Source organism: Hyphomicrobium sp. NDB2Meth4, from assembly GCF_900117445.1.
Taxonomy (GTDB): Bacteria; Pseudomonadota; Alphaproteobacteria; order Rhizobiales; family Hyphomicrobiaceae; genus Hyphomicrobium_A.
In genome coordinates this window covers 867,372-982,024 of record NZ_FPEJ01000001.1, presented here as the reverse complement: position 1 = coordinate 982,024, position 114,653 = coordinate 867,372, and the positions used below count along the sequence as shown (strand labels likewise).

The following is a 114,653-nucleotide window of genomic DNA, read 5'->3' as shown; positions in this document are numbered from 1 at the left end:
CTTGCAACGTGCGGTCGATCGTCGTCTCGACGATCAGGCCTTCCGCTCCGCCGGCAACACCCGCCAAATACGCTGGCCCGAGCTGATCCATCACGTAGTCTACGGCGTAGTCGGCACCCACCGCCTCAGCCCGCGCAGAGTTCTCAAATGACCGAGCCACTTCGTCGGCTGCTTGATGCTCCTGCTCCTCGGTGATGGAGCCCACGTCCTCCATTTGCGAGAGCACGAGGCGCGCACGGGTGCGGGCAAGGGCCGGATTGGAAAGAGGTGAGTAACGCGAGGGAGCCTTGAGCAGGCCCGCGATCATCGCGGCCTCGGCGAGCGTCAGGTCGCGCGCAGACTTGCGGAAGTAGCGCCGCGCCGCTGCGTCGATGCCGTAGGCGCCGGAGCCAAGATAGACGCGGTTCAGGTACAGCTCGAGGATGTCTTCCTTGGAGAGCTTCATCTCGAGCCAAAGCGCGAGAGTGAACTCCTCAAGCTTGCGAGCGAAGGTGCGATCGGAGGTCAGGTAAAGGTTCTTGGCAAGCTGCTGGGTGAGCGTCGAGCCGCCCTGAACCGTGCGTCCTTCGCGCAGATTTATGAAGGCGGCACGCAGCATGCCGAATGGATCGACGCCGTGGTGGTCATAGAAGCGCTGATCCTCGGTCGCGATTACGGCATCGGCGACGTAGTGCGGCAGCATGCCGATCGGGACATAGTCTTCGCGTCCGTGCTCGGACACCACCGCCCCGTCGCGCGCCAGGATCTTGACGTAAGGGACAGTCTGCTTGGGCCGCAGGGAGAGGGGATTTGGATAGATGGCGGAGTAGTAGAGCATCAACGCAGCGATCGCGAGCGCGCCCGCCGTCGTCAGCGCGAGCAGCGGGACGAGCACTAGGCGGTAGAGCAGCGACGACTGCCCCCGTGCCGGCGATGATGAGAATAGGCCCATCGTCAGGCCCTGCTCCTGCGAGAAAAGTTATTGACGAAAGGTTGCTGCAAATTTCTGTCGGGCTGCCAACCTAACCCCACAGCGTCTAAGGCGCAGTAAACCTTGAGTCGCACCTGGCCAAAACCTGTAACGTCAAGTTTTTTCGCGCAGAAGCACAATAGGATAGAGGACTACGGCGAGAATGATGCGGGCGATCACGGTAAAGAACATCAGGAGGAGCTGGCGCTCCTCGAGCAGAAGCTCGAGCCAGATGTTGTATTTGGCAGCGAGCCCAGTCGAGGTGATCAGCCCTTTGAAGCTGCGCGCCCAGCCGAGCATCATCGAAAGCGTTTCCGGCGAGTAGATGGCGACAACCGCCATCAGAAGCGCGCCGAGAATGAGCGAAAAGACGAGATTGCTGATCGAAAGCACGAGACGCAGCACTGGAAAATCCCCCCAACCTGCCCAAGGGCTGCAGCCTAGCATCCGAGCCCGAGCCACGAAACAACCCTAACAGGATGCTGATGTGCATCCCCATATGGAACGAGCGCAGGGCCGGCCGGGTTGCGATCAGCGAGGCTGCGCATGGAGCGGGATAGCCATGGCTTACGTGAAACCCGGAGCACCGGGCACATTCGAGCGGATCGAGCGCCTGGAGCAGGCGGAGGTCGAGGCGGCGCTTGCGCGGCTCAACGCGCTGGCGCGGCTGATGGATTCTCTGTTCGTCATACCCGGGACGCGACTGCGCCTCGGTGTCGATGCGTTGCTGGGGCTGGTGCCGGTGGTCGGCGATCTCGCAGCCCAGCTCGTCTCCGCTTATCTCATCATGGAGGCAAAGCGGCTCGGCGTCTCGAACCTGGTGCTGTGGCGCATGGTGGGCAATTCGCTGATCGACACGGTGGTCGGTGCCGTGCCGCTCGTCGGCGATGCTTTCGACGTGGCGTTCAAGGCCAACATCAAAAACATGCGGCTTTTGCAGCGGCACCTTGAAAAGCGCGGCTATCGCGCGACCAGCCCCGGGGGCAACGTCATCGATGGCGAATACGAGCGCGTCGCCTGATCGGGTCGGCGTGTCAGGCGAGCCTCGGTAACGGCAATGATGCCGCCGCCGGGCAAAGCTTTGATCTGACTAAACGTCGAGGTTGGACACCGTGAGAGCGTTGTCCTGAATGAACTCACGGCGTGGCTCCACGACATCGCCCATCAGCTTGGAAAAGATCTCGTCGGCCTCGGAGCCTTCGCCGATCTTCACCTGCAGCAGCGTGCGGATGGCGGGATCGAGCGTTGTTTCCCAAAGCTGATCGGGGTTCATTTCGCCCAAGCCTTTGTAGCGCTGCAGCGAGAGGCCCTTACGGCCCGCCTCGTAGATGGCTTCGAGCAGCGTGCGCGGCCCGTAGACGTCGATCGTCTCGGACTTGCGGCGTAACTTGCCGGGCACCCCGTAGACTTCGGACAGATGCTCGGTGCGCTCGTTGAGGCGGCGCGCATCGAGCGAGCCCAGAAGGGCGAGGTCGAGCGAGTGTGCCTCGGTAACGCCGCGCACCTCGCGCTTGAAGTGGTAGCCGTCGTTGCCGTAGCGTCCTTCCCAGCCCTTCTCGGTCTCTTCGGCAATGTCGTTGAGCCGTTCGGCGATCTTGCCAGCGAGTTCGTTGGCCTTGGCTGCAGACTGGGTGATCTTGGTGTCGAAGGCTCCACCGATCGCCGCCTGCTCGACGACGAGGCGCGAATAGCGCGAATGGAGGCCATCGATCACCGAGGAGATCCCGCGGGCCAGATCAACGATCTGGCGCAGGTCGCGTCCTGCACGCTCGCCCTGACCGGTGGAGAGGACGGTATCCTCCAAGCCGGTCTGGATGAGGTAATCCTCAAGAGCGCGCTGGTCCTTCAAGTAGGTTTCGGACTTGCCTCGCGCGACTTTGTAGAGCGGCGGCTGGGCGATGTAGACGTGGCCCTTTTCGACCAGCTCGGGCATCTGCCGATAGAAGAAGGTGAGCAGCAGCGTACGGATGTGAGCGCCGTCGACGTCGGCGTCCGTCATGATGATGATCTTGTGGTAGCGCAGCTTTTCGACGTTGAAGTCGTCGCGGATGCCGGTACCGAGTGCACCTATGATGTTGGTGACCTGCTCGGACGAGAGCATCTTGTCGATGCGCGCGCGCTCGACGTTGAGGATCTTACCTCGGATCGGCAGCACGGCCTGAAACTCGCGCTTGCGGCCCTGCTTGGCGGAGCCGCCTGCCGAGTCACCCTCGACGATGAACAATTCCGTGTTGGTTGCGTCGCGGTCCTGGCATTCGGCGAGACCACCAGGCAGACGCAGGCCGTCCAGCGCGCTCTTGCGGCGCGTCAGCTCGCGGGCCTTGCGCGCGGCTTCGCGAGCAAGCGCCGCTTCGACGATCTTGCCGACGATGGCCTTGGCTTCCTTGGGGTGCTCCTCGAACCAGGCGTTGAGCTGATCGGCGACGACGCTTTCGACGACGGGCTTCACCTCGGACGAGACGAGCTTGTCCTTCGTCTGGCTGGAGAACTTGGGATCGGGCACCTTCACGGAGAGGACGCAAGTGAGGCCTTCGCGCGCGTCCTCGCCGGAGATATCGACCTTCTCCTTCTTGGCGATGCCGCTGTCGACCGCGTACTTGTTGATCACGCGCGTCAGGGCTGCGCGGAAGCCAGCAAGATGGGTGCCGCCGTCGCGCTGCGGGATGTTGTTGGTAAAGAGCAGCACGTTCTCGTGGTAGCTGTCGTTCCACCACATGGCCGCCTCGACGACCACCTTGTCGCGTTCTCCGTTGAGCATAATCGGCTCGGGGATCAGCGACTGCTTCGAGCGGTCGAGATAGCGTACGAACGCGGCCGTGCCGCCCTCGTAGAGCATTTCCTCGCGCTTGATGTCGGCATGACGGGCGTCGGTGAGAACGATCTTGGCGCCAGAGTTCAGGAACGCGAGTTCGCGCAGGCGGTGCTCGAGCGTGCCGAAATCGAATTCAGTCTGCGTGAAGGTGTTCGGGCTCGGCAGGAAGGATACTTCGGTGCCGCGCTCGCCATTGCCGTCGCCGACGACCTTGAGCGGGCCGGTGGGCACGCCGTCGCGAAACTCGATCAGGTGCTCCTTGCCCTCGCGCCAGATGCGCGCCTTGAGCCAGGTCGAGAGAGCATTCACCACGGACACGCCGACGCCGTGAAGGCCGCCCGAGACCTTGTAGGAGTTCTGGTCGAACTTGCCGCCAGCGTGCAGCTCCGTAAACACGATCTCGGCGGCGGAGCGCTTCGGATCGTGGTCGTCGTCGTTCTTGATGCCAGTAGGGATGCCGCGGCCATCATCACGCACGGTGCACGAGCCATCCGGATTGAGGGTGACGAGGCACGTCTTGGCGTGGCCAGCAAGGATCTCGTCGACGCCATTGTCGACGACCTCGTAGATCATGTGGTGGAGGCCGGACCCATCGTCGGTGTCGCCGATGTACATGCCGGGGCGCTTGCGGACAGCGTCCAGGCCCTTCAGCATCTTGATCGACTCGGCGCCGTACTCCTCGGCACCCGTGGTTTTCTTCGCGGGCAAAGCGCTCATTTATCGAATTGTCCTAGGGGTCAATCGGGCTCTGATTACGTATAGCACGAAGGCCCGCAAAAAGCACGTTGCCGCGCCGCTCAACCCCAACATAAATAGTAATATTTTCCGCTAGTTAGAAGGCACTGCGGCACCTTGTTCGGGCGCATTGGCCAAACTGGTCAAAAACCCATCCTCGACGCGCCAGAATCGGGCCTTGCCGGCGAGCCAGGAAAAGGCTTCGGCGTCGGTTCCAGTCATCCATGCCTGAGCGCCGAGGCGGATGATTTCCTGGAACAGCGCGGCACGCCGTTCGGCGTCGAGATGGGCCGTTACCTCGTCCAAGAGAAGGATCGGCGCTGCCTCGCGGCGGCGGGCGACAAGCTCGGCGTGGGCGAGCACCAGGCCGATCAGCAGGGCTTTCTGCTCGCCGGTGGAGCAGAGCCGCGCAGGCATGGCCTTTGGCGCATGCGCGACGAGGAGATCGGATCGGTGCGGGCCGTCCAAAGTGCGGCCGGCGGCGCGATCACGCTCGCGCCCCTGGCGCAGGCGCTGCAGGTAAAGGTCTTCCACCTCGATGGCCGGCAGGTGCGCAAGGTCCGTCTCCAGCGCGCCCTCCAGCGCCAAGCTGGCCGCTGGAAAGGGCGAAGATGGATCGCGCTCGGTGCGCTCCGCCATGATGGACGCGAGCGCTGCCACGGCTTCCGCGCGCTGCGCGGCGATGGCGACGCCGGTCTCGGCCATCAGCAGTTCGAGGCCCTCGAAGCGAGCGTTGTCGCGCACCCCGTCGGCGAGGAGGCGGTTGCGCTGCTGCATGGCGCGCTCGAAGCGCGAGGCGCCAGTGCGGTACTGAGGGTCGAAGCACAGGATGAGGCGATCGAGGAAGCGTCGGCGATCGGAGCCCGGGCCGGTGAAGAGACCGTCCATCGCGGGCGTCACCCAGACGACCTCGACATAATCGGCGAGGGTGCCCGCGCCCATCGTCTCGCCGTTGATGCGCACGATGCGGCCGGCGCGTTCGTTGCCAGCGTTCTCTGCGAGCAGGCCGGTGCCGATGTCGACGGGGCCGGCGTGCGTGTGTGTGCGTGCGGCGACAGCCCAACTGCCATCGCCCGTGCCGCGCGAGATATCGGGGTAGGAGGCGCGGCGCATGCCTTGGCCCGGCGCCAAGAGCGATACGGCTTCGAGCAGGTTCGTCTTGCCCGCGCCGTTTGCGCCGATCAGCACTTGTGGCTCAGGGCCCGCGTCGACGGCGGCCCCGGTATAGTTGCGGAAGTTTGTGAGCGTGAGCCGCTCGACCCAAAGCATGCGTTCGCTAAGCGTTGTGAAGCGCTGCGCCGAGCAATGCAGCCACGGCTACACGCGCATCGGCATGAGCACATAAAGCGCCGTCTCGTCGCCCGGGTCGTTGACCATAGTGGGCGAACCGGGATCGGCGAGCTTGAATGTCGCCCGCTCGCCTTCGAGCTGGCTGGCGATATCGAGCAGATATTTGGCGTTGAAGCCAATCTCAAGGGGCTGGGCCGTGTAATCGACGCTGATCTCCTCGGTGGCGCTGCCGCCCTCGGGGTTGTTGACCGACAGGATGAGCTTGTCGGGCTTGATGTTCAGCTTCACGGCGCGGCCGCGCTCGGAGGCGATGGTCGAAACGCGGTCGACGGCGCTCATGAACTCGGCGTTGGAGACGGTGAGCGACTTGTCGTTGCCCTGCGGAATGACGCGGCCGTAATCGGGGAAGGTGCCCTCGATCAGTTTCGACGTCAGCGTGACGGAGCCAATCTCGAAGCGCACCTTGGACGGACTGACCGCGATCTTCACCGGCGCGGAGCTGTCCTCGATGAGGCGCGTCAGCTCGTGCACGGTCTTGCGCGGAATGATGACGCCGGGCATGCCCTCAGCGCCTTGCGGCAGCGGCAGCTCGACCTGAGCCAGACGATGGCCATCGGTCGCAACAGCGCGCAGCGTCGGCGCGCCGTCGGACTGGGCGGTGTGGAAATAGATGCCGTTGAGGTAGTAGCGCGTCTCCTCGGTGGAGATGGCGAAGCGCGTCTTGTCGATGAGGCGCTTCAAGTCCTGAGCAGTGAGCTCGAACTCCTGGCCCATGTCGCCCACGCCGATGTCGGGGAAGTCCTCAGCGGGAAGCGTCTGCAGCGCGAAGCGCGCGTGGCCGGCAGTGAGCGTCAGGCGCTCCTTGTCGGCTTCCTTGCGAATGTCGACCTCGCTGCCGTCGGGCAGCTTGCGGACGATGTCGTGCAGCATATGCGCGGGCACGGTGACGGCGCCGGGCTGCTGCACGTCGGCGGCGACGCCTTCGATGACCTCGCGCTCGAGATCAGTCGCCTTGAATTCCAAAGTCGATTCACGTGCGCGGAGCAGCACGTTCGACAGAATAGGGATCGTCGTGCGCCGCTCGACGACGCTGGTCACGTGGCCGAGCGCCCGCAAGAGTTCACCACGTTCGATCACAAGCCGCATGGATGGATCCTCGGCGCCTTCTGTGCAGCCAGTTCAGTTGTCCGAACCACCGCGACCTCGATCAGAGGTCGAATGGCGGCCCGTGTTGCGAGATGGGGATGCTCGGCGGGACCAGAGACTGGCGTCTTGTATGGGATTCGCCCCCGGCCAACATGCCCCGAGGCGGCAGTAACTTTCAAGGGCCGGAGGTCAAACGGCGCGATTTGTCGACCTTTTTGGTCCAGGGCCGGGTTTTCGGGCCTTGGAACCGGCAAAAGGAGCGGCGCCAAGGACGCCGCCCCTCCCCGCTTAGACCGCCGCACCCATACCCTCGGCACGGCGGCCTGTTTCGTGAAGGCCAGCGTTAGTGGCTGAGAAGGCGCTTGAGCTCTTCCAGCTCCTCCTTGAGGCGGGGATTACCAGCCAATTCGCCCTCGATCTTACGGATCGCGTGCAGGACGGTTGTATGATCACGATTGCCGAAGCGGCGGCCGATCTCGGGCAGAGAGCGGGCGGTGAGCTGCTTGGCGAGATACATACCGACCTGACGAGGCCAGACGACCGAGCGATGGCGGCGCTGCGAGAGTAGATCACCCTTCGACACGCCGAAGTGGCGCGAGATGATGCGGAGGATGTCCTCGATCTTGATGCGGCGGGGCTCAAGGCCCTGCACCAGATCGCGGATCACCGTCTCGGCAACGTCGGGGGTGATCGGCGTGCGCATGTACTGCCACGTGGCGTAGAGGCGGGTGATCGCCCCTTCGAGCTCGCGGCCGCTCTCCGTCAGACGGTCGGCAAGCAACGCGAGGATGTCGCGACCGAGCGCGAAGGAGGGATCGTTCGCCCGCTTCTCGGCGAGGCGCTTCTCCAGGACCTTCTGACGCAGCTCGTGATCGAGAACGCCGATCTCGGTGACGAGGCCACGCTGCAGTCGCGAGCGCATGCGCTCGTTGAGACGCTCGACGTGATTGGGTGCACGAGCGGAAGCCACGACCACCTGACGCCCGCCGTCGAGCAGCGAGTTGATGATGTGGTCGAACTCCTGCTCGGTGCGCTCACCGTGCATGAACTCAAGATCGTCGATGAGGAGCACGTTGATGCCGCGGAACTTCTCCTTGAAGGCAAGGGGGTCCTGGCTGCGCAGTGCCTCGACGAACTGATAACGGAAACGCTCGGCAGTGAGGTAGAGCACCTGCGCGTTGGGCGAACGACGCTTCACTTCCCAAGCAATGGCGTGCAGCAAGTGAGTCTTGCCGAGGCCAACGGCCGAGTGGATGTAGAGCGGATTGAAGCCCGGCGTTTCGCTGAGTGCGGTCTCTGCCACCTGCGTCGCACCGGCGTGCGCCATACGATTGGATGCGCCGACGACGAAGCTGTCGAAGGTGTAACGCGGATCGAGGGGCGAGCCTTCGAAACCACCGACGCTGGTGCGGCCGGCCGGAGCCGGTGCAACGAACATCGGACCGCGCTGGCCAGCGTCCGTTGCTACACCATTGCGAGCATTGGAAGCTGGCTCGCTCTGCTCAATCGCTTCCGCCTCGGCGCGTGCACCTGGCGCGGTGCCGGGCTGGCGAAGAACAACCTCGACCTTCTCCGCGCCCTTGAACTCGGCGCGACAGCAAGCGAGGAGATCTTCCGAATAGTGCGACTGAATCCAGGTGCGCAGGAACTTGACCGGCACCGAGAACTTTACGGCGCCGCCCTCGAAGCTCTCGAACTCGAGCGCGTTGAACCAGCTTGTGAAGATGTCGTCTCCGAGCCGTGCGCGCAGCATGGCCCGCACCTTCTGGCCGCGCGGCTCGTCGTTGCTGGTCGTGGTCGTCAGAGCGGAACTGGAAGCGCCGCCTGAAATGGTGGTCGTCGTACGTTCGTCGAGTCCGCCCTGAGCTGCGCCCGCAAAGCCGCCAGCAACGGAATGATCCGCCTTATGAATCGTCTGCATGTGTGAAACCCCCGCACTTAATCGAACTTTTTCGACCTGCACCTCAAAGTCACCCAGACAAAGATCGACCGACGCCGTCCGCCGCCGCGGTTGCGCAAGAGGTCCAAATCCGGGTCTTCCGTAACGGGTGCGCTAACCTTGCACCCAAGCTAAGCCCGCGGCTTTCCAGCCAGCGGCCTGCCCTCGGTGGCGATCGGCATCGAGAGGCCCCTCGAAACCGTCCGCCACATTACTGCATCGTCGATAGCCAGCATTTGCCATAGCTTCCGCAGCCAGGCGGCTGCGTGCGCCAGATCGGCAGATGAAGAACAACTCGCTATCTTTTGTAGCGCCCGCCGCATCGAGCGCCTTGGACATCCGTTCCGTGAAGCCTGCTTCGCCGCTGCCTTCCGGATACGTCTGCCATTCCACCGTGAGAACCCGCTTGCCGATCGATGAAAGATCGGGGAGCCCCACGAATGTCCATTCCGCCCTGGTCCGCACGTCGATCAGAACGGCACCCGCATCTTCCGCCAGACGAGCCCAGGCCTCTTCCACAGGCACGTCTTCGATGTGGACGACTTCAACCGACTGCACCCTACGTCCTCCAACACACAGATCCGACCTGAGCTTATCGCCTCAGATCGAACTGCTCACATGCCCGGCATGCGATAGAGGAAACGATCTCCTCCACTTTCCGAGCAACTGCTCAGAAAGATACGCAGAACCGAACATAAGCTACGCTGAAACCAGGGACGCGATACTGTACAAAACCTGGCGATGACGAGCGCCGGAACACTGGATAAATGCAGGCGCCTCGACACCCAGGACCGTAGCTCTTAACTCTGCCTTAAGCAAGCGTAACCGGTGCATGAATGATCGGTTGCAGAGGTGCGCGCAAGAGTCCTCAATGCGTGGATATCCTGTGTATTGCAGCTAAGAACTGTGGATAGCGGCGCGCGCAAACTCATGATTTTCAAGGCGCGATAGCGAGCGCGCACGACCAGAGAAACTTGTCCTCTGGTACGTCGCTCAATTGTCATTTTGTGTTTGGTCTGCCCGCTCATCAATTTGGGCAATATGCGGGCGAGAGCCTCGCGTCGCGTGCGTTGAGCATCGCGGAATCCGTCACTTAGGCCTGTTCAAGACTCGTGTGGTGACGGTGGATGGTGCGGTAGTGCTGTTGCGAACTTACCGCACCGTCATTGGTAGTCCCCCGAAGGGAACGGCGTGCGTGTTACGCCATCGCCTTGATGCGTGCGTTGAGGCGCGAAACTTTGCGGCTCGCGGTCTTCTTGTGCATCACGCCCTTCTGAGCGGTGCGCGCAAGAAGCGGGCTCGCTGCACGCAGTGCTTTCGTCGCGGCTTCCTTGTCGCCCGACTTGATCGCTTCTTCGACCGAGCGCACGGAGGTACGTGCACGCGTGGTGCGCGCCTTGTTGATCTCGGTACGGCGCACCATCTGGCGGGCCGCCTTCTTTGCAGACTTCGTATTGGCCATATGTCGTTCCTCTTCTAACACCTGCCGTCGCCCGAACGCAGGCGCCACCCCAGGTGTAGCCTTGTCCAAATGCGTCTGCCGCCCGGAGCATAAAGCTTCGAGCGGCGTCAAGTGGCGATCCTATAGACGCGACAAAGTGTAGGGTCAACGGCGCTTCCGGGCCGTTAAGCGTCTCTCAGGCTTGCCAGATCGTCGTTCCCCGGGCTCTGTTGTCGCTCCAAGCGAACGCAGTAAGGGGGAACAATGATTTCAGTAGGGCTGTGGGTGGGCGCTCTGGTGGCCGGGACGGCCGCTGTCAGCTATGCCGCGACCCAGGGTTACTGGGTCCAGATGGCCGTCGCTGCCGCCACTTGTGCCATCTTCGTTCTGCTCGCGCTTTCCAATCGCGCGAGGCTGGCGCGCTCCGGCGGCTCGGAACCGGCGCTGGCTGGATCGACTTCGGCGTGGATGGGCCTCGTCTGGGCGTGGGCCGGGTTGTCGATGCTCGTGACCTACCAGCTCGTGCTGAGCTGGCACGAGTGGTGGCAATACGTCCTAGCCGGCGTTGGCGGCGCGGCGCTTTGCCTCGGCTTCAGCGCCATGATGGCGAAGGACACGGCGGCCGGACGCGAGGATCAAGCGCTGCTCAACATCGCGCGCTATCTCACCATCGGCCAGTTCGGAGGCATGATCATCGCGGTCATCGGCATGGTCATCGACGGCAAGATGCCACGCAACCCGGCCGAGCCCGACTGGGCGGCAAACGCAGTGTTCTTTTTCGGCGCGGTCGCCCTGGCGATCATCAGCGCAAACGCCCTTTGGGGCCCTTCGGCGCGTCGGCGCTAGAGTTACAAAACAGCTCGGACGTGAGGGATCGATGCCGGTGAAACGAATGTTGCCGACACTGCTGCTCGCTGCGGTGTTGAGTGTGATCATCGCCGTGCTCGCAGCGGCGCGGCAATCGCAGCCGATCTTCGCGCTGGCGGCGGCCCTCTACGCGCTGCAGGTGATCATGTTCCTGTTGCGCATCAACGTTCCGCTGTGGCGCCCAGGCGCGGGGTCGGGAGATGCGCGGTGGGCTTGGGACAATTCGGTGCTGACCGCGGCAACCTATGGCTGGGGAGCGGCGGTGATGTTCACCGCCTATTCGCTGGGCGGTTTGGTATGGCGTCACTGGTGGCAGTACGGTGCGGGCATGGTGCTGCTTGCAGCGGCGGCACTTGCTGCTGCGCGTTACCTGATCGGAAGCCGAGCACCGTTTCGTAGCGGTCCGGGACTTCGGCGCTTGATGCAGCTGACGCTGGCGCTCATCGTGGCTGTCGTTATCTCGCTCATCTATCTGGTGGGTTCGGGCAAGCTCGCGACGCCCAAGGACGACTGGGCGGCAAACATCGTGTTCCTGACAGGCGGCCTGACGGTGATCGCGATCTCGGTCGCGTCGCTGGTCACGTATCGACGCAGCACCCCAGCTTAGCGCTGGCAGCGCGGACAGTAGAAGGTTGAGCGTCCGCCTTGCACGATGCGGTGCACCGTGCCGCAACCCTTGTGCCGGCACGGCTTGCCCTCGCGCCCATACACGCGGAACGAATGCTGGAAGTAGCCCAGCTCGCCGTCGGCCTGGCGATAATCGCGCAGCGTCGAACCTCCCGCCTTGATGGCGTCTTCGAGCACCGCTCGAATAGCGGCGACGAGTGCGACCGCGCGCTCGTTGGGGCGACCGGTCTTGGTGGCGATGGTGGCGGCGCCGCGCTCCGGCGAGAGGCCGGCCCGATATAGCGCTTCGCACACGTAGATGTTTCCCAGGCCGGCGATGATGCGCTGATCGGACAGGAACGCCTTGAGGTTCACCTTCTTGCCGTACGCCCGCTGCGCCAGGTACTCGGGAGTGAGCTCGGCGCTCAGCGGCTCAACACCCAGATGATGCATCAGCGGATGCTCGGCGAGTTCCTTCTCCGGGATCAGCTTCATGAAGCCGAAGCGGCGCGTGTCGTTATAGGAAATCGTGGCGCCGTCCTTCATGTGGAAGACGACGTGATCGTGTGCGGCGCGTCCGGGCCCGTTCTTTGCGTTAACCGTTCGGCCCTTGCCGTCGATTGTGAAGCGCCCGGTCATGCCGAGATGCATCAGCAGCACGTCGCCGCCCGACAGGCGGGCCAGAAGATATTTGCCGCGGCGCTCCAGACTGAGCACCTTGCGGCCACGCAGCCGCCCGGGAAAATCATCGGGCAGGGGGAAACGCAGGTCGGGCCGATGCTGCTCGACGCTGGCAAAGGTATGCCCTTCGAGGGCCGGCAGCAGGCCGCGGCGGACGATCTCGACCTCGGGAAGCTCAGGCATTGGGGGGCATCTGTGTCGCTGGGGGCATGGGCGCGGGAGCATAGCGCCGAGGCTCGGGCTTCGCTATTGTCCCGCGCATGAGCGAGCCATCAGCAGACGACACCAGCACCACCTTCGGGTTTCGGCGCATCGAAGAGACCGAGCGGCAAGGTCTCGTCAACCGCGTGTTCGCGAGTGTTGCCGAGCGCTATGACCTGATGAACGACCTGATGTCGGGCGGGCTGCACCGGCTGTGGAAGCGCGACCTCATCGGTACGCTCAATCCGCCGCGCGGCGACCAGCCGTTCCATCTGCTCGATGTTGCCGGCGGCACCGGCGACATCAGCTTGCGGTATGCGCGGGCGAGCGGTCCGAATGCGGTGGCGACGCTGTGCGACATCAGCCCGGAGATGATCGCGGTGGGCGAGCGCCGCGTCGCCGACGCAGGGCTGCAGAACCGGATCAGCTTCAAGGAAGGCAACGCAGAGGAGCTGCCGTTCGCGGATCGCTCGTTCGATGCCTATACGATCGCGTTCGGCATTCGCAATGTCACGCACATCGACAAAGCGCTGGCGGAAGCCTACCGCGTGTTGAAGATTGGCGGGCGGTTCCTTTGCCTCGAGTTTTCGCACGTCGACGTGCCGATCCTCGACCGCCTCTATGACTTCCACTCGTTCGAGGTAATCCCGCGCATCGGCCAAGCCGTCGCGGGCGATGCCGACTCCTATCGCTATCTGGTCGAGAGCATCCGCAAGTTCCCCAACCAGGAGAAGTTCGCGGCACTCATCCGCAATGCGGGTTTCGAGCGTGTCAGCTGCCGCAATCTCACCGGCGGCGTGGCGGCGATCCATTCCGGCTGGAAGCTCTGACCGGCGCCGCCTCGCGTTACAGGTACTGCCCCCCGGTGGCTGTGCTGCCGGCCGTCCCGCCGGGCAATGCGCTGGCGCCGCCGCCGAAGGTGTTGACCACCGAATTGCCGCTGATGTCGTAGCGCTTGCCGGTCGCCGATCCGCTGTAGGTCATGAGCAGCGAGACCACCATCGACAGCGACGTGGCATAGGCGAATGCCGTCGCAAAGGCAGGCGTGCCGGTCAGCGTCACGGTGCAGTTGACGGCCGATATGTTGGCGCCGGAAACGGATGCGAAGTGCACGCCTGCGCCACCTGAAATCTTATAGCTGATCGACGTGAGGTCGATGTTCGAGGCATCCGCTGCGCAATGGTACGTGGCGGCAGAGCCGAACTCGATGGCCCCGGTGACACTGATGCGGGCGCCTTTGCCCGCCGACAGGCACGAGCCCGAGGTGGTCGTCTGCAGCTTGAAGCCAGAGACGTTGAAATGCACCCCGTCGCCCGAGGCGGAAATGCAATGGCTGCCGGTGGTCGAGATAACCACGTTGGCGGGTGTCGTGGGGTCTCCGCGCAGGGTGACCGAGCCCGCGCCAACGAACGCTCCTGAGAGGGAAACACCGGCCGTATAGGTGCCAGCTGCCACTTGGACGGTGACGTCGTAGATCGAGAGGTCGAGTGTTCCGACGACATCCAGCGCCTTCTGCATCGTGGCGAAGGCGCCGCCTGAGGTATTGGCCAAGCCGTTGTTGGTGTCCGAACCGTCGGTGCGTACGTAGTAAGTGCGTGCCGCAGTGAGAAGCTCGCGCGTAGCGCTGCCACCACCGCCTGCCGGCGCGGCCCACGATCCATCGGCGCGCAGAAACTTGCCACCCGCAGCGTCGCCAGCAGTTGGCGCGGGCACCAGGCCTTTGATGCCGCCGCTGCCGCTGTCGCCAGTGAAGGCGGACAGGTCGGCGGTGAGCTGGGCAGGCGTGCGATTGGTCCATGAGCCTGACTTACGCTGGAGCACGTCGTCGTTCGAAGGCGAGAGGCTGGCGACGGCCGTCAGGTCGCTGTCGAGCGGCTGGAAGGCGGCGTCGACGGCGGACTTGCTGTAGAAATCGGTGCCGGCCTCAAGGTCGAGCTGCGCGCGCATGGCGGCATAGTTCGCCGCGCCGAGCAGGGACTGTACGTTACTCGATGGCGCGATGGCGGCGAAGGTGGTGAGGTTGGCGCTATAGGCCTGGACGTTAGTGCCGATGGCAAGGCCCAGGTTGGTTCGCGCTGTCGCAGCACTGGCAAGGTCGGAGAGATTGCTGGCGGCGGTGAGCTTACCGGCGAGCCCAGCGGCGAGTTCGGCGAGAGTGTCGTAGGCCGAGGACACGCCGTCGCGCACGGCGTCAATGGCGGATGCGACGTAAGTCTTCACCGCCTTTTCGGTCGGCACCTTGGCGTCACTGTTGGCGGCGAATGTGCCGTCGATCGAGACGGCCTTGCCGCTGTCTGAGATTGCGTCGCCGCTGGTGCCGTCGAAGGTCGCGATGTTTCCGTCTGTCGATGAGCCGGGTCCGCCGACGCCGCCGCTGCCCCCAATCGTCGTGTTGGGGAACGACACCGCGCCGGTGTCCTTGTCGATGACGATGGCTTCGTTCCAGCTCGTGCCGTCGGCGCTGACCTTGAAGTGGAAATCATCGTCGCCCGCGAGGCCCATCTCGGCGCGGCCGGAAAAGCCGGTCTGGTACAGCAGGCTCGCCGTGTCGGTGGTGGTCGCCTTGTTGATCTTGAGCCGGTGATCATTGCCATCGTGGCTGAGCAACGTCGCGTCGGCCGAGACCGCGAGGCGGTTGGTCGTGTCGGCGTCAGTGTTGATGCCGAGCGTTGCAAAGTCGCCGGAACCGCCGCCGCCACCTTCGCCGGTCGACAGCGCCGTCCACGCGGAGCCGCTGAACACAACGGCCGTTTCTTCGTCTGCGACCCAGGCGATCCATCCTTCGCGCGGCGCGTAGAGCATCCAGGCGCCGTCCTGATACGCGGCGATGTCTCCGGCGTGGTCGGCCCAAGCGCCGATCGGGCTGTCGGCGACGATATAGCGGGCGCCTTCAGCGGGAGATTCGGGCGGCTCGCTCAGGTCGCGATCGAGCACCGAGAGCTGCACAATCGCATCGAGGGCTCGGATGGCCTCGTTGTGGGTGACGTGCTTCTGGGATTGGGCCGCCATGATGTAAGGCAGGCCGAGGTTGGGCGTATCGTCCACGCGATCCTCGCAACTGAAAACTCGTTGCGCGAGGATAGGCGCGGCTTTTCCGTGCGGGGATAAGCGCGGACGGCGTTCTTAAGCAGCGGCCTTGCCGCGGGCGGCATCAGCGGCCGAGCGGATCGCCGCGATGTTCGCCGCGTAGGATTCCTGGGTGCCGCCTTTGAAGACGGCGGAGCCCGCGACGAGCACGTTGGCGCCCGCGGCGGCGACAAGCGGCGCGGTCTCCGGCGTGATCCCCCCGTCAATCTCGATGTCGATGGGACGCGAGCCGATCATCGCCTTCACGCGGCGCACCTTGTCGACCATCGCGGGGATGAAGCTCTGACCGCCGAAGCCGGGATTGACCGTCATGATCAAGACGAGGTCGAGACGATCGAGCACATACGCGAGGCAGTCTTCAGGCGTAGCCGGATTGATGGCGACGCCCGCCTTCTTGCCCAGCGCCTTGATGGTCTGCAGGCTGCGGTCGAGGTGTGGGCCGGCCTCCGGATGCACCGTGATGATGTCAGCACCTGCATCGGCGAACGCTTCGAGGTAGGGGTCGGCCGGCGCGATCATCAGATGCACGTCGAAAATCTTCTTGGAGTGCGGACGCAGCGCCTTGATGATGGGCGGGCCGAAGGTGATGTTGGGCACGAAGTGTCCGTCCATCACATCGAGATGGATCCAGTCAGCGCCTGCGGCCTCGACGGTCGCGACCTCATCGCGCAAGCGGCTGAAGTCGGCCGACAGGATCGACGGAGCGATGGTGACGGTACCGGCCATTTCGTTCGTTCCTCCAGAAGACCGCAAGAGGCGCGGTTTGCCAGATTAGCTAACGTCCGTCAGCCTTTCTAACAACTCGGCAGTTCCGGTCTGAGCCCGGTCCTGTGCAAAAATGCTGCGTCACTACGCGCGGCGGCGGCGCTCGACGAGCGCCAGGATATGCGGCGTCAGGATGAGCTGCATGGCGAGATCGAGCTTGCCGCCGGGGATGACGATCGAATTGGCGCGCGACATGAAGCTGTCGGGGATCATCGACAGGAGATACTGGAAGTCGATGCCGCGCGGATCGCGGAAACGGATGACGACCATCGATTCATCGGGCGTTGGAATCCAGCGCGAGATGAACGGGTTCGAGGTGTCGACGGTTGGGACGCGCTGGAAGTTGATGTCGGTCTCGGTGAACTGCGGGCAGATGTAGTTCACGTAGTCGGGCATGCGCGTCAGGATGGCGTCGACGGCTTCGTCATGCGAGTAGCCGCGCATCGACTTGTCGCGGATGAGCTTCTGAATCCACTCGAGATTGATCACAGGCACGACGCCGATTTTGAGATCGGCGTGGCGAGCGACATTCACTTTCGGGGTGACGACGGCCCCATGCAGCCCTTCGTAGAACAGCAGGTCGGTGCCGCGAGGGAAATCCTCCCATTCGGTGAAGGTGCCGACCGGCGCTTGATGCCGCTCTGCATCGTGCTCGTCGTGGACGTAGTGGCGCGTTCGGCCGCGGCCGCTTTCGCCGTAGGTGCGGAATACCTCTTCGAGCTCGGCGAGCAAGTTTGCCTCTTCGCCGAAGTGGCTGAAATGGTTATTTCCGAGGTTACGCGCCTCGACAATCGCCTGCTCCATTTCGATCCGGCCATAGCGGTGGAAAGCGTCGCCCTGGATGAAGGCGGCGCTGATGTGCTCGCGGCGGAAGATGTTCTCGAACGTCTGGCGCACCGATGTGGTGCCGGCGCCCGAGGATCCCGTGACCGAGATGATGGGATGTTTAGCTGACATGGCCCCGCGATAGTGCCTTATAATTATTGATTAATTAGAACCGGAGGAGGCCCCGGCGGCTGAACAGCGGCGAGCGTTCGCCGCGTACCTGGCGCCCGTCGTGCAGTCTTACCACATGCTCGACCTCGAAGCGCGATCCGGCGATGAGCGGGATGCGTTGGTGTAGCGAGCTGGGCCGCACCTCCATCACGCGCTCGCGGCCGGTCGAGGCGGCGCCGCCGGCCTGCTCGATCACCCACGATATCGGGTTCGCCTCGTAGACGAGGCGCAGGCGGCCGTTGCGGAAGCTGCGGCGCTTGTCGCCCGGATAGAGGTAGATGCCACCGCGCGAGATGATGCGATAAAAATCGGCCACCGGAGAGCCGGTCCAACGCATGTTGAAGTCGCGTCCGCGGGGGCCTTCCTTGCCGCGGCGACAGTCATCGATGTAGGTGCGGACCGGGTCGTCCCAGTGGCGCGAGTTGGAGTCGTTGATCGCGTACTCGGTGGTGCGCGCCGGGATCTCGACCTTCGGATGCGTCAGCACGAACGTTCCGGTGCGGCGGTCGAGGGTGAAGACCTGCGTGCCGGCGCCGACCGTCGAGACGAGCACAGTCTGCGGTCCATAGAGGAAAAAGCCGCCGGCGAGCTGATTGACGCCACATTGCAGGAAGGCGGACGGCTCCCCGTTGTGTTCGAGGGCGGGAAGAACCGTGAAAATCGTGCCGATGGAGGCGTTGGCGTCGATGTTGGACGAACCATCGAGCGGGTCGATGGCGACCAGCAGCGGCTTCTTTTCATCAAGGAGCAGCGGGGCGTCCATCTCCTCGGAAGCAATGGCGGCGACGGGCGCATCGCGCAGCACCTCGACGATGCGGTTGTTGGCGAGAAGGTCGATCTCCTTTTGCTCGTCCACGTCGCCGACCTTGCCGGTGCCACGACCCAGGGGACCGGCAAGGGCTCCCTGGCCGAGAAGCTCAGAAAGCTCGATGGCTACTGTCGCGAGCGCGCGCATCGTCGATGCTACGGCGAGCCGCGCTGGCCTTTCCCCGGCCCATCCGGCGAAATAAGCCGCAAGTGTCTGTGGCTGGCCCATCTTCGAGTGTCCCCTCGCCCTCCGCTGCTGTTTTTTGGGCCGTTGGCGGCCATTTCATCGATCTATGCCATGCGGACGCGCGCTGATCGAGGGCGCACAGCTTTTTTCCTTACGGCGTTTGAGCTTATCGGGAAGGCATGACGGGGGGGCGCTTCTCACCCGCGAGGCGCGACAAATCCCTTGACCACTACACACCCTAAACTACAATCTTTAGTTGTTTGTTAAGGATTTGTTCGCCTCGCGATGCAGCTCGCGAATGCGCGCGTTGCCGGTGCCGAGGGGGCAATGGCGATCAGCCAACCTGCGAACCCATATCGATATTTCGCGCTCGCGGCGGTGGCTGTGCTCGGCGGACGCTGGGTGCTGGCCAGCGCTTTCTTCTACACGGCGGCGCTCAATGTGCTGGCTCTCACCGGGCCCGCCTACACGCTGATCCTGTTCGGGCGCGTGCTGCCAAGGGGCAGCATGGGCGAACTGCTTGCACTGACCGGCGCTGCCGCCTGGTTGTATGTGCTCGGCGCGTTCGTCGAACTCAGGCGCCAGGTTCTGTTAGGGGCGTGCAGCAGGCGGGCCGAGCGGCGCCTTGCGGTTCTTTTCAGTGGCCGCGGTGAGCGCTTCGCTATCGCGCGTGTGCTGCGCGGGGCGGCGCCGGCAGACATTTGCGACGCGCCGTGGCTGCTCCTCTATGTTACCGGTCTCACCCTGCTGCATCCGCTACTTGGCAGCTTCGCTGTTCTAGCGGGCAGCGCGGTGGCGCTGTGCGCCGTGCTTTCACGGCCGACCGGGGAGAGACAGACGCCCGGCGGCTCACAACGGGAGCTGCATGCCGCGGCAGCACTCAGGGCGCTACGTCCGGCGCTGCAATCGACGACCTTAGGACTCGGCGGCTATCTGGTGCTTTCCGGCTCATGTGGCTGGTCGACAGGGATTGCCGCGGCGATCGTGCTCCCGCGCGTCATAGGGCCGATCGAAGTTCTAGCGCTCAACTGGCGGGACATCGCCGCTGCGAATGCAGCGGCGATACGCTTGGCGCGCTCAGATAAGGCTGGGGAAACGGCCTCGCGGGTGCCAGCGGCAAACCGCGAGGTCAAGATCGTGCTGCGGCGGAGCCGCGACTACGCACTGAGCGCGACGCGCGCGGGGACCAGATCGACATCGTCCGACTTGCGGCCGACCGCCCAGTAGCGGAAGCCCGCCGCGTGAGCCAGCTCTGGCGAATAGACGTTGCGCAGATCGACGAGCACATCGCCGCGCATCTTCGCCTTGGCGGCCGTGAGGTCGAGACCGCGGAACTCGTTCCACTCGGTTACGGTGACGAGCACATCGGCGCCGACAGCCGCCTCAAGCGCGTTATCGCACCAGACGACGCCGGGGAGCAGCGGATCAGCCTGCTTGCGGCCCTGCGGATCGACGACGCGCACGGTGGCGCCGCGCTCCTGCAGCATCGGCACGATCACGAGGCTCGGCGCATCGCGCATGTCGTCGGTGTTGGGCTTGAAGGTCACGCCGAGGATGGCGATGGTCTTGCCGCGCACGGAGCCGCCAGCCGCGGCCTCAATGCGATGCGCCATGGAAATCTTGCGCTCGTCGTTGACGCGCTGCACCTGCTCGATGATCGACACGGGCGACTTGTGCTCGCGCGCGGTGCGAATGAGCGCCGAGACGTCCTTGGGGAAGCAGGATCCGCCATAGCCAGGGCCGGGATGCAGAAACTTGTCGCCGATGCGGCGGTCCTTGCCGATGGCCGAGGCGACCTCCTGCACGTTGGCACCAACCTGCTCGCACAGATCGGCCACCTCGTTGATGAAGCTGATCTTGAGCGCGAGGAACGCGTTGGCGGCGTACTTCGCCAGCTCGGCGGACTCGCGGCCGACGAACACGACGGGCGCGCTGCGCAGAGCGAGCGGCTTATAGAGGCGTGCCATGATCTCTTCGGCGCGGTCATCGTCGGTGCCGACGAGAACACGATCGGGATGCATGAAGTCGCCGATGGCGGAGCCTTCACGCAGGAACTCAGGATTGGAGCAGACGGCAAACTCGGCGTCGGGGCGCGCTGAGCGCAGGCGGCTCTCGATCTCGCGGCTGGTGCCGACGGGCACGGTGGACTTGGTGACGATGACGGTAAAACCGTTGAGGTGCGGGGCGATCTCGTCGACCGCGGCATAGACATAAGAGAGGTCGGCGTAGCCATCGCCGCGGCGCATCGGCGTGCCGACCGCGAGCAGGATGACATCGGCATCCTTGGCTGCGGCGCCGAGGTTGTCGGAGAACACAAGGCGCCCTGCCTGCATGTTCCGCTGCATCAGATCGTCGAGGCCGGGCTCATAGATGGGCGATTTGCCGGCATTGAGTTCGGCGAGGCGCTGCGGGTCCTTATCGACGCAAGTGACCGTCCAACCGAACTCTGAAAAACAGGCTGCGGAAACGAGGCCGACGTAACCGGCGCCAACCATGCAGATGTTCATTTTGTCCTCCCCCAGCTTGGAGCTGTCGGCAAAAGATTTTGAAGCTCCACATGGAGCAAAGCAAATGGCACCGCAAGCCTAGCCGCTGTTAGGCGGCAATTGCGGCGTAATCGCATTTCCTGCCGGCCGCCACTGGGCAAATGCGCGCCTTAGACGTCGAATTCCTCGATTTTGGTGAATGCCTCGCGCAAGGCATCGGACCAGGCGTGTGACAGATTCTTGAAATACTCATCGTCCTGGTAGATGCGCTTTTCCCGGCGCAGGTCGAGGCTGTCTCGCTCGTAGAGCACAATATCGATCGGCATGCCGACGGAGAGGTTGGAGCGAAGGGTGGAGTCGAAGCTGAGCAAGATCAGCTTGGCAGCCTCGCCGAGGCGCATGGTGGGCTGGGCAACGCGATCAAGAATCGGTTTGCCGTACTTGTGCTCGCCAATCTGAAAGAAAGGCGTCTCGTCCGTCGCCTCGATGAAGTTGCCCTCAGAATAGATCTGGAACAGACGCGGGGGCTCATCACCGATCTGGCCACCGAGGATGAACGAGCCGGTGAATCCGGTCTTCGAGGCTTCGAGGGCGGGGCCATCAATGGCGCGAATGGCACGCACGGCGTCGCCGACGTGGCGCGCGGCGCGGTACATCGAAGGAATGTTGAACAGGTTGACCGCCTCGGGCTCTTTCTCGCTCTCGGCGATCTGCTCGTTGAGCAGGCTGACGACCGACTGCGTCAGAGAAAGATTGCCGGCGGTGAGAAGGACGAGCACGCGCTCACCCTGCTTGCGCCAAGTGTGGACCTTACGGAACTGAGCGATGTTGTCGACGCCAGCGTTGGTGCGTGTGTCGGCGGCGAATACCAGCCCGCGGTTGAGCCGCAGGGCCACGCAGTAAGTCATCTCTTCGTCCCCAGTCCAAACTTAAAAGCGCCCGGTGGGCCCCGATCGGGGGCTCTATTGCTGCTGGGCGCTGCTTTGCTGCTGGACTTCAACGAAGACGTCAAGAACCTCGTCCATGCCACCGCGGCGGTTCCCGGTGATCGGGGCGGCGGAGCCGGCGTCGAGACCGGTGGCCAGACGGATGTAACGGTCTGTCGGGCAAAGTTGGTTAGCGGGATCGAAGCCCAGCCAGCCAAGACCGTCGATATATGCCTCAGCCCAAGCGTGCTGGGCCTCTGAGGCCAGCTCTTCACCGGTGACGAAGTAGCCGCTGATGTAGCGTGCCGGCAGTCCCATGAGCCGCGCTGCGGAGATGAAAATGTGCGCGTGATCCTGGCAGACGCCACGGCCGTCGCTCAGCGCCTCCGTGGCGCTGGTGTGGGCGTTGGTCGCACCCACGACGTACTCCACACGCTCGCCAATGACTTGCATCAGCTCGTGCAAGCGGTCGATTCGATCCTCGGACTTGAGCCCTGCCACGATGTCGGCAATGGCCTGATCCGGCTCGGTCTTGGCCGTCTGACGCCGGAAAATGCGGATCGGCGACACCTCGGTGAGACCACGCACGAAGCCAGACTTATCCTGAGTTTCGACAGTGCCACGGGCGATAATCGCCAACTGCGTGTGCGAATAAGGGATGGAGACGAGATGGCAGACGTTCCCGAACGCGTCTCGGTAGCGCAGCGCGCGATCGATCTCGGGCATCTCCACGCGCCAGCTCACCACCTTCTGCCCTTCGAAGCTCGGCGGCGTCATGCGCAGCGTGTGGATGCTGTAGCTTGCAGGCGTCGCGTAGGCGTAGCGCGTGACATGACCAATTGAGACGAGCACGTGGCGACCCCATCAACCGTTAAAGTGGTAGACCTCGGCAACGTCGTTGCCGAGCCGGTTGTTGCGGATGATGAAGTCCTCGATGAATTCGTGCAAACCAGACTGGAAGATGTCGTCAATATTGCCGCTCGACAGGAGATTGCGCGTACCGGCAGCAGTCTCGTGGCACACGGAGCGCTCCCCGTAAAGGTTGGCGAGATCGCTGAGCGCAATGTTGATCTCGTCGTAGCAAGAACGCAGCGAACGGGGCATGGCCTGGTTCAGGATCAAGTACTCGGCGATGCGCCAAGGCTTGTAGTTTTCCTTGTAAACCCAGCGGTAGCTACGGTGGGCAGACACCGACCGCAGGATAGCGCCCCACTGCACAGCGTCAACGCCGCCACCAACCATCTCGATCTGCGGCAGCAGCACGTAATACTTCACGTCGAGGATGCGGGCGGTGTTGTCGGCGCGTTCGAGGAAGGTGCCGAGCTGGCTGAAGAAGAAGGTATCGTTACGCAGGATCGTGTTGAGCAGCGCGCCGCGGTAGAGCGCCGAGCGCGAGCGCACCCAGTCGAGCACGCGCGGCAACTCTCCCGCGGTAATGTTCGCAGGATTTATGTTGGAGAACTCGATCCAAGCCGCGTTGAGGCTCTCCCACATATCGCGCGTGAGTGAGGTTCGCTGGGCGCGCCCGTTGCGGCGCGCGGCAGCAAGACACGACTTGACGCTCGAGGGATTGGAGAAGTCGAACAGCAGATAGTTGATGACGTCGCGGGTGTTGAGCGTCTCGAACTTCGAGAAGTAGCCCTGCGCGCAGCCGGCGCTTGAAAGCGTCGAGCGCCATTCCTCGTGTGTCCCGTCGCCGTCGCGCGGCAACAGGACAATGCGATAGCCGACCTCGGTGAGGCGAGCCATGTTCTCGGCCCGCTCTACGTAGCGCGCCAGCCAATAAAGGTCGTTGGCCGTCCGTCCTAGCATGCGATGTGAGCGCCTGTTTGATGCCTGTTGTCAGTCCTGAAGAACCCAGGTGTCCTTCGTCCCGCCGCCCTGGCTGGAGTTGACGACGAGCGAGCCCGCCTGCAGCGCAACGCGGGTCAGTCCGCCGGCGCTGAGGCGCACTTCATCGCCAAAGAGGACGAAGGGTCGGAGATCGAGGTGACGGGGCGCCACCCCGGTATCGACGAGCGTGGGGCAGGTCGACAGCGCGAGGGTAGGCTGGGCGATGTAGTTGGTGGCGTTGGCCACGAGCTTAGCCCTGAATGCCTCGATCTCGGCCTTGGACGCCGTGGGGCCAACGAGCATGCCGTAGCCTCCGGAGCCGTGCACTTCCTTCACGACGAGTTCGGGCAGGTGCTCGAGCACATACTTGAAGTCGTCGGGCTTGCGGCAGTTGTAGGTCGGCACGTTCTGAAGGATCGGCGCCCGGCCGGTGTAGAACTTTATGATCTCAGGAATGTAGCTGTAGATCGCCTTGTCGTCGGCGATGCCGCCGCCCGGAGCGTTGACGATGGTCACGCGGCCGGCACGGTAGAGATCGAAGAGGCCGGGCACGCCCAGGACAGAGTCGGAACGGAACACCAGCGGATCGAGGAAGTCGTCGTCAATGCGGCGGTAGAGGACGTCGATGCGGCGAAGACCCTGCGTGGTCTTCATTTGCAGACTGCCGTCGAGCACAACCAGATCGTGGCCTTCGACAAGTTCGACGCCCATCTGGTCGGCGAGGAATGAATGCTCGAAGTAGGCGCTGTTGTACTGGCCGGGCGTCAGCAGGGCGATCGTCGGCTCGCCTTCGAGGCCGCGTGGGGCGACGCTCGCGAGCGTCTTCAACAGGTTCTCGGGATAGTCGTCGACGGGCGCAACGCGATTGCGCGCGAAGAGATCCGGGAACATGTGCATCATCGTTTCCCGGTTCTCGAGCATGTAGGACACGCCCGAGGGGGTACGCGTGTTGTCCTCCAGAACGAAGAAGTCATTCTCGGAGGTGCGCACGATGTCGATGCCGATGATGTGGCTATAGATGCCGAGTGGTGGCTCGACGCCCATCATTTCAGGAACGAATGCCGAGTTGCCGACGACAAGCTCTTCGGGAATCTTGCCGGCCTTGATGATCTCCTGGCGATGATAAATGTCGTACATGAAGGCGTTGAGTGCGCGAACGCGCTGCTCAATGCCGGCCGTCAGACGACGCCATTCGGGGCCGGAGATGATCCTCGGGATGATGTCGAAGGGAATGAGGCGTTCAGCGGCCTCTTCCTTGCCGTAGACGGCAAACGTGATGCCGGTCCGGCGAAACATCGTTTCTGCCTCAAGCAGCTTTTGCTTGAGGTCTTCCAGCTTCTGCGTGCCGAGCCACTCGGACACTGCATTGTATGGCGCGCGGACACCGTCACCGGTGCCGTTCATTTCATCGAAAGCCTTGCGGAGCGCCTGCGTGGCTTTGACCGACGTCTGTTCCTGCTGCTGCAACTTCCGCCCCAATTGCCAAACCAAGCTGCATCATGCCCGTATTCCAGGAAAAGTGGCAGCAAATCGTACAAAGAACACTGCCTGAAACGCGAGCATTTGCCTTGATAGAGAGCAACTGGGGCGGACTGCTTATAGCGGACCCTTGGAAATCCTCGGGTTAGAACAAACCTTCGATCTGGCCGTCGGCATTGAGGCGGATAGCCTCAGCTGCCGGCACACGCGGCAGACCAGGCATGGTCATGATCTCACCCGTGATGACGACCACGAACTCGGCGCCGGCCGACAAACGCAGCTCGCGAACCGGCACGACGTGGCCCGTCGGGGCGCCGCGCTTGCTGGGGTCCGTCGAGAACGAGTACTGCGTCTTCGCCATGCACACCGGAAGGTTGCCGAAGCCGGCGGCCTCGAGATCCTTGAACGCCGTCTCGACGGATGCATCGCAAGCGATGTCGGAGGCGCGATAGATCTCGGTAGCGATGGTCTTGACCTTGTCGCGCAGCGAGACGTTATCGGCGTACAGCGGCTTGAAGTTCGACGGCGTCGTGTCGGTCAGCTCGACGATGTGACGGGCCAGGTCTTCGGTACCGGCGCCGCCGTCCGACCAATGCGTGCACACGAAGGCCTTGGCGCCAAGGCTCTCGGCGGCCTTCTTTACTTCTTCCAGCTCCGCATCGGTGTCGGTGACGAACTTGTTGATGGCGACGGCAACCGGCACGCCGAACTTCGCCATGTTCTCGAGGTGGCGCTTCAGGTTCTCGCAGCCTTTGTTCACCGCGAGCACGTTCTCGTTCTTCAGGTTATCCTTGGCCACGCCGCCGTGCATCTTGAGGGCACGAACGGTGGCGACGACGACGGCGGCTGCCGGCGCGAGACCTGCCTTGCGGCACTTGATGTCGAAGAACTTCTCGGCACCGAGATCGGCGCCGAAGCCCGCTTCGGTGACGACGTAGTCAGCCAGCTTCAGAGCCGACTTCGTGGCCAGAACCGAGTTGCAGCCGTGGGCGATGTTGGCGAACGGGCCACCGTGGATGAACACGGGGTTGTTCTCCAGCGTCTGCACGAGGTTCGGCATCATCGCGTCCTTGAGCAGGACCGTCATGGCGCCATCAGCCTTCAACTCGCGCGCACGGATCGGCGACTTGTCGCGCGTGTAGCCGACAATGATATTGCCGAGGCGGCGCTCAAGATCCTTGAGGTCGAGTGCGAGGCAAAGGATCGCCATGACCTCTGATGCGACGGTGATGTCGAAGCCGTCAGTGCGCGGGAAGCCGTTGGCGACACCACCGAGCGAGTTGGTGATCTCGCGCAGCGCGCGGTCGTTCATGTCGAGCACACGGCGCCAGGCGACGCGACGGGTGTCGAAGCCGAGGCTGTTGCCCCAGTAGATATGATTGTCGATCAGCGCCGACAGAAGATTGTGCGCCGAGGTAATGGCATGGAAGTCGCCTGTGAAGTGGAGGTTGATGTCCTCCATCGGCACGACCTGCGCGTAGCCGCCGCCGGCCGCACCGCCCTTGACGCCGAAGCACGGCCCGAGAGAAGGCTCGCGCAGGCACATCATGGCCTTCTTGCCGATGCGGTTGAGGCCGTCGCCGAGGCCAACCGTGGTCGTCGTCTTGCCTTCGCCGGCGGGCGTGGGGCTGATGGCGGTGACGAGAATGAGCTTGCCGTCCTTGGCGTCCTTCAAGCTGTCGATGTGCTTGAACGAGACCTTCGCCTTGGTGTGGCCATAGGGGACGAGCGCATCGGCGGAGATGCCGATCTTGGCGGCCACCTCCGTGATCGGCTTCATGGTCGCGGCGCGCGCAATCTCAATGTCGGACTTGATGGTCAAGGACGGGTTCCTCCCAAACGTGCTCTTATTGGCTGCCCCCGACGGACCGCACTCGGAGCCGGCTGATAATTCGCGCGCCGATATTGTCGGTTCAAACTCCGCGCGCAAGTGTTTGAACAGCGTGGAACCGTCACATCAGGCAAGCCAAACTCTGCAAATGTGCGAATGCCCCACTGGCTCTATTCCTGCGAGGAAAGAGTATTTCTTGCTAATCGAGATTCCCGGTGCGTCACGAAAACCGACGCAGCGAAAATGACGATAGCGCCCACCCAGGTCCGGCCGTCGATCAGCTCGCCAAAAACCAGATAGCCGACAAGGACCGAAAACGGCAGCCGGCTGAAATTGAACGTCATTGCCAGCGACGCATCGGCAATGGCGAACCCGCGCACCAACGTCATGTGGCCAAGCACGGCGAAAACGCCGAGGAGAACGAGTTGCGGCCAGACGGCGAGCGGCGGCCAAGACCACACCCAAAGCGCCGGGATGATCGAAAGCGGGACCGAAACAAGGTTGGTGATGAAGACTATGCGGTCTGCGTCATCCGATTCCGTCAGTTGCTTAATGAGAGGACCGATCAGGCCCATCGATAGAGCCCATACCAGCGCTGCGATCTGGCCCGGACCGAAAGCCGTGCCGCTCGGCCGCAGCATGATCATGGCACCGAGGAAGCCGGTAAACAGTGCGGCCCACCGGTCCAGGCCGACGTATTCGCCGAGAAGGAAAATCGCGAACAGCGCCCCGAACAACGGAGCAAGGAAGCCGATGGCGGTAACCTCGGCCATCGGAAGCAAGGCCAGCGCCTCGAAATAGGAGAGCATGGCGACGAAGCTGACCGCGACGCGAAAGGCGTACAGCTTTGGCTGCTTCGTGCGCACGAGGGATGCGCCGCGACGCCAGAGCAGCGGCAGCATCAACACGACGCAGAAAAAGTTGCGAAAGAACATGATCTGCAGTGGGTCTACGCCGGACAGCGCCGCACTGCGCGCAACGGCTGCAATCCCGACGAGGAGGGCCATGGAGGCGGTGACGAGCAGGAGTGCCGCAACTGGGTGATTGCCGGCCCCAGGATCGCCGCTGCTCCGCAGAGCCAGCGCAATCTGGCGCAGGCTGTTGCGCGTGCCTGGGGACAAGGGAAAGCTCACCGCTTCAATTCCGACCGCCGCTCGCTCCGGGCGAGGGCCTTTAGGGGCGTCTTTGCACGAAGCACACCATTGTCGCTGCCTGACAAATTGCCCCGCGGGTGAAGTGCTATAGTGGGCCAACAAGGAGAAATGCGCATGGGACATCATCACGGGCACGCCCATAGTCATGGCTCCGGACACGGGCACGGTCCGCGTGCCGGCGGTCCTGAAAGCGATGTGAGCTCGGGAGGGCGCAACGAGCGCCGCCTGCTACTGGCTGCCGCACTGACGACGGTGACGCTGCTTGCAGAAGTGGCGGGCGGGATCATTTCAGGATCGCTGGCCCTTCTCGCGGATGCCGGCCACATGCTGACCGACGCTGCAGCGCTGATCTTGGCGTGGCTGGCTGTCCGTTTTGCGAGGCACCCCGCGGATTGGAAGCGCACGTATGGGTTCGACCGGTTCGAGGTTCTCGCCGCCTTCGCGAACGGCCTCGCCTTGTTCTTCATCTCAGCGATGATCTGCTACGAAGCGATCGAGCGCATGTTCAATCCGGTCGAGGTGCTGGGCGGGACGATGCTGATCATCGCCGCGATCGGTCTATTGGTTAATGTCGTTACGCTGCTCATTCTAAATCACGGCGGTGATCCGAACCTCAACGTCCGGGCGGCGCTACTGCACGTGATGAGCGATCTGCTCGGCTCGGTGGCCGCGATCGGGGCTGCCGTCGTGATCCTCTACACCGGCTGGACGCCGATCGATCCGATCCTCTCGATCGTGATCACTCTGCTCATTCTGCGCAGCGCGTGGCTAATCACGAAGGAAGCCGGTCACATCCTCCTCGAGGGCGCGCCGAACGATCTCGACGTACGCGAGGTGCAGAAGGATCTGGAAGCGACGGTGCCGGACGTGCAGGGTGTCCATCATATCCACGCCTGGTCGTTGAGCGAGAACCGGCGCGTCATGACGCTGCACGCTCTCACATGCGACAATGTCCCGCCCGAACGAGTTGCAGCAGCCATCAAGGAACGGTTGAAGCAAGCATTCGGGGTGGTTCATGCCACAGTCGAAGTCGAACATCGCGAGTGCGCAGACGCTGAAGGGAAGGCCTGCGGAAAGGTGTAGAGGCAAGCGTTTTTGGAAATCGCCTCTTGACCGAATCCTTCAGGTTCGCTGCTACCAATGACTGAAATGGCGGACTCATTGCTTGCAACCACGCAGGGTGCCCAACGCCCAACGGTCATGATCGCGGACAAGAGCCCGGTCGTGCGCTCTGGCCTGCGCGACTTCATCACCCGCGATGGCCGCTTCGATGTGCTCGACGCCGTAGCTTCGGGTGCGGAGTTCGTGTCCGCCATCGAGCAGCGGCCAACCGACATCGGCATCATCGGCTGGTCATTCCCCGATACGACCGGCGCGGAGATCCTGTCGGCCATCAAGCGCCGCCACCTGGGGACGCGGATCGTCGTCTACACGGGCGAACCGGGGAAGGAAGTGCTGCGCCAGGCCATCAGACTTGGCGCTTGGGGATTCATCTCGAAGAGCGATGAACCGACGGTGCTGGTCGAGAGCATTGCCGCCGTCGCACGCGGGCGCATGTCACTGCCGTACATCGACCTGCAAGCGCTGACGACTGATCCGTTCTCTGAGCTTACGTCGCGAGAGCGCGAACTCCTTACCGCGCTTGCAAACGGTTGGACGAATTTGCAGATCGCTTCGCGCATCGGCATTTCGCGCAACACGGTCAAATACCATCTCAAGAATCTCTACGACAAACTCGGCGTTTCAAATCGCGCGATGGCGGTTGCGCTCTACATGCAAACGACGATGGATCAGCGCTGACTGCGTGCTGAGAATTGACGCGCTGCACAATCGATGCGCGCGTTTTTGCACATTGCTTCGGCGTCACGAACAGCTAATGTTCCAGCGGGTCAGCGGCGCGGAAAAGCGTGCGCGATCACCAGCGGAAATCGGCTGGCAATCGCGCCCGGTTTGGTGGGTAGGAATGACTACCCTCAAGCACAACCGAACCACTACCCAATCGCGTCCAACGGCTGCCCGATCGGGTGTTGTGAAGGCATCAACGTAAATAGATGCTCCCGGCCCAGCCGCAAGCAACAGACAACGGTCCTCCTTCGGGCGCGATGGTGGGGCCCCGCGCTTAAGGCGCATTCATATCCAGACGCCAATTCAGACGGCAATTCGGAGGAGACACATCATGCTCGTTACGCCGCATCTCTTTATTCCTGGTCCGACGAATGTTCCCGAGGCCGTCCGTCGCGCGATGGACATTCGCCAGGAGGACATGCGCTCTCCCGAATTCCCGAAGTTCACGCTTCCGCTGTTCGAAGACCTGAAGAAGGCTTTCAAGCTCACCAACGGCCGCGTCTTCATTTATCCGGCGTCGGGCACGGGCGCTTGGGAATCAGCGATCACCAACACGCTGAACACTGGTGACAAGGTTCTGATGAGCCGCTTCGGCCAGTTCTCGCTGCTGTGGGTCGACATGGCGCAGCGCCTCGGCCTCAACGTGCAGGTTCTCGACGAAGAGTGGGGCACGGGCGTGCCGGTCGAAAAGTATGCCGAGATCCTCGCCGCCGATAAGGGCCACGAGATCAAGGCTGTGTTCGTGACGCAGAACGAGACCGCGACGGGCGTGACCAGCGACGTTGCCGGCGTGCGCAAGGCTCTGAACGACGCCAAGCATCCCGCGCTGCTGTTCGTCGACGGCGTTTCCTCCGTCGGCTCGATCGACATGCGCATGGAAGAGTGGGGCGTCGACTGTTGCGTCTCCGGCTCGCAGAAGGGCTTCATGCTTCCGACCGGCCTCGGCATCCTCGCCGTGTCCAACAAGGCGCTGGAAGCCAATAAGTCGGGCAAGATGCCGCGCTGCTTCTTCTCGTTCGAAGACATGATCAAGAACAACGACCTCGGCTACTTCCCCTACACGCCGGCGACGCCGCACCTGCGCGGTCTGCGCGCGTCGCTCGACATGCTGTTCGCCGAGGGTCTCGACAACGTGTTCGCCCGTCATCACCGCCTCGCCGAGGGCGTTCGCCGCGCCGTCAACGCTTGGGGCCTCAAGCTGTGCGCGAAGGAGCCGAAGTGGTACTCCGACACCGTCAGCGCCATCCTGGTTCCGGAAGGTGTCGACAGCGCCCAGGTCGTGAAGACCGGCTACTATCGCTACAACACCTCGTTCGGCGTCGGCCTCAACAAGGTCGCCGGCAAGGTGTTCCGCATCGGTCACCTCGGTGCGCTCGATGAGGTCATGGTCGGCGGCGCTCTGTTCGCAGCCGAGATGGCGCTGCGCGACTGCGGCGTGAACCTCGTCCCGGGCTCGGGTACCGGCGCTGCTGCCGAGTACTTCCGCGAGACGACGAAGGCCTCGGCCACCAGCCGTCCCGAGCTGAAGCTCGCTAGCTAAGTGCATTAGAAGCGGCGCCGTCCATCGGCGCCGCTTCGCTTTCTGCGATTTGCAAGACCCAGCGGCTCGGCGCCCGTTACTCCGGCGGCAGTCGCATCAACTGAAACCAAAAGCCTTCAGAGGAACGCCTCCAGATGAGCTATACGCTTTATCCCCTCCGCAAATCCCGCCTGCAGCGCTCCGAGCTCGCTGTTCCCGGCTCCAACCCGACGATGATCGAGAAGGCGCTCGCCAGCGCCGCCGATTACGTATTCCTCGACTGCGAGGACGCCGTTGCTCCGCCGGACAAGGAGCAGGCGCGCAAGAACATCATCCAGGCGCTGAATGACCTCGACTGGGCCGGCGCCGGCAAGACCGTCTCGGTTCGCATCAACGGCCTCGACACGCACTATTGCTGCCGCGACGTCGTCGATATCGTCGAGCAGGCCGGGCACAAGCTCGACACCATCCTCATTCCGAAGGTCGGCACGGCTGCCGACGTCTACGCGATCGAGAGCTTCGTCAGCCAGATCGAAGTCGCGAAGAACCTGCCGCACAAGATCGGCATGGAAGCGCTGATCGAGACGCCGCTCGGCATGGCCAACGTCGAGTCGATCGCTTCGGCCAACAGCCGCCTCGAAGCCATGCACTTCGGCGTTGCCGACTACGCTGCCTTCAACAAGGCCCGCACCGTCGTCATCGGCGGCCTCAACCCCGACTACCCGGGTGACCAGTGGCACTTCGCACTGTCGCGCATGACGGTTGCCTGCCGCGCGTTCGGCCTGCGTCCCATCGACGGACCGTTCGGCGACTTCTCCGATCCCGCCGGCTACACCGCCGGTGCCAAGCGCGCCGCTGCCCTCGGCATCGAAGGCAAGTGGGCGATCCATCCCTCGCAGATCGAGCTCGCCAACGAAGTCTTCTCGCCGACGGCGAAGGAAGTCGAGCGTGCCGAGCGCATCCTCGCCGCCCTCAAGGAGGCCGAGGCTCAGGGCAAGGGCGCCGCTTCTCTCGACGGCAAGATGATCGACGCCGCTTCCGAGAAGATGGCGAACAACCTCATCGCCACCGCCGCCGCCATCAAGAAGGGCGAAGCAGCCCGCGCCAAAGCTGCAGCCGAATAAGCACCCTTCAGAAGGAGCACGGATAATGGATATCCACGAGTATCAGGCCAAGGAGCTTCTCTCGAAGTTCGGCGTGCCGATCGCGCGCGGTGGTCTCGCCTACAGCCCCGAGCAGGCTTCCTATCGCGCCACCGAGATCGGTGGCAGCAAGTGGGTGGTGAAGGCTCAGATCCACTCTGGCGCCCGCGGCAAAGCCGGCGGCATCAAGGTGTGCTCGACCGATCGCGAGATCGAGCAGGCAGCCGAAGCCATGCTGGGCAAGAAGCTGGTGACGAACCAGACCGGTCCTTCCGGCAAGCTGGTCTCTCGCCTCTACATCGAAGAAGCGACCGACATTGCCAAGGAGATCTATCTCGCCCTGGTGATGGACCGCGCTTCGGAACGCATCATGGTCGTCGCCTCGGCGGCCGGCGGCATGGAGATCGAAGAGATCTCCGCGAGCCAGCCGGACACGATCATCCGCGTGCAGGTCGATCCGGCTGTCGGCATGCAGCAGTTCCAGGCCCGCGAAGTTGCCTACGGCCTGGGCGTCGACCCCGAGATCATCAACAAGCTGGTGCCGACCATCATGGCCTGCTACCGCGCGTTCCGCGATCTCGACGCGACGATGGTGGAGATCAACCCGCTGGTCATCACCAAGGACAAGAACCTCGTCGCGCTCGACGCAAAGATGAGCTTCGACGACAACGCTCTGTTCCGCCGCCCGCACATCGCCGAGCTGCGTGACAAGAGCCAGGAAGACCCGCGCGAGACCTATGCGTCCGACCGCGGCCTCGCCTACGTCGGTCTCGACGGCGACATTGGCTGCGTCGTCAACGGTGCCGGCCTCGCCATGGCGACGCTCGACATGATCAAGCTCGCCGGCGGCGAACCCGCAAACTTCCTCGACATCGGTGGCGGTGCTTCTCCGGAGCGCGTCGCCAAGTCGTTCAAGGCGGTGCTGAAGGACAAGAACGTGAAGGCGCTGCTGCTCAACGTCTTCGCCGGCATCAACCGTTGTGACTGGGTCGCCAAGGGCGTCGTCGACGCCGTGAACGACCTCAACATCAAGATGCCGGTGGTTGTCCGTCTCGCGGGCACCAACGTGGAGGAAGGTCGCCGCATCATCGACGAGAGCGGCCTCACCGTGATTTCCGCGGAAACGCTGGCTGAGGCGGCCCAGAAGGCCGTCGCCGCCGCAAAAAGCGCCGCTTAAGGACAGGGAGATCGTTCAAATGGCTATTTTCATCAACGAGAATACCCCGGTCCTCATCCAGGGCTTCACGGGACGCATCGGCACCTTCCACGCCCAGGAGATGATCGACTACGGCACCAACGTCGTAGGCGGCGTCACCCCGGGCAAGGGCGGCACCACGCATCTCGGCCGTCCGGTGTTCAACACCATGAAGGGCGCCGTGCAGGAGACCAACGCTGAAGCTGCCATCGTGTTCGTGCCGCCGCCCTTCGCTGCGGACGCGATCATGGAAGCAGCGGATGCCGGCATCAAATACTGCGTGTGCATCACCGACGGCATTCCGGCTCAGGACATGATCCGGGTGAAACGCTACATGCGGCGCTACAAGAAAGAGAACCGCATGGTTCTCACCGGGCCGAACTGCGCCGGCACCATCTCGCCGGGCAAGGCGATGCTGGGCATCATGCCGGGGCACATCTATCTGCCGGGCCGCGTCGGCATCGTCGGCCGCTCGGGCACGCTGGGCTACGAGGCTGCCTCGCAGATGAAGGCTCTCGGCATCGGCGTCTCGACCTCGGTCGGTATCGGCGGTGACCCGATCAACGGCTCGTCGTTCCGCGACATCCTCGAGCACTTCGAGAATGACCCGGAGACGGATGCCGTGCTGATGATCGGCGAGATCGGTGGTCCGCAGGAGGCCGAGGCCGGCCAGTATGCGCGCGACCACATGAAGAAGCCGGTCGTCGCCTACATCGCCGGTCTGTCGGCTCCCAAGGGCCGCAAGATGGGCCATGCCGGCGCAATCATCTCTGCGTTCGGCGAATCCGCTCCCGAGAAGGTCGAGATCCTCAAGGGCTGCGGCGTCACCATCGCTCCGACACCTTCAGAGATGGGCGCCGCCGTCGCTGGCGTTGTCAACGCTCTCAAGAAGGTTGCGTAAGACTTCGGGGCCCGTCTCATGCTAGACGGGCCCCGGCCTGCCCCTCGGCGTCTCCCGAACTCTTCACGGATCGGCGTTCTGCCGAGGGCCGGCGGTTAGCTAGAGCCAAGCGTGGAGATATCAATGCCGAACGACGTGCAGCCGATCGCCCCCGGAAAACTCGATGAGTTCCGGCTTCGCGATGAGCTTCGCGCCCAGCGCACGCAGATCCCTGACACGCCTGCGCTCAATCCAATCGTAAATCTCGCGTTCAAGCTGTCGCGGCAGCTGGAAGGCGGCGAGATCAGCTTTGCCGAATTACAGGCACTGGCTACGCGGCTGATGGATCGTGCCGGCGTGCAGCGCGCGCTGCATCTGCGGGAGCGCGTGGGCTTCGTCGATCGCGCCACAACCTACAAAGAATTTGCCGAGTTCGTCGAAGGCGCTGCAGCAGCGGCCGATTTCGATACGTTCAAGGCTCGCTGGGAGCGTGCGCGCACCGGCATCGTGCTGACGGCACATCCGACGTTCGGTCTTTCCGACGCGCTTTCCAAGAAGATCGTGGAGATCGCCGTCGCCGACGATGTCGATCCGAACATGCGCATTGGCGTGCCGCACAAGCCAGACGACAACATCGATCTCGCCTACGAGCACGGGCGGGCGCAGAACGCCATCCAGAACTTGCGCAACGCCTATGTAGAGCTGCTCGACAGCTTCTTCTCGGCGGCCGTGCACCGCTTCGGGGCCAAAGCGTATGAGCTTAGGCCGAAGCTGGCGACGTTCGCCTGCTGGGTCGGCTACGACCTCGACGGGCGCACCGATATCGATTGGCGCAAGTCGTTCATCCTGCGGCTCAAGGAGAAGCGCGCCTCGCTCAACGATATCCGCGAGCGCTTCATCGGCCTGAAGAACGAGATCCCCGCGGAAGGCGAGGCGCAGCGGCTGTCGCGCCAGGTAACAGGCAAGCTCGATCTCACCATCGCCGCCGTCGACGAGCAAATCGAAGCGCTCGACAGGGTGATGAAGGCAAAGGCGCCGCTAGCCGAGGCTGCGAACGTCATCTCGCGGCAGGACGGCTACAACATCACCACTGTGGAGCCGATCGTCAGCCTCCTGCGTGCGTTGCTGGAGGCACTGCCAGACGGCAAGGGCAAGCGCGACGTCGCGGTGCTGTCGGGACTGATGGAAGCAACCGGCCTTGGCACCGCGCACATCCACGTGCGCATCAACGCCGTGCAGCTCAACAACGCCTTCCGCGCTTTCGTGCACGAGCCGTGGACGCGCGACCTGACGGAAAGTCAGGCGCTGGCGCGCATCGTCAGCATGATCGAAACGGCGCGCAAGGAGACGGTGAACTTCGAGTCGCTCGATCTCGAGACGGCAACCGCTATCCGTCAGTTTGCGCTCATTGCGCAGATCAAAAAGCATGTCGACCGCGAGACGCCCGTCCGCTTCCTGATCGCCGAGACGGAATCGCCGGCTACGGTGCTGATCGCCATCTTCTTTGCAACGCTGTTCGGCGTCGACGACATCACCGACGTGTCGCCGCTGTTCGAGACGCCGCTGGGTCTCGAGACCGGCGCGCGCATCGTCGAGCGGCTGCTGGAGGAGAAGGCGTACGTCAACTACGTGCGCCGCCGCAACCGCCTGTCGCTGCAGACGGGCTTCTCGGATGCTGGCCGCTTCGTCGGCCAAATCGCCGCGACGCTCGCGATCGAGCGCCTGCATCACGGCGTGGCTGAGGCCATCGACAACTCCGAGCTGAAGGGCGTCGAGACGCTGATCTTCTCGACCCACGGCGAGTCGATGGGCCGCGGTGCGCACCCTGGCAGTATGCACACGCGCCTGCACTATCTGTTCTCGGACGAGGCGCGTCGCCGTTTTGCGCGCCATGGGATTCCGATCAAGCACGAAACGAGCTTCCAGGGTGGCGACGGTTATCTGTTCTTCGCAAACCGGCGCCTGACGACGCGCGCCCTCGCCACTGTCATCATGGACGGCGAGGTACCGGCGGAGGCAGAGGATCCGTTCTACGAGGATCTGGACCTGAAGCTCGATTTCATCGGACGCCTCAGGGCCTACCAGGAACATCTGTTCGCGCATCCGGGCTACCGCTCGGTGCTCAGCGCTTTCGGTGCCAACATCCTGTTCAAGACCGGATCGCGCCCGGTGAAGCGGCAGATGGATTCAACCGGTGCCGTCGATCGCAGCGCGGTGTCGCGCATGCGTGCCATCCCCAACAACGCGATCCTGCAGCAGTTCGGCTATGTGGCGAACGTCGTGGCCGGCCTCGGTGCCGCCGTCGGCTCCGAGCGTGATCGCTTCATCGAGCTGGCGCGCAACTCGCAACGGCTGCGTCCATTGCTGGAGATGATCGCTCGCGGCAAGCAGCTTTCGAGCCTCAACGCGATGGGTGCGAATGCCATCGTGTTCGACCCTGGCTTCTGGGCTTGGCGTGGCTCGTGGGGCCGCGAGGCGGGTCTCGATCCGGCATTCCGCGCACTGGCAACGCTGCTGCTCGACGATGACCGGAACGGCGAGATCAATAGCCTCGTGCATCATCTGCGGCTCGACGCTGTGGAACTGCACGCAATGCTGGAGGAGATCGGCATCGAGGGCGGCAAGATCCCCGACGATACGCGTCTTGAGCTCGACCTCCTGCAGGCCGTGCGCTTGGCGTTGATCATGCGGGTGTTCATCCTTGCCGCGCAGATGCCGCGTTTTGCGACGCGCGAGATTTCGCACCGGCAGCTGTTCGAGCTGGGGCTGATGCTGGAAGTGCCGGCGGTGGTCGAGGAAATGCGCAAGGCGTTCCCACGACGCATGGACTCCGCGAGCGATGGCACACAGTTCCTCGAAAAGGCAACGTACCGGCCGCACGGGATCGACGACTACGGTCGCATCGAGACGGAAATCCTGGCGCCGATGGAAGAGGCGTACGAGCTGATCAGGGAAATCGGCACGGGCATCTCGCACCACTTCGGCGCGTTCGGCTGATCCAATCTATCGAGCTTGTTGAAAAGCCGGCTCCTCGCGGGGCCGGCTCTTTTGCGTGACATGCGCAGATCGGCGCGGTTGCTCAGGCATGTGCTTCCGTGAAACATTCCACCGCCGATAGATGAGAATGGAGCCTTCCGCGATGTCCAATCCCTTGCCGCACGCCTGTAAGACGCTCAGCGATCTCAGCCTTGGCGATGAAATTCGCCGTAGCTATTCGGTCAGCGACAGCGACGTACAAAAGTTCGGCGAGATTTCGGGCGACTTCAATCCGGCGCACTTCAACGAGGACTACGCGAAGGAGACCGTGTTCAAGGGGCGGATCGCCCACGGGATGATCTCGCTGGCCAAGTTCTCGGGCATCTTCGGCATGGACATGCCGGGGCTGGGCGCGATCTGGGGCAGCCAGACGGTGAAGTTTCTTGCGCCGGTGAAGCTCAATGCGCCTTACACGGCGGTGGCGCAGGTGAAAGAGAAGAACGAGAAGAACGTCGTGTTTGCGTGCTGGGTGGAAGACCAGGAAGGCAACCGCGCGCTCGAGGGCGAAGCGGTGGTCTATCCCATTCCGCAAAAGGTGAAGGACAAGATGGTGGCCGAGGGCAAGCTAGCGACATTGCTCGGCTGAGGGGCGCTCCACTCGCGCGATCAAATAAGAAGAAGGCCGGGCCTTGCGGGCACCGGCCTTTATCTTTTCCTGCAGCGCTGCGGGCTTAGTGCTTGCCCCAGACCTGGACGGTTGCATAGGCGCGGTCGCGCTTCGAAGTGGCGATCGCACGCGAGCGCCAAGTGGCCTCGATCTCCTTGATCGTGGCCCCCTTCTTCAGATCGACTGGCCCGAAGGCGCCGTCCGCGTCCACCTTGATGCGGTTGGCCTCGATCTCGTCCTTGGCGCCATCGGAATAGACCACGGCGAGATTCGTCATGGTGATGTCGCGATCCTTGACCGAGACGCGCAGCTGCTTGAAGCCGCCTTCGTTCTGGCCGACGGGGATCTTCACCTTGTCAAAGCCGACGCTGCCGGCGGTATCGGTGCCGAGCAACACCCAGCCATCGTTGTATTTGCGCCCTTCGCCGTTGGGGCCGAGCCAGCCGTTTTCGTATTCACCAAACACCTCGACACGGGCCTGCCCCTTGAAGTCAGGCTTGGAGCGGTAGACCAGCTGGATTTCCTTGATGAAGCCCTTGTGGTTCAGGGGGATCCAGTCGGTCTTGCGGTTGGCGGGGACCTTGGCGTCGGTAAGCAGAGTTTCGCTGGAGCCATCCTCGAAAATGGCCTTGAGATCAGTGACGTAGATCTCATTGCGCAGCACGCGCAGACGGATGCGGTCAAACTTGCCGATCTCCGAGCCGACGCGGATCACGTCGCGGTCGACGAGGAAGCCGACGTCCTGGACGCCGAAGAGGACTTCACCGTTGCTTGCCTGTCCCGGTGGGATGGCCGAGGTTTCCGGGGCGGTTTCGCGGGTCTCAACATTGCGGCGACGGCGCTTGGCCACGTTGATCACAGGGGAGGCAGACCGGCTGTGTTCCAGCGCCTTGCCCATCGGAAGCACACTCGCGTCGCGCGCCTGCGGCGCGGACAACAATCCCGCGGCTCCCAGGGCAACAACTGCCAGCGCCAGCCTGATCGTCATGAACCTCTCCCCTTGTTCGTGAAGACGCGCACCGACAAATCGTTTTCCGCAACCGGTTATTAACTCAGTATCCGCGGCAACAAAAGCTGAAGCAGGCAGATATCCAGCAATGGCGCGGGAGGGCGCTTCCCGGCGGCGACGGCCCCGGATTTTAACGGGATGGGTGTTAGCCAGGACGCGGCTCTGAAAACAGCGGGCCGGACAATTCTCGAAGGTTCGCCAAGCCGATGAAAAGCCCAAAGCAATTCGAGCTTCTGATCAACGTTGGCGCCGCAATCGCCGGCATCGGCGTGATCGGCTACATCGCCTACGCGGCTTTGCATAAGGATGTCGACCAGCCGTGCAGCGCGCGCTACCCGGCGGCAACGCGCTTTTCTCTACACAACAGCGAGGGCAAGCCTCTCAGCGCCATCGCTCTGCAAGCGCGCGCGGGACTGCGAGATCTAGGCGTGATCGACAATGCCAGCGTGGTGCGCTCGGCAGGCGGTCCGGCGGAGGATGTTCTCGAGGTGAAGCTGCGGCAGCTCCCGGCGGGCGCAGACCAGGACGCTGCTGCCCACAACGGAATCGAGTTTCGCTGGTCGCCTCCGGGCATGAGGCCGGCGACGGCTGCGTGCCTGAGCTACAGCGTTCTTCTGCCCGACAAGTTTGCATTCGGCAGCGGTGGATTCCTCCCCGGCGTGTTTGGCGGTTCGGGAGGGCTCTCGCGTGACTCTGCTGGCGGATTGTCCGTCTCCCCGGAGTGGGACGGGGATGGCCGTCCTTTGATCGCGCCCACCGCCGCCGGCAGCATCGGCCGCATATCAGGCAATAGGTCAGCATTGCCGACAGGCCGCTGGATCCGGATCGAACAGGAAGTGGTGCTGAACGAGCCAGGCAAGGAAAACGGCCAGACGAGCCTTTGGGTCGATGGCGCGCTTTCGCTCGATAGCCGCAGGGTGCTGCTGCGCAAGGATGCCGGTGAAACGCTGTCGGGCGTGCTGGTCGCGGCCGGATATCGGGGCAAACCTCCCGAAGCGTCGAGCCTGCAGCTTTCGCCGTTCGAGATTTCTTGGCGCTGACTGAAGCGAGCGTGCTGACGCGTTTCAGCTAGGTCTCGCCGATAGCATCGCCCTTCTCAAATCTACCTGCCCGTCCCCATATGATCTGCCGGAATGCGCCGAGGCCGATCGATGCCTGATGCGCAGAAAGGGGATACGGCATGCCGAATGTCTTTGGTTTCCTTGGCGGAATGCAGCCTGCACGCGGCAGTTCGTCGGCGGGCGGAAGCTTCGTCGATGACGGGGAGTTGCTCGATTCCTATTCGCGCGCAGTCGTCGACGTCGTCGATACAGTCGCGCCCGCCGTCGTGCACGTCGAGGTGAGCGGGGTCCGCAATGGCCGGCGCGCGGAAGGCACGGGATCGGGCGTACTTGTGTCTCCGGACGGGCTGATCCTCACCAACAATCACGTCATCGAAGGCGCAAGGGACGTCACCATTTCGATGTCCGATGGGCGGCGGTTCAGCGCGCGCACGCTGGGCCGCGATGCCGACACAGACCTTGCCGTACTGCGCGGCGAGACCAGCGAGACATTGCCGGCCGCGCAGCTGGCAAATTCAAAGGGTGTGCGTCAGGGGCAGATCGCGATCGCTATTGGTAATCCCCTCGGATTCCAGTCGACCGTGACCGCGGGTATCGTCAGTGCGGTCGGTCGATCCTTGCGGGCGCAGAATGGGCGCCTGATTGGCGACGTCATCCAGACAGACGCGGCACTCAATCCTGGTAACTCAGGTGGTCCGCTGGCCAACTCCGCCGGCCAGGTGATCGGTATCAACACCGCGGTGATCGTCGGCGCGCAGGGCATCTGTTTTTCCGTCGCGTCGAACACGGCACTGCATGTGCTGACGCAGATTCTCGCGCATGGGCGCGTCAGGCGAGCACGCATCGGCATCGTCGCAGAGCAGGTGCCGTTGCCGGCCCGCGTTGCCTATCGGGCGGAGCTGAAACAGCAAAGCGCCGTTCGGGTGCGCGAACTTCAAGCGGGGAGTCCGGCGGCGGAAGCCGGGATGCAGCAAGGCGATCTGATCGTGCGTCTCGATGGTGAGCCGGTGACAGGTGCAGACGACCTCTTCCGCATGTTGGACGAAAGGAGGATTGGGACGTCCGTCAGCGTAACGATTGTGCGAAGCAGCGGACTTACCGAACTGATCGTGCGGCCCGCTGATCGCGAGCTATAAGGCCAGCTTTTTCAAGGATTTTGAAAGGTGTATTTCGCCAATCTTACCGCGCTGCAATGAAAGAACCAGCGATAGGCAAAACATTACGGCAATGTAAGCTGTTTCTTAACTCTTGCAAAAAGAGACCCCGGAATTCCTTGCAAAACGGCCGCCAATGGTATTTCATACCCGCATCGAACGTGGCGCCCTCCCACCTGTCCCCCCTAAGCGGCGTCACGCATCGCAGCCCGCGCTCTTCCCCCGGAGCGCGGGCTTTCCTTTTCTGCGGTATTGCTTGCCGCGTGTCGGTCAGGATTGCTCGGCCGATTTAAAACCGGCCTGCTGCGCTTCCGTCTCCGAACAGAACCAGCGCTCGCCGCGCCGCGCCACGCGCACCTTCTCGTAGCCGCGTGCCCAGGGCACGTAATAGCGCTTACCGCCGCGCACTGTTGCTTTGATCGGGCAGCCATCTGGCGCCGCACGCTTGGCTTCTTCCCACTTGAGTTCGCGATATGCCGCCGGGCGCGCTGCCTCGCCCACCCAGAGACCGGCTTTTTCGGCGCGGGCCTCGTCTTCAAGGCTCCCATACGCGCTGAACAGGCCGTGGATCGCGAATACGTTTCCGCCGCGCACCAGCTCTGCGGCGAGGTCGCGGTCTCCTACCTTGCACTCTCCCGTGCTCACGCCATCCTCGGAGCCGCTCAGCTCGCAGGATACGCGGTCGGAGCGCAGCAATTGCGCCATCGCCTGGCGGGCAGCATCTCCGCACGACCAGCTGCTCCCTTTGGCGCTGATGCAGGTTTGATAAAGGAGAGGTGCCTCGATGCCGTCGAGGCGCACAACCGTCGATCCGATCCGCAGAGTGTCGCCGGTGACTGCGCTGCCGCGACCGGAGATTTCGTCCGTAGCCGTGCTGCCCGTCGCAGACTGCGGCTCGACGCGTGCCTGACGGCTCGCTTTGGCGGTTGTCGGCGATGCGGCGCCCCAGACGTGCCAACCGGCAGCCACCACAACAAGCGCGATCAATCCAACAGCCAGCCCGCGCTGCACGATGGGTTTCGATGATGCAGTTTCCAGCGTGCGGCGCACCGCGGCGAGCACTGATGACAGCGGCGCTGCGAGCCAACCCGGGAAGCCCGACGAGACGTGTGCCAGAGCCAGCGCGCCGAGCAGCCCAATGCCGATGAGCAAGACGATCCAGGTGTCTTGCACGAAGCCATCGGCGACAGCGCGGATGATGCCGCCCAGCAGAGCCACACTGCCGAAAAGCAAGGTTGCAAGCCGCGGCACAGGTTGGCGCAGGATGCCGCCGATAGGGGCCAGCGGCGGACCGAGATAGTCAGCAGCGATGCCGACGAGAGTGCAAAGCACCGCCCAGGTGTAGGCCAGCGCGTAAAGTATCCAGGCGCCCATGCGCTGCAGGTAATTGCCGGCAACGGGCATGGCCGCGCGCAAACGTTCGGCACCTGCCATGGCGGCAGCGGTACCAAGCTTTGCACCTTCGGCTCCGAGCTTGGCGCCCTCCTTGCCGTAATGCAGCACGCCATCGCCGACGGCTTTGGCACCCGCTGCACCCAATGCGGCTCCTTGCGCACCGAGATGCACCGCACCGCGGCCGACTGCAACGACGCCTTCGGCACCTGCTGCAGCGCCGCGCTGGCCGGCAGCTTTCAGATTGTCGACGGCTGCTTTGCCCGCTTCGCCGATGCGGTCGCGTCGCTGCTTGCGGCGCACGAGGATCGTGGTGCGGACATACTCGCGCCACTCAAAGCCATCGTTGCGCTTGCGCCAGCCAAGCATTCAGCCTCCAGAACGTCAATTGCGAATGGTCGCCGGCCAGCAGCCTGCGGCGAATCTCAAGGTTCCAATGAACCGGTACGAGAAAATGGCAGGCGGCACTGCATCGGTCACGCCCGCCATCCCGCTCAGTGGTAGCCTTCGCCCTCGCGGACCTTGCCGCGGAAGGACCAGTAGACAAACACCGTATAGCCCAGGATCAGCGGCAGCATGACCAGCACGCCCATCAGCATGAAGAGCTGAGACTCCGGCACTGCCGCGGCCTCCCAGAACGTGACCGAGGGCGGGACGAGATAGGGGACGTTGGAGATGGCGAGGCCAGCAAACCCCAGCAAGAACAAGGCGACAGCCGAGAGAAACGGCATGACCTCGCGCCCGTGCGTCAGACCGTACCAGCAGGCGAACGCGGCAACCGCGGTGAGCAGGGGAATGGGCGAGAGGTATACGAGGTTCGGCCAGGAGAACCAGCGGTCAGCGATGCGCTCAAAGACAAGAGGCGTCCACAAGCTGACGACGGCCATGATGATCAGAACCGCGAACAATAAGTAGTGCGCCCAGCGCCTGGCATTTTCAGCCAGTTCGCCCTCGGTCTTCATCACCAGCCAGGTCGTGCCTAGCAGCGCGTAGCCGACGACGAGCGAGGCTCCAGTGAACAGCGGGAAGGGTGCAAACCAGTCGAACGGCCCGCCGGCGAACCTGCCATTCTCGACGTTGATACCCTGCAGCAAGCCACCGAGGATGACGCCTTGCATGAAGGAGGCGACGATGGATCCCCAGGCGAACGCGTTGTCCCAGAGCTCATGGTTGGGCTTGGCAGTCCAGCGGAACTCGAAGGCGACGCCGCGAGCGATCAAGCCGAGCAGCATGAGGATCACCGGCAGGTAGAGTGCCGGCATGATGATGGAGTAGGCCAGCGGGAAAGCGACGAACAATCCGCCGCCACCGAGGACGAGCCAGGTTTCGTTCCCGTCCCAGAAGGGCGCCACCGAGTTCATCATCACGTCGCGGCGCTTCTCCTCCGGCGTGAACGGGAAGAGTATGCCGAGCCCGAGATCGAAGCCGTCAAGAATGACGTACAAAGCGACGGCGGTGCCGATCAGAGCAATCCATACCAAGGGCAACCAATAGTGGATCTGGTCCATGGATCAGTTCCCCCCAATAGCGTCGTGCGCGGCTGCCTCGGCCGCCGAAAGCGGTCGTGACGGAACACCTTCCGGCGCTTCTGCGGCTTCGCCCTTCGGGCCGTATTCGATGAGGCGGTTGATGTAAAAGATGCCCATCGAGAACACGACGCCGTAGACGAGCACAAACAGCACCAGTCCGATCAGCACCGCGGAGAAGGCGACAGGTGACGCCGCATCGAGCGTTCGCAAGATTCCCGTGGCGATCCACGGTTGTCGGCCGATCTCGGTGACGTACCAGCCAGATAGGATGGCGATGAAGCCGAGCGGCCAGGCGTATTGCACCCAGCCGAGATACCATTTGCTGGTGAAGAGACGGCCCCGGAACCACAGCCACGCGCCAACCATGCCGATGCCAAGCATGATCACTCCAAGGCCGACCATGAGGCGGAAGGCGACGAACACAGGGAACACCGGCGGCCTGTCATCAGGGGCGAACTGCTTGAGGCCGGGGAAGAGACCGTCGGCTTCGTGCTTCAATATCCAGCTTGCTCCGTGGGGGATCGAAATCTCGTAGTCGTTGCGCTCCTCTTTCTCGTTCGGGATGGCAAAGAGAACGAGCGGCGCAGGCTTGGAGCCGTCCCAATGGCTCTCGATCGCAGCCACCTTGGCCGGCTGATACTGGAGCGTGTTGAGGCCGTGCTGATCACCGATGAAAATCTGCAATGGCGCGAGGACAGCGACCATGCCGAGCCCCATGCGCAGCATGGTCTTGGCCTCTTGCGGGAAGCGATCCTTGTAGAGGTAGCGAGCACCGACAGCGAGCACCACCAGCGAGGTGGTGAGGTAGGCGGCGGTGAACATGTGCGCGAAGCGATAAGGGAAGCTCGGATTGAAGATGATCGCGAGCCAGTCCACCGGATAGGCGATGCCGTCGCGGACCTCGTGGCCCGCCGGGGTCTGCATCCAGCTGTTGGCAGACAAAATCCAGAATGCGGAAAGCGATGTGCCGACGGCGACAAGAATGGCGGCGAGCACGTGGATGTTGGGCGGCACGCGCTTCCAGCCGAACAGCATGATGCCGAGGAACGTTGCCTCGAGGAAGAAGGCGGTAATCACCTCATAGCCGATGAGGGGCCCCAACACGTTGCCGACAACGACGGAGAAATTGCTCCAGTTGGTGCCGAACTCGTACGACATGACGATGCCGGAAACGACGCCCATGGCGAAGGAGACGGCGAAGATCTTGGTCCAGAAGCGAGCGAGCCGATGGAAGTGGTCTTCTCCGGTCATGCGCCATCGGACGAGCAGAGTGGCGATGAACGCCGCGAGCCCGATGGTGAAGCTCGGGAAGATGATGTGGAAGGAGACCGTAAACGCAAACTGGATACGGGCCAGAAGAACTGCGTCGAAGTCCATGGCACCCGCTATGGTTTTGTATTGCCGATTACGGCGGGCATTGTGGCCCGCTTCGACGACGACGTCGAGACAAAGGGATGCGGCTCGCTGCCTCCCGCAACAAGCTGTGCATAGTTGCTGACCTCAGGTCAGAAAATGCGCGACAATATGCAGTTATTCGCGCGCGATTGGTCCGATCTGCGTTGCCCACAGGCGCACGCGACCGTCGATGCCGGCTGACATGAGCTGCTGTCCATCGGGCGAGAAGGCAACGGATGTCGCACCGCCCACGTGTCCAGTAAGAGCGCGCAGCAGCCGACCGCGTGGCATCTCCCACAGCCGCACGGTGCCATCCTCGCCAGCGGAGGCAAGGCGATCACCCGCCGGTGAAAATGCAACGTCGGCGACGCGTCCCTTGTGACCAGACAGCGAGCGCAGACGGCGCGATGACAGCGTCGACCACAAATGAATGCGACCATCGAGCGCGCCGGCGGCCAGCAGCTTGCCGTTCTGAGAGAACGCGACCGACGTCACGAAGTCGCGCGGGCCGGAATACTTGCGCTTCACGCTCAATGTATCGAGGCTCCAGAGCCGCACCACCTTGTCGGCGCCGCCGGAGGCGAGCAGAAGCCGCTGAGGCGAATAGGCCAATGCCTGCACCGCATTCTCATGACCGTCGAGCACCTGAAGCGGTGCCGCGGCCTGCCGCGCGTCCCACAGGGTCACTTTCCAATCGTGGCTCGCGGACGCGAAGTGGTTGATGTCGCCGGTGAACGCAACGGCCCAGATATTCGCCTCGTTGCGCTGGACTGTCGCGATCTTCTCGGCGCTGTCGATGTCCCATAGGACGATCTTGCCGTTGGCGTGACCGGTGAGCGCGCGGCGACCGCTCACGGCCAGGGCAGTGGCGGGGCCGTCGTCCAACTCGATCGTGCGTACGAGATTGCGGCTCGACGCATCCCAGACCTTCATCGCGCCGTCGGCGCCGGTGGTGATGATCTGGCGGCCGTCGTCGCTGTAAGTGGCGCCGGAAACTGTTCCGCGGTGGGCGGCAAAATCTGCGACAGGCGTGATGATCGTCGGGGCCGGAGTTCTGGCCGCCTGCTGCGCGGGGAGCGGCGTCGTCGTGCCGGTGGTGATGCCCGAACCTCGGCTTTCAAACTGCGGGAAACGGTCCTGCATGGCGACCGCTGCACTGGCGACACCTACACCCACGAGAAGCTTGAAGAAAATCGGAAGCAGGCTGGGGCGGCTGCCCTTCAGCCGACGCGGGCGCGCGCGTACCGGCGACTTGACGACGACGAGCGCACGCTCCTTGGGGATCGGCTTCTTGGACTGAGACTTCTTCTTCGCCGGCGCGGGCGGTTCCTTATTGACGATGATCGGCACTGCCGCCGGCTCAGCGGATGCGGGCTGATCGGCGCTCGGCTTGCGGCGCAGGCCTTCGAGAAAATCGAGCACGCCACCTTTCGGCGCAGGCAGGTCGGCAGCGGGCGCGTCGGCCGCTGCGGCGGGTGCGGGATCAGGTGCCTTCGCCTTTGCGGCTACGGGCGCTGGCGCTTCGACGGCGGCGGGCTCGGGCGTGCGTGGGAGAGGCACCGTCGCGGCAACGGCGGCTGCGGCCGGCTGCGGCGAAACGGGGGCTTCCGGTTCCTCGACCGGTTCCTCCTTGGCTTTAGATCGGCCGAGCCAGCGGGTGCGGACGGGGTCAGGCGCAAACAGGTCGTTGCGCCAGGCGGCAATCGACTGCGGGCGACCCTCGATATTCAGCGTCAAAGCCTTGTCGATCGCCTTGAGGAATCCAGTGCGATAGGAGCTGAGCGCGGCTTCACGCGCGGAGATCAGCTCGTCCTTGACCATGCGCGAGGGCGAGTCAGGTGGGCGCTTGCCGGTGATCGCGTGATAAAGCGTGCCGGCGAGGGCGTACATGTCGGTCCACGGGCCCTGCTGGCGGCTCGTCTCGGCGTATTGCTCGTATGGGCTATAGCCCGGCTTCACCAGGGCGGAGACGGTCTTGGTGTGCGATGCGATCTCGCCGCGGGCCGAGCCGAAGTCGATCAGCACCGGATCACCGGCCTTGCGGATGATGATGTTGTCCGGGGCGATGTCGCGATGCAGGAAATCCGACTTGTGGATCAGCTCCAGCGCGTCGAGCAGCGGCGCCAGGATGGCGTCCAGCTCCTTCTGGCGGGGGGCGCGGCCAAGGCCCTTGAGCCAAGCCTTGAGGCTCTGGCCCTCCTCGAAATGGAGGACCATGTAGCCTGTCTTATTGGCGCGGAAGTAGCGGTAGACACGGACGATGTGCGGGTGGTCGAACTTCGCAAGCGTCTGTGCTTCCTCGATGAAGCGGTCGAGGCCCCAGCGATAGTCGCCGGCATAATCCTGTGAGCGGGGCACGGCGTCGATGCCGCCATCACGCGCTGCGATATCGCTCGGGAAGTACTCCTTGATGGTGACCATGCGCGCGAGCGCGATCTCATCGGCGAGGTAGGTCACGCCAAAGCCGCCGGCTCCCAGCACGCGCTCGATGCGGTAATCGCCTACGAGCTCTGTTCCATTCGGCAATGCGATGAGATTCGTCATTGGTCTCCGAGACGTCGATGGTCGCGCTCACATGCTACGCGCTGCGCCGCTCGTCAATTTGCTGTACCGCCTCCGACACACTTATGACGACCAAATGTGGCGCAGGCTTGAGCAATGAAGACGGGCGAACAAATCTCGCCAATGGGCCTAACTGCCATGTTATCGCCGTCATGGGGCCCGAGGTTCACAACTGATTTGATCCGAGACTTAAGACCATGACATCGCCGTGGTCGCCACTGCCGAATCTGTCGATTGCGACGGTCGCGATCTCTCAATTCAGTGTTGCAACTGCAGCGGGCGCTTCGGAATCGGGGCGGGCGGTGAGTGCTGGCAACTTCGTGGTGCTGGCGAGCGTGGCCGAGACGTGGTCGCAGATCAGCACATGGCTCGGCGAGGGCTATCACAAGGCTCCAGCGCTGATGCTGGTGCTGGCGGTGCTGATCGCACTGCCGCTGCTCGCGGTCGCGGGGCTGATGCTGAGGCGCCAGAGGGGATCGTCGGATTCGACAGTGCTGATCTCGCGGCCATCGTTGCGCACCGGAAGACGCGACAAAACTGCCAGAACAGAGCTGTTGTCGGCGTGGCCGACGGAGGCGTGGGTCGACCTCGACGGCGCGAAGCACATCATAGGCCGGACCATGCTGCGCGTCGGGCGAGAAGCCGACAACGACATATGCCTGCAGGAGAAAACCGTGCATCGCTATCACGCCGTGATCCGGCGCACGAGCGACGGCGAGGTGATCGTCACCGATCTTTCAGGTCCCGAAGGCAATGGCGTTCTCGTCAATGGTGCGCGGGTCGGCGAGGGCCGGCTCAAGCCCGGGGACGTGATCGCCATTGGAGAAGTGAAATTGAACTTCGACGCGCGCCCCATATGACGTCTATTGATGAGGATGGCGGCGTGCGCTCGACAGAAACGATAATCCTGCGCATGCGGAAAGGCGCTTAGGCTCAACGGAGGATACGATGTCTCAGCAGGGTACGAAGCACGCCGGGTTCCTGGGCTCCTTGAAGGACGCGCTGGCGGCGGCGAGCCGTGACGACACGCAGCGCGGCCCGACGCCCGCCGCTGCCGAGCAGACGACGCAGCTCCTCAAAGCCGAAACGCCGAAGCCTGCTGCGGCCGCAGAGCCAGCGAAGGCTGAGGCCGCGCCGGTTCCGGCTGCGACCGCTGCAGCGGCACCTGCGCCGAGCCCGAGCGCTGCCGAGGCCGCGCGCGAAGTGAAGGCGCAAACATCATTGAAGGCTCCGGACAAGCATGTTGAGTTCAGTGCTGCTCCGACGACGCGCGTTGTCCGCGGCGGCGCACCGAAGCCAGCGCCGGAACCGGTGGAGACGACTGACGCGCCCCGCACGCAGCTGGTGCGCGGTAAGGTGCAAGTGAAGCGCGGCGAGTTCGAGCACGATCCTGTCGTCGGCTGGCTCGTCGTCGTCGGCGGTCCGGGGCTCGGCTGCTACCGTCCGATCTTCGAGGGCAACAACACCGTAGGCCGCGCCTCAGACCAGCGCATCCCGCTCGATTTCGGCGATGACGCGATCTCGTCGGAGGAACAGGCTTACTTGCGCTATGACTCCTCGTCGCGCTCGTTCCTATTTGTACCCAACCTCGCTAAGACCAATATTGTATCCATCAACGACAAGCGGCCCACCGGCGCCGTCGAGCTGAACCAGATGGACGTGATCACGATCGGGCGCACCCAGCTCGTGTTCGTACCGTTCTGCGGGTCGGAATTCGATTGGGCCGAGCTCACAGATTCCAAGGACTGATGCTGGCTTACGACCACGCTTCCCGCGCCACGAAAGGCGCGCGTGATTATCAGGAAGACTCGAGCGCATTCTGGCCGCCGCGTGATCGCGCGTCCGGAAACGCCGAGGTGCCGCCGACTGCCGCCAACAGCACGCGTCTCGTCGCCGTGCTGGCGGACGGCATGGGCGGACACACGGCCGGCGCGCTGGCGAGCCGCATGGTGTGCGACAGCTTCATCTCCGCGTATTCGGGGATGAACGGCGCACGTTCGGACCGCCTGTTGAAGTCGCTCAGCGCCGCCAACGATTCCATCGCGGCGCAGGTGGAGGCGAACCCGATGCTGTCCGGCATGGGAACGACATTGGTTGCCGCCGTGTTCACCAACGAGGGCGTCGAGTGGGTGAGCGTGGGCGATAGTCCGCTGCTGCTGTTCCGGCGCGGCGAGATTGCGCTGCTGAATGAAGATCATTCTCTGGCGCCGGAGCTCGATCACCTCGCCGCCATCGGCAAGATCACTCCCGAGCAGGCGAAGAATGATCCGCGCCGGCACATGCTGCGCTCGGCGGTGACGGGCGATGAACTCGACCTCGTCGACATCTCGCGCAAGCCGCTGGTGCTGGAAGAGGGCGACTACATCATCCTCGCTTCGGACGGGCTGCATACGCTGGAGACGAGCGAGGTGGAGCGGATCATTTCAGCTTATGCCGCCGATGGCGCCGAGGCGGTATCGAACGCGCTGATCCGCGCGGTCGAAAACATGCGCGACCCGCACCAGGACAACACCACCGTGCTGGCTGTGCGGCCGCTGGTTGGCGCGGGCGCCTCGACCTAGGCGGTTTTGTTCCCAAAATGTTCTTGCGTAGAGCCCGGCGGCAGCGCTAGGGTTGCAGAGGCTTTGCGGTGCGGTTGCGGTGGTCGGCCCTGAGGGTCGGATGTCGCGGATCGGCCAGCCTCGGGGGCGGGGATGTACGGGCACATTTCGACTTTGGCGAGTTCACCAATTTCCAAGGTTTGATACGGGTTTAGCGGGCATCATGCTAGTGACTTCACTAGTTTCGTGTACTAGTTCTGCACTGGGTCCCGATGTCGCGAGCCCTCAAAAAGACCCCATACCTGAAATTGCATCCGACCCGCGGCTATGCGCTTCAACGCGTAGTGCCTAAGCCGCTTGTCGCCCTAGCCGGACGCTCGATGTGGCAGCGTCACGTCGGGCGCGTGTCTCCCCAGGAAGCCCGCCTTCAGGCCGCGAGCTTCCATCTGGAGACTGAAAGACTCATCGCCCGGCTTCAGGCACTCGACAGCAGGGAAGCACATACGGTCGCGAGCTTCGTCGTCTACAAGGGAGGCAAGGCGCCTGTTGTTCGGAACCGCAAGATTGTGAAGCCCAGTGTTCCCGGCAGTTCGGTGACCGGGGTTGATGCGTTCCGAAGTCAGCTCGCGACAATTGTGGGTGATGGGAACCGCGCGGGCGTCCTGAAGCTTCTGGAGGGATTGATTCCGATGCTTCGAGAGGATCCAGACGCCAGCGCTGAGACCCAGGTTGAACAACTCCTAGAGGCGCGGGCAGCGACTGACGCGCTCGCAAGTCTGCATCGGGGCGTCACCCGCGCTCAAGGCATTGAAAAGAAGCTCAATGCTGGCTCACTGAATGATCTGGTCGACCTATGGCAGAGGCTGAGGCCGATAAAGACATCCGGCACCGTCGAAGATGCCAAGCGGGCCATGCAGCGGTTTATCGCGATCTGTGGCGACCTCCTACCGGCCGAAGTCACATCGGATCACGTGCGCAAGTTCAGAGATGAGATGCTGAACCGTGGGCACTCGACGATAACAGTCGAGAAAGCCCTGAACCGGCTTAGCACCGTCTTCGCTTTGGCCGTATCCGAGGGCAAGCTGACTGCGAACCCGTTTTACAGGGTCAATCGACCAAAAGATAAGAATCGCAAGGTGACTGACCGTCGCTTGCCGTTCTCGCGCGATAAGGCCGTGATGATCTTGTCACGTCTTTCAGAGTTACGCCCTCACGACGCACTCGTGTTCAAGCTGATATTCTATTGCGGAGTGAGGCCAGCCGAAGCAACGCAGTTGCGTGTGGTCGATGTCGTGACAATCGACGGCATACTTTGCCTCAAGATCACCGCTGAAGGTGAGGGCATGACCTTGAAGACGCCGAATAGCGAAAGGGCGCTTCCGCTGCACCCCGCTGTTGTCGATGAGGTTTGCGCTCTGGCGAAGGCGCGGAAGCTTGCGGGACGCGACACACTATTCGACTACGGAGTGATTCCGAGCAAAGGCACCAAGTCCCAACGGTTTAGTGATCGCGTCGGCAAGCGTTGGCTTCGGACCAAGCTCAAGATCACGGACAAGCGTTTGGTCCCCTACAGTGCCCGACACAACTTCGAAGACGAGCTTCGGCGTGCTGGTGCACCGGAGTACATCTGCAATCAGGCGATGGGACACACCAACGCTAAGGGCAAGGTCAACTATGGAATCGGCGTCGACGTAAAGACGTTGGCGGAATGGATCCAGAAGATCCGTTATTGAAAGCGCTTCTGTGACGGCATCGCCGCCCTGTACGGAGCTTGGTCTAAGCTCTCGCCCACTTGGTCAGGCTCGACGTGACACGCCACCTTCACGAGATCGGAAAGGATCTGGATCTCGTGAGTATTCGCTGACACGATAACTAAATTAGGATCCTCGTCGACACCGAGTACTTCAGCGGAAGTATTTGCCTCAATGAAGGACAGGAGACTACCGTAGCGCTCTCCGTTGTGCCCAAGGTCGAGCAGCGACCGGCCACGCTTGAAGCCTATGAGATATCTCATTGTCGCACCCTCAGCTTGAGTGTGGGACGCAACGCGCCGACTGGATAAACTTGGTACACTGATTTGTCCAACCAATCTAGAATGGTGACGTGAAACGTCACAACTACACTTCCTTATCACTATAATTATCACTTTTGATCAAAGCCAGTAGCCTAGGATTACTGCCCATGCAACGTTGGCACGCCCCAACCGACATATTTCGGCAGGAGACCGTGTCTTCTGCATATCTGCTGTAGCAACGCGCGCACCGCCTCAGATCTGTCGCGACCGCGAAGGCTTTTCCAACTCGGGTCGGCATTCATGGTTCCCGCGAGAATAGCGAGAACAATCGGGCAAGCATACGACGTACCCCAGTAATCGGCAATGTGACCAGCATCCGTCGGGATACACACTCCCGCGCTCGGCCCGGCCGCGTCTATCCCTTGGCCCTGGGCGCTCCAGCGATCGACGAAGATGCTTCCGCCGCAAGGCACCGGACCGCCTACAAGACCTTCAGTCTCAGCATGCCTCTGCCGGAGCCCGATAAGGGATTGTGTTGGACCTTGGCCGGAAGAAGCGACCCCGGATACCCCGATAACCTCCTCATACCTGGCGGGATACCGAACGCTACTTGAATAACCGTTGCCAGCGGCCGCAACGCACACGATCCCTGCGTCAAAGGCCTCTTGGACAGCCTCCCTAAGCAGAGCGCTGTCGCCCATGAATCCCAATGATAAATTGATGAGATGAACCCGACGCCGCGTCAAATCCCTTATACTCTGGACGACCCTGGAGAGCAGTGGTCGCCAGCGATCGACGTCGGGATCAGCCGCATTAGCGAAAATAAACGATGAGCCATCAAGTAACCCCGTCAGGACCTGCATTACCGTCAAACCATGAGAGTCATCGTCTCTTTGAAACTCGGTTCTGCAGTATCGGTAGTCTGCCCTGGTTCCGCGGAAACGGACGGAGTGAGAACGGGCCAGCGAGTTGCCGCGCCAATATCCGATGTCGATTACCCCGATCTCCAATCCTGCGCCGTTCAATTTCTCGGTGTGTATACCCATCATTCGCCGCCACCAATCTCCACTGGTAATGCGGCTTATTTCCAACAGCTTAGAACCGTCCGACGTCGTTGGAAGTTGCAGGATTTCGTTGCGCTCGAGAACGTATGACCAGTGGTCGGCACAGTTAGATACGCCGATCCGCACACATCCGTCGACTAGAAGCACTGTGTCGCCTAGTCGATGACGCGAGTAACGGGCGTCTTCCTCGGCGCCCACGAGCACCACCTCATCCAACATGTATTCGCTACGAAGTTCCTGACGCTCCGACACGATGCGCAGCCGCAATTGCCGCATGTCCCTTGCTCGCTCCGCCATTTGTATAATATTTTAATAATGACGATATTTATCACTATGGTGGCCTGTCAATCAAGCGTCGCACACCAATCGGGGAAGGTCATGGACGTAGTCATTTCCATCGCAGTTCCGATTTCCGTCGTTGTTCTCTATTATTTTTGGCGAAAATTTCTCGGCATTGAATACGAGAGTGGAACTGACTTAATTGCAGTTCTTCTTTCATTCGATTTGGTTTATCTGATGGGGGCTCTGCCGTCTCTAGAGAACGTCGCATTGCCGCATTTCAAGCATGTGATCTTTCCATATTTCGTTGGGCTCGCGGTGTTCATGCTGCTTTTGTCGTATGCGTCGTTGCGACTTGAACTCCACCTCAAGCTTAACCCGTCGGAGGCTAGCCGTTCGTTTTTCTCTCGCAGCCGCTTCGTGAGGGTCGCTTCCTATGCGCCTGCCTTCATGGCTGTGGCTGCACATGTTCCGCCGTTCTATGATATTGTCAGTCTCTAAGGAGGTTGAAATGCTTGCTTTTTTACAGATTGCAATATTCGTTCTAGGGACAGCGGCAGCGGGTGTGGGCATCCTCTACCTGCTGGTAGCTGCCGCAGACCTTGTTACAAGTCGACATCAGTCGGTCACAAAAGAGCACGTTCTGGGTTGGACTTTTGGACCGAACAAAAGGTTCAATGGCAGACCGCGCCCATACCTTCGGTATAAATTGGTTGTTGCGATAATACTAGTTTTGCTCGCCTTTGTGCTCGCGATGATCGGGAAGCTTTAGCGCGACTGCCCAGGGGTCGACCATGGATTTCATAACACCTGCTGCCGCTGCCCCAATGCGCTTTTACCTTACGCCGGGGGACAGGCCCCGGCCTTGGGATCGCGTCGCCCAGCGGCGCGACCGAGTCTCGGGGGCATTTTAGCTTGCTGACGAGCCTGTAGCGGAGCGGACGCGGACAACCGGTACGACTCGTCCTAGTCTTGCGACGAATAGGGGAAGGTCGAAGGGGGCTCCCATCTCGTCGAAAGAATCTAATTTTGTGCTGCCGCCGCGCCTCTCTGGATACCTCCGCCGCCTAAGCGTCGAATACGAGCGCGCCGGAGAAATGACCCTCCGCGGCATAGTCTTGACGCCCAAATGGCAGGTGCAAGAAGCTGTCGAGTTCGACGGCTGGGATGGGGGTCAGCACGGGCACAACCTCGTGATCCACCTCACCCCGGAGCAGCTTGGGCAGATTCCGCTTGCAACGCAGCGGGACACCGCTGAGCGCCTGCGGGCAGACGTGAACGCCGCCTGCTCCTCGATCCAGAACGAATACATCGCGAACGTCCATTTGGAGATGGACGATGGAACCGCTCTCGGCGAGAGCGCGACGCTTGGCCTGACGCTACCGGCCTTTTGGAAGGCAGGCCACCTCAGGCTTTTTTTAAGCCATCGCGACAGTCACAAACACGTCGCCCATGCCCTTGCTCAAGAGCTTGAGGAGTACGGAATTTCTTCGTTCGTTGCTCATGACACAATCGAGCCCGACGCCGAATGGCTTGTTGAGATCAACAGGGCACTCAACACAATGGAAATAATGCTCGCACTTATTTCCGATGACTTTCACGAAAGTGTTTGGACAAATCAGGAGGTGGGCTTCGCCTTGGGCTGGGCAGCGACACTAAATGTCGCAGTCGCGTTGAGCGCGGCGCGGACGATATCGGCGGTGCTGCGAAGTTGCTCGGGGGGGAGGCTTAGAACGCCAGTATCTGCTGAGAATTCAAGCGCATCACGCGCGGCGTCGCTACGTGACTTGGAACCGCAATTCAGCGCGTAGTTTTCCGCGAGGAGGGGAAGGATCGATCCGCATCTCCTCTCCTGCACTGGAGCAGGAAATTCCATACAATGACATCCACGATGCTCTTGCCGCCGTGGCGCAATTAATTGCGGCAGCCCGCACTGCACCGCCGAGGGCGGCCCCTCAAATGTTGGTCGTCGGCTAGGCGTCCGATATAGTGGTGTGATCGGGCGCACCGAATCGCCCGATCACACTTCTCGTTCAAGCCTACTTGCGCGGACCCTTTTTCTCGTCCTGTCCGAGAACCGACGCGGCGAGAGTCTTCGCCTCCTTTGGCGTCGGTGCCTTACCGCCCAGGACCTTCCCAGCAATTGAAGCGGCTTTGTCGCCGGATTGCTTCTTAGCCATTTCTCTGATTCCTTATGTCAGTTCGAATTTTGATTCGGAGACGGGAACCAAGGGCACGGCCCGTGATGGGCCGCGCCAGCATGGCGAGCTGATCGTGCAGCGTCGCGCTGCCGTATCTAGGCCCTCAGAGGGCTAATAAGATGGATCGCCTCACGGGCAGGTCCTTTCCGACACGCGTTGCTTGCAGGAAGGCGACTCATTGGCGTGGGCCCTTCCCGCGGGTGAAAAAGCTGGGAAGTCGCCTAAAGGCGGCTTCCCGGTGCTTACACCGAGACGCGGTACGAAGATCGGCGCGGGCTTAAACAAAAGGGGGCCACAAGCGCTGGACTATTGTCCAACGGTCGCGAGGCCCCCCAACCCGAAAAAGCAAGTAGCCAGATTCCCGGGTCCACTCAAAGAGTGTTTCCGGATGCAACAACCCGTTTCTGCTCATGTGTTGCAAATTCAGCTCAGGGCGGGATCGCTTCTTGCATTCTGTTGCCCGCTGGCTTCACTATTTGCATGTACTATTTGCACTAGCTAGTGACGGCTAAGCCCCGTGTTTATTGGGCCTTTTGAGACTCATCAGGGTCACATTTCGACTTTGGCGTTCGTCGGTATCGAGGCGCGGCCCGTCGAAGTGCAGGTGCGCATCACGCCGGGCAAAGCGGCATTCGTCATCGTCGGGCTGCCTGACAAGGCCGTGGCCGAAAGCTCGGAGCGGGTGCGCAACGCGCTGCATGCGGTCGGGCTCGGCATGCCCTACAAGCACGTCACCGTGAACCTGGCTCCGGCCGACCTGCCGAAGGAAGGCAGCCAATTCGACCTGCCGATCCTGCTGGCGATGATGGTGGCGATGGAGGCCGTGGCTCCGGACGCGGTTGCAGGCTTTGCCGCGGTGGGCGAGCTGGCGCTCGACGGCTCGATCCGCGCGGTGCCGGGCGCGCTGCCGGCGGCGATCGGCGCCAACGCGATGGGCAAGGGTCTGATCTGCCCGGCGGCGTGCGGGCCTGAAGCGGCGTGGGCGGGTGAGGACGTCGACATCATCGCGGCGCCGCATCTTCTGTCGCTGGTCAATCATTTCAAGGGAACGCAGACGCTGTCGCGGCCGACGCCGGGGCTCGGCGCCGATCCGACGGCGCGACCCGATCTTGCCGACGTGAAGGGCCAGGAGAGCGCCAAGCGTGCGCTGGAGGTGGCGGCGGCGGGCGGGCACAACCTTCTCATGATCGGTCCGCCGGGTTCAGGCAAATCCATGCTGGCGGCGCGGCTGCCGTCGATCCTCCCGCCGCTGACGCCGGAAGAGATGCTCGAAGTGTCGATGGTGCACAGCCTCGCTGGCGAGCTCATGGGCGGCAAGCTCGCGAGCGAACGGCCGTTCCGCGCGCCGCATCATTCGGCGAGCATGGCGGCGCTGGTGGGCGGGGGCACGCGCCCGAAGCCCGGCGAAGTCAGTCTTGCGCACCTCGGCGTGCTGTTTCTCGATGAGCTACCAGAGTTTCAGGCGGGCGTGCTCGATGCGCTGCGCCAGCCGCTGGAGACGGGCGAGACGATCATCGCGCGCGCGAACCATCGCATCCAATATCCATCGCGCATCCAGCTCGTGGCGGCGATGAACCCGTGCAAGTGCGGCGGTTCGGTCGGCGTGACGTGCAAGCGCGGAGAGCGTTGCGCGGCGGAGTACCAGGCGCGCATCTCGGGGCCGCTGCTCGACCGCATCGACCTGCAGATCGAAGTGCCGGCGGTGAGCGCGGCAGACCTGATCCTGCCAGCGCCGTCGGAGGGAAGCGCGGAGGTGCGTGCGCGAGTGACGCGAGCGCGCGAGGTGCAGCGGGCGCGGTTCAAAGCGCTCGGCGCAAAGGGCATGCGCACCAATGCGGAATGCTCGGGACGCCTGCTGGAAGACATTGCTGCGCCAGATGCCGAGGGCGCTAAGCTGCTGCGCCAGGCGGCCGAGGCCTTGGCGCTGTCGGCGCGCGGGTTTCATCGCGTGATGCGCGTTGCGCGCACGCTCGCAGACCTCGATGCCTCGGAAGGCATCGGGCGCGTGCACATTGCCGAGGCGCTCAGCTATCGCGGCGAGACGCTGCGGCAGAGAAGTGCGGCGTAGCGGGCAGTGAGGCCGCCGGCAGTAGGCGCGACGCTCTGTTGCAAATGAAAAGGGCGGTCACCAATTGGCGAACCGCCCTCGTTGTCGAGTTCTATTGCCCGTTGCCGGACTGCCTACTGCCTGACCTCAGGTGAGAGACTTGATGCCGCGCTGCATGAGAGCAGCTTCGACGGTGTTCTTCAGGAGGCAAGCGATGGTCATGGGGCCGACGCCGCCCGGAACCGGCGTGATGGCGCTGGCGACCTTCGCGGCCGAAGCATAGTCGACGTCTCCGACGATCTTGCTCTTACCGTCTTCCTTCGGCACGCGGTTGATGCCCACGTCGATGACGATGGCGCCCGGCTTGATCCACTCGCCTTTGACGAACTCGGGCTTGCCGATGGCGGCGATGACGAGGTCAGCGCGGCGCACGACTTCGGGCAGGTCCTTGGTGCGCGAGTGCGCGATGGTGACAGTGCAGTTCTCGCGCAGGAGAAGCTGAGCCATCGGCTTGCCGACGATGTTGGATCGGCCGACGACGACGGCGTCCAGGCCGGACAGGTCATCCTTCACCGATCTTGCCAGAATGACGGAGCCGACAGGCGTGCAGGGCGCCAAGGCGCGCTCACCGATCGACAGGCGGCCGACGTTCATCGGGTGGAAGCCGTCGACGTCCTTCAGCGGGTCGATCAGCTCGAGCACCTTGTTGGCATCGATGTGCTTGGGAACGGGCATCTGCACGAGGATGCCGTTGACGGCCGGGTCGGCGTTGAGCTTGGCGACGAGGTCCAGCAGCTCCTGCTCGGGCGTGTTGGCGTCGAGCTTGTACTCGAACGACTGCATGCCGACCTCGACGGTCTGCTGCGCCTTGTTGCGCACGTAGACCTTGCTGGCCGGGTCCTCGCCGACGAGGACGACAGCGAGACCGGGGGCGAACCCGTGCTGTGCCTTGAGGCGGGCCACGTCGGCGGCGACGTCGGCGCGCACCTTTGCAGCGATGGCCTTACCGTCGATGGCGTAAGCAGTCATAGCGAGAATTCCTCCCTCGTTAGTTCAATTGCACCCCCAGGTGCGCCAGTTGATTATGCAGTGCCGAGCTTGGCCCTGAGCCGCTGCTCGAGGCCGATCGTCTCCCCACTGATGGTGAGCGACTTGATGCGGGATTTTCCGCCCGCAGTCACGCGCACCGTGCTCTTCGGCACGTCGAGCCAACGGGCGATGAGCTTTTCCACCGCCGCATTGGCCTCCCCCTCGGCCGGCACCGCGCGTACGCGGGCTTGCAGCGCCATGCCCTCCGCGCTCGGGATGACGCCGTCGACGCCTTCTATCGAGGATTTCGGCGTCACACGCACGCGCACGATGACGCACCCGCTGCCCGCCCGCCATGGTTGCTCGGCGACCGTCATCCAGAAGCGAGGATCAGGTCACGGATCGACCCGAGCACCACGCTCTGCACGAAAAAGCAGAGCAGCAGCAGCACGACGGGCGATATGTCGATGGCGCCCAGGTTCGGCATCATGTTGCGAATTGGGCGCAACAGCGGCTCGGTGACAGCATTGAGGCCCTGCCAAATGGCGCGGACCGTCTGGTTGTAGGGGTTGACCACCCCGAAGGCCATCAACCAACTCAGAATTACGCCCGCGATAACCACGTAGACGTAGAGCTGGATCAGGTAGCTGAGAAAGTCGATCAGGCGTAGCAGGACCATCGTGTGCCGCTCCAGTATGCTGGGGGCCACGTGTAGCCTCTGAGGGTGGCGGCCTGCAAGCCGGTGGGCGGCTTATACCGGGGCCGGGCACGCGTTTTCTTGACAAGATTCGGGGCGGCGCCGTAAATGCCCGACCTCAAGGGGCCGTAGCTCAGATGGGAGAGCGCTGCAATCGCACTGCAGAGGTCAGGGGTTCGATTCCCCTCGGCTCCACCAGAATTCGCTCGCGCGCCCGAGGGGCGCTCCGGGTCCATGCGCAGCATGGCTTCGCCATGACGGCGGCACTAAGCGCCGGGTCGCCTTGCGACCTGAGCCCTCCGGGCTGAACTCCACTCTCCGAATATCGCTCGCGCGCCTAAGGGGCGCTCCGGGTCCATGCGCAGCATGGCTTCGCCATGACGGCGGCGCTAAGCGCCGGGCCGCCTTGCGACCTGAAGCCTGAACGTCATCGTTAGTTTTGAGGGCTGACGGGGCGATCGGTGTTGAGGCGGAAGCCGACCGCGAGGACCGCCACCATGGCGAACTGGGCAGCGACGGTCTGAACGGTTGGGAACACACCGATAATGGGGATGCGCGGCATGGCTGCCAGCGGTGCAATGCCGATGATCCCGGCCTCCTGAAGCGCGGCCACACCCTTGCCCGCAAGCACGACAGTGAGGATCGCCATCAGCCACGAGCTGTAGCGGAAGAACTGGCCGATCGGCAGGCGCCCGGCGTAGCTCAGCATCGCCCAGGCGATTAGTGCGAGAGCGACACACGCCGTCGCCGCTCCTGCAAGCATGGCTCCGCCGTTCCCTTGCGTCCAAAGGGCGGCGTAGAACAGGATGGTCTCGAATACCTCGCGGTAGACCGCGACAAACGCCAGGCCGAACAGCACCCAGGCCGATCGGCCCGACAGTGCAGACGACATTTTCTCGCGGATGTAGCGCTGCCACTGATCGGCGTGCGACTTGCCGTGCATCCAGATGCCGACGGATAGCAATACGAGCGCGGCGAAGATCGAGCCGAAGCCTTCGGTAAGCTCGCGACTGGCGCCGCTGATCTCGATGAGCCAAGTGGCCGCGGCCCACGTCAGCAGACCGGCGACCAGTCCGCCGACCCAGCCGCCATGGACGTGAGGCAATACTTCGGTGCGCTCGGCCTTGCGCAAGAAGGCGATCATGGCGACCACAATCAGCATGGCCTCGAGGCCTTCGCGCAGAAGGATCGTGGCTGCACCGAGGAACGTCGTAACCGGGGTCCCGGCGCTTGGCGCCAAAACTGCCTCGGCGGTTTCGAACAGACCATCGAGCGCGGTGACGCGGCCGGAAAGCGCCTCGGTGCTCTCACCGCGGGCAATGGCCGCGCGGTATTCCATCATCCCGCGTTCGATCGTGCCGAGAAGCGCGGAGTCGCGAGCGCCGAGCGTCGGCTCGACCGGTTCAAAGTGATCGAGATAGGCCGACAATGCGAGTTGACCTGCCTCGTTGCGATCACCCGCCGCGTACGCCTTGAGGCTCTGCCGAAGCTTGTCCTTCAGCGCGGCGAGCGAGCCCGTTTGCTTCACGCCGGCGACCGCTTCCGGATGCAGGCGCAAATAAGCCATCACAGCATCTGCCTTGCCTGCGCCGATGCTTTCCGCAAGCGAAGAGGGCGTGATGCCGGTGAGCGCCTTCAGGTCGGGGATGAGCGCGTGAAGTCTTTCGTCGGCGTTCCAGAGCCGCTCGCCTTCCGCCGCCTGCTCACGCGAGAAAGCGAACTGCCCTGCGTAGAACGCGAGTGCCCAGCGATCCTCGGCCGGCAGACTTGCAAAGCTCGGCATCGGCGTGCCGTCTATGCCCTGCGTAATGCCCTGGTAGAGCGCGAAGATGCTGCGCTGTCGTGCGCGCTCCGCATCGGTAAAGGCGATGGGCGGCGTTTCGAGCGTCGAGGCCAGCGGACCGTGGCCGTCTCCCGTCTCGCCATGACACGAGGCGCAGCTTTCGTTGTAGAGCGTCGCGCCGCGTTGAAGGGAGGGTGCCGCGTTCGGTGCAAGAGGCACCGGATAGGCGGCCAGCAGCGCGGCGGCCAATTGATGCGCGATGCGCGCGACCTCGCCGGGATTGGATTTGCCGGTGATGGCCTGCTTGAGGCTCTCGGCTTCCTTGATGAGAGAATCTTGCGCGGGCTTCTGCGGTAGGCTCGCGATCTTCGCGCGCGCGGTTTCAGCGAACTCCACCTGCTCGGCGTATTCGGACTCGTTGGTCACCGCTCCGCCCGAGACGGCGCCCGCGTAGTCGACGGCAATATAGTCAAGAAGGCGCCAGACCGTCTGAACGCTGTTATCGTCCGCCCGAGCTGCGAGCGGCGAGCAGATGACCAGCAGAGCGAGAATGGTTTGGAAGATCAGGCGATGGAGTTTGCTGACCATTGGCGGCTCGTGACGACCCCCGCGATTGGAGAGGGTCTCGTTAGCACAAAAGACGCCCGCGTAAATGCCGTTGCCAGCCCGCCTGCGACGATTACGACAGCCTAAGCCAAAAGCCTGACAGGCGGAAATGGGCCCCAGGGATTTGCTCCCTAACGCCTAATCAGTGATGCACAGGCGAGGCGCGGGGCGTGTGTACTGCCGGCGGATAAGCGGCTAAAATGACCCCAAAAGGAATACAAATTGTGGGGGGCGTGATGGCTGCAACTGTGGAAGCGGTGATCGCCGCACTGCGTGTCACTCTCGAAGAAGCGCAGAAAAGCCGTGAAGCATCGTGGAAGGTCGAATCCGTCAATCGGTGGATCGGCCAGCTGCCCGGCTCCTGGAGCGGGCGCTGGCGCCGCCTCGTACTAAAGTCGGATGATTCCGGTAATGCGCGCCGAGACGAACTGGTCGCGCATGTGCGTGCAGTGATTGCCTTCCTCGAAACCAACCGGCAGCAAATCGCGCAGTCGCGCAAGTGGTGGCCGCTGCGCCGGCGCTGGCCAGCAAATTCGCCCATCGTGAGTGCGCCGGTCGCCGCGCCCTCTTCATCCGCGGCCCGACCGGTCAATCTTCTGCGCGTGCGCAAACCGATGCCGGGGATCCACTAAGCTCGCACGGGGTCGTCTCAGCCGATTAGGCGAGGGAGATTTGCACTCGCGACACTCGGTTCTTTAAGGAACGAGCGCGAGTATGGAGATCGCTAGCATCCCCGGCGGACCATCGAAGCCGGCCGATGCAGCAGCCCGCAGCAACTCCTGAGCCGCCTTCCGCATGACACTTCCCAGCCCCGCCCCGCTTTCGCGGACCGATGTATCTTTTCCGGTCGACGGCCTGGTGTGCCGTGCCTGGCTGTATCGCCCCGATGCGCGTACGTCGTTGCCAGCTCCGTGTATCGTCATGGCGCACGGCCTCGGGGGGACGCGCGATTGCGGTCTTGCCCCGTACGCAGAGCGATTTGCGGCGGCCGGCTTTTTCGTAGTCGTGTTCGACTATCGCCAACTGGGGGACAGCCAGGGCGAGCCACGCCAGGTCATTTCCATCGAAGGCCAGCTCGATGATTGGCGCGGCGCAGTGGCGTTCGCGCGCTCGCTGCCTAATGTCGATCCCGAACGGATCGGGCTTTGGGGCACATCGCTTTCTGGCGGGCACGTGATCGTCACCGCGGCGCGCGACAAGAGCATCGCGGCGGTGTCGGCGCAGTGCCCGATGCTCGATGGGACAGCCAGTGCGCGCATGGCGATCGCTGACGCCGGAGCTGTGATGGCCATGCGGATGACCAGTGCAGCGATGCTCGATCTGGGCACAATGATAGCGGGGCAGTTGCCGCACTACGTTCCAATCGTCGGGCATCAGGGAGATTTGGCAGCGATGGCCACGCCGGGCGCTTATGACGGCTGCATGGCGATCGTTCCACCGGGCTGGCGCAACGAGATAGCAGCGCGTTTCTTCATGGCGCTGCCGATCTATCGGCCGTTCCTCTACGCGAAGGACATTTCGTGCCCCACTCTCGTCATTGCGTGCGAGCGCGACACAGTCGTCTCGGCGGAGGCGGCAGCCGATATCGTCACTCGCATCGGCGATAAGGCCCGACTGGCGACGCTGCCGATTGATCACTTCGACATCTACAAGGGCGAGTGGTTCGAACGTTCGAGCGAAGAGCAAGCTGCCTTCTTCGGTGCTGCTTTGCGCGGCTGATCGCCGTCAAACGCATTTGAACAATGCTTTACCGACCTGCCGCCTCGGCCGCCGGACTTGTTTGTGCGCGCCTTCTGCTTACCTGTCAGTCAGGCTCGAGCCTGCGCATGGTGCCGCGGCCCTGCAACTGCCGCACAGTCTGGAAACGCCTCCCACGTTTAGAAGACGCCAGAGGCCAGCCAGCGCGAGACGTTTCCTCACGATCAGTTGAACACGGAGGAATACACTCATGGCAAAAGTACTTTGCGTTCTCTATGACGATCCCGTCGACGGCTATCCCAAGACATACGCGCGCGACGACATCCCGAAGATCGATCATTATCCAGGCGGCCAAACGCTGCCGACGCCGAAGTCTATCGATTTCAAGCCAGGGCAGCTTCTCGGCAGTGTTTCGGGCGAGCTCGGCTTGCGGAAGTTTCTCGAAAGCCAGGGACACGAGTTCATCGTCACGTCCGACAAGGACGGACCGAACTCGGTGTTCGAGCGCGAGTTGCCTGATGCCGACGTCGTCATCTCGCAGCCCTTCTGGCCTGCGTATCTCACAGAAGAGCGGTTGAAGAAGGCGAAGAAGCTGAAGCTCGCCATTACGGCTGGCATCGGGTCCGATCACGTCGATCTCGATGCGGCTATGAAGAACGGCATCACCGTCGCGGAGGTGACGTATTCGAATTCGATCAGTGTCGCCGAGCACGTGGTGATGATGATCCTGTCGCTCGTACGCAACTACATTCCATCGTACCAGTGGGTGGTGAAAGGCGGCTGGAACATCGCAGATTGCGTCGAACGCTCCTACGATCTCGAAGGCATGAACGTCGGCACTGTGGGCGCAGGGCGCATCGGGCTTGCGGTGCTACGGAGACTGCACCCGTTCGATGTCAAGCTGCACTACACCGACCGGCACCGGCTGCCGCGTGAAGTCGAGAAGGAACTTGGCCTCACCTTTCACAAGGACGTCGAGTCTCTGGTGAAGGTGTGCGACGTGGTGACAATCAATGCGCCGCTGCATTCGGAGACTGAAAGCCTGTTCGATGCCAAGCTAATCGGCAAGATGAAGCGCGGCGCGTATCTCATCAACACGGCGCGCGGGAAGATCGTCGACCGCGATGCCGTCGTGAAGGCATTGGAGAGCGGCCATCTTGCGGGGTATGCGGGCGATGTGTGGTTCCCGCAGCCTGCACCGAAGGATCATCCGTGGCGGAAGATGCCGCATCACGGCATGACCCCGCACATCTCCGGCACGTCGCTGTCGGCGCAGGCGAGGTATGCGGCGGGCACGCGCGAGATCCTGGAGGATTTCTTCGCCGGCAAGCCCATTCGCAGCGAGTATCTCATCGTAGATAAGGGCAAGCTTGCTGGAACCGGCGCGCATTCCTACAGCAAGGGCGATGCGACGAAGGGATCGGAAGAGGCTGCCCGCTTCAAGAAGACTGCAGCTTAGAACGCACATTGGAGCGCCGGGCGATAGGAGCCCGGCGCCGCCCTCACGCGGCGAGAAACGGGCTCAAGTCTTTCGGTGTCGCGCGCACGCCCGACAGCGGCTCGGCGTCAAACGACAAACCCAGCTCCTGCTGCATGTGCATGAGCGTGCGCTCAGCAAGTGCGGTGATGGTGAGGAGTGGATTGACGCCGAGAGAACGCGGCATCATCGAGCCGTCGATGACGTACAGCCCGGTGTGCACGTCCGTCGCCCCGCGCCCCGCGCCCGCGTCGAACACCTGCCCCTTGTGATTGATGGCGCCGTCGGCGCGCTCGCGCCCCATGCCCGCGCCGCCGAGCGGGTGTGCGGTTGCCGGTTGATGGCCCATGACGGTGCCAGCGAGCGGATTTTTCACGTAGCTGCCGCCCGCCTCTTTGACGACGGCCGACAAGATGGCGTCGAGGCGCGCGTAGACCGGCTCATTTTTCGCGGTGGGCCAGACCAGCGCGAGGCGATCATCGTCGAGGACAAAACGTCCCGAGGCACTATCGTGCGAGACGGCAAAGAAGGTCTGCAGCTTCGCGAAGGGGCCCTTGTAGACGCCGTTCACGAGGCTTTGAAGGGCACCGAGCAGGCGGCCGTTAGGAATGAAGAGGACGGGGAGGACCGGCGCGAGGGCAGATGGCAGCACGCCCTCCTGCACACGCAGCTCGTTTGCAAGCGTTGCCGCATCGTCGATCTCGAGCTGACCGCTGACCGCTGCGCCGATTTCGACGCCGTCGATCTTGGGCGGGTAGCCGATGCCCACGGCATTGACCGGATCGCGCGCGCCGTAGCCGAAGGCGATGATGTCGCCGTTGGCGGAAAATCGCTCGCCGACGCGGTCAGACAGCGCCAGGCCATGGGCCCTCGAACGCAGCAGGATCTCAGTCGTGCCGAGCGTGCCGGCCGCGAGAACCACCATCGCGGCGCGCAGCTTGATGTCGCCGCCAGCGCCATCGAGGCGGCGCACGTGCACCTCCCATTCGCCTTCATTCGTCTTGCTGAGGTAACGCACACCGGCATGGGTGAAGAGCTCGGCGCCGTGGCGGACCGCGTCGGGCAGGTAGGTCAGGGCGACAGAGTTCTTGGCACCGACGTTGCACCCGCCACAGCAATCGCCGCACCGGGTGCAGGCCGGCTGCTCGATGCCGACCACGTTCGTTCCTGCCTCGAAGCTGACAGTGACGTTGGGGCGGACGATGTCGTGGCCGAGCGCTGCGCCAGCGGCCTCGAGGGTCCTGAACTTGGTGAGGTTGCCGGCGTTTGGGTCGCTCTGCGGATTGAGCCAGAGGCGGGCCCGGCGGAAACCCTCCTCCAAGAGACCGTCCTGGGCGATCTGGCCGGGCCAGCAATCGTCGGCAAAAACGCGGTCGTCGGGGCGCAGGGCAACGCCGGCATTGATGAGCGAGCCGCCGCCGAGACCGCAGCCCACCAGCACGTGCATGTCCTCGCCCAGGCGCACATCATAGAGCGCGGAGGAGGGGCCGGTGCGCAGCTTGCGGCCGGAAACCTGCATCTCGTTCTTGAGGTCGGGGAAGCGGGCGGGAAAGCCGCCCGCGAGAACTTCGCGGCCACGCTCCAGGACGGCCACCGTCTTGCCAGCGCGCGCCAGCCGGGAGGCGGCGACACCGCCGCCGTAGCCGGAGCCTACGACGATGACGTCGTAGCGGTTGCAGACGTGATCGAGGGTTCGCGATAGCCCGGTCATGCGCTGATCCTGCCTACCCGTCAGCTAGCTGATTTCAGCAGGGTAGGCCAGAGGCGAAGATTGGCAATCGTCAGCGAAGCGACTGCCGATCCGGATCTGCGTCTCAGTGAACCGGAAGCGCCGCAGGGACAGCACCCGCCTGCTTGGCGGGTTCTGCGGGGTACTTCTTCTTGGACGCCACCTTGGCGAAGTCCGTGAACTCGCCTTGCAGAGCATCGGCCATCATGCGTCCGAGGCAGCCGTAGCTCAAATCGTTCGGGTGGAAGAGGTCCTTGGCGAGCAACTGCTGCGGCGTGTACTGCGCGCTGGTGACCAGGTGCTTCATGATCGCGTAGCGCTGCAGGATGGGGATGTCGCGCTGCTCGGCGATCTGGCGCATCGCGACGAGGAAGCGCGGGAAGTCGCGCACCTTTTCGGCGCGCGGAAAGTACTGCATGTCGAGCAGGACCACATCGATGCCGGCACGGCGCATCTCGTCGATGCCAGTCAGCACGGTCTCTCGGAAGCCCTCGACCTTCACCTTGCGTAGCGCGTCGTTGACGCCGGTCTGCCAGATGACGAGCGCCGGCTTGCGCGGGATAACCTGCTGGCGAATGCGCGGAATCATATCGGTGGCGAGCTGGCCGCCGACGCCGAGGTTCTCAACTGTGATCTTGCTCTTGGGGAAGCGCTGCTGCAGCTCAGCCTGCAGTCGGACGGGGTAAGACGTCGTAGGGCTGGAAGCGCCTATGCCCTGCGTGCTGGAAGAGCCGAGGGCGACGATGCGAACTGGTTGCCCCGATGCGAGGGCAGCCGAAAACCTGGGTAAGGGCGCATCGAAGCGCACTAAATCCGCCGGGGCTTGGCAGCGTTGCGCGGCCTCGGCGGGGAGGGGTGAAACGATGCCGATCAGGCCGGCAATTGCGCAAGCCCAGGTCGACGCTCTCCGAACAGTCTCCGTGCCGGCTGAGCCCAACCCCAGTCCATGCCACGCCCGCGCTTCGACAGACCCCATGCCATCCCCAACAAGATTGCAATGCCGACGACGTTTACCAGGATCTGTAGTGCGAGTCCGTAACCGGATTCAACCAATGCAATCCAACCGACGAAAGACAGCACCGTGCCAACGCCGAAGATCTCTAGGGAATGCCGGCCGCAGTGCCCAACGCCCCTGGCCAAGGTCCGACTAAGCCATTGACTTTGCGGCGAGAGTAAGAAGAGAGCCAGGTATCCCAGAGCCACGACGTTAAGAACACGCCACGGGGAAGCATACGTTTTATCGATGTTGCCCAGCATATCGGGGGAAAAGAGTCGCGCTTTTTCCAAACCCGGAATTTGGGTCCAGGGAGCAGCGTACAGGAACGCGAAGCCCAAATAGCCGACAGCGAGCCACATCAGCGAACGCGAGAAAGGTATTTCTCCCTTGCGGTAGAAGTGTGCGGTAAGGGCGCCGATGGTGATCAGCAACTGCCAAGCAAGCGGATTGAACACCCAACCCTTGGGGTGCTGCATGCTCGGCAAGTTCGCCGACAGCAGATTGGCGGCCGCCCACAGGCCGACCGAGAGCACCAGCGCCTGCCACGGATTGCGCGGTAGCAGCCACAGCACGAAGGGCAGCCAGAACAGCATCAGTACGATGTACAGCGGCAGGATGTTCAGCGAGTTGGGCTGAAAAACCAGGAGCCCAGCATAGACCGTGCTACGGGTGGGATCCTGACCGAAGAGGTTGATGCCGATGTTCTTGACATAGGAGTAGTTGCCAAACTGGTGCGCAGCCCAGGTCAGCAGGATGCTGCAAACGACGATCAAGGCCAGGTGCCAGATGTAAATATCGCGCACGCGGTCGAACACGCGACCAAACCCAGCTTTGAAGCCCTGCCCCTCGAACGTGCGGCTGTAGGCCAGCACGGCGGAGAAGCCGGCCAGCAAGACGAAGACCTCAGCCGCGTCGGCGAAGCCGAAGTTCCGCAAGGTGAACTTCGCCAGCACGTTGTCGGGCACGTGATCGATGAAGATGAAGATCAGGGCCAGGCCGCGGAAAAAATCGATACGCAAGTCGCGCTGTGCACCCGAGCTGGCAACGCTCTTCGGCATGTTTTTGGTCACCCGGCCACTAGAGGGATGTTTGAACCGCTATCGTGATAAACTGGCACGTTCTTTCGCTGTGAACAACGCGACACCCGGTTAAGCAGTTCCTTCACCAGAATGAGGCGGGGTAGGGGCTGCGGCATGGCCGGTCTCGCAATCGTATAAGTGCGCCGCCAGGAATTCCGACTGCCTCTGGCGTCCGGAGCACACTCAACCATCCGGCGCATGAACCGAAGCTGAACCCCGCAGCTTGGTTACAAGCCGTAGGCGACCGCCGCTCCGGTAAGGCCGGCGCCTGCCGCGCACATGAGGATGCGCGTTCCCGGCTCCCAGCGGTGCTCCGCGTTGGCGAGGGAAAGCGACAGCGGAATCGTTGCCGCCGAGCTGTTGCCAAAGCTGGCAATGGTCGAGACGGTGGCTTCGGGCGCAACGGCCAGCTGCTGGGTAACCGCGGCAGTGATCCGGCCATTGGCTTGGTGGGGGACGAACCGGTGGACGTCCGCGATACCGATCCCGGCCTTATCGAGCACCGCACGCGAGGCTGTAACCATCAAGTCGACGGCTCGGGAAAAGACGGCGCGGCCGTTGCTGATGATCATCTGCGTATCTTCGATCGGCACGTCGGCTGCGAATGGGCGCCGGCTGCCTCCGGCGGGGATCTGGATCAGGCCATAGCCGCTTCCGTCGGATGCGAGCTTGCAGCCAAGGACGCCGGTTCCTGCCCTGTCGGAGGGAGCCAACACGACGGCGCCGGCAGCATCGGCAAAGAGAATGCTGCTGCCGCGGTCGGCCGGGTTGATGCGCCGGGACAGGATGTTGGCGGCAACTACCAGCACCGGCTCGCCGTGGGTGCGCACGAAACCGTCGGCCAGGGTCAAAGCGTAGAGGAAGCCACCGCAGGCGCCGGCAAGGTCAATGCCGCCCGAGTTTGCAAGGCCGAGGCGATGGGCCAGTAGCGGCGCGGACGGCGGCAGGAGATGATCAGGCGTGCTGGTCGCAAGGAGCGTCAGCGCCACTTCCTCGCGCGCAATACCGGCTTCGTCGAGCGCCATCTGAGCGGCTGGCACGGCCATGTCGGTCAGCGCCTCATCAGGCGCTGCGTAGCGCCGCTCGGCAATGCCTGTGCGACGCAGGATCCAGCCGGGCTCTAGGCCAAGGCGCTGCTCTATCTCCGCATTGGGGACGCGTCGGGCTGGCACATAGTGCCCAAAGCCGAGGATGGTGGAGCCGCGGGCGGCGGTCATGGGCTTTCCCCTGCCAGGACGTCGGGCGCCTCGGCGATGGAGGCATAGACAAGATCGAGCTCGTCCGGCGTGATGCAATAGGGCGGCATCACGTAGATGGTATTACCCAGGGGCCGCAGCAGCACACCGCGGTCGAGGAAGTGCTGCATAAGCTGCAGGCCGACCGAAGCCAGGTAGCCGGCATCGGGGACATTAAGATCTAGCGCGGTGATGGTGCCAATCTGGCGGGCGTCCGAGAACGCGGAATGGCTGCGCAAGGCGCCTAGCCGTTCTTCCTGCGCCATCGTCAATGCGGCGATCTTATCGGCGACGGGCTCCTCGCGCCAAATCTCCAGGTTCGCCACTGCGGCTGCGCAGGCGATCGGGTTGGCGGTGTACGAACTGGAATGGAAGAAAGTCTTGCTGCGGTCGGTGGAACGGTGCGCCTCGAAGATGTCCGAGGTGCAGAGGGTGACGGCCAGCGGCAGAGAGCCTCCGGTGATGCCTTTGGCGAGGCAGAGAATATCTGGCGTTACCCCGGCCTTATCGGAGGCGAACAGGGCGCCGGTGCGGCCCCACCCGGTCATAACCTCGTCGGCGATGAATAGTGCGCCATGGTGGCGGGCGATGCGCTGCAATTCCTGAAGAACGCGTGCGTCGTAGACGAGCATGCCGCCGGCACCCAGCACGAGCGGCTCGACGATGAGGGCGGCTGTCGGTTCGTTGGCGCAAGCGGCATCGAAGGCGTCGATAGTGGCCTGCTCATTGCCCGGCGATGGGAATGGGATGCGCTCCACCTCGAACAGCAGCGTCTCATAAGCGGCGCTGAAGATGCCTCGAGCGCCTACCGACATTCCGCCGATGGTGTCGCCGTGGTAGCCATGCTCCAGCGCCACAATGCGGCGGCGCGGTGCACCGATGTTGCGGAAGTAGCCGAGCGCCATTTTGAGCGCGACCTCCACGGAGGTGGAGCCGCTATCGGAAAAGAAGACGTGCGCCAGCCCTTCAGGGGCGATGTCGATGAGGCCGCGCGCCAGCATTTCTGCGGGGGCATGCGTGAAGCCGGCGAAGATCACTTGATCGAGGCGCCGCGCCTGTTCCTCGATCGCGCCGACGATGCGCGGGTGACAGTGACCATGGGTGACGACCCACCAGGACGAGATGGCGTCGAGGATCAGGTCGCCGGCAGGCGTTTTGATCCAGGCGCCGCGTGCGCTGCGCACCGGGATCATTTCAGGCTGCAAGCCGTGCTGGGTGAATGGGTGCCAGATAGGGCTGGAGGTCATCGGCGCACCGCGGCGAGGAAATCGGCGATGTCGAAATTGGCAGCAAATGCTGACCGCAGCGTTGCGGCGTCGAGCGGATCTTGATGCGGCAGGCGGCCGAGCCGACGCGCGCCTGCCATCGCCGGAATGGTGCGCTCGGTATCGGCGTTCTCCTCGCCGGTGAAGACTATACCGAGCAGCGGGATCCCGCGGCGGCGCAGTGCTTCGACGGAAAGCAGCGAGTGATTGATGGTGCCTAGACGCGTTGCGGCAACAAGGACGACCGGCAGGCTCCAGGCGGCGAAGAGATCGACTTGCAGATGCTGCCGGGTGAGGGGAACCATGAGGCCGCCAGCGCCTTCGATAATGAGCGGGGCATCGAGGCAGGGCACCGTCCTGAGCCGTGCAAGGTCGATCTCGATGCCGTCGCGCTCGGCCGCCAGATGCGGCGATGCTGGAGTCGTCAGGTCGTAGGCGCTCGGCAAGACCCGATCGTCCGCGATGCCGGCGAGGCGGCGCACGGTATCTGCGTCGGCTTCGGGTGCGCGGCCCGCCTGCACGGGCTTCCAGTAGTAACCGCTGAGAGCGGAGACGAGCGCTGCCGCAAACACGGTCTTGCCAACGTCGGTATCGGTTCCGGTGACGACGATAACCGGGTTCATGCGTCGAGCCTTTTCAGCTCCTCGGCAAGGGCGGCGACCATGGCGCCGACTTGCACCTCGTCAACGTTGAGGGTGAGGGAGATACGCAACCGTGCGGTGCCCTCGGGCACTGTTGGAGGGCGCACGGCGCGGATGTCGTAGCCGCGCTCCTGCATCGCGGCAGCAAGGCGCGTTGCGCGTTCGTCAGCGCCAACGATGACGGGTTGGATATGCGTGCCCGATGGCTCGATGCCGCATTGCTGCGACAGCTGGGCCCCGGTAAAGGCGACGAGTGCAGCCAGCTTCTCGCGGCGCGGACTATCGAAGCGACAGATCAACAGCGCGGCGCGGACGATGGCGGCGATGAGCGGAGAAGGCGCTGTCGCGTAGATAAATGGCCGCGAGCGGTTGACGAGAAAATCGCACAGTACTTGCGGGCCTGTGACGAGCGCGCCCATAGCGCCGAGTGCTTTGCCGCACGTGTGGAGGGCAACGACGTTGGGCTGACCTTCGAGATGGGCGCCCAGGCCTCGTCCCATGGATCCCAGCACGCCGGTTGCGTGCGCCTCGTCGATGACCAGGACGCCGTCGTGTTTGCGGGCGATCGCGGCGAGGTCATCCAGAGGCGCGCGGTCGCCGTCCATGCTGTAGAGGCTTTCGACGGCGATCCACGGCGTACCGGTGCCGCCGGCAGCGCGCCAGTCGGCGATGGCGTCCTCGAAAGCCTGCGGGTCGTTGTGCCTCGCCTCTGCGCGCTCCGCCTTCCCCATGCGCAGCCCATCGTGGACAGAGGCGTGAATGAGGGCGTCGTGGACAACGAGATCGCCGCGTTGCGGCAGCGTCGAGAAAAGCGCGACATTGGCGAGGAACCCGCCGGCGAAAAACAGCGCGCTCTCGGCGCCGAAGAAGGCAGCGGCCTCGGATTCCAGTGCTTCGTGCTCGCGGTCGTTGCCACGCAGCAGGCGCGAGCCACCCGAGCCGATTGCGACATCGCGATCGATGGCTGCACGCGCCGCCTGCTTGAGTTCAGGCGACTGGGCAAGGCCCAGGTAGTCGTTGGAGGAGAAGTCGAGGCCCGTTCGCGCGGTCAGGGCGCGGCGGCGGCCGCGACGCGTCAGTGCCTCGAGGGCTCGCTCATGATTCTTGTACATCGTCCCGCTCACACGAGCCCGTTTCGAGCTCGAGGGGCTTCAAACCGAGCTTGTCGAAGAGAACGCTGTCGGCGTCCTCACCGGGGTTGTCCGCCGTCAGCAGCGTGTCACCAACGAAAATGGAGTTGGCTCCGGCCAAAAAGCACAGCGCCTGTGTTTCATCACTCATCTCCGTGCGTCCAGCGGAGAGGCGCACGAACGATTTCGGCATCATGATGCGGGCGAGGGCAATCGTCCGCACGAATGAGATGCCGTCGATCTTCTCGGTTTCGGCGAGCGGCGTTCCCGGGATCGGGACGAGCATGTTGATCGGCACGCTCTCGGGATGCTCAGGCAGATTGGCCAGCGTGACGAGCATGTCGACGCGATCTTCCGGTTCCTCACCCATGCCGACGATGCCACCGCAGCAGACCTTGATGCCGGCTTCGCGAACGCGCGACAAGGTTTCCAATCGATCAGCAAACGTGCGCGTCGAGATGACCTTGTCGTAGTAGCGCTCGGACGTATCGATGTTGTGATTGTAGTAGTCGAGGCCGGCGTGCTTCAGCTTGCCGACATCATCATCGGACAGCATGCCGAGTGTCATGCACGTTTCCATGCCCATGGACTTGACGCCTTCGACCATGGCGCAGAGCACGTCCATGTCGCGGCCCTTGGGCGAGCGCCAGGCGGCGCCCATGCAATAGCGTGTCGCACCCTGCTCCTTAGCCTTGCGGGCCTCGGTCAAAACTTTCTCCACCTGCATCAGCTTGCTGGCTTTTAGCCCGGACGCGTGATGGGCGGACTGGCTGCAGTAGCCGCAATCCTCGGCGCACCCGCCGGTCTTGATGGACAGAAGCCGGCTGCGCTGGATGGCGTTGGCGTCGAAGTGGCGCCGGTGCACGCACTGGGCGCGGAACAGGAGATCATTGAAGGGAGCGTCGTAGAGAGCCTGGGCTTCTTCGCGCGACCAATCATGACGCAATTCCCGATCAGCCGATTGGCCGGTCGCGCCCGACTGCACCGTCGCCAGTTCGATCATCTGCAAAGGCTCCCTCGATATGCACGGCGCGCCGGCGAGCGACGCGCGAGGGATGTTTGGACCGTCAGGGGGGTGCACCGCAAGATCTAACCCGGCGCATAGCATCGCAGGGGCGGCAGTCGCTGGGCATACCGCCCGTGGAATGGCGCCCCGCCAGGGGGGAGGGAGAACCTGGCGGGGCGATCTGACCCGGAGGCTTGCGAGGGGGGCGCGATCCGTGGCCAGTTATTACGTGCGCGAGCATTGCCGCGTTACATTCGGAGAAAACTTTGTAATTTCGGATCGATCCAAAGACGCAGATCATCACTATGAAGATCACTAATGAAATAAGGGTGGACAAGTTTAGAGCCAAAGCAGAATGTTCGTGCTATAGTGAATACGGTAATTGTGCTCTTGTACGCAGTATTGATCGTTTACAGGAAAGCAACGCATGCATCCTATGTAGTGCAAAGGTTTTTGCGGGGCTGGGGCCGTTTTTTGCGAATGCGTGGCATCGGTTTTCATGCGCTTGCGAGGCCGTAAAGCGAGGGCTTCCATGACAGTGGTGGGAAGATTTTCAACTCGACCACTTTATCTTCAAGTCAAAGATATGTTGGTCCAGCGCATTGCTGCCGGCGCTTGGAAGCCGGGCGCCGCAATCCCAAATGAAATTGAGCTTTCCAGAGAACTTGGAATAAGCGTCGGCACGGTGCGGAAAGCACTCGACGAAATGGAGCATGAGCGGCTTATTTCTCGCCGCCAGGGTCGCGGCACCTTCGTCATCGACCAAACATCGAACGAGCACGCCGTTCGTTTTTGCAACATCCGCGATCCAAACGGAATTCGCATTAATGGCGATATTGCGAGCAGCACAATCGTGCTGGCTGCAGCCAATGAAAGCGAAGCACACCACCTCCAGTTGAGGACCGGGGAACCAATCTATCGAATTCACCGGATTAGGGCCCACAACGGGACGCCGTTGATGGTGGAGGAATCCGTGGTCCCACAAGCCTTTTTCCCCGGGCTGGAAAAGGAAAAGGATGCCTCTCCAAGCATCGTCGTACTCGCACACCATTACGGAGTGTTATTGGGACGTGCCGAGGAGGTTGTCAGGGCGGCCTCCGCCAGAGGCGAGATCGCTAAGTTACTCCAGGTTGAGGAGGGGGCACCAATCATGCTGCTCGATTGCGTCGTACACGCGATCGATAGGCGGCCGATCGAATGGCGCTTAGCAAGCTGCAACCTACGCGAGAACCATTACTTCGCCGAGATGGGCTAAGGCCTCTATAGGTCGCGGCTATCAGCGACCGAGCCCCAGCGCACGCGCCATGGCGCGGAAAACGAAGGTATTGTCGCGGCGCCCATGGAGGACGTCGGCGCCTGGGCCCATCGCAGTCAGCACCACATCATCCGCCGCATGGACGCCGTTTCGCGAGGTAATTGGCAAGTTGCCGATCCGGCGGGCTGATCCGCGCTTGCAATAGACCTCGTTGGCGACGGCTGGGCCCTCGCTGTCGCCGGACGATGCCGGCTTAGCGCTTCCGGTTGTCGTTTGTGTGCCCGGGACCGGCTGGGCCACTCCAGTGGCCTGACTTTCCCGCTGAATCGCCGGCATGTTCTCACCATCGAGATAAGGGCGGCCGGTATCGCAATAGTCAGGGTAGGCGGCGAACACTAATGCGAGGCGGCGCGAGACATCGACCTTGTCGGGGAAGCCGTCGGCGTCGGCGGGCGGATAATCCGGGAAGCCGGCGTCGGCATACGTTTGAAGACGGTCGCGCAGCTGCTCGCCCTTGGCATCGTCGTAGGTGCCGATGATCGAAACCGGGTGCGCGTGGTCGGGCACCACGATCACCAGCGTGTCGCCCTTCTTTTGCGCGTACGCCTTCGCCATCGCGACCACGTTGTCGAACATTATCGTATCGTAGACGGCGCGCTCCCAATCGAGCGAATGGCTGTATTTGTCGATGCGGCCAGCCTCGACCATGAGGAAAAAGCCATTGGGGGAGCGTGAGAGCACTTCGAGCGCCGCGCGCATCTCGTCGGTTAGATCGGGCTGGTTGGGAAAGCGCGCAACCGTACCCTTCTTCAGGAACTTGCGGTCGAGGGCGCCGTCGATGTTCTTGTCGTTGAAAAGCCCGAGAAGCTTGGTGGTTTTCGGGTTGTTCGCGGCTTCGACGAGTGACTGCCTAGTGTCGGCGAACTGATACCCGGCACCCTTGAACTTGGCGATGTAGTCCTCGCCATCCTTGCGCTTGCCGCCTGCCTCGCCGGAAGGGCGGAAGTTGAGGCTGCCGCCTCCCAGAACGACTTCCGGCTGAAGCCAATAGAGCATGCGCACGATGTTATCGTAGTCGGTGCGCAGGCGCGTGTGCGCCACCATGGCGGCCGGGGTTGCGTCCTCGATTTCGGTGTCGGTGACGACGCCGATTGCGAGGCCCAGTTTGCGCTTTGCCAGCTCAGCGATGGTCTCCACGTTCGGGTGCCCGAGCGCGCTGCGATTGCGCGCGCAATAGACGCCGAGAGCTTTCACGCAGGATTTGTGTCCGGTTGCGTAGGCGCTGGCAGCGTTGGCGCTGTCGGTAACGATCGAATCCATGCCCGACGTCGAGATGAGCGCCATCGAGGGCATGTCGTCCATGGCGAGTTCACCACCGTAGCGCCCCTGGCGCATGCCCTTCGAGAGCATGCGAGCGGCGGTGCGGTGAGCCATCGACATGCCGTCGCCGATGAGCAGGATGACATTCTTGGCGAGGCGGCCTTCGGGGGTGTCATATGCATCCCACTCGACCTTGGAGCGGTTGGTTCCGTCCGAAGCCTCGACGACATAGTGCCCGGCCTTGGGAAGGCTCACGCTGCGCAGCCAATAGGCCGTTTGACCGAGGCGGTCTTCGTCCCGATCGATGAGCGGGTCGCGGCCGAGGAATTTGCCGGCGTCTTCGCCGTTGATCGTCACGCGGACTTCGGATGGAGCTGGCTCCACTCCGTCCGCGGCCTTGGGGACTGCCGGGAACTCAACCTTCAGGTCGAAGCGCGCGCCGGCGAGAAGCTCTGCGCGGTCGATGGGGTAGATGGTCTGGCCAAGCGCTGTCGTTGCCAGCGCGCCAAGCGCCAAGGCTGTGCAGAATATCCGCTGCATCGGGCATTCCCCCTATTTTGGCTAGAGGTCAGGCCTTACCCCCGCCAGATGAAGGACTTGTGACATCCGCAGGCGTCTGCCCCGCCGATATGGCTAATGAAATCTGAATAACGGGGCTTGAATTACATGGACCAAGAAAATCTCTGCTTAACAGATATTATCGCTTTGCTAACGATCACTGGCGCGAATTATTGAAATTGCGTTTGTTTCGCTCAACTCTCCGACTGCATCTGCTGGGGAGGCAGATGCAGCCCGAAGCTGCCTGAAGTGGCGCGCGGGCGGCCGGGACAAGAGAGCCAAGCGGGGGAAGCAAATGCCTGAAGCGCACAACCGCGAGCTGTTTAGCCTCCTCGAGAAGAACGAGGTGCTCAAGGCGCGCGGCTATTCTTTTGCATATGACGCGGACGGTGGCGTAATCATCGATCGCGCAGGCCACGTGCACGGTATCTGGAGCCACGACAGCCACAACTATGCGTGGGTCTCGCCGGACAACAGTGAGCCAAAGTTTCGCACGGAAGACGTGCGGTCGGCGGTTTTGTTTACGGTCGTCGTCCTGGCCCAGGAGTGACGGGCCGTGCTTCAGTGGGGGGCGCTGGCGAGCTGGATCTAGTTGGCTTCTTCCGGCAGACGTGGAAGAGCCATGATCTCCACCCCTTCCTCAACGAGGGAGCGCGCCTCGTCCGGCGATGCGACGCCGCGGATGGCACGCTGCTCGACCTCGCGATAGTGGATCTTGCGGGCTTCCTCGGGAAAGCGATCGCCTACGTCCTCGGTGCCAGCGACGATGGCCTTGGCGACCTCGCGCACGAGGTTGCGATAGCGCGCGGGCATGTCGTCGTCGTGCGCACGCGACCGTACCGAGACGTTCGGCGCCATGATGGACTTGCTGACGTCCCGGCTATCGCACTCGGGGCAGCAGACTTGGCCGGTGGCGACCTGAACCTCATAGGAGCCGCTCGAGGCGAACCAGGCCTCGAACTCATGATCTTCAGAGCAGTGCAAACGGTATTTGATCACGACGCGACCTCGTTTGGAGGCGTTTCCCCCGCGTATATCACGTCGAACGGCCGATCATGCCGTAGCGAGGGCACCTGGCGGCGAACATCATCCAGGCGTTGCAATTCAACATCGGCGAAGGTGACTGAGGGCTGAACGCCGGCCTCGGCCAGCACTTCGCCCCAGGGCGAGATCACGAGGCTATGACCGAAGGTCTCGCGGCCGTTCTCATGCATGCCACCTTGGCCAGCGGCGAACACGAAGCACTGGGATTCGATCGCGCGGGCGCGCAGCAAAGTGTGCCAGTGAGCGATGCCGGTCGGCTTGGTGAACGCCGCCGGTACTGCGATGAACTTGGCGCCGCCTTTGGCGAGTGCGCGGTGCAATTGCGGAAAGCGCAGGTCGTAGCAGATGGTCATGCCGAGCTGCCCCCAGGGCATGGTCGCGATCACGGCCTCGCGTCCGGCCTGGTAGTTGGCGCTTTCCTTGTAGGATTCGCCGTTGCCGAGATCCACGTCGAACATATGAATCTTGTCGTAGCGGGCGACGATGGCGCCGGCCGGCGAGATGAGCAGCGAGCGGTTGACGGGCTTGCCCGCTTCTCCCAGCAACGCGAGCGAACCGATGTGCAGCCAGACACCCAGCTCGCGCGCAAGAAAGCGAAGCTGCGTCAGCCCCGGATCGTCGCCTTCCGCGCGCAGCGCCGGCAGCAGACGCTCGCGGTCCAGCTCCATGATGTTGGTCATCTCGGGGGTCTGGATGTACTCGGCGCCGCCCGCGGCCGCCTCCCGGATGAGTGCGGTTGCAGCGGCGATGTTCTTTTTGACGTCGCGGCCCGAGCACATCTGCACGAGGCCAACGCGAAACGCCTTTGGTGCGTCCGGCATATCGATTGCTTCTTTCTTCTTGCGCCCAGCCTTCGTGGGATCTGAACGGGCGTCGCGTAGCTGCACTTACGTCGTGAGCAGCCCGTCGAGTTTGCCCTCGCGGTCGAGGGCGTAAAGATCGTCGCAGCCCCCTACATGGCAATCGCCGATCCATATCTGCGGCACAGTGTACCGGCCGCCAGCCTTAGCGGTCATCTCGGCGCGCAGTTCGCGCTGGCTGACGTCAATTTCCTCGAAGGCAGTGACGCCCTTCTTGCGCAGAAGCTCTTTGGCCATATGGCAATAGGGGCAGAACCGGGTGGTGTAGACGATGACCTTGGCCATGGAATTTCGCAGCATCCCCTTTCCCGCGACCGCCGGATTGGACAACGGCAGCACACCTTCAATGTAGAGCTTTTGCCGTGTGCGCGCAAAGGGCGGCGACTCGCCCGCTCCCATTATTCACGGCGCGGTTCAAGGCGAGACGAAGGCAGCATCGGTAACCATCGCCAGCGCCAGAATATCAACGCGCACAGCTCCTGCGGCCTTGAGCGTGCGGGCACATGCGCTCACAGTGGCGCCGGTGGTGACGACATCGTCAACGAGGACGATCTTGGCCCCGGCGACCGCCGCATGCATGGCGTCAGGCACGGCGAAAGCCCCTGCGACATTCTCCTTCCGCTGGGCGCGGGTGAGGCCGACTTGGGGCGGGGTGCGGCGCGCGCGCAGAAGCGCCATCGGCTCATAGCGCCGTCCCGTAATCCGCGCGATTTCCTGGGCGAGAATTGCCGACTGATTGAACCGTCGCGAGATGAGGCGCGTGCGCGTCAGCGGGACCGGGATGACCAATTGGGCGTCGGCGAGCAGCTCGGCGCCCGCTTCCGCAAGCCAGCGGCCAAAAAGGCGGCGGGCATCGTGGCGATCGCGGAACTTCAGGTCGTGCACGAGGTCGCGCATGACCCCGTCGAAGCGGGCCACGGCGCGGGCGCGATCGTAGATCGGCGGATCGGCTTCGGCTGCGGCTGAAATCATCGGGCCGCCGACATCAAACGGCATGGGCAGGCCGAGGCGATCGCACAGCGGGGCGCGGATGAAGTCGATCTTCGACCAGCAGCCGGCGCAGACGGCATTGTGCGTCGAGAGGGGACGATGGCAAGCCAGGCAAGTCGGCGGGATGAGAAAGTCGGCAATCGCGGCTGCCGCGCGCGCTAAAGTTGCCGATCCCCTGCTCTGCGTATGCATGTACCCGGTGGTCCCGTCGCCCGGTGGACTAGCTGGCCGGACTGGCCAAGTGGCCGCCCAGGACGCATGTTAGCGCCCATTCGGATCGACCGCGAGCCAGCAGCGAAGAAGGCCCCCTTGTCCGCTGAAGACACCCCGCACCGGATTTTCGACCGCGCGCTGCTGGCGCAGCGGCGTCAGCGCGTGGCCGCCCTGGCGCAGGATTACGATTTTCTGCTGGCGCGCGTCGCGGACGATCTGGCTGAGCGGCTGGCAATCGTCCGCCGGACGTTTCCGCTAGCTGCCAATATAGGCGCGCATCATGGATTGGTGTCGCGTGCGATTGCGGGGATTGCCGGGGTCGAGACCATCATCGATGTCGATGCGACGCCGGAGCTGCTGACACGTTGCCCGGGCCTGCGCGTCGTTGCCGACGAGGAGGCGCTGCCGTTTGGAGATGCCTCGCTCGATCTCGTCGTTTCGGGGCTTTCGCTGCAGCTGGTCAACGACTTGCCAGGGGCTCTCGTACAGATGCGACGGGCGCTGAAGCCGGATGGGCTGTTCCTCGGGGCGCTTCTGGGCGGCGCGACGCTGAGAGAGCTGCGCGAAGCCTGGCTCGCGGCTGAGGCGGAGCTGACTGGCGGAGCTTCGCCGCGTGTCGCCCCGTTCGCGGACGTACGCGACATGGGCTCGCTGTTGCAGCGTGCGGGGTTTGCTCTGCCCGTCGTCGACTCCGATACGGTGAAGGTGACCTATGCCGATCCGCTGGCGCTGATGCGCGAGGTCAAGGCCATGGGCGGCAGCAACATGCTGAGTGCGCGTGGGCGCGTGCCGGTGACGCGCGGGCTGCTACTGCGGGCGGCGGAAATCTATGCGGAGCGCTTCGCCGCTGCCGATGGGCGCGTGCCGGCAACGTACGAGATCCTGACGCTGACGGCGTGGGCGCCGGATGAGAGCCAGCCCAAGCCGCTGCGGCCGGGGTCGGCGCAGACGCGGTTGGCGGACGCGCTCGGCGTCAAAGAGACGAAGCTGAAGGAGTAGCGCGGCGGCGCAGGGTCCGGGGAATTTCAGCCGAGCAGGTCGCGCAGCGGCGCGATCAGAGGCTCGTCCGCGGGCGGCATCGGGTAGTCGGTAAGGCGCATGGCGCGGACCCAGGCCAGCTCCTGACCTTCGCGCGCGGTGACAACGCCGTCCCATTGCCGACAGAGGTAGAGCGGCATCAAAAGGTGGAACTTCTCATACGCGTGGCTCGCGAAGGTGAGCGGGTGCAAGCAGGTGGGGCACACGTCGATGCCCAGTTCCTCTTGAAGCTCACGGCGTAGGGCGTTCTCGGGCGACTCTCCCGCTTCGACCTTGCCGCCGGGAAACTCCCACAGCCCCGCCATCGAGCGACCGGGCGGGCGGCGCGCGAGAAGGACGCGATTATCAACGTCGACGAGGGCTGCGGCGGCGACAAGCAGAATGGGCTGGCTCATGGCCAGCCCATAGCTGAGGATCGCTTTCGTGGATAGGGGGAGGAAGCGTCAGCTGGCAACGTAGCGCTGTCGCAGCGCCTCGAACATCTTGACCTGTTCGGGGATCAGCTCGCGGTTCGCATCTCGGCGGACGAAGATCTTGAACACCGCCTCGCCGGCAGCATTGTAGAACTGCACCGACATGCCGACGCGCTTCAGGCCGCGCACCACGAAGGCGATCGCCTTGCAGTTGTCAGCCTTGATGTGCCCGCCGATGGGACTGCCGCCATGGATGTTGAAGTATCCATGCGCGAAGGTTCCCGGTGGCAACGTGCCCGAGCATTCGAGCACGATGTCCTGGTTGTGGATCAGGAACAGGATCTCACCCCACGTGGTGATGTCCTGCATGATGTCGGCGAAGGCTTCGCCCTGCACGACAGTCGCCTGATCGGCGGGCAGGTGCCGCACCACATCGAGCGTGCTCACGGAGTACTCGCGGGCGATCTGCTCCAACAGATCGCCCGGACTCGATGCGGCGCGCTGAGCGAGCGAAGGACGCTCGTCGATGACGTCGCTCATGGCTCGCTTATCTCACTCGGCGGCGACGGGACGCGATCCGTCAGCCTTGATCTCCTGCAGCACCGAGAAGCCCTCGAACTCGGGATGGCCGAGATAGAGCGGCTTGTTGCCACCGGCACCAGCGTGCGCTTTGCGGAACTGCTCGGACTTGGTCCAGGCCTCGAAGTCCTCGTAAGCGCGCCAGACGGTGTGCGAGGAGTAGAGCACGTGGTCCTCGCGCTCGGGGCCCTTCAGCAAGTGGAACTCGACGAAGCCCGGCACCTCGTTGAGATGCGTATCGCGGCTCAGCCATACGTTCTCGAAGTCCTTTTCCGAGCCCTTGAGGACTTTGAACCGGTTCATGGCGATGTACATGCTCGTTTCCTTCGCTGTATGCGGCCGCGCCGTTGGCGTTGCCAAATGTGCGTCGGCGGATGGCCTCATCCGCCGACACGGGTCTCTTTTTACGCGCCGCCGACCATGCGGCCAACGTACCACTTGTCTCGTTCCCGCTGCTCCGGCTCAGAACTGCGCGCGCGTGGTGAGCAGGAACGTGCGCCCGCGGCCGATATCGATGCCAGTGTAGCCCGTCGGCACGGTCGCGAGTGCAGGCGTATAGGCCTTGTCGAATAGATTTTCGACGGTAACTCCCAGTTCAAGGCCGTCATACACCTGATATGAGCCAAAGAGATCGGCGAGAGCGTAGGACTCCGTGTAGCTGCCGTCGGCCCGTTCCGCCTTCGACACGAAAGTTCCGCGCATACCGACGACGAGCTTTTCGTCGAGGAAGCGCAAACCGCCAGTCAATGCGAGCACGTGATCGGGCGTGTAAGTGTCGGCACCTATATCGGCCTGCTGCGGGATCTCGCTATGAGTGTAAGTGTAGGCCACCTTCGTGAAAGCGAAACCGGTATCGTAGTCACCTTCGATCTCGACACCTTGCAACTTAGAAGTGCCAGGCGTGTTGCAGAAGTAAGCGGTCGCCACGTACGCGTAGACCGACATGTCGAAGCCCGACGGGCCAGAGCAGACGCCCATGTAGTTCTCGACATCCTGCATGTAGTAGTCAGCCTTCAAGCGCAGCTTGTCGTTCGGATTGATCACACCGTCCTTGAAGACGTTGAAGCCGAACTCCCAACCCTTTTGGCTCTCGGGAACGAGGAATGGGTTGGGGAGAAACCGCAGATTGAACGATGAGGAGTAGGGATGCACCCCGGCCATGAGGGTCTCGCTCGCAGTCGGCGGACGCATCGATTCTGAGTACGTTACATAGGGCTGCAGCCAAGGGAGAACCTGCGCCGCCAGGGTGACCTTCGGGTCCCAGCTCGATTCGGTCTCGTCGATCTGATAGTAGCCCGCGGGCTTACCCCAGGGGTTCATCGAGTAAAGGTAAGTTTCCCCGTCGAGGGTGAAGCGCTGGTAGCGCAGACCGCCGATCAAGTCGAACATTCCGTACGAGAACTTGGTCTGCGTGAAGCCGCTGGCAAGATCGGAAGTACCCGTAGGATTGACGCCACCGTTGGTGGTCTCGATGTCGTCGTAGTAGTATTCGAAGCCATAGTTCGAAGTGACAGCGACGGAACCTAAGAGGAAGCGCGACGTATTGGTGATGTCTGCGCCGATGCCGTGATCCTCAATGATGCGGCCAGCTCCCTGCTCGTAATCCGAAGCAGCCGCTGTCGGATCGTAGTAGGATGCATACTTCATACGCACGTTGTTGATCGAGACGTTCGCACGCAAATCGACCAACGGATTGTCCGTTGGACTGAGCGCATAGCTCATCTTGTAGAGTTCAGAGGTGAGCGTCTGATCATACGAGTTGGCAACGAAATCGTTGTTGTATCGCATGGCCTGGAACGAAAGGCGCTCATCTGGCCCGACGTCGAAGTGCAGTTTCACGAGGCCGGACCAGAGGTCCTCCCCGGTGTAGGGGACAGTCTGGCCGTCACCATTTTCATAGTCGGATTCATCGTGGTGGCTGAGGGCGCCAACGATGCTGACACCGCCGCTGCGCATCGCGGCTGCGCCCATCTCGGCCCAGCCCACGCCATTGCTTCCCCAAGAAAGGCTCGTCAAAGCGCCCTCGGTCTTGCCGGGCTTCAGGACGTCTTCAACATCGAGCGTGCGGAAGTTTGCGGTGCCCGCCAGCGCGCCGGCGCCGCCCACAGTTGAAACGGCACCGCGCTGAATTTCGATACCCGCGAGCAATTGCGGATCGACATACGCGAAGCCCGCGGCTTCGTGTCCGTTGAAGCGGAAATTCTGGCGCACACCGTCAATCATCATGTTGACGCGGCCCTGCCCTTCGAAGCCGCGGATGTTCACCGCGATGCCCGGGTTGCTCGAGCTCTCACGCGTAAAAGTCCCGGGCGTTGCGCGCAGAACATTGTCGACGCGGGTCTGACCGAAAGTGTCGATCTCGCCACTGCCGATCACGCTGACGCCGGCGGGCACGGTGTATGGGACGTCCGACGCTTCGACAGCTTCGGCTCGCTTGTCGCTGGAAGATGCGGCGGGCGCCTGGGTCTGTGCCGCGACTGCCGTCGATGCAGAAGACTTCTTGGCGGCGGCCTTCTTCTTCGGCTTCGGTTTATTGCCTTCGACGACGAGTGGGGGCAGCTCAGCATCTTGCGCGATCGCTTTGCCGGCGACTGCCAGCGCGAGGGCCGATACGCCGACGAAGCACAACGATTTCAGGAACGGCTGTGATGCCGCAGACCTGGGAGTAAGGAGGTGCTGCGGCTTCCCCTCGCCAACCCTTCCAGAATCGCCGTGCTCCGCTTCCGGAGTTCGTGGCCAAAGCTCCGAATTCGCTCGGCCGTTCAGGCATACGCCAACGCTACGCACCAACATGACTCAGCTACCCCCAACTCTGAACGCAAAGGGCTGGCTGGCTCACGCACGATAAGCGTACTGGCGGGCTCGCCTCGCACTGGCCCCGACTGGAGGCAAGCGCAAAAGATCCCGGTTAACCGGGCTTGTGCAAAGTAGGCTTTTATGACTATTGAAGTCAAGATTGCAATTGCAGCATCATCGGCGCTCGACACTCAGCGCGCGTGCTGCACTCGAAAAGATGGCCAGAACGAAAATTACGGAGCGCAGGTCATGACGGCCGCCGTCGACACAAGAAAAGACGCACACGAATCCGAAGCCAACAGCGAGACACAAAATAAGAAAGTGCGCGTTCTCGTGTCGGAAATTCTGCAAGGCGGCAAAGAGGCAATTCTCGAACATGACGGCCAGGACTACCGCTTGCGCATCACCGCCAACGGCAAGCTCATCCTGACAAAGTGAGGACAAATGCTTCTTCGTCGTGTGTATGCATTCGAGACGCTGCGTGTCGCTGTCGCCACAGTGGCGATACTGGTCGCCGGGTCGGCGCTGGCCGATAAGACCATCGTCGACGGCAGTGGTCGCAAGGTCACCATCGGTGATACCTCGCGCATCTTGTCCATCGGTGGCGATATCACCGAGATTCTCTACGCTCTGAAAGCGGACGGGAAGGTCATTGCTGTCGACACGACCAGTCAGCATCCTCCGCAGGCGCTCGGGACGAAGACAAACGTCGGCTACATGCGTGCTCTGGCTGCCGAGGGCGTGCTTTCCACCAATCCCACGCTGATCATCGCGGCCAAGGATGCGGGGCCGCCTCCCGTGGTCTCGGTACTGCAATCGTCATCTATCCCCTATGTGGTTGTGCCCGATGACAAGACGCCGGAAGGCGTTGCCGCGAAAATCCGGTTCATCGCGTCGGTTGTCGATGCCGAGGAGGCGGGCGAAGCATTGGCAAAGGAGGTGGAAGCCGACTTCGCATTGCTTGCCGAGCAGCGCGCCAAGATCTCCTCACCGAAGCGGGCGCTATTCGTGCTGAGCGTACAGAACGGGCGAGCAACCGTTGCAGGCACGGGAACAGCGGCCGATGCGATCTTCAAGCTCGCCGGAGCCGTCAACGCCGCGGGTGATGCGCACGGCTACAAGCCGCTCGCCGATGAAGCGGGCGTGGAGCTGGCACCGGATGTGGTCGTTACCATGCAGAGCGGGCGTTCCGGGCCTCCCTCTGACCCTGTTTCGACAGTAAAGGCGCTGGCTGACAGCCCCGCCCTGAAGCAGAACAAGATCATCGAGATGAATGCGCTTTATCTGCTGGGCTTCGGGCCGCGCTGCGCGCGCGCCGCGCGGGAACTCATGATCGCGCTCTATCCAGAGCTGGAGATAAAGCGCGCGAGCGCGGAGAAATGACGAGCGAGGCTCTGGTACTGCCCGACCGTAAGAAGCGTTCCGCACATCCGCTCAGTACCGCGCAGCTCGTTGTCGGAGCTGCGTTGCTGCTCTTCGTCGCCGCGACGGCTTCGCTGGCACTCGGGCCGACGGGGATATCGCTCGGCTCGCTGCCGCGGGCGATCTCATCGGCTCTCGGGATGACGACGGACGCATCGGCAGCGCGCGAGCAGCTCGTCCTGATCGACATCCGCATGCCGCGTACGCTGATCGGCATGTTTGTCGGTGCGAGCCTGGCGGTTGCTGGCGCGATCATGCAGGGGCTGTTTCGCAATCCTCTTGCCGACCCTGGTTTGATCGGGGTGTCGTCCGGTGCTGCGCTTGCGGCGGTGGCCACCATCGCGCTCGGGAACGGCATCGCGGCACCACTGCTGCAGCCGCTGGGCGTCTACGCGCTACCAGTGGCGGCGTTCGTGGGCGGCGTGGCGACAACAGGATTGCTGGTTCTGATTGCTGGGCGTCATGGCCAGCTCATGGTGGGGACGCTGCTCTTGGCGGGCATCGCTCTAGGTGCATTGTCGGGAGCGCTCACGGGGCTGATCGCGTACGCGAGCGATGACCGCGAACTGCGCGACCTGACGTTCTGGTCGATGGGCAGCCTTGGCGGATCGACCTGGCCGAAAGTGTTCGCCGTGATGCCGTTTGCCGTGCTGATCGTGGTGATGACTCCGGCGCTGATACGCGGGCTCAACGGGTTTCTGCTTGGAGAGTCGGAAGCTTTCCATCTGGGCGTCAACGTCGAGCGGACGAAGACCATCGCCATTATCGTGACGGCCGCGTCGGTCGGCGCAGCGGTTGCCATGGCGGGCATCATCGGTTTCGTCGGCATTGTCGTGCCGCATGTGGTGCGTCTGCTGGCAGGCCCGGATCATCGCGTGGTGCTGCCGGGCAGCGCGCTGCTTGGCGCAACGCTTATGCTAGTGGCCGACATCGCGGCGCGGATGATGGTGACACCGGCGGAGTTGCCGATCGGGATCGTGATGGCTGGCATCGGCGCGCCCGTCTTCCTGCATCTCGTCATGAAGCGCGGCATCGGCGGCATGGAGTGAAGGATGCTGCAAGCTTCATCGCTCACGTATCAAATCAGCGGAAAGACGCTGGTCTCGAAGGTCGACCTGGCGCTGCGGCCGGGGCGCCTCGTTGCCATCATCGGTCCGAACGGCGCCGGCAAGTCCACGCTGCTGCGACTTTTGTCTGGTGAATTGCGGCCTACGTCCGGAGCGGTGGAACTGGACGGACGCTCACTTCGCAGTTTCGACGCGGCCGCCCTGGCGCGCCGGCGCGCGGTGGTTCCGCAGGCGACTGCGCTGTCGTTTCCATTCACTGTACGCGAGGTGGTGCTTTTGGGGGCAACCGTGCCTGGATTCGGCGCGGCGTCGGCGCAGATCGAACATATGGCGATGGACTGCCTGCGCACTGTCGGGCTCGTGGCCATCGCGGACCGCTTCTACACGCACCTGTCTGGCGGCGAGAAGCAACGCGTGCACATTGCGCGGGCGCTGCTGCAGCTCACCGTTGCGGACCGGGAACAACGCGGATCATCATCGATCCTTATGCTGGACGAGCCCACTGCAAGCCTCGATCTTGCGCATCAGGGACTGGTGCTGGAGGAAGCGCGGCGGCAGGCAGAGGGAGGCCGCGCGGTGCTGGCAGTGCTGCATGATCTCAACCTCGCGGCGGCCTTCGCCGACGAGCTGGTGCTGATGTGCCGGGGCGAGATTGCCGCGCGCGGCTCGGCGCAGGAGGTCATCAACGATGCGTTGCTCTCGCGCTCGTATGGCTGCGAGGTGCGCACGAATACGACACCCGAGGCCGGGATTCCCTTCGTGCTGCCGTATACCCGCCGGAATTAGCGCGAGCGGGGCTTCGCCGGCGATTTGCGCGCGGGCTTTTTGGGCACCTTCTTTGTGAGCGTCTTCGCAGTCTGTCCAAAGAGCACCTTCTTGGCGCTCTTGGTCACGGTCGCCTTTGTGTTGACCTTTGCGGCGATCTCATAGGCACGCTGCACTGCGGGCCGCTCGCCCATGGCGAGGAACCAGCGTCGCAAATTCGGGAAATCATCCAGGTTCTGACCCTGTCGCTCATAGGGAACGATCCATGGGTAGCAGGCCATGTCAGCGATAGAATACGCGCCCGCGATAAACTCGCTGCCGGCGAGCTGCTTGTCGAGGACACCGTAGAGACGATTGGTCTCCTTCACGTAGCGGTCGATGGCGTAGGGGATGCGCTCTGTAGCGTACACTGCGAAGTGATGGTTCTGACCGGCCATCGGGCCGAGGCCAGACATCTGCCAGACCAGCCATTGCATCACCTCGACACGGCCGCGAACGTTCTTCGGCAGGAAGCGCCCGGTCTTCTCGGCGAGATACTGGAGGATGGCGCCCGACTCGAACACGCTGATCGGGTCGCCGCCGTCAGCTGGATCTTTGTCGACGATCGCCGGAATGCGATTGTTCGGGGCGTGGCGTAGGAACTGCGGCTTGAACTGATCGCCTTTGGAGATGTTCACCGGCCGAATACGATAAGGCAGCTTCGCTTCCTCAAGGAAGATCGTGACCTTATGCCCGTTGGGTGTTGTCCAATAATAGAGATCGATCATCGCGTACATCCTCCAGACGCGGACGCCTTTTACCTGATGGCCTGGATTAGGCAATTGGCATTGCCGGTCCTTAAGGCTTGACGCGCAAACGCCGCATCAGCCAGCATGGTACAACTCACGAGGAGCTGCTGCGCATGGACGAACAACGGCCGATGTTGGTTGTCGAGAGGAACGGGCGCGCCACCGTCGTGACGGGCTGGCGCGCGTGGCTGCTGGCCGTCGCCGCCCTACTCAGCGGGCTTGTGACACTCATCTTTTTGGCGTTGCTCTTCTTTGGTGTCGCCGTGGCGGTTGGCGCGGTGCTGTTGATCGTGGTTCCAGCGGCGATCATCGTCGCCATCGTGACGGCCCTGTTCAGCAAACGCGGTCAATCGGGTTTCTGAAGCGCCGCCTGCTATCGTGGCTGCTACGCGTTTTCCGACACATCGGCGCTCAAGATCGGCCGCAGATCTTCCAGATCGAGAAACTCGTCAGCCTGCCGGCGCAGCTCGTCGGCCACCATGTGATGCCGCAATGTCGATACGACACTCACGTTGCGTCCCATAATTTTGAGCACCTCGATGAGGCGCTGCAGTTCACGACACTGGGACACGAGCACTATGCGATCGAGATTAGCGGCAAGCTGCATCGCGTCGACACTGATGTTGACTGCTAATGCGAGGGCATTCGCGCTTTCGTCGCTGTCCATCGCTTTGCGCGTCACCACGGTGAAACCATTGAAGGTCAGCCAGTCCAGCAGGGGTTTCTGCGGGTTTGGGCCGGCGTCTTGTATTGAGACTGTATAGTAGTGCGCCCGCACGAGCCGCCCGCGCTGGCGGAAGAGGGCGAGCAAGCGCTTGAAGTCGATCCTCAACTGCAGCACGTCCGCCGCATGATGCAGGCCGATGCCGTCGACAAACAGACCGATGCGCTCTTCACGAGTTACTGACAACGTCATTTCCCCACCAACGCGTGTGCTTCAATGCTCAGGCTGACGCATCAGCTAGAACGCCATGGCTCGGAGCGGGCCCCGGATCACCCGCCGGCTCCTTGATGCGGAACCAGGCAACGTAGAGCGCTGGCAGGAACAACAGCGTAAGAACGGTACCGACAATGATGCCACCCATCATTGCGTAGGCCATCGGCCCCCAGAATACCTCGCGAGAGATTGGGATGAGCGCGAGACTGGCTGCGGCGGCGGTGAGCATGATCGGCCGCATACGGTGCTCGGTTGCCTCGAGAACGGCTTGCCACGCAGCAACCCCTTCATCGCGCAGGTGTTCGATCTGTACGACGAGGATGACGGAGTTGCGTATCAAGATGCCAATCAACGCCAGCACACCCAGCGTGGCGACGAAGCCCATTGGCGCGCCGCTGGGAAGCAAAGCGGCCACGACACCGATCAGCCCAAGCGGTGCGACAGCAACGACGAGGAACAGCCGCTGGAAGCTTTGAAGCTGGATCATGAGGATGGTTGCCATCACGAACAGCATGAGCGGCACGATTGCGATGATCGGTCCCTGGCCCTTAGCGCTTTCCTCCACGGCGCCGCCAGTGGCGACGTGGTAGCCGGCGGGGAGAGCGGCGTTGAACTTTTCGATCTCGGGCGCAAGCTCGGCAACGACCGTTGCGGGCTGAACTGCTCCGACAGTACCTGACTTGATGGTGATGGTCGGCAGGCGATTGCGGCGCCAAATGACCGGTTGCTCCTGGCCGTACTCGAACGTGGCAACGGCGGCGAGCGGGACGGGCTGGCCATTGGATGCCGAAAGCTGGAGATTCTGCAGCGTCTCAATCGCACCGCGTTCGGCCGCCTGCGCGCGGGCGGTTACGTTGACGAGATAGATGTCGTCGCGGATCTGGGTGATCGTGTTGCCGCCAACAATGCCGTTCAGCGTGGACGAGATATCCTCAGAGGTCAGGCCGAGAAGGCGTGCCTTGTCCTGCAGCACATTCACTTTCACGGTTCGGGCGGGCTCGTTCCAGTCGAAGACCACGTCGCCGATATGTCCGTTGGCGCCGATGATTGGCGCAAGCTGCTGGGCGAGCGTGCGAACAGTCTGAAGGTCGGGTCCGCTCAGGCGATACTGCACCGGCCGGCCTACTGGAGGGCCAATGTCGAGCAGTTTTACGTTGGCGTCGGTGCCGACGAACTCGCGCCGCACGAACGCATCCAGCTTCTTCTGCAGGCGGTTTCGGGCTTCCAGATCCTTGGTGACAATCACGGTCTGGCCAAACGACTCGTGCGCCGGCTGCACGTCGAAGGAGAGCACGAAGCGCATTGCGCCCTGACCGATATAGGACGACCAGCGCACGACGTCCGGATCGCCCTCGAGCGCTTCCTTCTCGAAGCGCGTCATCTGAGCCTTGGTTTCGACGATCGAGGCATTCTGCGGCAGGTTCCAATCGACGATCAGCTCGACTCGATCGGACGAAGGGAAGAACTGCTGCTGCACGAACCCCATACCGACGATCGAGGCGATAAACATGCCCAGCGTGGCGCTGATGGTGAGCCAGCGGTGGCGCATACAGGCGCGGAGCAGGCCGTTGAATATTCGAGACATGAGGCTGGGCTTGTCGTGGTGCTTGTGCATGCTATTTGGGAGAAGCCACACGCCAAGCAGCGGCGTGAACAGCACCGCGACGATCCAGGACACGAGCAGCGACACGGCCAGCACGACAAACAGCGTGAAGGTAAATTCGCCCGCGGCGCTGCCGTTGAAAGCAATCGGAATAAAGCCGGCAACCGTCACGAGTGTGCCGGTGAGCATCGGGAAGGCGGTGGACGTATAGACGTAGCTGGCTGCCTTTTCGAGCGGGTCGCCCACCTCGAGGCGTGCCACCATCATCTCCACGGCGATCATGGCGTCATCGACGAGCAGGCCGAGCGCGATGATGAGCGCGCCAAGCGAGATGCGCTGCAAGGTAATGCCGGAATAGGCCATGACCATGAAGGTGATGGCGAGAACGAGAGGGATCGACAGCGCCACGACCATGCCTGCGCGCATGCCGAGCGACACGAAGCTGACGATGAGCACGATCGCGACGGCCTCGAACAATGCGCGCGTAAAGCCGAATACGGCTTCCTCGACGATGAGGGGCTGGTCGGAAACGAGATGCACATCGATGCCGACGGGGAGCTCGGCGGAGATTCGGGACATCTCCTCGTGCAGCGCCTCACCGAACTTCAGAAGGTTCGCCTTCGGGCGCATACCGATGGCCAAGCCAATGGCGGGCTCACCATTGTAGCGGAACAGCGCGCTCGGCGGATCGACATAGCCGCGGCGGATGGTGGCAACGTCGCTCAAGCGGAAGAAACGATCGTTGATGCGCAGGTTGACCGACTGCAGATCCTTTTCGGAGGTGAACTGGCCGCTGACGCGCAGGTTGATCCGCTCGGGACCGGCCTCGATCACGCCCGACGGCACGATTGCGTTCTGCGCCTGAAGGGCGGAAACGATAGCCTGCTGGTTGATGCCGTAAGCAGCGATCTTACGCGGGGAGAATTCCAGGAAGACGACTTCGTCCTGAGCTCCGACAATGTCGACCTTACCGACGTTCGGTACGGTGAGCACCTTGGCGCGCACCTTCTCGACATAGTCGCGCAACTGACGTTGACTGAGGCCGTCGGAGGTAAAGGCATAGATGTTGCCATACACGTCGCCGAAGCGATCATTGTAGAAGGGCCCGACGACGCCGCTCGGGAACTGTCCGTGAATGTCACCAATCATGTTGCGGATCAGCATCCAGGTCGGTGCAACATCGCCGGCCTTGGTCGTATCGCGAAGGTTGACGAAGATGGTGGTCTCGCCCGGCGTCGTAACCGAACGCGTGTAGTCGAGCGTTTCCAGCTCTTCGAGCTTCTTCTCGATGCGATCGGTGATTTGCTCGGCGGTCTCTTCAGCGGAGGCGCCCGGCCACTGCGCGACGATGACCATCGTCTTGATGGTGAACGCAGGGTCTTCCTCGCGGCCAAGGTTGAGATACGAGAAGAAGCCAGCGAGAGAGAATACGAGCATGAAATAGGTGACGAGGGAGCGATGCGCGAGTGCCCACTCGGATAGATTGAACGGCTTTTGCATCAGCGGATTGCCCCTACGTCGGTGCGGACGTGTTCGCCGACTGACAGGCTCTTGACGCCTGCCGTGACGACGTGCGTCCCAGCCGCCAGCGCTCCGGCAACGATGACGGAACCGCCGCTATGCCCGACAACTTCGACAGGCACCTCGGCGACTGCGCCCGATTCCTCGTTGACGATGAAGACGCTTGATCCGCCTTCCCGCTCGATCAGGGCCGATGCGGGCAGGCGGACGGTGTGTGATGCGCCAGCGGCAGGTCTGATCTTCACGGTGACTGTGGTGCCAAGGCGGAACGTTTCGGGCGGATCGGCAAGGGTGATGCGCGCGCGGCGCGAACGGGTAATGGCATCCGCTTCGGGCGCGATCTCACGCAGGACGCCGGAGGTGCTCCGGCTTTCATCGAGCTGCAGGCTGATTTCGAACCGCGTTCCCGGGCCGATATTGCGGCTAGCCGTCTCTGGAATGTCAACAACGGCCTCGCGCACGTCCGGCCGCGCGACGGTGACGGCGGTTTGCCCGACCGAGACGACTTGGCCGACCTCAGCGCTGATGGCGGTTACGACGCCGTCGAAGTCGCTGCGAAGCTCCGTATAGGTGAGTTGCTCTTGCGCTTTGGTGAGGCCCGACTGGGTGCGCGTGACCTCCGCCTCGGCCGCAATGCGCGCCTGCTCGGCGGTCTCGAACGTTGCTTGGGCCGTTACGTTGCGATCGCGCAGGGCGCGCTGGCGCTCCTCGACCGCAGCGGCATTGGTGAGCGTCGCTTGTGCATTCGCGAGCGCTGCGCGCTGACTGCGCACGGCGAGTTGCAACGCCGTCGGATCGAGTGCCGCCACGCGCTGTCCTTTATGGACAACGTCGCCGACCTCGACATCGCGCGCAACGACACGCCCCAAGACCCTGAAGCTAAGTTCTGCTCGGTAGCGTGGCTCGACAGTACCCGCGAAGGAGAGCACCTCGGCGTGCGGACCGGAGACGACGACCGTCAGCACGGGGCGCGGCGGCGGCGCGGGCTCATCCTTCGCCTCACCACATCCTCCGAGCGCCAACAGCGGCAGGGTGAGCAACAACGCCCAGCCAGCGAACATTTTTGTTTGTGCGATCATGATGCCTCGTCGGGGGCGACAATGACTAACTGATTAGGGCGGAGCAGCTTGGCGCCTGCCGTGACGACACGCTCGCCAGGTTCCAGCCCGCCGTCGATCACGACTGCCTGCGTCTCGTAAGACGCGACAGTCACCGGCTTCAGTGCGACCTGCAGCGTCTCGGCGTCGACGATCCAGACGGCCGGTTTTCCGGCAATGTTCGTCAGTGCACCGGCCGGAAGCAGGACGACTTGTCTGGGCTTCTGTGTCGCGCAACCAAATACGACGGAGCCGAGCGCGAAGGCGGGCGGGGGATTGGTGATCGCAACTTTGACTCGCACCGTGCCCGAAGTCGTGTCGGTGCTCGGCGAGACTTCACGGGCGACGCCTGTGGCAGTGATCTTCGGATCTGAGACGAGTGACAGCGCGATGTCGGGTGAGGCCAACTCGTGCAGGAAAGCTGCCTCGTAAACGTGGAACACCGCATCGCGTTCGCCATCCTCGGCAAGCGAGAACATCGTCTGCGCCGCTTGAGCTACCTGTCCAACCTCGGCGTTGCGTGCAGTGACGATGCCGGCGGAGCTGGAACGCAGCTCGGTGAACGAAAGCGCATCACGCGCGCTGCCAAGCTGAGCCTGCGCCGCTTCGAGCGAACCCTGCGCTGTGCGTAGCGCCTCTTCGGCCTGGTCGTAGTCCCGCCGAGTGGTGAAGCCATCCTTGATGAGCGCTTTCTGGCGATCGAAAGCAGCGGCTGTCTGGCGCACGCGAGCGTCGGCTGAACGCTGTGCCGCCTCAGCGGCGACGACGTCCGCGCGCTGTTCTGCGGGATCGATGCGGGCAAGAACTTTGTCGGGCGTGACGTGATCGCCCACCTCGGCATTGCGCTCGATGATGCGGCCCGACACGCGGAATGAAAGGTTGGTCTGGATGCGCGCTTTCACCTCGCCGGTGAGGCACGTCGTGGGCTTGTAGGCGACCTTAGAGACGACTTGCGTGAGGACGCGAGCCGCTTGCTTCTGTGGGCCACCATCGGCGTCGCCACAGCCGCCCAGAACGGCGACTAATGCCAATAACTTCCACAGCATCAATATGTTATGCCGTTCCCGCATCTGCGGTTGCCCCCGCCACTCAAGCCTAAAGCAGTGACTATTATTGACTGACTCGTAAGTCAATAATAGTTTGTTTGTGATATTTTGGCTACGCGCCGGAGAATGCGCCGCCGAGTGGGAGGACGAATATGACTGGAGCGGTCAGGGCACGCCGGAAGGCAGAGCGGCCGAGCGAGATCCTTGAGGCTGCGTTCGAAGAGTTCGCTCTGCACGGTTATGCGGCCACTCGGCTCGAGGACGTGGCCGCGCGCGCTGGCGTGACGAAGGGGACGATCTACGTCTACTTCCAGAACAAGGATCAAGTGTTCGAGGCGCTGGCCGTTCAGCGAGGGCAGGAGCTTTTCAACCGGGTCCAAGGGTTCATCGACGACACGGCCGAACCGACGCCGGAATCAGTGCGCGCGGATCTGACCTTCCTGTTTCACACTTGTCTTGACGACCGTCGTTCGCTTGAAATTCTGCGACTGCTGATCTCAGAGGCAGTTCGGTTCCCGAAGCTGGTGGACGAACACTTCCAGAACTTCTTCGCGCCGGTGATCGACAAGCTGAAGCAGAAGGTGCAGCGCGTGGTGAAGAGCGGGGGGTTCCGCGCAAGCCCGGCGGCCGACTACCCAGAGCTGCTCATGGCGCCTGCCCTCACAATCCACATCTGGACATTGCTGTTCGCTGATCGTCGTCCGCTCGATATCGATCGATATCTCGAGGCCTCGGTCGACCTGATCATGAATGGCCTACTGCCGCCGCCAGATTCCTCGTCGCAATAGGATGCTTTTGTAACCGTCGTGGTGTTGCGTAGGGGGGAGCAGGAATGGTGGAGGATACGCGAGCAGCGTCGTGTGCACTGAAGCGCATTCGGCTGATGCTGATCCTCGCCACGGCGCTCGTCCTTACGGGCTGCGCCGCCGCGTTGCCTCGTCATGCCTTGCCTGAATCACTCGTTGATGAAGCCGAACTGCGCGGCATGGACGACGTGCGGCTGTGGGGCGATGCACCCCCCGAACAGATCCACGCGATGGTCGAGGCGGAGCTGAGCCGGCGCAGCACCGCGGCGATCGAGCGGTCTTTAGAGCAGCCTGTAGCAAACTTCCTCGCCATCTCCGGCGGCGCCGAGGACGGCGCTTTCGGCGCGGGCTTGCTGACGGGATGGACAAAAGCCGGAACGCGACCAGAGTTCGACATCGTTACCGGCGTAAGCGCCGGCGCTCTCATTGCTCCGTTCGCATTCTTAGGGCCACGTAAGGACCGTGAGCTGAAGGCCATCTTCACCGAGTACGGACGCGAAGACATCCTCACAGCCGACGTGCTGTCCGGCATTTTTGGTGGCCCGGCACTTGCGGATAGCGCTCCGTTGGCCCGGCTCATTGCCAAATACGTCGATGAGAAGTTTCTACGCGATATTGCGCAGGAACGTGTGAAGGGTCGAATGCTGCTGATCGGCACGACCAATCTGGACGCGCAGCGGCCGGTGCTTTGGGACATGGGGCGCATCGCGATGTACCGGACACCCGAGGCATTGGCGCTGTTTCGCAGCGTGCTACTGGCGTCCGCCTCGGTACCCGGCGTGTTTCCCCCGGTTCGCATCCAAGTCCGCGCCAATGGGCGCGACTATGACGAGATGCACGTCGACGGCGGCGTGACGCAGCAGGTGTTTCTCGCTCCCACCACGCTGGCGTTCCGCGATATCGACCGTGCAACAGGCCGACACGTGCAGCGCAACTTGTTCATTTTGCGTAACGGCAAAATCACACCCGAGTGGCAGCCTGTCGAAGACAAGGCCTACATCACCGCCGGGCGCTCCATTTCAACATTGATCAAGAACCAGGGCATCGGCGACCTCTACCGCATCTACAGCATGACGGCGCGGGACGACATCGCATTCAATCTCGCGACGATTCCCGGATCGTTCGCACTGACGAGCAAAGAGCCATTCGATCTGGGGTATATGCGAGCACTGTACAAGACCGGATACGAGCTAGGATCGCTCGGCTATCACTGGATGCGCGCGCCGCCGGGACTTGTGTCAGCGGCCCGGTAGGTCTACTGCACAGCGTCGGCGCGAAATTTGAAAGCAAGAAACGTAGCGCGGCGGCGCTTCAGACCTGCTTAGATCTCGTCCGGCTCCTACTTGACTACGATCCGGGCTATCAAGAGACATGCAGAAGCTACGCAACAAGTCAGGCGTGACGCGGCGGCGGGCAGCGACCGACTATTGGGCGGCCGTGCGGGAGCGCGACAGCAGCTTCGACGGCACGTTCTACTACTCAGTGGCGACGACAGGCGTCTATTGCCGGCCTTCGTGCGCGGCGCGGCTGGCCAAGCGAGAGAATGTTGCCTTTCACGCCTCGTGCGCGGAAGCAGAAGCGGCGGGGTTTCGCCCGTGCAAGCGCTGCAAGCCGAACGAGCCGTCGCTGCGCGAGCGGAACGCCGCCAAGATTGCACACGCGTGCCGGATCATCGAAGAAGCCGAGGAACTGCCAAAGCTCGGCGCGCTGGCGAGCGCGGTCGGTCTCAGCCCTCACCATTTCCATCGCATGTTCAAGTCGGTCGCCGGCGTGACGCCAAAGGCCTTTGCCGCCGCATTGCGTCAGAGGCGATTGCACGAGAACCTGGCGAGCGGGGGCTCGGTCACGGAGGCGATCCATGCGTCCGGCTTCAACTCCGCTGGGCGGCTCTATGCGAAGTCGAAGGACTATCTCGGCATGACCCCGACCCAATTTCGCTCGGGCGGCAAGGGGGCGACGCTGCGATTCGCGGTGGGCGCGTGCTCGCTCGGCTCCGTGCTGGTGGCGGCGAGCGAGAAGGGCGTCGCGGCGATCTTTCTCGGCGATGATCCCGATGTGCTGATCACCGATCTACAGCGACGTTTTCCGAGGGCGACGCTGGTCGGTGGCGACAAGTCGTTCGAGGATATCATGGGCAAGGTCGTAGGCCTCATCGAGGCTCCAAAGCGCGATGTCGAGCTGCCGCTCGATGTCCGGGGCACGGCGTTCCAGCATCAGGTGTGGCAGGCACTGCGCGACATTCCACCGGGAACGACAGCAACATACAGCGAGATCGCCGAACGCATCGGCATGCCAAAGGCTGTGCGGGCCGTCGCCGCGGCGTGCGCGGCGAACAAGATCGCAGTGGCAATCCCCTGCCATCGCGTAGTGCGCAGCGACGGCGCGCTCTCCGGCTATCGCTGGGGCGTTGATCGCAAGCGCCGCCTCATCGCCCGCGAAAGGGAGACGTGACCGCTTCCCGCGCAGCCAGCTCGCTCCCCCCCCAAAAAAACCGCTCCTGCACTGGGAGTGACAGGAGCGGTGAGGACTCGCGTAACAGTCGGGTCTTGGTCAGAACCTCACTCGGACACCTCCGTAGGCGGCAAAGGGAATGGCTGGCGTAATCGTGCGGCCGTTGTCTTCGTCGTACTCGAGGCCGTTGAGCGAGGAGTCTGGACCACCGCTGCCGTTCTTGCCGGGGCCTGCTGCCTGGGCCAGCTCGGTGTTGAAGTAGGTGCCGTAGATTCCGTACTGATTGTCGAACAGGTTCTCGATCAGACCATAAATCTGGATGTGATCGGTGATGTTGTACGATGAGTGCACGTTGACACGAGTGTAGCCGGGAAGCGGTGCGTCGTTGTTGCCTTCATCTCCATAGAAGTACTGATCGCTGACGGAGATCATATCGGCGCCCACCACCCACTTGGGCGTTACGAGAAAGTCGACGCCAGCTTTGAACCGATGCCTCGGAACGCCTGGCATACGATTGCCCGGACGGATTTCGATGCACTTCGCTTCCTCTCCATCTTCACCCTCGGCAGGGATGCCGAAGTCCGCATCGCACTCGGTGGTGACCTGCGGATTGTTCTCTGAGACGATGATGTTCCGCGATTGGAACGTGGCATCGACGAACGAGTAGCTCGCGTAGGCCATCCAACGCTGCGCCCGGTAGACGGCGCTCGCCTCGATACCCTGGCGGAGCGTCTCGCCGGCGTTGGCGAAGTAGCCACGGCCTTGCTGGCTGTCGGCAATCTGGATGATGTCGTTCTCGTTGGTGGCGTGGAACAGACCGAAGCTCCAGTCGAAGTGCTCGGTCCTGTTCCAGTTCGAGATTTCACCGCGAAGGCCCGCTTCCCAAGTCTTCGACACGACCTGCTTAAGCGGCGGATCGGACGCTAGCGCGCTTTCGATGATGCACGGGTTCTCAGGATCGGAGCATGCAATCTCGGACGCGGTCGGGGCGCGGTTCGCTTCGGCGTAGCCGCCGTAGACCGACAGCCCGGGAAGCAGCTTGTAGGTCAGACCGGCCGAAGGGTTGAAGCGGTAGAATTCGTTGACGCCATTGAGCTTGTCGAGTGAGGCGTCGCCCGTGTTTTCGATCTCGATGCGGGCGTAATTCCAACGACCGCCGAGTGTCAGCGTCAGGCGATCGGTCAGATCGATGGCATCGACCGCGTAGATACCAACGTAATCGTTCGTCGTGGTCAGAGACCGGGGCGTGACGACTGAAGCGTTGAGTTCCTCGTTCGCGTCATCGCATTCCTCCGCGCTGAGCCCGGTGCAGTCGGCCAGATCCGCCTTGCCCGTCAACGTGTCACCGCTTCCGGCGACGACGTATTTTGGAAGGAAATAGCCGAGTTCGCTCGATGCACGGTATTTGACGTTGCCGTGATCGTAGCTGGACCCCACCACGAACTGGTTACGGAAGCCGAGCAGTTTGGCCTTTTCGGTCGCCTGAAGCGCCAAGCCATAGCTGTTGGCGTCCTGACCGGTCTTGTCGATCGAGCCGAGTGCGCCGCTGCCCTTTTCCTCGAGTTCTTCGATCTCGTCCTCCGTGAGCCCAACGCCGCTGCCAGCCTTGAACAGCGGCGCGCCGTCCTCGGTGCAGAGCGCCGAGAAGCTGAGGGCCTCGGCAGATTCGCACTCGTCGAACTCGGAGATGTTGCCGTCGATGTGGCTCTGGCGGAAGTGGCGGTGATAGGCAACACCGGAGAGCGACAACGTCGAGGTCAAATCAACGACGCCGTTGGCCGAAAACATCTGCATGTCGTTTTCGGTGATCTGCGGCGAGGTGAACGTGCGCTCGCGCCCGCCGAATGCCAGCAACTCCTCGGGAACAGCGGCGGTCACACCGACCTCGCCCGTCGCTCCGGTGAAGTTGAGGTGGAACTCAGATCCCGTGCCTTTGAAGCCGAGATCGGCGTAGCCACGGCGCGTCGTCGTATCGGAGAAATCGCGAAAGCCGTCGTCCTCGATGCCCTCGAAGGCGCCGTAGATGGCAATGTTGCCGCTCTGCGCCCCCGCCTGTGCGCCCACCTGACGCCGTCCGAACGAGCCGAAGCGCGTGTCGACCTCAGCGCCCTGATAGCTGAAACCATCCTTCATCTGGATGCTCATGGCGCCGCCGATGGCATTTAATCCGAATATCGGATTGGAGCCCATGACGGTGATGCCTTCGATGGCGTTGCTGGGCAGGAAATCCCAGTTGACCGTGTCGCCGAACGCTTCGTTGATGCGCACGCCGTTCTGGTAGATCGCCAGACCCTGAGGCAGGCCGTTTACGGGCGAAGCCTCGAAGCCACGATATTGGATGCCCGTCTGAAACTGGTTGCCCTGGAGGTCGTCGACCATGACCGAGGGGATGCGGCTGTTGAGGAACTCCTGGGGGATGACCGAGCCGTCGCGGCGGATGTCGCTCGCGTTCATCGTCGAGACGCCGCGCGGGATCTGGTCGATCGGAAATTCGCTTCCGGCAAGCGGGGAGGTTCGCACCAGTCCCTCGTTAGAGCCGGCGGAAGGCATGGTCTCAGTGGTGACAGCGGGCGCGACCGGTGCAGGTGCAGTGGCGACAGGTGCGGGCTTCTTTTTCGCCGCTGCCTTTTTCTGCACGGAGGGCGCCGGAGCGGCTTTCTTTTGGATGACTTCGACAGGTGGCAACTGGTCGGCGGCGGGTGCCGGTGTTTCCTGTGCGATCGAATTCGACGCTGAAAGTGCAGAAAACGCCGCGGCAAACGCAACTGTGGCGTGAACAAAACGCATTACTAAAACTCCCCCCAGGACACCCCGCCTTTCGGCAAGGTGCAACGCAAACGCTAGGCGGAGGCGGCCGGGTTATTCTTCATCGCGTCGTAGTGTGCGTGTCCCGTCTTCCCCCACGCATCAGACTAGCAACGCTGAAGTTTGCTAAGACACGAGATTGTTTGAGGATCTGTTCGGACTGTACGGCACCGACAATTGCCGTTGTCTCCCGGCTCATCGCGGGAATAGCGCCCTCAGGAAAAGAGCGCATGCGCATATCAAGTACGTGTAACGCTGATGAAATCTCTTCCTGATGCGCTGCGACTGAAATTGCCGTAGCCGGCCCGCCGAAGGGGAACGACGCCGTTGCGGCACATTTGCAAATTCCCGAAACGCGCCGCTTTCACTCCCCGGTTGCCATCCGGCAACCTCCCACGGTCGAGATCGGCCGCACGGTTTTCACGCTGCTTTACAGCGACGCGCATCGGATGATTTGGCCCGATTTCCGTGATGGCCTGAGCATCCTCATACTCCTCAGCGAATTCGTTCGGGATATACCTGCGGCCAGTTCGCCTCCTACCGCCAGCTAAAGGCGGAAGGCAAACAGGTGCTGCTCGCTAGGCGTACCATTGACACCGGCCCACCGGCCTCATCGACCTCAAACTCGGATATGGGGTTCTATACGATCGCATGCAGCAATCCCCTTCTCGCCATCAACATCGGGATGCCGCCTCAACCGCCCTCACGCCTTCTAGCCGCAAAGTGGAGAAACACTCTTTGATCCAAGCTCAAGGTAATGCCTCACCCGTTGCCCTCGTGACGGGTTCCACGTCCGGCATCGGCGCCGCGATAGCCCTCCGACTATCCAGCGAGGGGTATGCCGTAGTCCTGCACTCGCGCAGTTCCGCTGAAGCCGGACTCGCGTTAGCCGCTGAATTGGGAAAAGCTACGTACATCCAAGCAGATTTGGCCGATGACGCTGACAGGATCAGGCTTGTGCGGGAGGCTATATCCTGGGGAGGTCAGCTTGATGTCCTTGTCAACAATGCCGGCATCAGCCGCGTTATTCCCCATGCCGACCTTATGGCCGCCTCGCCTGCCGTCTGGAACGAGCTGTATGAGGTCAACGTGGTAGCTCCATTTCGCCTCGTGGCGGAAGCCGAGACAGCTTTGAGAGATGCATCCCGACGCGGTCGACCGGGCTGTGTCGTCAACGTCAGCTCACACGCTGGCGTCCGGCCCAAAGGCGCATCAATCCCTTATGCTGCATCCAAAGCCGCGTTGAACCATGTCACTCGCCTGCTTGCAGTATCGCTTGCGCCGGATATCAGAGTGAATGCCGTTGCCCCTGGTTTGGTGGATACGCCTTTGACGGCAGATTGGACTGCTGCCCAACAGTTCTGGCGGGAGCGCTCGCCCATGCGCAGAGCCGCCAGTCCGGAGGATGTCGCCCAAATCGTCGCTATGCTGGTAGCCTCGGACTACCTGACCGGCGAAATTTTGCTGTCGGATGGCGGGCTGAACCTGACATAGCGCACCATCAGTCAGCCGGGCCGACGAATTTTCCGCTGTTGGGGTGCCAAGCGCATACGGTGGGCCTCCGTCCGTCACTGCCTGCCTGCCTGTCGCGGTTGCTCACCGGGCCAATGCAGCCGCGGACTACAGACCCCGTAACACCTTGATTTAGTGGTGACCCCGACAGGATTTGAACCTGTGACCCCCAGATTAGGAATCTGGTGCTCTATCCAGCTGAGCTACGGGGCCTGACGCCGTGTTGAGCTAACTCTCTAGCAGGATGCGCGCAACCGGGCCGTAAAAAGTAAGCCCGGCAGAAGCCGGGCTTGAAGGATTGGATGCGCGGCCGCAACGACGTGGCAAGAAGGATCGCGCGGCCGCGTCCTGGCGGCACTTTAACCATGGTTCAGCCCAGAAGTCTCGCGTTTCGCGCATATGGACCGGCATAAATTTCAACCTTAGGTTGCCATTCGGTCTAAGGGGGAATCAAGCATGCCAAGGGTTCGCATCGAATGGATGCCGGTACAGCTTTTCGGGCTGGGGCACCTCGGTTTCGACCATATGCAGTTGGTTCTCGAGCAGGGCGAGGGGACTTCGCCGCAAGACGATTGGTTCGTGATGGAGGGCGTGCGCGACCCGACGGATCTTGGAACCTATCTCGTAATCGAGGGCTCGGACGGGCGCACATCGCTTGCCACCGCGAACCTCGCATCGCGGGCCGCTCTGGCTGACAAGATCGGCACACCTGACCTGCGCGGCAGCAGGGTGCTCGCTTACAACGGTGACGAGATGCGCGCCTGGGAAACGATGGCTTCCTATGCACGCGATATCGATGGCCAGGACTACCCGTACATCGCCCTCGGGCTGCCTGGGTCGCCGACTCCGACGATCAATTCGTCGTCTGCCGTCGCGTCGCTGCTGCACTACTCAGGCCTCGATCCGACGCAAAACCTGCCCTACGGGATGCGCCTGTCGCCCGGGACGTCAACGATGCTCGGGACAGGAGGCGATGACGAGATGCGCGTGGCGCACGGCTTCACAACTCTCTTGGGCGGAGACGGGAACGATCACTTCATCGGCGGCGGAGACAGGCAGACGGAGAAGTATTTCGGCGGGGGCGGGGATGATGTTTTCCGCTGGTCGCCGGGCTTCAACATCGTGCACGGCGGACAGCCGCAGCTCGGTTATGCGACCGACGGCACAGACGTGATCGATTATTCCGGTGCGGGAGAGGTGACGATCACTTTCAACCGACACTGGATTCCGCACAAATCCCCCAACTTCATTGCGGTACACGACTCGGGCATAGACCATCTGTTCTCAATCGAGCGGATCCAGTGGAATGCGAAGAGCGACCAGATCCGGCTAGGCAAGGAGATCGACCTGCTCGAAGACGAGCACGTACACCAGTCGAGCGACAGCGAAGCGCAGTCCAACAGGCGAACCGCGAGTTTGCTTGCTGATGATCATGCGGTGGTCGGCGATGCTTTTGGCGGCAGCGATGGCGATGACCGCCTGATCGGCACCGGACTTGGTGAGACGATCGACGCCCAGGGCGGCGACGATACGCTCTACGGGGGCGGCGGGAACGATACCTTGTTTGGCGGGGCTGGTAGCGATGGCTATGTGTACCTTCCCGGCGATGGCGACGACGTGATCATAGATCTGACAGGAGATGCAGGCTTCGACGAGCTGCTGCTGACAGGGGGCATTGGCGTTGCGGACCTAGCTGTGTTCCGCGTCGATGGCCGCGATCTGCTGCTATCGCTACCGGGCGGATCGGTGCTCGTCAGCGGCTTTTTCGCCGGCGACAGCGCCGGGATAGAGCGCGTGGTGTTCGATCACGATGCGCCGCTGTCGCGCAGTGCGCTCGATATGCTGGCAGTGGACTTGGTCGAGGCGCCAGGCGAGACGGTGGCGCTCCTGATGGGCGGCCACCACGACCATGCCGCTGGCGCCTCGGTTCTCGGTCCTGGCGGCTGGCACGATGCTGCGGCGCTCCCATCGCTCTTCTGACAAGATTTCCACGCGGCGGCTGGGCTATCATCCGGCCGGGAGATCGACATGTATCGCGTAGCACCAGGCGCGCGGGGGATCGCTGCGGCCATGTTTTCCGTGCTTGCCGCCGCGGTCGCTGCGGCGGCGCAGCCGACATCAAAGGGCGAAGACGCTGCGTGCACGCTCGATGGCGGCGCGCAGCGGACAGTCGTTCGCGTCATCGACAGCGAGACGGTGCTGCTGGACGACCACCAGGAGGTCCGCCTCATCGGAGCTCTGGCGCCGCGCTCGCCCGACCTGTCGCCCAGTGCGGAGGCATGGCCGCCGGAAGACGCGGCGATCGTGGCACTGCGAGCAATGGTGCAGGGCAAGTCAGTGTCGCTGGCAACGTCAGGGCGTGCCCAAGACCGCTATGGCCGGACGCTCGCGCATCTCTTCATCGACAAAGATGGCGAGCGCCTTTGGGTGCAGGGCGAGATGCTGTCATCGGGGAACGCGCGCGCTTACGGGCTGCCGGGCAGTTATGCCTGCATGCGCGAATTGATGGCACACGAGCGCGCGGCGCGCGAAGCGGGAAGCGGCATCTGGGGCAACGCTGCCTATGGCGTGCGCTCGGCGCGCGCGGTTGGCGATCTATTGCGACGGCGGAACTCGTACGAGATCGTCGCTGGAAGGGTTGCGAAGGTGACCGCAACCAAGGCGAGGACATACGTGAATTTCGGTGCGGACTGGAGGCGCGATTTCACCGCCGGCATTGCGCAGAAGGTGCTGCGTGAACATCCGGAGTGGGCAAAGAGCATCGCAGCGCTGGAGGGGAGGCGCGTGGAGGTGCGCGGGTGGATTCAATATCGCAACGGTCCCTATATCGACATCGAGGACCCGAGCCAGCTGATGCCCGCAGACGAGACCCTGCCCGGGCGCACGATGCTGCCGTCGGAAGCGATGACCAGCAGCGGGCGGCGAGAAACCGACGAGCCAGAAAAGCAAAAGCGCCCGGCACCGACGACGGCACCAGGCGCTCTCGATCTTTAGTGGCGGCACTCTGCGCTATGCGTGCAGAGCACTGTACATCTTAGGCCGCGCGAGTTTCGGCGTTGTCGCCACCGGCCTCTTCGGCTTCGGCGGCGAGACGGCGACCACGCGCGCTCTTCGACAGAACGTCGGTGATGCGCTGCACGGCGCCACGCTCATCGAGCTTCTCAACGGCAGCAATCTCACGCGCCATGCGGTCGAGCGCGTCCTCGTAGAGCTGACGCTCGGAGTAGGACTGCTCGGGCTGTGCCTCGGAGCGGTAAAGGTCGCGCACGACTTCAGCGATCGAGACGAGATCACCAGAGTTGATCTTGGCGACATATTCCTGAGCGCGGCGGCTCCACATGGTGCGCTTCACGCGGGCACGGCCCTTGAGGATTTCCATCGCCTTCTTGACGACGGGCTCCTCGGACAGCTTGCGCATGCCGACGCTCTCGAGCTTGCCGGTCGGCACGCGCAGCGTCAGCTTCTCTTTCTCGAAGTTGATCACGAAGAGCTCGAGCGCCATGCCGGCGATCTCCTGCTCTTCGATCGCGACGATGCGGCCGACGCCGTGCGCCGGATAGACGATGAATTCGCTCGCCTTGAATCCGTGGCGCTGGCTCACCGGCTTCTTCTGCGCGTTCATCAGCTGGCGCGCGGCAGCAGCCTTCTCGGCAACCGCCTTCGGCGTCATCTGCTGCTGCGGCGGCACCGGAGCGGTGATCTTCTGGCCAGCGGGCTTGGCGGCGGCGACGGCGCGAACAGGCGCGGCGGCCGGCTTCGCCATCGGCGGCTTAGCAACAGGCTTGTGGAGAGCGGGCTTGACGGGATGCTTGACGCTCGGAGCAGTTCCTGCTGTCTTTGCAACAGGCTTCTTCCCCTTCACGGGTGCAGCCGCCTTAGCAGCCGGCTTTTTCGCGACCAGCTTGGCCTCCGAGTGACCCGGCTTTTTCGCAGAAGGAACGGCGCGCGCCGGCTTCTTGCCAGCAGCAGCCGAAGACTTCGCCGAGCGCGCGGCGGTCGCCTTTTTCTTGTCAGCCATAGGGGTCGTCTCACTTTCTCGTCGGATGTATGAGCCGTACTCGCGGCGATGCACGTCGAACTCAGGACGCCGGCCCGCAAACCAGCGCACTAAGCGTATATGGTGGATCGGAGACGCCGTGGGGAGCGGTTGCCGGTCCGTTAATTATGCTCTGAATGATGAAAACCGCTGTATACCCGGACCGAGAACAGGTCCGATCATTGCCTCGGCGGCAAAGCGGCTGCTCTTTGTTCGCTCCTGTTCCGACTCTGTACCGGGCTAATCGCGTCATCTAGGAAGAGCGTAACATAAAGTTCATTGAAAATGAAGGGTGGGCGTGCGGGAGGGTATGGGCAGGCTTACTGCCCTAGTCCGAATGCTAGGCAATCTTGGAACAGTCCGAAAAGGTTGCGCATTTTGACGCAACACCCGGATGAGCTGAATCTCAGTCTCCTGAGCCCGGTTCAGGCGAGAAGAACTTGTTGAATTTGTCCGGAGCGTCCTTGAAGGCATCCGCATCCGGCATGGCGTCCTTCTTGGAAGTGATGTTCGGCCACGTCTCGGAAAACTTCCGGTTAAGCTCCAGCCACTTTTCCTGGCTCGGCTCGGTGTCGGGCTTGATGGCGTCGGCCGGGCACTCGGGCTCACAGACGCCACAGTCGATGCACTCGTCGGGATGAATGACGAGCATGTTCTCGCCTTCATAGAAGCAGTCGACCGGACAGACCTCGACGCAGTCGGTGTATTTGCACTTAATGCATTTCTCGTTGACGACGTAGGTCATTATTCAGATCCGGATCACATCCCGTTGGCGCCGCCGAAGTTGGTCTTTAGCGGGCCCTCCGCCATGACCTCGATCAACGCGCCCTGCCGCTTAGCCGATCGATCGCGCGACGCTCTTTCTTGGTTGGCCGCCCGCTCCCTGCCGGCCGATCAGCCAGAGCCGTCTCGATGGCGGGCTCAGCGGCTGTGACAGGCGAAGGCGCATGAGGTTTGATGGCATCGCCATCTGCTGTCAATTGCTCATAGAGTTCGCGCGCCGCGGCAGAAGGGCCCCGACGCTCGGCTATCGCCAGCACGCGCACGAGCTGAATGCGCCGATTTAGTGAGATCGTAAGCACGTCTCCGGTCTTCACGATCTGCGCGGGCTTGTCCACCTTTACGCGGTTTAGACGAACCTTGCCGGCGCTGACGAGATCAGACGCCAGCGTTCGCGTCTTCACGAAGCGTGCGAACCAAAGCCACTTGTCGAGCCGTTGCGCCCCTTTTGGGGCTGCATCGTCTGACGCGTCGTCGCTCAAGCGCCAGATTCCTTGCTGCGCTTGGCAAGCTCCTCGCGCAGAGCGCCCAGTGCCGCGAATGGCGAGTCAGGATCGACCCCGCCGCGACGCGGGGGAGAAGCCGTGTGCACCTCGGCTTTGCGACGATCGTCGCCACGGTCTCCACGACGTCCACGGTCGCCGGGCCCACCACGACGCTGCTGGCCGCCCTCGCGCTCGCCACCGCGGCCGCGCTCGCGATCCTCGCGACGCCCCTTGCCTTGGTGTGGGCGCCGATCATCGCGACGCTGCGGCTTCTCGGAAGGCGCGGAATGGCCGTTAGTGCTCTCGGCTGCGGGCTGTGCGCTTGCCTGCACCTGGTCGGGCGAAGCGGCAGTGGCGGCAGCGGCGGGCTGGGCGGACTGGTCCTTGCCCGCGTGGCGATTGCGATTGTCGCGGCGCCCGTGGTGACGCTCGCCACGCTCGCGATGGTGGCGGCGCGGACGCCAGATGTCCTCGTATTTGATCTCGGCTTCTGCTTCCGCAGCCGGCGTCTCGGCAGGGGCGGCTGAGGCTTCGGCGGCCGCTGAGTCTGCGACCGCTGGTTCGGCCAGTACAGTTTCGCCAACGACCTCTGCGACGGGGACGTCCGCGACGGCCTCGACTGCGGTTGCTTCCACCGGCGCGGCGTCTGCACCGGGTGCTGCTTCGGCAACAGCGTCGTCCTGCGGCTTCGTTTCCGCTGCGGGCGCAAGCGCCGGCTTGATCGGACGACGATCGAGACGGAAGCCGAGCGCTTTCAAGACGCCGCTCAGCTCGTCCGGCGAACATCCAAGCAGCGACATCATCTCGGGGATCACAGTGAACCCGCCATCGCCGGTCGCACCCTTGGGCGGCATCGCGCCTTCGGGGCCACGCCATGCGAGCAGCGGACGAATGACGTCGGCGAGACGCTCAAGCATGTCGAGGCGAACGGCGCGCGGGCCGCACACGTGATAGCCGTAAGCGCGGTAGAACGGTTCGGGGCATGCCGGATCGGGCGCGAACGAGGTGAGACCGGCACGCGGCGCTTCCGGCAGAGCATCGACCGAGAGGCCATGCGCGGTGGCGTTCTTGAGCGACCAGAGCGTCAGGATCAACTCGGCGGCGGCCGGCTTCAAAAGAATCGGGAAGTAGATATTGAAGGCGCCGAAGCGAACGCCGTACTTGCGCAGTTGAGCGCGCGCATTCTGGTCGAGTGACTTGACCTCCTCGGCCACGCTCTCGCGGCGCAGGACGCCGAGGTTCTCGCGCAGACGGAAGGCGATGCCACGCGCGAGGCCGGTTACATCCTCGGCATTGCTGATCTCGACGAGCGGCTTGAGCTTGTCAGCGATCGCCTGCTGGATCCACGTTTCAAGGCGGGCCTGCACTTTTTCGCGGTCGGGACCGGAAAGATATTCATCGGCCAGCAGCGTGACTGTCGGCTTCAGTGGATCGTCGCTCGCTTCGAGCTGTCCAATCTCTTCCTCGCGCCAGATGATGCGACCGCGCCGATTGACGCTCAGAGCATCGGGCTGGGCCGCTGCCACGCGACGCACGCGCATGGCCAATTCGCGCGCTACCACTTGAGCTGCGGCGGTGCGCATCGCCTTGGCGTTGACGCCTTCGGCAGTGCCGGGGTCGAGCTGGAAACGGAAGCCCTTCAGTCGACCGACGAAATGCGTCTCGACATTGATGGCGCCGTCTGCGGCGATCTCGGCGGTCAGTTCGTCTTTGTCTCGCATGCCCTTCATCAGGGCGCTTGTGCGAAGATCGACGAAGCGCAGCGTCAATTGCTCGTGCAGCGCATCTGACAGCCGATCCTCGATTTCGCGCGTCCTGCCTTGCCAGTGCTCGGGGTCCTTGAGCCACGAGCTTCGATTGGAAACGAACGTCCACGTGCGGATATGAGCGATCCGGTTTGCGAGCGTGTCGATATCGCCGTCAGTGCGATCGGCGAGCGAAACTTGCTTGGCAAACCAGTCCTCAGGGATGCGCTCGTCGGCGCTCATCAGATAGTTGAAGATCGTCGCGACGAGCTCGGCGTGGCTCTGACCGGAGATCTTGCGGTAGTCGGGTATCTGGCAGACTTCCCACAGCTTGACCACCGCGGCGGGGGCGAGAACTTTGCTCGCGATCTCGCGGTCGGCGCTGAGCGTCTCCAGGGCGATGACATCGTCAGCTGCGCGCGCGCGGGTGAGGCGCTGGAGGTTGGGCGTTTCGCGCAGAGAATGCCTAAGGCCTTCGAGCGTGCGGAAATCGAGTTCGCGGTTGCGCCACTGCAGAACGCGGACGCTGTCGAAGTTATGTGTCTCGAGGCGCTCGATGGTATCGGCGTCGAAGGGATCGGCAGAACCGGTGACGCCGAAGGTGCCATCGTTCATGTGGCGACCAGCGCGGCCGGCGATCTGCGAAAGCTCGGACGGGGTCAGGTTGCGATGGTTCTGGCCGTCGAACTTGCGGGTTGCTGAGAAGGCGACGTGATCGACGTCGAGGTTGAGGCCCATGCCGATCGCGTCGGTGGCGACGAGGAAGTCGACATCGCCCGACTGGTAGAGCGCGACCTGCGCATTGCGCGTGCGCGGCGAAAGCGCGCCGAGAACGACGGCCGCACCGCCGCGCTGACGGCGGATGAGCTCGGCGATGGAGTAGACTTCAGAAGCAGAGAAGGCGACGACGGCGGTGCGCTGTGGCAGGCGCGTGATCTTCTTCTGGCCGGAGTAGGTGAGTTTCGACAGTCGCGGGCGCGAGATGAAGTTGGCGCCGGGGATCAAGTCGGCGATCGCTTCGCGCATGGTCTGCGCGCCGAGCAGAAGCGTCTCGGAACGGCCGCGTGCGTGCAGCAGGCGGTCAGTAAAGACGTGGCCGCGCTCAGGATCGGCAGTGAGCTGGATTTCGTCGATGGCGAGAAAGTCGACGTCGACATCACGAGGCATCGCCTCGACGGTGCACACCCAATAGCGAGCGCGCTCCGGCTTGATCTTTTCCTCGCCCGTGATGAGCGCGACCTTGTCGGCGCCAATGCGCGCGGCGATCTTGTCATAGACCTCGCGCGCAAGCAGACGCAGCGGCAAGCCGATCATGCCACTCTCGTGGCCAAGCATGCGCTCAATCGCGAGGTGGGTTTTGCCCGTGTTCGTCGGCCCCAGCACCGCCGTCACATGGCGGATACGTGCCTCGAGGTCGCTGGCCATCTGGCATCCTCATTTCTCTGGCGATGGCATCGCAGAGACATTCGCCGAGATCAAGGGCATGATTACCGTTGGCGCACGCGAAGCGCCGTTATTTTAGCTCTATTTCGCCGGACTGGCGATCAGAACCATTCTGCCGCTTGGGGCGGGCGTCATTTGCGAAGGGCGATGCGCTGCTGGTCGGGCATGGTGATGTCGACCTTCTCCGACATCAAGGTGGCAGTACCGACAATGGTGGGAACGGTGACGCTATAGGGGATCACGATATTGGCCTTCGGCACCGGCCGCATGACGAGTTCGATCTTACCATTGACGACCGAGAGCGAGCCTCCGTCCGGCTTGTGGCCCGAAATAGGCACGAGGCGGACATTGCAGACGTGGTCGGCACCAGCGCGGCGGGCCGGGGTGAAAACAACGTCAAAGCGCTGCTTGCCATCGTAAATCGGCAGCTTGCGGTCACACGGGTTCTTGAGGTCGCTCAGAGACAGAGCCATGACGCCGCTGAGAGGGTCCAGCACGTGCGTCAGCTGCTCGGGCGTCACCGGGACGGCCTTGGGTGAGGGAGGATCGTAGGGGGTTACCTTGCCGACCGACGGGCCGGTGAAGGCTATGTTCAGCGCCTTGATCTTCTTTTTCTTGAGGAAGGTCTTCTGCTTGTAGTTGTAGGTGTAGTCGGCTGGCTGAGCCGTGATACCGGTCGCCGTAATGGCGCCCTTGCTCGTCATGTTACCGCGATAGTCGAAGACGGCCGTGTCGATCTTCGCCTCTGCCTGGAGTGTATAGGCCGCGCCTTCAATCTTCGAATTGAAGCGGAAGTGGCCGATATCGCCCAGAGCGGTGAACTTCACCTTGTACGTCGCATCGACGTTGACGGGCAGGTTTGACCGTTCGCCGGCCTGTGCGGTGCCCACACCCGACGCGGCAAGGCCAGATGTTGCAAGGAAAGCCAAGGCGGCAGGACGGAGCATTGCTCTCGACGCCGACCGGAGGGTAAAGATCATTAGTGGTGATGCCCCATAGGACGTGCACTCGCTGGCGGCAGATGAGTATGATTTTACGTCGAATCTGTGGCCCCAGGCGCAGTTAAGTGGCCTACCCGGCGCGGCAGCGCCTTGACGAAATGTAGGGCCTCGGGCATAGACAGCGCCAAATCCCCCCAGTCCTCTGGCGGGGACATTTTGTTTCCCGCAATCCGTGCACGACGTCCACCGCGACGGAAGCGGTGGCGAAGGAGCTTTACGATGACCAGGCGCTGCGAGCTGACCGGCAAACTGCCCCTTTCCGGGCAGCTGAGGAGCCACGCCGAGAATAAGACGAAGCGGAAGTTCCGCCCCAACCTGTGCGAAGTGACGCTGATCAGCGACTCGCTCGGCCGCAAGTTCCGCCTGCGCGTTTCCGCGCATGCGCTGAAGTCGGTCGAGAAGCGCGGTGGTCTTGATGCGTTCCTGCTCAAGGCTGGCAATGACGACCTGTCCGATCGCGTGCTGAAGCTGAAGCGCGAGATCCAGAAGGTCGCCAAGTCGGCTACACCGGCGGCTTAATTAGATTAGCGACGCAAGTGGCGCGAAGCTTGGTGTGCGGCGGAGGTCGCGCGCCCCTAGAGCCGCGCCTCAGCGCGGGGCCCCTTGGGCCCTGGCCGCCTTACGGCGGCTTTTTTCGTTTGTGACGCAAGTGGCGCGAAGCTTGGTGTGCGGCGGAGGTCGCGCGCCCCTAGAGCCGCGCCTCAGCGCGGGGCCCCTTGGGCCCTGGCCGCCTTACGGCGGCTTTTTTCGTTTGTGACGCGGGTGGCGTGGGGCTTGGCCCGCCTGATGGCGGCACCAGCGTCGGTAACCGGGGCGGCTAGTGACCGTCGGCTTTGGAGCCGCCTTGCATTGCGGCGAGGTCGCCCGGCGCGATCGAGAACTGCAGCAGCAGGGTGCGCTGCAGAGTGTGATTGTAGTTGTCGTCCGAGATCATGGTGATGATGGTGTCGCCATTGGGCGCAACGTGGGTGGCGAGACCTTCCATGTTGTCGATCTCGCGAGCACCGTCGGCGGCAACGAGAATGTCCGCATCGATCACTTTGCCAGGACGCAGCTGGGCGGCTTTGATGTGGCGCAGGCGCATGCTCACGCCTTCGCTGAATCTGAAGCGGCGTTCGAGCACAAGCAGCGATCCATCAAGAAGAGCCGCCGCATCGGTGATGTCGTAGTCGCCGTCGTTGGTCATGAAGAATTTGCGCGGACGCTCCTTCCCCAT

100 protein-coding genes and 2 tRNA genes (2 of these 102 cut by a window edge) are annotated in these 114,653 nt (G+C 62.9%); 41 read left to right on the top strand and 61 right to left on the bottom strand.

Features of this window, described 5'->3' with window-relative positions:
- Positions 1-931, bottom strand: partial view of a transglycosylase domain-containing protein gene (locus NDB2M4_RS04675; RefSeq protein WP_072370725.1) — the 5' portion only. The gene continues 1,037 nt to the left of window position 1, outside the view; the window shows 931 of its 1,968 coding nt (coding positions 1-931); its start codon is at positions 929-931; its stop codon lies off the left edge, out of view.
- A 132-nt stretch (positions 932-1,063) separates the two neighbouring features.
- Positions 1,064-1,354 carry a hypothetical protein gene (locus tag NDB2M4_RS04670; RefSeq protein ID WP_072370722.1) on the bottom strand — a complete coding sequence of 97 codons (291 nt, stop codon included), beginning with the start codon at positions 1,352-1,354 and terminating at the stop codon, positions 1,064-1,066.
- A 157-nt stretch (positions 1,355-1,511) separates the two neighbouring features.
- Here NDB2M4_RS04670 and NDB2M4_RS04665 point away from each other — a divergent pair, with 157 nt between their 5' ends.
- A complete protein-coding gene (locus NDB2M4_RS04665; protein ID WP_072370720.1) occupies positions 1,512-1,970 on the top strand; it encodes a DUF4112 domain-containing protein in 459 nt (152 codons plus the stop codon).
- Between the two features lie 69 nt (positions 1,971-2,039).
- Here NDB2M4_RS04665 and gyrB read toward each other — a convergent pair whose 3' ends face one another.
- The 6 genes from gyrB to rpsT form a co-directional block, all read right to left on the bottom strand.
- The gene (gene gyrB, locus NDB2M4_RS04660; RefSeq protein WP_072370717.1) at positions 2,040-4,478 is read right to left on the bottom strand and encodes a DNA topoisomerase (ATP-hydrolyzing) subunit B; all 2,439 of its coding nucleotides are present in this window, start codon (positions 4,476-4,478) and stop codon (positions 2,040-2,042) included.
- 111 nt (positions 4,479-4,589) lie between these two features.
- On the bottom strand, positions 4,590-5,765 hold the full coding sequence (recF, locus tag NDB2M4_RS04655; RefSeq protein ID WP_072370714.1) for a DNA replication/repair protein RecF: 1,176 nt from the start codon (positions 5,763-5,765) through the stop codon (positions 4,590-4,592).
- 48 nt (positions 5,766-5,813) lie between these two features.
- The gene (gene dnaN, locus NDB2M4_RS04650) at positions 5,814-6,932 is read right to left on the bottom strand and encodes a DNA polymerase III subunit beta (RefSeq protein WP_072370709.1); all 1,119 of its coding nucleotides are present in this window, start codon (positions 6,930-6,932) and stop codon (positions 5,814-5,816) included.
- A 343-nt stretch (positions 6,933-7,275) separates the two neighbouring features.
- The gene (gene dnaA / locus NDB2M4_RS04645) at positions 7,276-8,853 is read right to left on the bottom strand and encodes a chromosomal replication initiator protein DnaA (protein WP_083555762.1); all 1,578 of its coding nucleotides are present in this window, start codon (positions 8,851-8,853) and stop codon (positions 7,276-7,278) included.
- Between the two features lie 132 nt (positions 8,854-8,985).
- Complete coding sequence (locus NDB2M4_RS04640) at positions 8,986-9,429, bottom strand: rhodanese-like domain-containing protein (RefSeq protein WP_072370706.1); 444 nt, start codon at positions 9,427-9,429, stop codon at positions 8,986-8,988.
- A gap of 640 nt (positions 9,430-10,069) precedes the next feature.
- Positions 10,070-10,333 carry a 30S ribosomal protein S20 gene (gene rpsT, locus NDB2M4_RS04635; protein WP_072370703.1) on the bottom strand — a complete coding sequence of 88 codons (264 nt, stop codon included), beginning with the start codon at positions 10,331-10,333 and terminating at the stop codon, positions 10,070-10,072.
- A 243-nt stretch (positions 10,334-10,576) separates the two neighbouring features.
- Here rpsT and NDB2M4_RS04630 point away from each other — a divergent pair, with 243 nt between their 5' ends.
- The gene (locus NDB2M4_RS04630) at positions 10,577-11,158 is read left to right on the top strand and encodes a hypothetical protein (RefSeq protein WP_139247085.1); all 582 of its coding nucleotides are present in this window, start codon (positions 10,577-10,579) and stop codon (positions 11,156-11,158) included.
- Between the two features lie 31 nt (positions 11,159-11,189).
- A complete protein-coding gene (locus NDB2M4_RS04625) occupies positions 11,190-11,786 on the top strand; it encodes a hypothetical protein (RefSeq protein ID WP_139247084.1) in 597 nt (198 codons plus the stop codon).
- On the opposite strand, the gene mutM is transcribed toward NDB2M4_RS04625, so the two are convergent.
- Complete coding sequence (gene mutM, locus NDB2M4_RS04620; protein ID WP_072370695.1) at positions 11,783-12,649, bottom strand: bifunctional DNA-formamidopyrimidine glycosylase/DNA-(apurinic or apyrimidinic site) lyase; 867 nt, start codon at positions 12,647-12,649, stop codon at positions 11,783-11,785. The genes NDB2M4_RS04625 and mutM overlap by 4 nt on opposite strands.
- 77 nt (positions 12,650-12,726) lie before the next feature.
- Here mutM and ubiE point away from each other — a divergent pair, with 77 nt between their 5' ends.
- Positions 12,727-13,497, top strand: a complete 771-nt coding sequence (gene ubiE / locus NDB2M4_RS04615) for a bifunctional demethylmenaquinone methyltransferase/2-methoxy-6-polyprenyl-1,4-benzoquinol methylase UbiE (RefSeq protein WP_072370692.1) — start codon at positions 12,727-12,729, stop codon at positions 13,495-13,497.
- 16 nt (positions 13,498-13,513) lie between these two features.
- Here the strand turns inward: ubiE and NDB2M4_RS04610 are convergent, their stop codons facing one another.
- The 4 genes from NDB2M4_RS04610 to NDB2M4_RS04595 form a co-directional block, all read right to left on the bottom strand.
- Positions 13,514-15,712, bottom strand: a complete 2,199-nt coding sequence (locus NDB2M4_RS04610) for a DUF2793 domain-containing protein (RefSeq protein ID WP_072370689.1) — start codon at positions 15,710-15,712, stop codon at positions 13,514-13,516.
- Between the two features lie 78 nt (positions 15,713-15,790).
- On the bottom strand, positions 15,791-16,480 hold the full coding sequence (gene rpe / locus NDB2M4_RS04605) for a ribulose-phosphate 3-epimerase (RefSeq protein WP_072370686.1): 690 nt from the start codon (positions 16,478-16,480) through the stop codon (positions 15,791-15,793).
- A gap of 123 nt (positions 16,481-16,603) precedes the next feature.
- Positions 16,604-17,476 carry a phosphoribulokinase gene (locus tag NDB2M4_RS04600; RefSeq protein WP_072370683.1) on the bottom strand — a complete coding sequence of 291 codons (873 nt, stop codon included), beginning with the start codon at positions 17,474-17,476 and terminating at the stop codon, positions 16,604-16,606.
- Positions 17,477-17,510: 34 nt separating this feature from the next.
- Positions 17,511-18,551 carry a class 1 fructose-bisphosphatase gene (locus NDB2M4_RS04595; protein ID WP_072370681.1) on the bottom strand — a complete coding sequence of 347 codons (1,041 nt, stop codon included), beginning with the start codon at positions 18,549-18,551 and terminating at the stop codon, positions 17,511-17,513.
- Positions 18,552-18,794: 243 nt separating this feature from the next.
- On the opposite strand from NDB2M4_RS04595, the gene NDB2M4_RS04590 reads away from it, so the two are divergent.
- Positions 18,795-19,736 carry a type I secretion system permease/ATPase gene (locus NDB2M4_RS04590; RefSeq protein ID WP_072370678.1) on the top strand — a complete coding sequence of 314 codons (942 nt, stop codon included), beginning with the start codon at positions 18,795-18,797 and terminating at the stop codon, positions 19,734-19,736.
- On the opposite strand, the gene NDB2M4_RS04585 is transcribed toward NDB2M4_RS04590, so the two are convergent.
- The 7 genes from NDB2M4_RS04585 to NDB2M4_RS19915 form a co-directional block, all read right to left on the bottom strand.
- A complete protein-coding gene (locus NDB2M4_RS04585; RefSeq protein ID WP_072370675.1) occupies positions 19,667-21,016 on the bottom strand; it encodes a UDP-glucose dehydrogenase family protein in 1,350 nt (449 codons plus the stop codon). The genes NDB2M4_RS04590 and NDB2M4_RS04585 overlap by 70 nt on opposite strands.
- A 149-nt stretch (positions 21,017-21,165) precedes the next feature.
- Positions 21,166-21,903: a proteasome-type protease gene (locus tag NDB2M4_RS04580; RefSeq protein WP_072370672.1), complete on the bottom strand. Its 738-nt coding sequence runs from the start codon at positions 21,901-21,903 to the stop codon at positions 21,166-21,168.
- Between the two features lie 54 nt (positions 21,904-21,957).
- On the bottom strand, positions 21,958-22,773 hold the full coding sequence (locus NDB2M4_RS04575; protein WP_072370669.1) for a transglutaminase family protein: 816 nt from the start codon (positions 22,771-22,773) through the stop codon (positions 21,958-21,960).
- A 12-nt stretch (positions 22,774-22,785) separates the two neighbouring features.
- Positions 22,786-23,733, bottom strand: coding sequence for an alpha-E domain-containing protein (locus NDB2M4_RS04570; protein ID WP_072370667.1), 948 nt, complete (start codon positions 23,731-23,733; stop codon positions 22,786-22,788).
- Positions 23,734-23,763: 30 nt separating this feature from the next.
- Complete coding sequence (locus NDB2M4_RS04565; protein ID WP_072371837.1) at positions 23,764-25,158, bottom strand: circularly permuted type 2 ATP-grasp protein; 1,395 nt, start codon at positions 25,156-25,158, stop codon at positions 23,764-23,766.
- A gap of 220 nt (positions 25,159-25,378) precedes the next feature.
- Positions 25,379-27,055: a formate--tetrahydrofolate ligase gene (locus NDB2M4_RS04560; protein WP_072370665.1), complete on the bottom strand. Its 1,677-nt coding sequence runs from the start codon at positions 27,053-27,055 to the stop codon at positions 25,379-25,381.
- Between the two features lie 179 nt (positions 27,056-27,234).
- Positions 27,235-28,359, bottom strand: a complete 1,125-nt coding sequence (locus NDB2M4_RS19915; protein WP_171988022.1) for a DMT family transporter — start codon at positions 28,357-28,359, stop codon at positions 27,235-27,237.
- Between NDB2M4_RS19915 and NDB2M4_RS04550 the strand changes: the two genes are divergently transcribed.
- The 8 genes from NDB2M4_RS04550 (at position 28,333) to NDB2M4_RS04515 (ending at position 38,421) form a co-directional block, all read left to right on the top strand.
- A complete protein-coding gene (locus NDB2M4_RS04550; protein WP_072370659.1) occupies positions 28,333-29,301 on the top strand; it encodes a cation diffusion facilitator family transporter in 969 nt (322 codons plus the stop codon). The genes NDB2M4_RS19915 and NDB2M4_RS04550 overlap by 27 nt on opposite strands.
- A gap of 66 nt (positions 29,302-29,367) precedes the next feature.
- On the top strand, positions 29,368-30,018 hold the full coding sequence (locus NDB2M4_RS04545; RefSeq protein WP_072370656.1) for a LuxR C-terminal-related transcriptional regulator: 651 nt from the start codon (positions 29,368-29,370) through the stop codon (positions 30,016-30,018).
- 376 nt (positions 30,019-30,394) lie between these two features.
- Positions 30,395-31,603: an aminotransferase class V-fold PLP-dependent enzyme gene (locus tag NDB2M4_RS04540; protein ID WP_072370654.1), complete on the top strand. Its 1,209-nt coding sequence runs from the start codon at positions 30,395-30,397 to the stop codon at positions 31,601-31,603.
- A 134-nt stretch (positions 31,604-31,737) separates the two neighbouring features.
- Entirely contained in the window at positions 31,738-32,706 is a 969-nt protein-coding gene (locus NDB2M4_RS04535) for an HpcH/HpaI aldolase/citrate lyase family protein (RefSeq protein ID WP_072370651.1), read from the top strand.
- A gap of 25 nt (positions 32,707-32,731) precedes the next feature.
- A complete protein-coding gene (locus NDB2M4_RS04530) occupies positions 32,732-33,901 on the top strand; it encodes a malate--CoA ligase subunit beta (protein ID WP_072370648.1) in 1,170 nt (389 codons plus the stop codon).
- 19 nt (positions 33,902-33,920) lie between these two features.
- Positions 33,921-34,820, top strand: a complete 900-nt coding sequence (gene sucD, locus NDB2M4_RS04525) for a succinate--CoA ligase subunit alpha (RefSeq protein ID WP_072370645.1) — start codon at positions 33,921-33,923, stop codon at positions 34,818-34,820.
- Between the two features lie 123 nt (positions 34,821-34,943).
- Positions 34,944-37,796 (top strand): phosphoenolpyruvate carboxylase, encoded by a 2,853-nt coding sequence (locus tag NDB2M4_RS04520; RefSeq protein ID WP_072370641.1) that lies wholly within the window; start codon positions 34,944-34,946, stop codon positions 37,794-37,796.
- A gap of 142 nt (positions 37,797-37,938) precedes the next feature.
- Positions 37,939-38,421, top strand: coding sequence for a MaoC family dehydratase (locus NDB2M4_RS04515; RefSeq protein ID WP_072371834.1), 483 nt, complete (start codon positions 37,939-37,941; stop codon positions 38,419-38,421).
- 85 nt (positions 38,422-38,506) lie between these two features.
- On the opposite strand, the gene NDB2M4_RS04510 is transcribed toward NDB2M4_RS04515, so the two are convergent.
- On the bottom strand, positions 38,507-39,430 hold the full coding sequence (locus NDB2M4_RS04510) for a DUF2541 family protein (protein ID WP_072370638.1): 924 nt from the start codon (positions 39,428-39,430) through the stop codon (positions 38,507-38,509).
- 227 nt (positions 39,431-39,657) lie between these two features.
- Between NDB2M4_RS04510 and NDB2M4_RS04505 the strand changes: the two genes are divergently transcribed.
- Together NDB2M4_RS04505 and NDB2M4_RS04500 are read left to right on the top strand one after the other, a co-directional pair.
- A complete protein-coding gene (locus NDB2M4_RS04505; protein WP_072370634.1) occupies positions 39,658-40,491 on the top strand; it encodes a polysaccharide lyase in 834 nt (277 codons plus the stop codon).
- 140 nt (positions 40,492-40,631) lie between these two features.
- Positions 40,632-41,648, top strand: a complete 1,017-nt coding sequence (locus tag NDB2M4_RS04500) for a S1C family serine protease (RefSeq protein WP_083555755.1) — start codon at positions 40,632-40,634, stop codon at positions 41,646-41,648.
- 288 nt (positions 41,649-41,936) lie between these two features.
- Here NDB2M4_RS04500 and NDB2M4_RS04495 read toward each other — a convergent pair whose 3' ends face one another.
- From NDB2M4_RS04495 to NDB2M4_RS04480, 4 genes are all read right to left on the bottom strand, one after another.
- Positions 41,937-43,427, bottom strand: a complete 1,491-nt coding sequence (locus NDB2M4_RS04495; protein ID WP_072370632.1) for a thermonuclease family protein — start codon at positions 43,425-43,427, stop codon at positions 41,937-41,939.
- A 125-nt stretch (positions 43,428-43,552) separates the two neighbouring features.
- Entirely contained in the window at positions 43,553-44,566 is a 1,014-nt protein-coding gene (cydB, locus tag NDB2M4_RS04490) for a cytochrome d ubiquinol oxidase subunit II (protein WP_072370629.1), read from the bottom strand.
- Positions 44,567-44,569: 3 nt separating this feature from the next.
- The gene (locus NDB2M4_RS04485) at positions 44,570-45,964 is read right to left on the bottom strand and encodes a cytochrome ubiquinol oxidase subunit I (RefSeq protein ID WP_072370627.1); all 1,395 of its coding nucleotides are present in this window, start codon (positions 45,962-45,964) and stop codon (positions 44,570-44,572) included.
- Positions 45,965-46,117: 153 nt separating this feature from the next.
- A complete protein-coding gene (locus tag NDB2M4_RS04480; protein ID WP_072370624.1) occupies positions 46,118-48,526 on the bottom strand; it encodes a serine/threonine-protein kinase in 2,409 nt (802 codons plus the stop codon).
- Positions 48,527-48,741: 215 nt separating this feature from the next.
- On the opposite strand from NDB2M4_RS04480, the gene NDB2M4_RS04475 reads away from it, so the two are divergent.
- The 4 genes from NDB2M4_RS04475 (at position 48,742) to NDB2M4_RS04460 (ending at position 52,817) form a co-directional block, all read left to right on the top strand.
- Positions 48,742-49,404 (top strand): FHA domain-containing protein, encoded by a 663-nt coding sequence (locus NDB2M4_RS04475; protein WP_072370622.1) that lies wholly within the window; start codon positions 48,742-48,744, stop codon positions 49,402-49,404.
- An 88-nt stretch (positions 49,405-49,492) separates the two neighbouring features.
- Positions 49,493-50,293 carry an FHA domain-containing protein gene (locus NDB2M4_RS04470; protein ID WP_072370619.1) on the top strand — a complete coding sequence of 267 codons (801 nt, stop codon included), beginning with the start codon at positions 49,493-49,495 and terminating at the stop codon, positions 50,291-50,293.
- Positions 50,293-51,105, top strand: coding sequence for a PP2C family protein-serine/threonine phosphatase (locus NDB2M4_RS04465; protein WP_072370616.1), 813 nt, complete (start codon positions 50,293-50,295; stop codon positions 51,103-51,105). The genes NDB2M4_RS04470 and NDB2M4_RS04465 overlap by 1 nt, the downstream gene beginning before the upstream one ends.
- Before the next feature lie 251 nt (positions 51,106-51,356).
- Positions 51,357-52,817 carry a tyrosine-type recombinase/integrase gene (locus NDB2M4_RS04460; protein WP_072370613.1) on the top strand — a complete coding sequence of 487 codons (1,461 nt, stop codon included), beginning with the start codon at positions 51,357-51,359 and terminating at the stop codon, positions 52,815-52,817.
- A 439-nt stretch (positions 52,818-53,256) separates the two neighbouring features.
- Here the strand turns inward: NDB2M4_RS04460 and NDB2M4_RS04450 are convergent, their stop codons facing one another.
- Entirely contained in the window at positions 53,257-54,438 is a 1,182-nt protein-coding gene (locus NDB2M4_RS04450) for a S8 family serine peptidase (protein ID WP_171988021.1), read from the bottom strand.
- Between the two features lie 102 nt (positions 54,439-54,540).
- Between NDB2M4_RS04450 and NDB2M4_RS04445 the strand changes: the two genes are divergently transcribed.
- Both NDB2M4_RS04445 and NDB2M4_RS04440 read left to right on the top strand, forming a co-directional pair.
- Positions 54,541-54,942 carry a hypothetical protein gene (locus NDB2M4_RS04445; protein WP_072370604.1) on the top strand — a complete coding sequence of 134 codons (402 nt, stop codon included), beginning with the start codon at positions 54,541-54,543 and terminating at the stop codon, positions 54,940-54,942.
- A 596-nt stretch (positions 54,943-55,538) separates the two neighbouring features.
- Positions 55,539-56,252 (top strand): toll/interleukin-1 receptor domain-containing protein, encoded by a 714-nt coding sequence (locus tag NDB2M4_RS04440; protein ID WP_072370601.1) that lies wholly within the window; start codon positions 55,539-55,541, stop codon positions 56,250-56,252.
- Positions 56,253-56,480: 228 nt separating this feature from the next.
- On the opposite strand, the gene NDB2M4_RS20150 is transcribed toward NDB2M4_RS04440, so the two are convergent.
- Entirely contained in the window at positions 56,481-56,621 is a 141-nt protein-coding gene (locus tag NDB2M4_RS20150) for an NADAR family protein (RefSeq protein WP_171988020.1), read from the bottom strand.
- Between the two features lie 574 nt (positions 56,622-57,195).
- Between NDB2M4_RS20150 and NDB2M4_RS04435 the strand changes: the two genes are divergently transcribed.
- Positions 57,196-58,710 carry a YifB family Mg chelatase-like AAA ATPase gene (locus NDB2M4_RS04435; RefSeq protein WP_072371828.1) on the top strand — a complete coding sequence of 505 codons (1,515 nt, stop codon included), beginning with the start codon at positions 57,196-57,198 and terminating at the stop codon, positions 58,708-58,710.
- A gap of 126 nt (positions 58,711-58,836) precedes the next feature.
- Here NDB2M4_RS04435 and folD read toward each other — a convergent pair whose 3' ends face one another.
- From folD to NDB2M4_RS04420, 3 genes are read right to left on the bottom strand one after another with little or no spacing between them, the layout of a single operon-like run.
- A complete protein-coding gene (gene folD / locus NDB2M4_RS04430) occupies positions 58,837-59,718 on the bottom strand; it encodes a bifunctional methylenetetrahydrofolate dehydrogenase/methenyltetrahydrofolate cyclohydrolase FolD (protein WP_072370598.1) in 882 nt (293 codons plus the stop codon).
- Between the two features lie 53 nt (positions 59,719-59,771).
- On the bottom strand, positions 59,772-60,095 hold the full coding sequence (locus NDB2M4_RS04425; RefSeq protein ID WP_072370595.1) for a DUF167 family protein: 324 nt from the start codon (positions 60,093-60,095) through the stop codon (positions 59,772-59,774).
- Positions 60,092-60,391, bottom strand: a complete 300-nt coding sequence (locus NDB2M4_RS04420) for a YggT family protein (protein WP_072371825.1) — start codon at positions 60,389-60,391, stop codon at positions 60,092-60,094. Before NDB2M4_RS04420 ends, NDB2M4_RS04425 begins: the two co-directional genes overlap by 4 nt.
- A gap of 146 nt (positions 60,392-60,537) precedes the next feature.
- Between NDB2M4_RS04420 and NDB2M4_RS04415 the strand changes: the two genes are divergently transcribed.
- Positions 60,538-60,613 (top strand) — tRNA-Ala (locus NDB2M4_RS04415).
- Between the two features lie 235 nt (positions 60,614-60,848).
- On the opposite strand, the gene NDB2M4_RS04410 is transcribed toward NDB2M4_RS04415, so the two are convergent.
- Positions 60,849-62,786 (bottom strand): cytochrome c/FTR1 family iron permease, encoded by a 1,938-nt coding sequence (locus tag NDB2M4_RS04410; protein WP_072370592.1) that lies wholly within the window; start codon positions 62,784-62,786, stop codon positions 60,849-60,851.
- 266 nt (positions 62,787-63,052) lie between these two features.
- Here NDB2M4_RS04410 and NDB2M4_RS04405 point away from each other — a divergent pair, with 266 nt between their 5' ends.
- From NDB2M4_RS04405 to NDB2M4_RS04395, 3 genes are all read left to right on the top strand, one after another.
- Positions 63,053-63,436: a hypothetical protein gene (locus tag NDB2M4_RS04405; RefSeq protein WP_139247082.1), complete on the top strand. Its 384-nt coding sequence runs from the start codon at positions 63,053-63,055 to the stop codon at positions 63,434-63,436.
- Between the two features lie 163 nt (positions 63,437-63,599).
- The gene (locus NDB2M4_RS04400; RefSeq protein ID WP_072370587.1) at positions 63,600-64,523 is read left to right on the top strand and encodes an alpha/beta hydrolase; all 924 of its coding nucleotides are present in this window, start codon (positions 63,600-63,602) and stop codon (positions 64,521-64,523) included.
- Positions 64,524-64,752: 229 nt separating this feature from the next.
- Positions 64,753-65,961 carry an NAD-dependent formate dehydrogenase gene (locus NDB2M4_RS04395; RefSeq protein ID WP_072370585.1) on the top strand — a complete coding sequence of 403 codons (1,209 nt, stop codon included), beginning with the start codon at positions 64,753-64,755 and terminating at the stop codon, positions 65,959-65,961.
- A 43-nt stretch (positions 65,962-66,004) separates the two neighbouring features.
- Here NDB2M4_RS04395 and NDB2M4_RS04390 read toward each other — a convergent pair whose 3' ends face one another.
- The 8 genes from NDB2M4_RS04390 to bioB all read right to left on the bottom strand — a co-directional run bounded on the left by NDB2M4_RS04390 (position 66,005) and on the right by bioB (position 75,058).
- On the bottom strand, positions 66,005-67,690 hold the full coding sequence (locus NDB2M4_RS04390) for a GMC family oxidoreductase N-terminal domain-containing protein (RefSeq protein ID WP_072370583.1): 1,686 nt from the start codon (positions 67,688-67,690) through the stop codon (positions 66,005-66,007).
- Positions 67,691-67,793: 103 nt separating this feature from the next.
- On the bottom strand, positions 67,794-68,516 hold the full coding sequence (locus NDB2M4_RS04385; protein WP_072370581.1) for an SGNH/GDSL hydrolase family protein: 723 nt from the start codon (positions 68,514-68,516) through the stop codon (positions 67,794-67,796).
- Positions 68,517-68,578: 62 nt separating this feature from the next.
- A complete protein-coding gene (locus NDB2M4_RS04380) occupies positions 68,579-69,763 on the bottom strand; it encodes an OpgC family protein (protein ID WP_139247081.1) in 1,185 nt (394 codons plus the stop codon).
- A 248-nt stretch (positions 69,764-70,011) separates the two neighbouring features.
- Positions 70,012-71,001 (bottom strand): beta-ketoacyl-ACP synthase III, encoded by a 990-nt coding sequence (locus tag NDB2M4_RS04375; protein ID WP_072370577.1) that lies wholly within the window; start codon positions 70,999-71,001, stop codon positions 70,012-70,014.
- On the bottom strand, positions 70,998-72,266 hold the full coding sequence (locus NDB2M4_RS04370) for an adenosylmethionine--8-amino-7-oxononanoate transaminase (RefSeq protein WP_072370574.1): 1,269 nt from the start codon (positions 72,264-72,266) through the stop codon (positions 70,998-71,000). Before NDB2M4_RS04370 ends, NDB2M4_RS04375 begins: the two co-directional genes overlap by 4 nt.
- Complete coding sequence (gene bioD / locus NDB2M4_RS04365; RefSeq protein ID WP_072370572.1) at positions 72,263-72,907, bottom strand: dethiobiotin synthase; 645 nt, start codon at positions 72,905-72,907, stop codon at positions 72,263-72,265. The genes NDB2M4_RS04370 and bioD overlap by 4 nt, the downstream gene beginning before the upstream one ends.
- Positions 72,904-74,037 carry an 8-amino-7-oxononanoate synthase gene (locus NDB2M4_RS04360; RefSeq protein WP_072370569.1) on the bottom strand — a complete coding sequence of 378 codons (1,134 nt, stop codon included), beginning with the start codon at positions 74,035-74,037 and terminating at the stop codon, positions 72,904-72,906. Before NDB2M4_RS04360 ends, bioD begins: the two co-directional genes overlap by 4 nt.
- Positions 74,021-75,058 (bottom strand): biotin synthase BioB, encoded by a 1,038-nt coding sequence (gene bioB, locus NDB2M4_RS04355; protein ID WP_072370565.1) that lies wholly within the window; start codon positions 75,056-75,058, stop codon positions 74,021-74,023. The genes NDB2M4_RS04360 and bioB overlap by 17 nt, the downstream gene beginning before the upstream one ends.
- A gap of 535 nt (positions 75,059-75,593) precedes the next feature.
- Between bioB and NDB2M4_RS04350 the strand changes: the two genes are divergently transcribed.
- A complete protein-coding gene (locus NDB2M4_RS04350) occupies positions 75,594-76,316 on the top strand; it encodes a GntR family transcriptional regulator (RefSeq protein ID WP_072371822.1) in 723 nt (240 codons plus the stop codon).
- A gap of 21 nt (positions 76,317-76,337) precedes the next feature.
- On the opposite strand, the gene NDB2M4_RS04345 is transcribed toward NDB2M4_RS04350, so the two are convergent.
- Positions 76,338-78,176 (bottom strand): alkaline phosphatase, encoded by a 1,839-nt coding sequence (locus tag NDB2M4_RS04345; protein WP_072370561.1) that lies wholly within the window; start codon positions 78,174-78,176, stop codon positions 76,338-76,340.
- A 313-nt stretch (positions 78,177-78,489) separates the two neighbouring features.
- On the opposite strand from NDB2M4_RS04345, the gene NDB2M4_RS04340 reads away from it, so the two are divergent.
- Positions 78,490-78,744, top strand: coding sequence for a hypothetical protein (locus NDB2M4_RS04340; protein WP_072370558.1), 255 nt, complete (start codon positions 78,490-78,492; stop codon positions 78,742-78,744).
- 38 nt (positions 78,745-78,782) lie between these two features.
- Here the strand turns inward: NDB2M4_RS04340 and NDB2M4_RS04335 are convergent, their stop codons facing one another.
- From NDB2M4_RS04335 to NDB2M4_RS04320, 4 genes are all read right to left on the bottom strand, one after another.
- A complete protein-coding gene (locus NDB2M4_RS04335; RefSeq protein WP_072370555.1) occupies positions 78,783-79,193 on the bottom strand; it encodes a DUF1178 family protein in 411 nt (136 codons plus the stop codon).
- Positions 79,190-80,059 carry a carbon-nitrogen hydrolase family protein gene (locus tag NDB2M4_RS04330; protein WP_072371819.1) on the bottom strand — a complete coding sequence of 290 codons (870 nt, stop codon included), beginning with the start codon at positions 80,057-80,059 and terminating at the stop codon, positions 79,190-79,192. The genes NDB2M4_RS04335 and NDB2M4_RS04330 overlap by 4 nt, the downstream gene beginning before the upstream one ends.
- Positions 80,060-80,125: 66 nt before the next feature.
- Entirely contained in the window at positions 80,126-80,383 is a 258-nt protein-coding gene (gene grxC / locus NDB2M4_RS04325) for a glutaredoxin 3 (RefSeq protein WP_072371816.1), read from the bottom strand.
- Positions 80,384-80,512: 129 nt separating this feature from the next.
- A complete protein-coding gene (locus tag NDB2M4_RS04320) occupies positions 80,513-81,280 on the bottom strand; it encodes a ComF family protein (RefSeq protein ID WP_072370552.1) in 768 nt (255 codons plus the stop codon).
- Positions 81,281-81,397: 117 nt separating this feature from the next.
- Here NDB2M4_RS04320 and NDB2M4_RS04315 point away from each other — a divergent pair, with 117 nt between their 5' ends.
- The gene (locus NDB2M4_RS04315; protein ID WP_244536040.1) at positions 81,398-82,300 is read left to right on the top strand and encodes a methyltransferase domain-containing protein; all 903 of its coding nucleotides are present in this window, start codon (positions 81,398-81,400) and stop codon (positions 82,298-82,300) included.
- Between the two features lie 26 nt (positions 82,301-82,326).
- Here NDB2M4_RS04315 and mutT read toward each other — a convergent pair whose 3' ends face one another.
- The 4 genes from mutT to NDB2M4_RS04295 form a co-directional block, all read right to left on the bottom strand.
- Positions 82,327-82,734, bottom strand: coding sequence for an 8-oxo-dGTP diphosphatase MutT (mutT, locus tag NDB2M4_RS04310; RefSeq protein WP_072370548.1), 408 nt, complete (start codon positions 82,732-82,734; stop codon positions 82,327-82,329).
- A 48-nt stretch (positions 82,735-82,782) separates the two neighbouring features.
- Positions 82,783-83,292 carry a heme utilization cystosolic carrier protein HutX gene (hutX, locus tag NDB2M4_RS04305; RefSeq protein WP_072370545.1) on the bottom strand — a complete coding sequence of 170 codons (510 nt, stop codon included), beginning with the start codon at positions 83,290-83,292 and terminating at the stop codon, positions 82,783-82,785.
- A gap of 12 nt (positions 83,293-83,304) precedes the next feature.
- Positions 83,305-83,646 carry an antibiotic biosynthesis monooxygenase family protein gene (locus tag NDB2M4_RS04300; protein ID WP_072370542.1) on the bottom strand — a complete coding sequence of 114 codons (342 nt, stop codon included), beginning with the start codon at positions 83,644-83,646 and terminating at the stop codon, positions 83,305-83,307.
- A gap of 147 nt (positions 83,647-83,793) precedes the next feature.
- Positions 83,794-85,959 (bottom strand): TonB-dependent receptor domain-containing protein, encoded by a 2,166-nt coding sequence (locus NDB2M4_RS04295; protein ID WP_244536039.1) that lies wholly within the window; start codon positions 85,957-85,959, stop codon positions 83,794-83,796.
- Positions 85,960-86,268: 309 nt separating this feature from the next.
- Between NDB2M4_RS04295 and NDB2M4_RS20425 the strand changes: the two genes are divergently transcribed.
- The 4 genes from NDB2M4_RS20425 to NDB2M4_RS04275 are packed head-to-tail and all read left to right on the top strand — an operon-like array spanning position 86,269 to position 89,402.
- Entirely contained in the window at positions 86,269-86,565 is a 297-nt protein-coding gene (locus NDB2M4_RS20425) for a hemin uptake protein HemP (protein WP_244536038.1), read from the top strand.
- A 6-nt stretch (positions 86,566-86,571) separates the two neighbouring features.
- Positions 86,572-87,510: a heme/hemin ABC transporter substrate-binding protein gene (locus NDB2M4_RS04285; RefSeq protein ID WP_072370540.1), complete on the top strand. Its 939-nt coding sequence runs from the start codon at positions 86,572-86,574 to the stop codon at positions 87,508-87,510.
- Entirely contained in the window at positions 87,507-88,598 is a 1,092-nt protein-coding gene (locus NDB2M4_RS04280; protein ID WP_072370537.1) for a FecCD family ABC transporter permease, read from the top strand. The genes NDB2M4_RS04285 and NDB2M4_RS04280 overlap by 4 nt, the downstream gene beginning before the upstream one ends.
- Positions 88,599-88,601: 3 nt before the next feature.
- Positions 88,602-89,402 carry a heme ABC transporter ATP-binding protein gene (locus NDB2M4_RS04275; protein ID WP_072370534.1) on the top strand — a complete coding sequence of 267 codons (801 nt, stop codon included), beginning with the start codon at positions 88,602-88,604 and terminating at the stop codon, positions 89,400-89,402.
- Here the strand turns inward: NDB2M4_RS04275 and NDB2M4_RS04270 are convergent.
- Positions 89,399-90,148: a glutathione S-transferase N-terminal domain-containing protein gene (locus tag NDB2M4_RS04270; RefSeq protein ID WP_072371804.1), complete on the bottom strand. Its 750-nt coding sequence runs from the start codon at positions 90,146-90,148 to the stop codon at positions 89,399-89,401. The genes NDB2M4_RS04275 and NDB2M4_RS04270 overlap by 4 nt on opposite strands.
- A 134-nt stretch (positions 90,149-90,282) precedes the next feature.
- Here NDB2M4_RS04270 and NDB2M4_RS04265 point away from each other — a divergent pair, with 134 nt between their 5' ends.
- Positions 90,283-90,531: a hypothetical protein gene (locus NDB2M4_RS04265; RefSeq protein WP_171988019.1), complete on the top strand. Its 249-nt coding sequence runs from the start codon at positions 90,283-90,285 to the stop codon at positions 90,529-90,531.
- Positions 90,532-90,554: 23 nt separating this feature from the next.
- Here NDB2M4_RS04265 and NDB2M4_RS04260 read toward each other — a convergent pair whose 3' ends face one another.
- From NDB2M4_RS04260 to NDB2M4_RS04245, 4 genes are read right to left on the bottom strand one after another with little or no spacing between them, the layout of a single operon-like run.
- Positions 90,555-91,079, bottom strand: a complete 525-nt coding sequence (locus tag NDB2M4_RS04260) for a LabA-like NYN domain-containing protein (protein ID WP_171988018.1) — start codon at positions 91,077-91,079, stop codon at positions 90,555-90,557.
- Positions 91,080-91,113: 34 nt separating this feature from the next.
- Complete coding sequence (locus NDB2M4_RS04255; protein ID WP_072370528.1) at positions 91,114-94,209, bottom strand: efflux RND transporter permease subunit; 3,096 nt, start codon at positions 94,207-94,209, stop codon at positions 91,114-91,116.
- Positions 94,209-95,309: an efflux RND transporter periplasmic adaptor subunit gene (locus tag NDB2M4_RS04250; protein ID WP_244536037.1), complete on the bottom strand. Its 1,101-nt coding sequence runs from the start codon at positions 95,307-95,309 to the stop codon at positions 94,209-94,211. Before NDB2M4_RS04250 ends, NDB2M4_RS04255 begins: the two co-directional genes overlap by 1 nt.
- A complete protein-coding gene (locus tag NDB2M4_RS04245; protein WP_244536036.1) occupies positions 95,306-96,358 on the bottom strand; it encodes an efflux RND transporter periplasmic adaptor subunit in 1,053 nt (350 codons plus the stop codon). Before NDB2M4_RS04245 ends, NDB2M4_RS04250 begins: the two co-directional genes overlap by 4 nt.
- Before the next feature lie 167 nt (positions 96,359-96,525).
- Here NDB2M4_RS04245 and NDB2M4_RS04240 point away from each other — a divergent pair, with 167 nt between their 5' ends.
- The 3 genes from NDB2M4_RS04240 (at position 96,526) to ada (ending at position 99,630) form a co-directional block, all read left to right on the top strand.
- Positions 96,526-97,161 (top strand): TetR/AcrR family transcriptional regulator, encoded by a 636-nt coding sequence (locus NDB2M4_RS04240; protein WP_072370522.1) that lies wholly within the window; start codon positions 96,526-96,528, stop codon positions 97,159-97,161.
- A 44-nt stretch (positions 97,162-97,205) separates the two neighbouring features.
- Entirely contained in the window at positions 97,206-98,432 is a 1,227-nt protein-coding gene (locus NDB2M4_RS04235; RefSeq protein ID WP_072370519.1) for a patatin-like phospholipase family protein, read from the top strand.
- Between the two features lie 118 nt (positions 98,433-98,550).
- Positions 98,551-99,630 (top strand): bifunctional DNA-binding transcriptional regulator/O6-methylguanine-DNA methyltransferase Ada, encoded by a 1,080-nt coding sequence (gene ada, locus NDB2M4_RS04230; protein ID WP_072370516.1) that lies wholly within the window; start codon positions 98,551-98,553, stop codon positions 99,628-99,630.
- Between the two features lie 99 nt (positions 99,631-99,729).
- On the opposite strand, the gene NDB2M4_RS04225 is transcribed toward ada, so the two are convergent.
- Positions 99,730-102,417, bottom strand: a complete 2,688-nt coding sequence (locus NDB2M4_RS04225; RefSeq protein WP_072370513.1) for a TonB-dependent receptor — start codon at positions 102,415-102,417, stop codon at positions 99,730-99,732.
- Positions 102,418-103,173: 756 nt separating this feature from the next.
- Between NDB2M4_RS04225 and NDB2M4_RS04215 the strand changes: the two genes are divergently transcribed.
- Positions 103,174-103,929 (top strand): SDR family NAD(P)-dependent oxidoreductase, encoded by a 756-nt coding sequence (locus NDB2M4_RS04215; protein WP_210186506.1) that lies wholly within the window; start codon positions 103,174-103,176, stop codon positions 103,927-103,929.
- 154 nt (positions 103,930-104,083) lie between these two features.
- On the opposite strand, the gene NDB2M4_RS04210 is transcribed toward NDB2M4_RS04215, so the two are convergent.
- Positions 104,084-104,160, bottom strand: a tRNA-Arg gene (locus NDB2M4_RS04210).
- A 243-nt stretch (positions 104,161-104,403) separates the two neighbouring features.
- On the opposite strand from NDB2M4_RS04210, the gene NDB2M4_RS04205 reads away from it, so the two are divergent.
- Positions 104,404-105,927, top strand: coding sequence for a calcium-binding protein (locus NDB2M4_RS04205; protein ID WP_072370505.1), 1,524 nt, complete (start codon positions 104,404-104,406; stop codon positions 105,925-105,927).
- Between the two features lie 48 nt (positions 105,928-105,975).
- Positions 105,976-106,941, top strand: a complete 966-nt coding sequence (locus NDB2M4_RS04200) for a thermonuclease family protein (RefSeq protein ID WP_072370502.1) — start codon at positions 105,976-105,978, stop codon at positions 106,939-106,941.
- 40 nt (positions 106,942-106,981) lie between these two features.
- Here the strand turns inward: NDB2M4_RS04200 and NDB2M4_RS04195 are convergent, their stop codons facing one another.
- From NDB2M4_RS04195 to NDB2M4_RS04175, 5 genes are all read right to left on the bottom strand, one after another.
- On the bottom strand, positions 106,982-107,965 hold the full coding sequence (locus NDB2M4_RS04195) for a CarD family transcriptional regulator (RefSeq protein ID WP_072370499.1): 984 nt from the start codon (positions 107,963-107,965) through the stop codon (positions 106,982-106,984).
- A 424-nt stretch (positions 107,966-108,389) separates the two neighbouring features.
- Positions 108,390-108,728, bottom strand: coding sequence for a ferredoxin FdxA (gene fdxA / locus NDB2M4_RS04190; protein ID WP_072370497.1), 339 nt, complete (start codon positions 108,726-108,728; stop codon positions 108,390-108,392).
- A 73-nt stretch (positions 108,729-108,801) separates the two neighbouring features.
- Positions 108,802-109,245, bottom strand: a complete 444-nt coding sequence (locus NDB2M4_RS04185; RefSeq protein WP_072370494.1) for an RNA-binding S4 domain-containing protein — start codon at positions 109,243-109,245, stop codon at positions 108,802-108,804.
- The gene (locus NDB2M4_RS04180; RefSeq protein ID WP_072370491.1) at positions 109,242-112,418 is read right to left on the bottom strand and encodes a helicase-related protein; all 3,177 of its coding nucleotides are present in this window, start codon (positions 112,416-112,418) and stop codon (positions 109,242-109,244) included. The genes NDB2M4_RS04185 and NDB2M4_RS04180 overlap by 4 nt, the downstream gene beginning before the upstream one ends.
- Before the next feature lie 149 nt (positions 112,419-112,567).
- Complete coding sequence (locus NDB2M4_RS04175; protein WP_171988017.1) at positions 112,568-113,383, bottom strand: DUF3108 domain-containing protein; 816 nt, start codon at positions 113,381-113,383, stop codon at positions 112,568-112,570.
- Positions 113,384-113,656: 273 nt separating this feature from the next.
- On the opposite strand from NDB2M4_RS04175, the gene rpmB reads away from it, so the two are divergent.
- Positions 113,657-113,956: a 50S ribosomal protein L28 gene (rpmB, locus tag NDB2M4_RS04170; RefSeq protein WP_072370486.1), complete on the top strand. Its 300-nt coding sequence runs from the start codon at positions 113,657-113,659 to the stop codon at positions 113,954-113,956.
- Positions 113,957-114,254: 298 nt separating this feature from the next.
- Here rpmB and NDB2M4_RS04165 read toward each other — a convergent pair whose 3' ends face one another.
- Positions 114,255-114,653 carry the 3' end of an esterase-like activity of phytase family protein gene (locus NDB2M4_RS04165; protein ID WP_171988016.1) on the bottom strand. The gene runs 741 nt beyond the window's last position, so the window shows 399 of its 1,140 coding nt (coding positions 742-1,140); its start codon lies off the right edge, out of view — the gene reads right to left on this strand; its stop codon occupies positions 114,255-114,257.

Bases quoted from the DNA above. Each gene is read 5' to 3' on its own strand.
- gyrB (WP_072370717.1), bottom strand. From the start codon at position 4,478: ATGAGCGCTTTGCCCGCGAAGAAAACCACGGGTGCCGAGGAGTACGGC.
- NDB2M4_RS04300 (WP_072370542.1), bottom strand. From the start codon at position 83,646: ATGTACATCGCCATGAACCGGTTCAAAGTCCTCAAGGGCTCGGAAAAG.
- NDB2M4_RS04395 (WP_072370585.1), top strand. From the start codon at position 64,753: ATGGCAAAAGTACTTTGCGTTCTCTATGACGATCCCGTCGACGGCTAT.
- NDB2M4_RS04530 (WP_072370648.1), top strand. From the start codon at position 32,732: ATGGATATCCACGAGTATCAGGCCAAGGAGCTTCTCTCGAAGTTCGGC.
- NDB2M4_RS04345 (WP_072370561.1), bottom strand. From the start codon at position 78,176: ATGCAGCGGATATTCTGCACAGCCTTGGCGCTTGGCGCGCTGGCAACG.
- ada (WP_072370516.1), top strand. From the start codon at position 98,551: ATGCAGAAGCTACGCAACAAGTCAGGCGTGACGCGGCGGCGGGCAGCG.
- NDB2M4_RS04500 (WP_083555755.1), top strand. From the start codon at position 40,632: ATGCCGAATGTCTTTGGTTTCCTTGGCGGAATGCAGCCTGCACGCGGC.
- dnaN (WP_072370709.1), bottom strand. From the start codon at position 6,932: ATGCGGCTTGTGATCGAACGTGGTGAACTCTTGCGGGCGCTCGGCCAC.
- NDB2M4_RS04440 (WP_072370601.1), top strand. From the start codon at position 55,539: ATGACCCTCCGCGGCATAGTCTTGACGCCCAAATGGCAGGTGCAAGAA.
- NDB2M4_RS04330 (WP_072371819.1), bottom strand. From the start codon at position 80,059: ATGCCGGACGCACCAAAGGCGTTTCGCGTTGGCCTCGTGCAGATGTGC.
- NDB2M4_RS04590 (WP_072370678.1), top strand. From the start codon at position 18,795: ATGCAGCTCGCGAATGCGCGCGTTGCCGGTGCCGAGGGGGCAATGGCG.
- NDB2M4_RS04350 (WP_072371822.1), top strand. From the start codon at position 75,594: ATGACAGTGGTGGGAAGATTTTCAACTCGACCACTTTATCTTCAAGTC.
- ubiE (WP_072370692.1), top strand. From the start codon at position 12,727: ATGAGCGAGCCATCAGCAGACGACACCAGCACCACCTTCGGGTTTCGG.
- NDB2M4_RS04445 (WP_072370604.1), top strand. From the start codon at position 54,541: ATGGACGTAGTCATTTCCATCGCAGTTCCGATTTCCGTCGTTGTTCTC.
- mutT (WP_072370548.1), bottom strand. From the start codon at position 82,734: ATGAGCCAGCCCATTCTGCTTGTCGCCGCCGCAGCCCTCGTCGACGTT.
- NDB2M4_RS04585 (WP_072370675.1), bottom strand. From the start codon at position 21,016: ATGAACATCTGCATGGTTGGCGCCGGTTACGTCGGCCTCGTTTCCGCA.
- NDB2M4_RS04480 (WP_072370624.1), bottom strand. From the start codon at position 48,526: ATGACGAATCTCATCGCATTGCCGAATGGAACAGAGCTCGTAGGCGAT.
- NDB2M4_RS04320 (WP_072370552.1), bottom strand. From the start codon at position 81,280: ATGCATACGCAGAGCAGGGGATCGGCAACTTTAGCGCGCGCGGCAGCC.
- NDB2M4_RS04200 (WP_072370502.1), top strand. From the start codon at position 105,976: ATGTATCGCGTAGCACCAGGCGCGCGGGGGATCGCTGCGGCCATGTTT.
- NDB2M4_RS04510 (WP_072370638.1), bottom strand. From the start codon at position 39,430: ATGACGATCAGGCTGGCGCTGGCAGTTGTTGCCCTGGGAGCCGCGGGA.
- NDB2M4_RS04225 (WP_072370513.1), bottom strand. From the start codon at position 102,417: ATGCGTTTTGTTCACGCCACAGTTGCGTTTGCCGCGGCGTTTTCTGCA.
- NDB2M4_RS04625 (WP_139247084.1), top strand. From the start codon at position 11,190: ATGCCGGTGAAACGAATGTTGCCGACACTGCTGCTCGCTGCGGTGTTG.
- NDB2M4_RS04255 (WP_072370528.1), bottom strand. From the start codon at position 94,209: ATGCAAAAGCCGTTCAATCTATCCGAGTGGGCACTCGCGCATCGCTCC.
- cydB (WP_072370629.1), bottom strand. From the start codon at position 44,566: ATGGACCAGATCCACTATTGGTTGCCCTTGGTATGGATTGCTCTGATC.
- recF (WP_072370714.1), bottom strand. From the start codon at position 5,765: ATGCTTTGGGTCGAGCGGCTCACGCTCACAAACTTCCGCAACTATACC.
- NDB2M4_RS04270 (WP_072371804.1), bottom strand. From the start codon at position 90,148: ATGATCGATCTCTATTATTGGACAACACCCAACGGGCATAAGGTCACG.
- NDB2M4_RS04340 (WP_072370558.1), top strand. From the start codon at position 78,490: ATGCCTGAAGCGCACAACCGCGAGCTGTTTAGCCTCCTCGAGAAGAAC.
- NDB2M4_RS04195 (WP_072370499.1), bottom strand. From the start codon at position 107,965: ATGGCTGACAAGAAAAAGGCGACCGCCGCGCGCTCGGCGAAGTCTTCG.
- fdxA (WP_072370497.1), bottom strand. From the start codon at position 108,728: ATGACCTACGTCGTCAACGAGAAATGCATTAAGTGCAAATACACCGAC.
- NDB2M4_RS04665 (WP_072370720.1), top strand. From the start codon at position 1,512: ATGGCTTACGTGAAACCCGGAGCACCGGGCACATTCGAGCGGATCGAG.
- NDB2M4_RS04180 (WP_072370491.1), bottom strand. From the start codon at position 112,418: ATGGCCAGCGACCTCGAGGCACGTATCCGCCATGTGACGGCGGTGCTG.
- NDB2M4_RS04380 (WP_139247081.1), bottom strand. From the start codon at position 69,763: ATGCCGAAGAGCGTTGCCAGCTCGGGTGCACAGCGCGACTTGCGTATC.
- NDB2M4_RS04495 (WP_072370632.1), bottom strand. From the start codon at position 43,427: ATGCTTGGCTGGCGCAAGCGCAACGATGGCTTTGAGTGGCGCGAGTAT.
- rpmB (WP_072370486.1), top strand. From the start codon at position 113,657: ATGACCAGGCGCTGCGAGCTGACCGGCAAACTGCCCCTTTCCGGGCAG.
- NDB2M4_RS04545 (WP_072370656.1), top strand. From the start codon at position 29,368: ATGGCGGACTCATTGCTTGCAACCACGCAGGGTGCCCAACGCCCAACG.
- sucD (WP_072370645.1), top strand. From the start codon at position 33,921: ATGGCTATTTTCATCAACGAGAATACCCCGGTCCTCATCCAGGGCTTC.
- rpsT (WP_072370703.1), bottom strand. From the start codon at position 10,333: ATGGCCAATACGAAGTCTGCAAAGAAGGCGGCCCGCCAGATGGTGCGC.
- NDB2M4_RS04360 (WP_072370569.1), bottom strand. From the start codon at position 74,037: ATGTACAAGAATCATGAGCGAGCCCTCGAGGCACTGACGCGTCGCGGC.
- NDB2M4_RS04570 (WP_072370667.1), bottom strand. From the start codon at position 23,733: ATGCTAGGACGGACGGCCAACGACCTTTATTGGCTGGCGCGCTACGTA.
- NDB2M4_RS04580 (WP_072370672.1), bottom strand. From the start codon at position 21,903: ATGACTTACTGCGTGGCCCTGCGGCTCAACCGCGGGCTGGTATTCGCC.
- NDB2M4_RS04280 (WP_072370537.1), top strand. From the start codon at position 87,507: ATGACGAGCGAGGCTCTGGTACTGCCCGACCGTAAGAAGCGTTCCGCA.
- NDB2M4_RS04520 (WP_072370641.1), top strand. From the start codon at position 34,944: ATGCCGAACGACGTGCAGCCGATCGCCCCCGGAAAACTCGATGAGTTC.
- NDB2M4_RS04465 (WP_072370616.1), top strand. From the start codon at position 50,293: ATGCTGGCTTACGACCACGCTTCCCGCGCCACGAAAGGCGCGCGTGAT.
- NDB2M4_RS04460 (WP_072370613.1), top strand. From the start codon at position 51,357: ATGTCGCGAGCCCTCAAAAAGACCCCATACCTGAAATTGCATCCGACC.
- mutM (WP_072370695.1), bottom strand. From the start codon at position 12,649: ATGCCTGAGCTTCCCGAGGTCGAGATCGTCCGCCGCGGCCTGCTGCCG.
- NDB2M4_RS04550 (WP_072370659.1), top strand. From the start codon at position 28,333: ATGGGACATCATCACGGGCACGCCCATAGTCATGGCTCCGGACACGGG.
- NDB2M4_RS04630 (WP_139247085.1), top strand. From the start codon at position 10,577: ATGATTTCAGTAGGGCTGTGGGTGGGCGCTCTGGTGGCCGGGACGGCC.
- NDB2M4_RS04505 (WP_072370634.1), top strand. From the start codon at position 39,658: ATGAAAAGCCCAAAGCAATTCGAGCTTCTGATCAACGTTGGCGCCGCA.
- NDB2M4_RS04425 (WP_072370595.1), bottom strand. From the start codon at position 60,095: ATGACGGTCGCCGAGCAACCATGGCGGGCGGGCAGCGGGTGCGTCATC.
- NDB2M4_RS04375 (WP_072370577.1), bottom strand. From the start codon at position 71,001: ATGACCGCCGCCCGCGGCTCCACCATCCTCGGCTTTGGGCACTATGTG.
- NDB2M4_RS04535 (WP_072370651.1), top strand. From the start codon at position 31,738: ATGAGCTATACGCTTTATCCCCTCCGCAAATCCCGCCTGCAGCGCTCC.
- grxC (WP_072371816.1), bottom strand. From the start codon at position 80,383: ATGGCCAAGGTCATCGTCTACACCACCCGGTTCTGCCCCTATTGCCAT.
- NDB2M4_RS04410 (WP_072370592.1), bottom strand. From the start codon at position 62,786: ATGGTCAGCAAACTCCATCGCCTGATCTTCCAAACCATTCTCGCTCTG.
- NDB2M4_RS04470 (WP_072370619.1), top strand. From the start codon at position 49,493: ATGTCTCAGCAGGGTACGAAGCACGCCGGGTTCCTGGGCTCCTTGAAG.
- NDB2M4_RS04240 (WP_072370522.1), top strand. From the start codon at position 96,526: ATGACTGGAGCGGTCAGGGCACGCCGGAAGGCAGAGCGGCCGAGCGAG.
- NDB2M4_RS04285 (WP_072370540.1), top strand. From the start codon at position 86,572: ATGCTTCTTCGTCGTGTGTATGCATTCGAGACGCTGCGTGTCGCTGTC.
- NDB2M4_RS04485 (WP_072370627.1), bottom strand. From the start codon at position 45,964: ATGGACTTCGACGCAGTTCTTCTGGCCCGTATCCAGTTTGCGTTTACG.
- NDB2M4_RS04390 (WP_072370583.1), bottom strand. From the start codon at position 67,690: ATGACCGGGCTATCGCGAACCCTCGATCACGTCTGCAACCGCTACGAC.
- NDB2M4_RS04540 (WP_072370654.1), top strand. From the start codon at position 30,395: ATGCTCGTTACGCCGCATCTCTTTATTCCTGGTCCGACGAATGTTCCC.
- NDB2M4_RS04250 (WP_244536037.1), bottom strand. From the start codon at position 95,309: ATGATCGCACAAACAAAAATGTTCGCTGGCTGGGCGTTGTTGCTCACC.
- NDB2M4_RS04565 (WP_072371837.1), bottom strand. From the start codon at position 25,158: ATGAACGGCACCGGTGACGGTGTCCGCGCGCCATACAATGCAGTGTCC.
- rpe (WP_072370686.1), bottom strand. From the start codon at position 16,480: ATGGCCGGTACCGTCACCATCGCTCCGTCGATCCTGTCGGCCGACTTC.
- NDB2M4_RS19915 (WP_171988022.1), bottom strand. From the start codon at position 28,359: ATGGGCGTGCCCGTGATGATGTCCCATGCGCATTTCTCCTTGTTGGCC.
- hutX (WP_072370545.1), bottom strand. From the start codon at position 83,292: ATGAGCGACGTCATCGACGAGCGTCCTTCGCTCGCTCAGCGCGCCGCA.
- NDB2M4_RS04265 (WP_171988019.1), top strand. From the start codon at position 90,283: ATGGACGAACAACGGCCGATGTTGGTTGTCGAGAGGAACGGGCGCGCC.
- NDB2M4_RS04400 (WP_072370587.1), top strand. From the start codon at position 63,600: ATGACACTTCCCAGCCCCGCCCCGCTTTCGCGGACCGATGTATCTTTT.
- NDB2M4_RS04595 (WP_072370681.1), bottom strand. From the start codon at position 18,551: ATGGGCCAGCCACAGACACTTGCGGCTTATTTCGCCGGATGGGCCGGG.
- NDB2M4_RS04275 (WP_072370534.1), top strand. From the start codon at position 88,602: ATGCTGCAAGCTTCATCGCTCACGTATCAAATCAGCGGAAAGACGCTG.
- NDB2M4_RS04515 (WP_072371834.1), top strand. From the start codon at position 37,939: ATGTCCAATCCCTTGCCGCACGCCTGTAAGACGCTCAGCGATCTCAGC.
- NDB2M4_RS20150 (WP_171988020.1), bottom strand. From the start codon at position 56,621: ATGGCTAAGAAGCAATCCGGCGACAAAGCCGCTTCAATTGCTGGGAAG.
- NDB2M4_RS04235 (WP_072370519.1), top strand. From the start codon at position 97,206: ATGGTGGAGGATACGCGAGCAGCGTCGTGTGCACTGAAGCGCATTCGG.
- NDB2M4_RS20425 (WP_244536038.1), top strand. From the start codon at position 86,269: ATGACTATTGAAGTCAAGATTGCAATTGCAGCATCATCGGCGCTCGAC.
- dnaA (WP_083555762.1), bottom strand. From the start codon at position 8,853: ATGCAGACGATTCATAAGGCGGATCATTCCGTTGCTGGCGGCTTTGCG.
- NDB2M4_RS04175 (WP_171988017.1), bottom strand. From the start codon at position 113,383: ATGCTCCGTCCTGCCGCCTTGGCTTTCCTTGCAACATCTGGCCTTGCC.
- bioB (WP_072370565.1), bottom strand. From the start codon at position 75,058: ATGATCGAACTGGCGACGGTGCAGTCGGGCGCGACCGGCCAATCGGCT.
- NDB2M4_RS04450 (WP_171988021.1), bottom strand. From the start codon at position 54,438: ATGCGGCAATTGCGGCTGCGCATCGTGTCGGAGCGTCAGGAACTTCGT.
- folD (WP_072370598.1), bottom strand. From the start codon at position 59,718: ATGACTGCTTACGCCATCGACGGTAAGGCCATCGCTGCAAAGGTGCGC.
- bioD (WP_072370572.1), bottom strand. From the start codon at position 72,907: ATGAACCCGGTTATCGTCGTCACCGGAACCGATACCGACGTTGGCAAG.
- NDB2M4_RS04600 (WP_072370683.1), bottom strand. From the start codon at position 17,476: ATGTCAGCTAAACATCCCATCATCTCGGTCACGGGATCCTCGGGCGCC.
- NDB2M4_RS04205 (WP_072370505.1), top strand. From the start codon at position 104,404: ATGCCAAGGGTTCGCATCGAATGGATGCCGGTACAGCTTTTCGGGCTG.
- NDB2M4_RS04475 (WP_072370622.1), top strand. From the start codon at position 48,742: ATGACATCGCCGTGGTCGCCACTGCCGAATCTGTCGATTGCGACGGTC.
- NDB2M4_RS04370 (WP_072370574.1), bottom strand. From the start codon at position 72,266: ATGACCTCCAGCCCTATCTGGCACCCATTCACCCAGCACGGCTTGCAG.